At 29.4% G+C, this 115,343-nt stretch carries 86 protein-coding genes, 1 tRNA gene and 1 pseudogene (1 of these 88 running past the window's edge); 61 read left to right on the top strand and 27 right to left on the bottom strand.

Annotated elements, in window-relative coordinates; all coding sequences use genetic code 11:
* A protein-coding gene (locus DAD81_RS19230; RefSeq protein WP_111709945.1) for a SusC/RagA family TonB-linked outer membrane protein crosses the window boundary here: on the bottom strand, positions 1 to 1,363 show its beginning. 1,685 nt of this gene lie to the left of the window's left edge; the window shows 1,363 of its 3,048 coding nt (coding positions 1–1,363); the start codon lies at positions 1,361 to 1,363; its stop codon lies beyond the left edge, outside the window.
* 908 nt (positions 1,364 to 2,271) lie between these two features.
* Between DAD81_RS19230 and DAD81_RS19225 the strand changes: the two genes are divergently transcribed.
* Complete coding sequence (locus DAD81_RS19225) at positions 2,272 to 3,189, top strand: sialate O-acetylesterase (protein WP_111709944.1); 918 nt, start codon at positions 2,272 to 2,274, stop codon at positions 3,187 to 3,189.
* A gap of 475 nt (positions 3,190 to 3,664) precedes the next feature.
* Here DAD81_RS19225 and DAD81_RS21165 read toward each other — a convergent pair whose 3' ends face one another.
* From DAD81_RS21165 to DAD81_RS19215, 3 genes are all read right to left on the bottom strand, one after another.
* Complete coding sequence (locus DAD81_RS21165) at positions 3,665 to 3,790, bottom strand: hypothetical protein (RefSeq protein ID WP_262511286.1); 126 nt, start codon at positions 3,788 to 3,790, stop codon at positions 3,665 to 3,667.
* 413 nt (positions 3,791 to 4,203) lie between these two features.
* Entirely contained in the window at positions 4,204 to 4,581 is a 378-nt protein-coding gene (locus DAD81_RS19220; RefSeq protein WP_111709943.1) for a cupin domain-containing protein, read from the bottom strand.
* A gap of 25 nt (positions 4,582 to 4,606) precedes the next feature.
* Positions 4,607 to 6,874 carry an alginate lyase family protein gene (locus DAD81_RS19215; protein WP_111709942.1) on the bottom strand — a complete coding sequence of 756 codons (2,268 nt, stop codon included), beginning with the start codon at positions 6,872 to 6,874 and terminating at the stop codon, positions 4,607 to 4,609.
* 666 nt (positions 6,875 to 7,540) lie between these two features.
* Between DAD81_RS19215 and DAD81_RS19210 the strand changes: the two genes are divergently transcribed.
* From DAD81_RS19210 to DAD81_RS19180, 7 genes are all read left to right on the top strand, one after another.
* Complete coding sequence (locus DAD81_RS19210; RefSeq protein WP_111709941.1) at positions 7,541 to 8,725, top strand: serine hydrolase domain-containing protein; 1,185 nt, start codon at positions 7,541 to 7,543, stop codon at positions 8,723 to 8,725.
* Positions 8,726 to 8,822: 97 nt separating this feature from the next.
* Complete coding sequence (gene cysK, locus DAD81_RS19205; protein ID WP_111709940.1) at positions 8,823 to 9,737, top strand: cysteine synthase A; 915 nt, start codon at positions 8,823 to 8,825, stop codon at positions 9,735 to 9,737.
* Positions 9,738 to 9,948: 211 nt separating this feature from the next.
* Positions 9,949 to 11,088, top strand: coding sequence for a helix-turn-helix domain-containing protein (locus DAD81_RS19200; RefSeq protein WP_111709939.1), 1,140 nt, complete (start codon positions 9,949 to 9,951; stop codon positions 11,086 to 11,088).
* 82 nt (positions 11,089 to 11,170) lie between these two features.
* Positions 11,171 to 11,959 carry a hypothetical protein gene (locus DAD81_RS19195; RefSeq protein ID WP_111709938.1) on the top strand — a complete coding sequence of 263 codons (789 nt, stop codon included), beginning with the start codon at positions 11,171 to 11,173 and terminating at the stop codon, positions 11,957 to 11,959.
* Entirely contained in the window at positions 11,956 to 12,990 is a 1,035-nt protein-coding gene (locus DAD81_RS19190; protein ID WP_111709937.1) for a S41 family peptidase, read from the top strand. Before DAD81_RS19195 ends, DAD81_RS19190 begins: the two co-directional genes overlap by 4 nt.
* A gap of 850 nt (positions 12,991 to 13,840) precedes the next feature.
* Positions 13,841 to 15,142, top strand: a complete 1,302-nt coding sequence (locus DAD81_RS19185; protein WP_179950080.1) for a PAS domain-containing sensor histidine kinase — start codon at positions 13,841 to 13,843, stop codon at positions 15,140 to 15,142.
* A 280-nt stretch (positions 15,143 to 15,422) separates the two neighbouring features.
* A complete protein-coding gene (locus DAD81_RS19180) occupies positions 15,423 to 16,901 on the top strand; it encodes a pyridoxal phosphate-dependent decarboxylase family protein (RefSeq protein ID WP_111709935.1) in 1,479 nt (492 codons plus the stop codon).
* A 94-nt stretch (positions 16,902 to 16,995) separates the two neighbouring features.
* On the opposite strand, the gene DAD81_RS19175 is transcribed toward DAD81_RS19180, so the two are convergent.
* Genes DAD81_RS19175 through yccS form a run of 3 tightly spaced genes read right to left on the bottom strand, consistent with a single transcriptional unit; the run spans position 16,996 to position 20,173 of the window.
* Positions 16,996 to 17,700: an LrgB family protein gene (locus tag DAD81_RS19175; protein WP_111709934.1), complete on the bottom strand. Its 705-nt coding sequence runs from the start codon at positions 17,698 to 17,700 to the stop codon at positions 16,996 to 16,998.
* Positions 17,693 to 18,031, bottom strand: coding sequence for a CidA/LrgA family protein (locus DAD81_RS19170; protein WP_111709933.1), 339 nt, complete (start codon positions 18,029 to 18,031; stop codon positions 17,693 to 17,695). The genes DAD81_RS19175 and DAD81_RS19170 overlap by 8 nt, the downstream gene beginning before the upstream one ends.
* On the bottom strand, positions 18,032 to 20,173 hold the full coding sequence (yccS, locus tag DAD81_RS19165) for a YccS family putative transporter (protein ID WP_111709932.1): 2,142 nt from the start codon (positions 20,171 to 20,173) through the stop codon (positions 18,032 to 18,034). It abuts the gene before it with no gap.
* A 488-nt stretch (positions 20,174 to 20,661) separates the two neighbouring features.
* Here yccS and DAD81_RS19160 point away from each other — a divergent pair, with 488 nt between their 5' ends.
* Positions 20,662 to 21,849 (top strand): glycoside hydrolase family 88/105 protein, encoded by a 1,188-nt coding sequence (locus DAD81_RS19160; protein WP_111709931.1) that lies wholly within the window; start codon positions 20,662 to 20,664, stop codon positions 21,847 to 21,849.
* Positions 21,850 to 21,909: 60 nt separating this feature from the next.
* Entirely contained in the window at positions 21,910 to 25,092 is a 3,183-nt protein-coding gene (locus DAD81_RS19155; RefSeq protein ID WP_111709930.1) for a chondroitinase family polysaccharide lyase, read from the top strand.
* A 158-nt stretch (positions 25,093 to 25,250) separates the two neighbouring features.
* Here DAD81_RS19155 and DAD81_RS19150 read toward each other — a convergent pair whose 3' ends face one another.
* On the bottom strand, positions 25,251 to 26,996 hold the full coding sequence (locus DAD81_RS19150) for a CRTAC1 family protein (protein ID WP_111709929.1): 1,746 nt from the start codon (positions 26,994 to 26,996) through the stop codon (positions 25,251 to 25,253).
* A gap of 31 nt (positions 26,997 to 27,027) precedes the next feature.
* On the bottom strand, positions 27,028 to 29,928 hold the full coding sequence (locus DAD81_RS19145) for a tetratricopeptide repeat protein (RefSeq protein ID WP_111709928.1): 2,901 nt from the start codon (positions 29,926 to 29,928) through the stop codon (positions 27,028 to 27,030).
* 843 nt (positions 29,929 to 30,771) lie between these two features.
* Between DAD81_RS19145 and DAD81_RS19140 the strand changes: the two genes are divergently transcribed.
* Positions 30,772 to 32,934, top strand: a complete 2,163-nt coding sequence (locus DAD81_RS19140) for a prolyl oligopeptidase family serine peptidase (protein ID WP_111709927.1) — start codon at positions 30,772 to 30,774, stop codon at positions 32,932 to 32,934.
* Between the two features lie 408 nt (positions 32,935 to 33,342).
* Here the strand turns inward: DAD81_RS19140 and DAD81_RS19135 are convergent, their stop codons facing one another.
* The gene (locus DAD81_RS19135) at positions 33,343 to 34,647 is read right to left on the bottom strand and encodes a hypothetical protein (protein ID WP_111709926.1); all 1,305 of its coding nucleotides are present in this window, start codon (positions 34,645 to 34,647) and stop codon (positions 33,343 to 33,345) included.
* 502 nt (positions 34,648 to 35,149) lie between these two features.
* On the opposite strand from DAD81_RS19135, the gene DAD81_RS19130 reads away from it, so the two are divergent.
* The 23 genes from DAD81_RS19130 to DAD81_RS19020 all read left to right on the top strand — a co-directional run bounded on the left by DAD81_RS19130 (position 35,150) and on the right by DAD81_RS19020 (position 69,971).
* Entirely contained in the window at positions 35,150 to 35,743 is a 594-nt protein-coding gene (locus DAD81_RS19130) for an RNA polymerase sigma factor (RefSeq protein WP_111709925.1), read from the top strand.
* Between the two features lie 144 nt (positions 35,744 to 35,887).
* The gene (locus DAD81_RS19125; RefSeq protein WP_111709924.1) at positions 35,888 to 37,060 is read left to right on the top strand and encodes a FecR family protein; all 1,173 of its coding nucleotides are present in this window, start codon (positions 35,888 to 35,890) and stop codon (positions 37,058 to 37,060) included.
* A gap of 151 nt (positions 37,061 to 37,211) precedes the next feature.
* Positions 37,212 to 40,661 carry a SusC/RagA family TonB-linked outer membrane protein gene (locus tag DAD81_RS19120; protein WP_157961195.1) on the top strand — a complete coding sequence of 1,150 codons (3,450 nt, stop codon included), beginning with the start codon at positions 37,212 to 37,214 and terminating at the stop codon, positions 40,659 to 40,661.
* Between the two features lie 12 nt (positions 40,662 to 40,673).
* On the top strand, positions 40,674 to 42,161 hold the full coding sequence (locus DAD81_RS19115; RefSeq protein WP_111709922.1) for a RagB/SusD family nutrient uptake outer membrane protein: 1,488 nt from the start codon (positions 40,674 to 40,676) through the stop codon (positions 42,159 to 42,161).
* Between the two features lie 196 nt (positions 42,162 to 42,357).
* On the top strand, positions 42,358 to 43,029 hold the full coding sequence (locus DAD81_RS19110) for a hypothetical protein (RefSeq protein ID WP_111709921.1): 672 nt from the start codon (positions 42,358 to 42,360) through the stop codon (positions 43,027 to 43,029).
* Between the two features lie 147 nt (positions 43,030 to 43,176).
* Entirely contained in the window at positions 43,177 to 44,616 is a 1,440-nt protein-coding gene (locus tag DAD81_RS19105; protein WP_157961194.1) for a TlpA family protein disulfide reductase, read from the top strand.
* 67 nt (positions 44,617 to 44,683) lie between these two features.
* Positions 44,684 to 46,054, top strand: coding sequence for a TlpA family protein disulfide reductase (locus tag DAD81_RS19100; RefSeq protein ID WP_111709919.1), 1,371 nt, complete (start codon positions 44,684 to 44,686; stop codon positions 46,052 to 46,054).
* A gap of 11 nt (positions 46,055 to 46,065) precedes the next feature.
* Positions 46,066 to 47,442, top strand: a complete 1,377-nt coding sequence (locus DAD81_RS19095) for a TlpA family protein disulfide reductase (protein ID WP_111709918.1) — start codon at positions 46,066 to 46,068, stop codon at positions 47,440 to 47,442.
* 101 nt (positions 47,443 to 47,543) lie between these two features.
* Positions 47,544 to 48,740: a TlpA family protein disulfide reductase gene (locus tag DAD81_RS19090; RefSeq protein WP_111709917.1), complete on the top strand. Its 1,197-nt coding sequence runs from the start codon at positions 47,544 to 47,546 to the stop codon at positions 48,738 to 48,740.
* 10 nt (positions 48,741 to 48,750) lie between these two features.
* A complete protein-coding gene (locus tag DAD81_RS19085; RefSeq protein WP_111709916.1) occupies positions 48,751 to 49,947 on the top strand; it encodes a TlpA disulfide reductase family protein in 1,197 nt (398 codons plus the stop codon).
* 25 nt (positions 49,948 to 49,972) lie between these two features.
* Positions 49,973 to 51,187 carry a TlpA disulfide reductase family protein gene (locus tag DAD81_RS19080; protein ID WP_111709915.1) on the top strand — a complete coding sequence of 405 codons (1,215 nt, stop codon included), beginning with the start codon at positions 49,973 to 49,975 and terminating at the stop codon, positions 51,185 to 51,187.
* A 25-nt stretch (positions 51,188 to 51,212) separates the two neighbouring features.
* Positions 51,213 to 52,394, top strand: a complete 1,182-nt coding sequence (locus tag DAD81_RS19075; RefSeq protein WP_111709914.1) for a TlpA disulfide reductase family protein — start codon at positions 51,213 to 51,215, stop codon at positions 52,392 to 52,394.
* A 19-nt stretch (positions 52,395 to 52,413) separates the two neighbouring features.
* The gene (locus DAD81_RS19070; protein ID WP_111709913.1) at positions 52,414 to 53,610 is read left to right on the top strand and encodes a TlpA disulfide reductase family protein; all 1,197 of its coding nucleotides are present in this window, start codon (positions 52,414 to 52,416) and stop codon (positions 53,608 to 53,610) included.
* 24 nt (positions 53,611 to 53,634) lie between these two features.
* Complete coding sequence (locus DAD81_RS19065) at positions 53,635 to 54,114, top strand: protein-disulfide reductase DsbD domain-containing protein (protein WP_111709912.1); 480 nt, start codon at positions 53,635 to 53,637, stop codon at positions 54,112 to 54,114.
* A gap of 10 nt (positions 54,115 to 54,124) precedes the next feature.
* A complete protein-coding gene (locus DAD81_RS19060; RefSeq protein WP_111709911.1) occupies positions 54,125 to 55,609 on the top strand; it encodes a hypothetical protein in 1,485 nt (494 codons plus the stop codon).
* A 47-nt stretch (positions 55,610 to 55,656) separates the two neighbouring features.
* Positions 55,657 to 56,802, top strand: coding sequence for a TlpA disulfide reductase family protein (locus DAD81_RS19055; RefSeq protein ID WP_111709910.1), 1,146 nt, complete (start codon positions 55,657 to 55,659; stop codon positions 56,800 to 56,802).
* Positions 56,803 to 57,036: 234 nt separating this feature from the next.
* Positions 57,037 to 59,847, top strand: a complete 2,811-nt coding sequence (locus tag DAD81_RS19050; RefSeq protein WP_111709909.1) for a M16 family metallopeptidase — start codon at positions 57,037 to 57,039, stop codon at positions 59,845 to 59,847.
* Between the two features lie 639 nt (positions 59,848 to 60,486).
* Positions 60,487 to 62,946, top strand: coding sequence for a M1 family metallopeptidase (locus tag DAD81_RS19045; protein ID WP_245949367.1), 2,460 nt, complete (start codon positions 60,487 to 60,489; stop codon positions 62,944 to 62,946).
* Between the two features lie 438 nt (positions 62,947 to 63,384).
* Positions 63,385 to 64,476 (top strand): helix-turn-helix domain-containing protein, encoded by a 1,092-nt coding sequence (locus DAD81_RS19040; RefSeq protein WP_111709907.1) that lies wholly within the window; start codon positions 63,385 to 63,387, stop codon positions 64,474 to 64,476.
* Positions 64,477 to 64,596: 120 nt separating this feature from the next.
* The gene (locus DAD81_RS19035; protein ID WP_111709906.1) at positions 64,597 to 66,069 is read left to right on the top strand and encodes a serine hydrolase; all 1,473 of its coding nucleotides are present in this window, start codon (positions 64,597 to 64,599) and stop codon (positions 66,067 to 66,069) included.
* 3 nt (positions 66,070 to 66,072) lie between these two features.
* The gene (locus DAD81_RS19030) at positions 66,073 to 67,272 is read left to right on the top strand and encodes a linear amide C-N hydrolase (protein WP_111709905.1); all 1,200 of its coding nucleotides are present in this window, start codon (positions 66,073 to 66,075) and stop codon (positions 67,270 to 67,272) included.
* A 186-nt stretch (positions 67,273 to 67,458) separates the two neighbouring features.
* Positions 67,459 to 68,703: a serine hydrolase domain-containing protein gene (locus DAD81_RS19025; protein WP_111709904.1), complete on the top strand. Its 1,245-nt coding sequence runs from the start codon at positions 67,459 to 67,461 to the stop codon at positions 68,701 to 68,703.
* Between the two features lie 32 nt (positions 68,704 to 68,735).
* Positions 68,736 to 69,971: a S41 family peptidase gene (locus tag DAD81_RS19020; protein WP_111709903.1), complete on the top strand. Its 1,236-nt coding sequence runs from the start codon at positions 68,736 to 68,738 to the stop codon at positions 69,969 to 69,971.
* Between the two features lie 133 nt (positions 69,972 to 70,104).
* On the opposite strand, the gene DAD81_RS19015 is transcribed toward DAD81_RS19020, so the two are convergent.
* Positions 70,105 to 70,695 carry an NAD(P)H-dependent oxidoreductase gene (locus DAD81_RS19015; RefSeq protein ID WP_111709902.1) on the bottom strand — a complete coding sequence of 197 codons (591 nt, stop codon included), beginning with the start codon at positions 70,693 to 70,695 and terminating at the stop codon, positions 70,105 to 70,107.
* 93 nt (positions 70,696 to 70,788) lie between these two features.
* On the opposite strand from DAD81_RS19015, the gene DAD81_RS19010 reads away from it, so the two are divergent.
* The 5 genes from DAD81_RS19010 (at position 70,789) to DAD81_RS18985 (ending at position 76,113) form a co-directional block, all read left to right on the top strand.
* On the top strand, positions 70,789 to 71,691 hold the full coding sequence (locus tag DAD81_RS19010) for a LysR family transcriptional regulator (RefSeq protein ID WP_111709901.1): 903 nt from the start codon (positions 70,789 to 70,791) through the stop codon (positions 71,689 to 71,691).
* A gap of 411 nt (positions 71,692 to 72,102) precedes the next feature.
* Complete coding sequence (locus tag DAD81_RS19005) at positions 72,103 to 72,957, top strand: DUF1961 family protein (RefSeq protein WP_111709900.1); 855 nt, start codon at positions 72,103 to 72,105, stop codon at positions 72,955 to 72,957.
* A 202-nt stretch (positions 72,958 to 73,159) separates the two neighbouring features.
* A complete protein-coding gene (gene ribB, locus DAD81_RS19000; RefSeq protein WP_111709899.1) occupies positions 73,160 to 73,822 on the top strand; it encodes a 3,4-dihydroxy-2-butanone-4-phosphate synthase in 663 nt (220 codons plus the stop codon).
* Positions 73,823 to 74,341 (top strand): Crp/Fnr family transcriptional regulator, encoded by a 519-nt coding sequence (locus DAD81_RS18995; protein WP_111709898.1) that lies wholly within the window; start codon positions 73,823 to 73,825, stop codon positions 74,339 to 74,341.
* A gap of 689 nt (positions 74,342 to 75,030) precedes the next feature.
* Positions 75,031 to 76,113: a toxin-antitoxin system YwqK family antitoxin gene (locus DAD81_RS18985; RefSeq protein WP_111709896.1), complete on the top strand. Its 1,083-nt coding sequence runs from the start codon at positions 75,031 to 75,033 to the stop codon at positions 76,111 to 76,113.
* 49 nt (positions 76,114 to 76,162) lie between these two features.
* Here the strand turns inward: DAD81_RS18985 and DAD81_RS18980 are convergent.
* A pseudogene (locus DAD81_RS18980) lies at positions 76,163 to 77,036 on the bottom strand (IS110 family transposase).
* Positions 77,037 to 77,416: 380 nt separating this feature from the next.
* Here DAD81_RS18980 and DAD81_RS18975 point away from each other — a divergent pair.
* Together DAD81_RS18975 and DAD81_RS18970 are read left to right on the top strand one after the other, a co-directional pair.
* Positions 77,417 to 78,214: a class I SAM-dependent methyltransferase gene (locus DAD81_RS18975; RefSeq protein WP_111709895.1), complete on the top strand. Its 798-nt coding sequence runs from the start codon at positions 77,417 to 77,419 to the stop codon at positions 78,212 to 78,214.
* A gap of 168 nt (positions 78,215 to 78,382) precedes the next feature.
* On the top strand, positions 78,383 to 79,816 hold the full coding sequence (locus tag DAD81_RS18970; protein WP_111709894.1) for a glycoside hydrolase family 28 protein: 1,434 nt from the start codon (positions 78,383 to 78,385) through the stop codon (positions 79,814 to 79,816).
* Between the two features lie 361 nt (positions 79,817 to 80,177).
* Here DAD81_RS18970 and DAD81_RS20770 read toward each other — a convergent pair whose 3' ends face one another.
* The 4 genes from DAD81_RS20770 to DAD81_RS18950 all read right to left on the bottom strand — a co-directional run bounded on the left by DAD81_RS20770 (position 80,178) and on the right by DAD81_RS18950 (position 81,598).
* A complete protein-coding gene (locus DAD81_RS20770) occupies positions 80,178 to 80,375 on the bottom strand; it encodes a hypothetical protein (protein WP_157961193.1) in 198 nt (65 codons plus the stop codon).
* 282 nt (positions 80,376 to 80,657) lie between these two features.
* Positions 80,658 to 80,888, bottom strand: coding sequence for a hypothetical protein (locus DAD81_RS18960; protein ID WP_111709892.1), 231 nt, complete (start codon positions 80,886 to 80,888; stop codon positions 80,658 to 80,660).
* A gap of 99 nt (positions 80,889 to 80,987) precedes the next feature.
* Positions 80,988 to 81,263, bottom strand: a complete 276-nt coding sequence (locus DAD81_RS18955) for a hypothetical protein (protein ID WP_111709891.1) — start codon at positions 81,261 to 81,263, stop codon at positions 80,988 to 80,990.
* Positions 81,264 to 81,525: 262 nt separating this feature from the next.
* Positions 81,526 to 81,598, bottom strand: a tRNA-Met gene (locus tag DAD81_RS18950).
* 112 nt (positions 81,599 to 81,710) lie between these two features.
* Here DAD81_RS18950 and DAD81_RS18945 point away from each other — a divergent pair.
* From DAD81_RS18945 to DAD81_RS18930, 4 genes are all read left to right on the top strand, one after another.
* Positions 81,711 to 83,087 (top strand): DUF1800 domain-containing protein, encoded by a 1,377-nt coding sequence (locus DAD81_RS18945; RefSeq protein WP_111709890.1) that lies wholly within the window; start codon positions 81,711 to 81,713, stop codon positions 83,085 to 83,087.
* 10 nt (positions 83,088 to 83,097) lie between these two features.
* Positions 83,098 to 84,288 carry a DUF1501 domain-containing protein gene (locus DAD81_RS18940; protein WP_111709889.1) on the top strand — a complete coding sequence of 397 codons (1,191 nt, stop codon included), beginning with the start codon at positions 83,098 to 83,100 and terminating at the stop codon, positions 84,286 to 84,288.
* Between the two features lie 56 nt (positions 84,289 to 84,344).
* Positions 84,345 to 85,226 (top strand): GTPase Era, encoded by an 882-nt coding sequence (gene era / locus DAD81_RS18935; protein WP_111709888.1) that lies wholly within the window; start codon positions 84,345 to 84,347, stop codon positions 85,224 to 85,226.
* A gap of 120 nt (positions 85,227 to 85,346) precedes the next feature.
* Positions 85,347 to 86,864: a choice-of-anchor I family protein gene (locus DAD81_RS18930; RefSeq protein ID WP_111709887.1), complete on the top strand. Its 1,518-nt coding sequence runs from the start codon at positions 85,347 to 85,349 to the stop codon at positions 86,862 to 86,864.
* 46 nt (positions 86,865 to 86,910) lie between these two features.
* On the opposite strand, the gene DAD81_RS18925 is transcribed toward DAD81_RS18930, so the two are convergent.
* A complete protein-coding gene (locus tag DAD81_RS18925) occupies positions 86,911 to 87,420 on the bottom strand; it encodes a GTP-binding protein (protein ID WP_157961192.1) in 510 nt (169 codons plus the stop codon).
* A gap of 122 nt (positions 87,421 to 87,542) precedes the next feature.
* Between DAD81_RS18925 and der the strand changes: the two genes are divergently transcribed.
* Entirely contained in the window at positions 87,543 to 88,844 is a 1,302-nt protein-coding gene (der, locus tag DAD81_RS18920; protein WP_111709885.1) for a ribosome biogenesis GTPase Der, read from the top strand.
* Between the two features lie 184 nt (positions 88,845 to 89,028).
* Here der and DAD81_RS18915 read toward each other — a convergent pair whose 3' ends face one another.
* The 4 genes from DAD81_RS18915 to DAD81_RS18900 form a co-directional block, all read right to left on the bottom strand.
* Positions 89,029 to 89,745, bottom strand: coding sequence for a LytR/AlgR family response regulator transcription factor (locus tag DAD81_RS18915; protein WP_111709884.1), 717 nt, complete (start codon positions 89,743 to 89,745; stop codon positions 89,029 to 89,031).
* Positions 89,745 to 90,506 (bottom strand): sensor histidine kinase, encoded by a 762-nt coding sequence (locus DAD81_RS18910; protein WP_157961191.1) that lies wholly within the window; start codon positions 90,504 to 90,506, stop codon positions 89,745 to 89,747. Before DAD81_RS18910 ends, DAD81_RS18915 begins: the two co-directional genes overlap by 1 nt.
* Before the next feature lie 448 nt (positions 90,507 to 90,954).
* Positions 90,955 to 91,941 (bottom strand): Kelch repeat-containing protein, encoded by a 987-nt coding sequence (locus DAD81_RS18905; protein ID WP_111709954.1) that lies wholly within the window; start codon positions 91,939 to 91,941, stop codon positions 90,955 to 90,957.
* 10 nt (positions 91,942 to 91,951) lie between these two features.
* Positions 91,952 to 92,827: a DUF6268 family outer membrane beta-barrel protein gene (locus DAD81_RS18900; protein ID WP_111709882.1), complete on the bottom strand. Its 876-nt coding sequence runs from the start codon at positions 92,825 to 92,827 to the stop codon at positions 91,952 to 91,954.
* Between the two features lie 237 nt (positions 92,828 to 93,064).
* Between DAD81_RS18900 and DAD81_RS18895 the strand changes: the two genes are divergently transcribed.
* The 6 genes from DAD81_RS18895 to DAD81_RS18870 all read left to right on the top strand — a co-directional run bounded on the left by DAD81_RS18895 (position 93,065) and on the right by DAD81_RS18870 (position 98,833).
* Complete coding sequence (locus tag DAD81_RS18895) at positions 93,065 to 94,363, top strand: DUF4270 family protein (protein ID WP_111709881.1); 1,299 nt, start codon at positions 93,065 to 93,067, stop codon at positions 94,361 to 94,363.
* 17 nt (positions 94,364 to 94,380) lie between these two features.
* Positions 94,381 to 95,631, top strand: coding sequence for an OmpP1/FadL family transporter (locus tag DAD81_RS18890; protein ID WP_111709880.1), 1,251 nt, complete (start codon positions 94,381 to 94,383; stop codon positions 95,629 to 95,631).
* A gap of 94 nt (positions 95,632 to 95,725) precedes the next feature.
* Positions 95,726 to 97,057: a cytochrome ubiquinol oxidase subunit I gene (locus tag DAD81_RS18885; protein ID WP_111709879.1), complete on the top strand. Its 1,332-nt coding sequence runs from the start codon at positions 95,726 to 95,728 to the stop codon at positions 97,055 to 97,057.
* Positions 97,058 to 97,060: 3 nt separating this feature from the next.
* On the top strand, positions 97,061 to 98,134 hold the full coding sequence (gene cydB / locus DAD81_RS18880; protein ID WP_111709878.1) for a cytochrome d ubiquinol oxidase subunit II: 1,074 nt from the start codon (positions 97,061 to 97,063) through the stop codon (positions 98,132 to 98,134).
* 10 nt (positions 98,135 to 98,144) lie between these two features.
* Positions 98,145 to 98,453 (top strand): hypothetical protein, encoded by a 309-nt coding sequence (locus DAD81_RS18875; protein ID WP_111709877.1) that lies wholly within the window; start codon positions 98,145 to 98,147, stop codon positions 98,451 to 98,453.
* On the top strand, positions 98,450 to 98,833 hold the full coding sequence (locus DAD81_RS18870; RefSeq protein WP_111709876.1) for a NifB/NifX family molybdenum-iron cluster-binding protein: 384 nt from the start codon (positions 98,450 to 98,452) through the stop codon (positions 98,831 to 98,833). The genes DAD81_RS18875 and DAD81_RS18870 overlap by 4 nt, the downstream gene beginning before the upstream one ends.
* A 159-nt stretch (positions 98,834 to 98,992) precedes the next feature.
* Here DAD81_RS18870 and DAD81_RS18865 read toward each other — a convergent pair whose 3' ends face one another.
* The 5 genes from DAD81_RS18865 to DAD81_RS18845 all read right to left on the bottom strand — a co-directional run bounded on the left by DAD81_RS18865 (position 98,993) and on the right by DAD81_RS18845 (position 102,190).
* Positions 98,993 to 99,793 (bottom strand): TPM domain-containing protein, encoded by an 801-nt coding sequence (locus DAD81_RS18865; protein ID WP_111709875.1) that lies wholly within the window; start codon positions 99,791 to 99,793, stop codon positions 98,993 to 98,995.
* Positions 99,774 to 100,211 (bottom strand): TPM domain-containing protein, encoded by a 438-nt coding sequence (locus tag DAD81_RS18860; protein WP_111709874.1) that lies wholly within the window; start codon positions 100,209 to 100,211, stop codon positions 99,774 to 99,776. Before DAD81_RS18860 ends, DAD81_RS18865 begins: the two co-directional genes overlap by 20 nt.
* A gap of 3 nt (positions 100,212 to 100,214) precedes the next feature.
* The gene (locus DAD81_RS18855) at positions 100,215 to 100,808 is read right to left on the bottom strand and encodes a LemA family protein (RefSeq protein ID WP_111709873.1); all 594 of its coding nucleotides are present in this window, start codon (positions 100,806 to 100,808) and stop codon (positions 100,215 to 100,217) included.
* A 78-nt stretch (positions 100,809 to 100,886) separates the two neighbouring features.
* Positions 100,887 to 101,219 carry a MerR family transcriptional regulator gene (locus DAD81_RS18850; RefSeq protein WP_111709872.1) on the bottom strand — a complete coding sequence of 111 codons (333 nt, stop codon included), beginning with the start codon at positions 101,217 to 101,219 and terminating at the stop codon, positions 100,887 to 100,889.
* A complete protein-coding gene (locus DAD81_RS18845) occupies positions 101,219 to 102,190 on the bottom strand; it encodes a M23 family metallopeptidase (RefSeq protein ID WP_111709871.1) in 972 nt (323 codons plus the stop codon). The genes DAD81_RS18850 and DAD81_RS18845 overlap by 1 nt, the downstream gene beginning before the upstream one ends.
* Before the next feature lie 129 nt (positions 102,191 to 102,319).
* On the opposite strand from DAD81_RS18845, the gene alaS reads away from it, so the two are divergent.
* The 6 genes from alaS to DAD81_RS18815 all read left to right on the top strand — a co-directional run bounded on the left by alaS (position 102,320) and on the right by DAD81_RS18815 (position 111,410).
* Positions 102,320 to 104,932: an alanine--tRNA ligase gene (gene alaS, locus DAD81_RS18840; protein ID WP_111709870.1), complete on the top strand. Its 2,613-nt coding sequence runs from the start codon at positions 102,320 to 102,322 to the stop codon at positions 104,930 to 104,932.
* Positions 104,933 to 105,877, top strand: a complete 945-nt coding sequence (locus DAD81_RS18835; RefSeq protein ID WP_111709869.1) for a GSCFA domain-containing protein — start codon at positions 104,933 to 104,935, stop codon at positions 105,875 to 105,877. It abuts the gene before it with no gap.
* 77 nt (positions 105,878 to 105,954) lie between these two features.
* Complete coding sequence (locus DAD81_RS18830; RefSeq protein WP_111709868.1) at positions 105,955 to 106,497, top strand: DUF6252 family protein; 543 nt, start codon at positions 105,955 to 105,957, stop codon at positions 106,495 to 106,497.
* 272 nt (positions 106,498 to 106,769) lie between these two features.
* Positions 106,770 to 108,626 carry an outer membrane protein assembly factor BamB family protein gene (locus DAD81_RS18825; RefSeq protein WP_111709867.1) on the top strand — a complete coding sequence of 619 codons (1,857 nt, stop codon included), beginning with the start codon at positions 106,770 to 106,772 and terminating at the stop codon, positions 108,624 to 108,626.
* Between the two features lie 139 nt (positions 108,627 to 108,765).
* On the top strand, positions 108,766 to 110,712 hold the full coding sequence (locus tag DAD81_RS18820; protein ID WP_111709866.1) for a tetratricopeptide repeat-containing sensor histidine kinase: 1,947 nt from the start codon (positions 108,766 to 108,768) through the stop codon (positions 110,710 to 110,712).
* A 47-nt stretch (positions 110,713 to 110,759) separates the two neighbouring features.
* Positions 110,760 to 111,410 carry a response regulator gene (locus tag DAD81_RS18815; RefSeq protein WP_111709865.1) on the top strand — a complete coding sequence of 217 codons (651 nt, stop codon included), beginning with the start codon at positions 110,760 to 110,762 and terminating at the stop codon, positions 111,408 to 111,410.
* Positions 111,411 to 111,467: 57 nt separating this feature from the next.
* Here DAD81_RS18815 and DAD81_RS18810 read toward each other — a convergent pair whose 3' ends face one another.
* Positions 111,468 to 111,779: a rhodanese-like domain-containing protein gene (locus DAD81_RS18810; protein ID WP_111709864.1), complete on the bottom strand. Its 312-nt coding sequence runs from the start codon at positions 111,777 to 111,779 to the stop codon at positions 111,468 to 111,470.
* Positions 111,780 to 111,990: 211 nt separating this feature from the next.
* Here DAD81_RS18810 and DAD81_RS18805 point away from each other — a divergent pair, with 211 nt between their 5' ends.
* The 3 genes from DAD81_RS18805 to DAD81_RS18795 all read left to right on the top strand — a co-directional run bounded on the left by DAD81_RS18805 (position 111,991) and on the right by DAD81_RS18795 (position 115,031).
* Complete coding sequence (locus DAD81_RS18805; RefSeq protein ID WP_111709863.1) at positions 111,991 to 112,761, top strand: M48 family metalloprotease; 771 nt, start codon at positions 111,991 to 111,993, stop codon at positions 112,759 to 112,761.
* A gap of 121 nt (positions 112,762 to 112,882) precedes the next feature.
* Positions 112,883 to 114,400, top strand: a complete 1,518-nt coding sequence (gpmI, locus tag DAD81_RS18800) for a 2,3-bisphosphoglycerate-independent phosphoglycerate mutase (RefSeq protein WP_111709862.1) — start codon at positions 112,883 to 112,885, stop codon at positions 114,398 to 114,400.
* Between the two features lie 100 nt (positions 114,401 to 114,500).
* Entirely contained in the window at positions 114,501 to 115,031 is a 531-nt protein-coding gene (locus DAD81_RS18795) for a thioredoxin family protein (RefSeq protein ID WP_111709861.1), read from the top strand.
* The last annotated feature ends 312 nt before the right edge of the window (positions 115,032 to 115,343 follow it).

Genomic DNA, 115,343 nt, shown 5'->3' with positions numbered 1-115,343 from the left:
CTCTAAATGTATTTTTACTACTTAAACCAACCGTTGTTTTAAAAGTAAGACCTTCAATAATATCATAATTAGCATAAAAATTTGCTCTGAAATTTTCTATTTCTGTGTTATCATCTCTTTGTGTTGCAACCGCCCATGGGTTATCTACCGGGGCATCTAAATTACTTACAGAAAATGTTCCATCATCATCATAGATTCCCTTATCTGGTTCAAAACGCATTGCTAAAGAAACAACATCGTCTCCACCTACGGTAACTGAACCATTTGATTGTGTTGAAACTCCATCTTTTGCACTTAAACCTCCTGTTAAATTAAGTCCAATTTTTAATTTATCGGTTACTTGTGCGTCTAAATTTGATAAGAATGAAACTCTTTCATAACCAGAATTAACTAAAATACCATCTTGCTTAAAATAAGTACCTGAAGCATAGTAATTTACTTTATCAGAACCTCCTGAAAAAGAAAGTTGATTGTTTGAAGTACTTCCAGCTCTGTATATTTTATCTTGCCAGTCTGTATCATAATCTCCTTGAACATAAGGATTAGAATTGCCTTGATTACTTCTTATTTGATTTTGATAATCTGCAAAATCACTTGCATTTAATAAATCTAAACTATTTGCAGTTTTTTGAACAGCATACGTAGAATTAAATTCAACATTTAATTTACCACTCCTACCTTTTTTAGTAGTTACCAAAACAACACCATTTGACCCTCTAGAACCGTATATAGCTGTTGCAGATGCATCTTTTAATACTTGTAAAGTTTTAATATCACCTGCTTGAGGCATAGAACCTCCAACAAAACCATCTACAACAATAAGTGGATCACTACTTGCATTAATGGAAGTATTCCCTCTAATATTTATTTTGATAGGAGCTCCTGGCTCACCACCATTGTTAGATTGTACAACTACACCAGCTGCACGACCTTGAAGAGCTTGTTCTGCATTTAATACAGGAAAAGCTGTTAATTCTTCTGTTTTTAAGGAAGATACTGAGCCTGTTACGTCACTTTTTCTACGAGCACCATAACCTACAACTACAACTTCATCTAAAGCACTTGCTTCTTCAGTTAAAAGAATATTTAAAGTTTTTTGATTTGCTATTGTTGTTAGTACTGTTTTAAACCCCATAAATGAAGTAACAAGTACATCCCCTTGTTTTACATCTAAATTGAAATTTCCATCAAAATCTGTAGAAGTACCCTTAGATGTATTTTGAATAATAATGCTTACACCAGGTATTGGCATATTATCTGTAGCAGACAATACCGTTCCCTCTATTGTATAGCTTCCTTGAGCCATTAATGTAATATTGAGCATCAATATTACAATTAGAGTTAGCTTAATTTTTAAATTCATAATTTAATTTTTAATGTTAAAGTGTTAGTTTTTTTTAATACTGATATAGTATTAGTCGTATAGATTGTAAATCTTAAAGGAGTCTATCACTTAAAAAAAATTATTCTGAATACTAAAATATTTTATTTTAAAGCTTTGCAGAATTCTTGTTTTTTAAAATGAACATAGGTAAATTTCACTTCCCTCAGAAAAGAAGTAATTCACAAAAAAAAGGATAGATGCAACTATCCTTTTTTTAATTATTTTTTATGTTGTGGATGCTGTAATAATTTAAATGGTTTAACATGTTAATAATTTTTTCGTTTGGCTACCCACATTGGTTTACCAATCTGGTTTTCCAAATATATATTAAATTTTTGTTAAAAAAAAATAATACTAACTTAAACATCTAAAATAGTTAAGCCCCAATCAAATAGCTTACATAACAACCAAAATCTATCCTTTTATATAGTTAAATAAAAAAACTATGAACATCTAAAAATAAACCTTAAATCACTGCACACTAACTATTTAAAAAAAACACTCTGATAACTCATTATCATTAAATAAATAGTTATTATATTTGTTAACCAATTTGAATAAGAAATTACATTATAAGTGAAAACTGAAATTTTAATTATTTTAACAATTATAAATAATTCTCATTGCCTTTCTAAATAAGGTATATTTATTTTCCTATCCATGACTTCGATACCGAATATGCTAATTTTTCTTTTAGAGAATTTAAAGTTTTCATAAACAGTTTTGAGGAATTATAAAGTGATAGATATTGTAATCCTTAATCTAAATCAACTTTCAAATGGAAACATAACTTGTTCATATATTGCTTATCTAAATATTTTAATCAAATAAACAATTGTATTCTTTTGCTGAGATAATTGTGAGACTATACATTAATTTAAAAAAAAATGAGACAAAAACTATTCATAATATTAATTTTAAATCTTTTTTCATTCGCAGCAATCTCTCAACAAGTTGAGCAAGATACATTTAGATTATTTTTTCTTGGAGGTCAATCTAATATGGATGGATATGGTTATAATTCGGATTTACCAAAATCTTTAAAATCTGATTTTAAAAATGTATGGATTTTTCATGGTAATCCTGCCGATGATGAGGACAAAAATGGTGGACAAGGCCTTTGGGAAGCATTGAAACCTGGACATGGAAAGGGTTTTACCTCTGATGATGTACAAAACAAGCTCTCTAACCGATTTGGACCTGAGCTTTCATTTGCAATGAAAATGAAAAAATTATACCCTAATGAAAAAATTGCAATTATTAAATATTCAAAAAGTGGCTCCTCCATAGATAGTTTAGCTGCTCGTAAATATGGCTCATGGGAACCAGAATACGAAGGGCATAATGGAATTAATCAATATGACCACTTTCTAAAAACGGTATCAAACGCTTTAGAAGTAAACGACATTGATAATAATGGAAAAATAGACAAATTAATACCAAGTGGAATTTTATGGATGCAAGGAGAAAGCGATGCTCTTGATGAACACGTAGCCAGTAGGTATTACGATAATTTAAAGCGCCTTATGGATTTAATTAGAGCCGCGCTACGAGTAGATGATTTACCAATAGCTCTAGGAAAAATATCTGATTCTGGAAATAATGAAGAAGGAAAAGTATGGAAATATGGAGAATTGGTCCAACATGGACAAGAAAAATTTTCTTCAGATGATAAAAATACTTTTATAGTAAGGAGTACTAGGAATTATAAATACTCTGATAAACATCATTATGATAGTAATGGTTATATAGATTTGGGAGAAAAGTTTGCAGAAGCTATTTATCAATTAAGTAAAAATAACTAAAAACAACATGATGTTTATTATACCTAAACTGGTGTAATTAAACGAATCGTTACCTCAACAATTATTTAATCATTTTTATCTGTATTTGTAGCCTTGTGTGTTTTCAACCATTCTTGACCTTCTTTTGTTAAGAAAATATCCATCCACATATAGTTAGTTCATTTTTGTATTGTCGTCAACTTTAACCTAGTGACTAGAGTCAATTGGAATATGTAATAATGCAGATTATTTAAATTCAGTACGGCTATTACCTGCATTAGCAACTATATCATTATCGGAGAGAACTAAGAAAAGTTGGTAAAGCATAGGATGTTCATGCTCACCAACTTCGTCTAATCCTATTGTCTCAACAGTTCCAAGAGAAACTCATGGAACTGTTGAGGCTGGCAACACAGTTCTATTTGTTGTATTAGGACTTTTAGTTTTTTCAGTATAGGATTCACAATCTACAAAACGTGTAAAAAAGAGTTTGTATTTATTTTTTTCCAGGAAACCCCTTAATATCTTCAAAATCCTGTAAAGACAGTTTTTTGGTGTATTTTAGAAAATGAAGTTCTTCAGACTCGGGAACTTCAATTTGCACAAAATTAATTCCATTCATAGAAATTGCTTTAGATTTTGGACTAACAATACGCGCAATGGAATCTGTAATTAAAGTTGCCCACCCCTTTTAAAAACATAAACAATGTTACATTCTTATCAGACAAAACAATGTTCTGATTAGGTAGGTCCCTTAAATGCTATATGCTCAATTTTGGTATCTGCCATCTCATTTACCATTAATCCTTTACTAAATATTTTTTTGTTCAACGGTATATCCATTTTTAGATTCTCAACCACAATTTCTGTTGAACTTGAACATGATATTTATATAACCCCCAGGGAAAAATAAATTAAGGAGGTTTTCTTTATAAATAACTGTATTACTTTTATTATTTCCTTTTTTACATTATTTTTAAGTTAAAACATTTCTTATTCCGTAAAATCTTCACGAATTCGACTGGCATGTTTTTTTTATGATTCTTTATCTCCAAAATAAGATGGTCCATCACCCGTTAAAAAATCTTCTCTTACAGGGCTAAATGTATCAATTAGTTGTCCTTCTTCTAAACAAATTGCACTATGCAATAAATTAGGTTCAATATACACTCCATCTCCTGCTTCTACTATTTTCTTTTCTCCATTAATATCAAATTCAAATTTACCTGAAACACAATAGGTAGCTTGCGTATGAAAATGCTGATGTGGAGCACCTAATGCTCCTTTATCAAATTTCACACTAACCATCATGATTTGGTTATCGTAACCTAAGAACTTTCTTGATACTCCTCCACCAAGTTCTTCCCATTGCATTTCTTTTGTGATGATGTACTTTTCACTAAATCGTTTCATAATTTTTTAATTTGTATGTATTTAATTAATAATTTGTATAATTATAATGCCCTATCCATTGATAGGTTTTTTTATTTATTTCTAATTTGTGTTCTTTATTATTTGATGAATCATTATTTGAAAGTATCAAAATTTTTGTAGTTCCTTTTAGGTCTTCAATTGAAATAGCAATATAATTTTCATCTGAATGTATTACTTTTAAGTTGGCAATATTACTTTTAGAATTTACGGCCAATTCTGAAACAAAACTATAGCTCCCGTGTGATTCTATTACTGAAGCGAAAATTGTATTTTGTGTGTTTTTTCTTCTAACAATAAAAGTAGCATCTCTTCGTAAATTAAATTCAGGATCATTAGCTCCAATACGTGCAAAAATTAAATCGTCTTTTGCGCTTGAAACAGTTGTTAAAGTATAAAACTTATTTTTATTTAACCATGAGAATTTTACATTATCAGAATTCGATTGTCCAATTCCTTCTTCCCATAAATGCTGATATCCATTATTTTTCCCTAAAGTTTTTAATACAGAAGGTGATTCGTATTTAAAATTTGCCTGTAATACTTGTCCCATATAATAATAAGGCAAATCGTATTGGTTTTTTGCTTTAGATGTTACACTTATAATATCAACTACAAAGGGTTTTTCAAAATTTTCATCTTTTATTACTGCAAAAGTTCTTTGCATTTCTGTTCCTGGGTATGCATTCGTTTCTTTTGCGCTTGCTATTTGAATCTCCGGATTTTTAGAATCGAAAAATAATAAATCTGAATGATTTTTACTTCCAATACTATATTTACCCTCAAAATGTGAAGTTTCATTTTGAGTAATGGTGTTATGCGCAATAGTCTGTTTTGCCCAAGTTTTGTTTTCTTTTAAATAATTCCCACCACCTTTTTGTTCAATATTTACAAAACGTGCTAAACCATAATCCTGCATCACTTCATCACCATCTTCATATAACGAAAAAGACAATTTATCATAATGACCATGACTTGATCCTTGGGCAGCGTATTTAAAAACTAATTCTATATCTTCATTTCTTAAAATACCAACACCTCCCTGTTTTCCTTCTGGCCCATCAGATAAGTTAATTGATTTTTTTTCAAATGGTTTTGCTTTTCCATTCTTCACACCAAGTGCAACAGCTAAACCTGAATCATCTAACAAAACTCTATCTTGCTCTTTAGCTATTGTTAACAATCCTGGATCTTGTTCTCCAAAATAATATGAAATATCTACTGCAGTAACTAAAGCACTGTTGTAATATGACATTCCTTTTTGACCATCATTAAGTGGAAAAAAATCACCGTCAGCATCAGATAAATTCAAAAGTGCATTAATCGATTTTAATAGTACTCCTTCTTTATATTCAAAAATCTTTAATTCTGGTTTTACATTATGCAATCCTTCTGCAAAAATTAAGAAAGGATACATTGCATAACGTTGATAATAAGGCCCTTCATTATAATATCCATCGGGAGAAAAAGGTTCTTCTATATTTGCTAAAAAACCTGCTTTTCCATCTTTATTTAGAAATCCACCATCATCATCTTTAGCTTCCCTATCTAAATTCACACCTTTAATACCATATAAAGCACGATCAATTAATTCTTGATCATTCATCACCAAACCAATCATACCAACTGCAGCATTTCCCCAAGTACTATGGTTGTGAACCCTTTGATAAAATTGTGGACTATCTACCGAAATATGGTCAGCAAAAGGTTTAAATAAATTTGTTTCTAGTTTATTTCGTTCTTCTTCAGTTAAAAAATTATAAATGCAATCGTACGCCTGACTCACGTAAACCAACCAGTTAGCATCGTTTAAACATTGCCAGAATAATTTCCCTCTTGCATAAGACCTCGTTTTTGGATGCAATGGCAATGTTTTGTACATTTCCTCATATTGCATTAACATATCTTTTACATAATTGGCATACTTTTCATCATCTAAAATTTGATATAAAACACCTGCCTTTTGAAGCATTATAAAGTTCTTTTTATGACGCTCATGAGTGTAACCTCCTGAATAGTCTTTAGGAATTGGCATTTGAATACCAGACTCAATTTCCGCATCAACTTCCGCTTTTGTAACTTCTAAAGATTTATCGAATAAAGGAACAGTTCCTAATTGAGCTCTAATTTCTTTAACGCCTTGTTTAGTTAAAATTAAACTGGGATGATTACTTTCTTCTGAAGTTATATTTTCCGCAGGTTTAGAATCCGTTTGTTTACAGGAAACAAAACTTATTAAGGCTACTAATGTTATTAATTTTATTGTATTTTTCATTCTTATTTTTTAAAATAAACCAAGATATATTAGATTGCTCTTTTTCCGTTTAAATTTCACTTTCTAGTTAATTTAATGTTCTCACATTCAAACTACATTTTTTAATTTATTATAATTCTTCATAATAATTATAGAAAATTCACAACTGGTTTACCAGTTTGGTTTACCAAATATATACATATATTTTAAGTTTACAAGGGTTTCTTGTTATAATTAACATTTAACTATGCTTAATTGATATTAATCACTTCACTAGAAGTGAACTTTTAGATGAATTGTTAAAATATCATTTAAAAAAAAATTGAAATACTTAATTTAAGGTATAAATATAAAGGATATCAACAGAAAGAAATTGCAGAACACCTATGCTTATATCCAAAAACTTAAGAAAATTAAATTGGTATGCTGATGTTATTCTCTCTAAAGATATTTCCTATACATATTTTTTATTAAATAAACGCTTTTTAGTATTGCTCTTCCCTTCAACAACAATAACAATTAAAGATCTATTATTCTTTAATAACATCTCACTTTTATTTGTTAAAACTCTCTAAACTAATAACATCTTTAAAATTATATTTTTTTAAAAAATGACTTTTAACAATAATGCATTTGAATTTAAACTTTGAATTCTTAAATTAGCATCTTAACCCCTAAAAGTACCTTTTGAAAAAAAATATTAAATTTCTAGCCCTAGCTATTTTAGTTATTTCAAGTAGCTTCATTTTCATATCTAATTCAAATCCACCCCCTAAAATTGTAAAAGAAATAGACATCCCTATAAAAAAGGAACTCCCCGTTTTAGTTAAAAAAACCACTGATACAATTGTTAAAAAAGTAGTAAATAACAAGTTAGATTCACTGCTTCAAAGAATTAATAAAAGATATGATTTTAATGGATCGCTATTAGTTTCTAAAAATGGAGAAACACTATATAGCAGTCAAATTGGGCTTGCTGATTTCAAAAAAAAAGAACCTCTAAGTAAATCTTCGGTATTTCAATTAGCTTCTGTGAGCAAACAATTTACCGCAGCAGCGATTATGCTTTTATATGAACGAAACCAAATTAAGCTTACAGATTCTGTAACTAATTATTTTCCTAAATTTCCTTATGAAGGCGTTACCATTAAAAACCTACTGAATCATACCGCCGGACTGCCTAAATATTTTTGGGCTGCAGAACATTTATGGAAACAAAAAAGAGCACCTACAAATAGCGAAATGATGACTTTATTAGCATCTTCACATGTACAACGTTTCTTTAAACCTGGACGCAATTTTGACTATTCGAATACAGGTTATTTTGTATTAGCTTCTATTATTGAAAAAGTATCTGGCACTAGTTTCAGTAATTTTATAAAAGATAATATATTTGATCCCTTAAAAATGGATAACTCTTTTGTATACAGCTGTACAAAAGACAACTTTAAAACAAATCAATTAAACGGTTATAGGCTATATAGAGGATGGAGACACCTTAAAATAGGTAGCACAATAAATGACGCTATTGTTGGAGATAAAAATATTTATGCAACAAGTGAAGATTTAATAAAGTGGGTTACAGGATTAAATAGTGGTAAACTTTTAACTAAAGAATCTGTTGAAATGATGTATTCTAAAGGTGAAACCAGTTCTGGAAGAAAAATTCCTTATGGATTTGGTTTTAGAATTGATAAAGAAAACGAAAATACTATATATCACCACGGAAAATGGAATGGTTTTAGCACTAGTATTACTCAATATCAAAAGGATAAACTGGTTGTAATTGTTTTAGAACATACTAGTTATAATTCCATAACTGCTTTAAACAAAACGGTAAAAGAAATTGTAATGGATAACGTTAAATCTTAAAATCAAAAAAAATACATCTTTAAAGAAACAACAAATTAGAGATTTATTCTCCATTATATTATCATTATCTTTAAAAAACTAATTAAAAAAAGATCACATGAAAATTAATAACATACTAGAAGGTATTGGAAACACTCCAGTTGTTAAGCTCGGTAAATTATTTCCAAATGCAAACGTTTGGATGAAACTTGAAAAAGCAAACCCAGGTGGAAGCATAAAAGATAGAATTGCTTTATCCATGATTGAAGAAGCCGAAAAACAAAACCTTTTATCAAAAGATACTGAAATTATTGAACCTACTTCTGGAAATACAGGAATAGGATTGGCAATGGTAGCTGCTGTTAAAAATTACAAACTAACACTTGTAATGCCAGAATCAATGTCTGTTGAAAGAAGGGCTTTAATGGCTGCTTACGGAGCAAATTTGGTGTTAACACCTAAAGCACTTGGTCTTTCGGGAACGATTGAAAAAGCAAAAGAAATGGTTAAAAATAGTAGTAATGCGTGGATGCCTTCTCAATTTACAAACCAAGCCAACCCTGAAATTCACAGAAAAACAACTGCACTAGAAATTGCAGCAGATTTTCCTGAAGGTTTAGATTATATTATAACTGGTGTTGGAACTGGAGGCCATATTACGGGAGTTTCTGAAGTTTTAAAAAAGATATATTCTAATTTAAAAGTACTTGCCGTAGAACCTAGCGACTCTCCAATAATTTCTGGAGGTGAACCTGGACCTCACACATTACAAGGTATTGGACCTGGATTTTTCCCTGAAGTATTCAATAGAGAATCTATTGATGGAGCTGTTAAAATTACTAAAGAAGAAGCATTTACCGAAGTTCAAAATATAGCTAAGTTAGAAGGTATTTTAGTTGGTATTTCAACAGGTGCTTCATTAGCTGCTGTAAGAAAACAGTTAAATAACTTTAAAAGCAACGACACAATTTTAACTTTTAACTATGATACCGGTGAACGATACCTATCAATTGATGGTTTGCTAACTAAATAATTATTTTATTTGAAAGAGAGATTTTAATTAAGATCTCTCTTTCTATTTAAACGTTCTATTTCCTCCCTTTTAAATTAATAATACCTCATAATCTTTCAGTAAATAATAATTTTAAAAAGTGATCACTTTCATGTGGCACAATAATAAGATCTATCATTATCTATTAAATTTAAGGTAATATCCTTCAGAATTTTAAGTATATTCGTTTCTAATGAAATTAAATGTAATCGAAATTTTGGTTTTTGTTAGTTTGATTCAAGGATTCCTTTTTTCAATAGTTCTTTTAACTCAAAACTCCTTTAAAGTTAAAGCCAACAAGTATTTAGCATACAGTACTTTTTTACTATCTTACATAGGTGTAGTTGAACTTTTAGTAGCTAAAGGCTATGATAAAAAATATTATTTCATAGATTATTTTGGAGACGACATTCCGTGGCTATTAATGTTTTACATTCCAATGTTAGTTTATTTTTTAAAATCAACAAAAAATAAATATGCTAATAGTAAAAAATCACTTCTACTTACCATTCCCTTTTTTCTCTTTTGGATATTATATTTAATTATTGATTTACAACTAGATTTTGAGTTGATGAATTGGGAATTAGTGAAAAAATATTATAAACTTATATATGAAATACAATTTTATTTTGCGATACTATTTAATGTGTCATTAACCGCACTTTCTTATGTTGTTATTAAAAAAAGTAAGATAAGTTTTGATGAAAAAAAATGGCTAAAAAACATTTGGATTTTTAATGCTTCACTTCTTCTTATATGGGTAATTAATACTTTTATTCCTGATGAAATATATCCTTTTGAACACAAAGATATCACATATCCCGTTTGGCTCGGTGTTTCATTTTATGTGTATTGGCTTATCTTTAGAGGTCTTATTCAATTAAAACTCTCACAAGACAAATCAGAAATTCACAATTTATTGAAGATAAAAAAAAATGAAAAAATTGATTTAGAAAACAATAAAAATTCAACAAACATTTCTGAAACTAAGCACATACATTTTCAAAAGTTTTTAAAATTAATAAATGAGGAAAAGTTATATAGAAATCCAGAATTGAGTAGAGATATTGTTGCTAAAAAATTAAACATGAGTACAGGGTATCTTTCTCAATTAATTAGCGCTTCGGTAAATTCAAATTTTTCTTCATTAATAAATAATTATCGAATAGATGATGTAAAACAAATGTTATCAAGTACTGAATTTGATAAATATAGTATTGTTGCAATAGGTTTAGAGGCAGGCTTTAAATCTAAATCTACTTTTTATAGTGAGTTTAAAAAGAAAACTGGTTATACACCAAATCAATTTAAGTTGAAGGAAAATAAGTCCTAATTAATTCACTTATAATTATTTTGGACTCTTTTTCCTTCAAATACTATTATTATTGCTGTATTAACTAACATCTAAATACTAAATGAAGGTTTCAGCTTTAACAATACTTTCAATTTTCTTTTTAAAAATTAGCATTTTTGCTCAACAAAAAGAATCATTACCAGCAATAATAAATTATTTAGGAATTGGTATTGGATATAATTTTGATAATATTAAAGACTCCAATTTTTCTCCACTCAATCAAAAAGGAACTGCATTATATTATTCTATTTTTTATGAACAACATTCAAAAAACATACTAAAAATTAATGCTAAATATGGCGATGGAACACTTAATTCTGGACGCTTAAATAAACTTAAAACTTCCTATTACAAAGCAAATATAGGTATAGCTTACTTAAAAAATATATTTACAAAACAACAATCTACCAACTTTTATATAGGAGGTTCCTACTCAATAGACATTCTTTATATGGATTGGTATAACCAAGATGCTTTTAGTTATTTTTCAACCAATGGGTTATCTATAAGTGCGGCAATTTCAAAACAATTTACGGCAAAACAATATATAGAAAGTACAATTTCAATTCCAGTAATTCAATTTTTAAGTAGGCCTCCTTATAATGGTTTAGATGAGTATATTATTGAAAACCAAAACGAACCACTAAAAATTATTTTTAATGGTAAGTTGGCTTCATTTAAAGAATACAAATCAATAAACTGGAACATCAATTATAAACATGAAATTTCTAATCATTTTAATTTAAAAATTGATTATGATTTAAATATTAAAAGTGCAAAAAGCACACATACTTTTACAAGTTTTTCAAATAGAATTTCAACAAGTGTTTTATATAAATTTCCAATATGAAAAAACTAATCTTCTTTTTCGCACTAATTTCATTTTCAGCCTGCACCAACTTAATTATAGACGATGATGAACCGATTACCCCAATTAATAATTTTGAAATATTTTGGAACGATTTCAACCAACATTACAGTTTATTTACCATAAGAAATATAAACTGGAATAATTTATATGAAATTTACAGACCTCAAATAAATGAGACAACATCAGATGAAGAACTTTGGAATATTCTTTCAAATTTAATAGAGCAATTAGATGATAGCCATACTGTTTTATTTGACGGAAATGGGAATAATTATCATTCAGGTTATGCTTTAAACAAACAATCTACATCTGAATTTAGTAAAGAACTCTTAACTTCAAAATATTTAGATCTTGTCAACAACATCCCATCTGAAGATGGTCTTTCTTTTGGTAAAATAAAAAACAAAAATATTGGGTACATTTATTTAGGCACTATGGATGGTGAAAATCCTTCTATAATTAACTCTGTAATTAATGAACTGAAAGATTATAGCGCTATAATTTTAGATGTAAGACAAAATACTGGTGGAGATGATAAATATTCATCAAAAATTGCACAAGCCTTTTCAGACGGAAAACATTTTATATATACCGTTCAAACTAGAAACGGGATTAATCATGATGATTTTGATAACAAAAAACAATATCACACCTATCCAAATAAAGAAAATTCATATGTAAAACCTGTTATTGTTTTAACAGATAGAAAAACTATAAGTGCAGGAGAAATATTCTTATTACATATGAAATCTTTCAAACACATTGTACAAATTGGAGACACAACAGCTGGAGATTTTTCAACAGTAAGTAATATGCGATTTTTACCAAATTCTTGGCATTATAACTATTCTATTCAAAAGTTTTTATTACCTAACGGAGAAAGCTTAGATGGCATTGGTCACATTCCAGATGTTTATACAAAAAATAATAAATCTGATATTACTTCTTCAAATGATAAGGTTATTGAAAAAGCAATACAATATCTTTTTGATGAATATAAAATTGAATAAGAAACCTAGAAAAAATATACAAAAGATTGTAGCTGAAGTTAATTTAGAGTTTTCTATAAACTAAACACCAATTAAATAAACAAGCATTTAACCATTTTAAGTAATGTTTTAATTTACACTTTACATAACCTACCTATATAAATAATTTTCTTAATAGTCTTTCTTACCTAACAGAGCTGGCAAGTGCAAAATCTTTTACCTACTATTAACAGTTATCTACTTAACAAGCATAAAGTAAGTGCAAAAATTATAAATTTGATTTATTTTTTGATAATAAAAAGCTAAAAACAGTTTAGGTTTAAGAAAAATTAACAACCTTTACTTTTTTTAATGAAAAATCATAAAAAACTATTGAATCAATCAAATAATTTATTTTTTAAAAATTTACCCCTAATTAAATATTTGCATGTTCCCCATTGATATTCAAACAATTTACCTTACCTATATTATAATTAGTATTGTTAATTTAATATTAATTGGCTCTTTGTATTCTCAAATAAAAAAGAGATTTCCGGGGGCTTTCTTAATACTCATCAGCTTTTTTATAAGTACAGTAGGAATCATCTTTATATTTCTTCGTAATCATGTATCAGATTGGATTTCTATCCCTTTAGCTAATACACTAACAATCTTATCTATTGTAATTCTTATAATTGGACTTGAAAAATTTATTAATAAAAAAGGATACCAAATTCAAAACTATATTTTAATTGTTATTTTTTTTCTAGTTCATTCCTATTTTACTTTTGTAGAACCCAATTTAAATGCTAGAAACATAAATCATTCAGTGGTTTTTATTCTGCTCAGTTTTCAAGGAGCCTTTCTAATGCTAAAAAGGGCCCCAGTATCTATGCGTAAAATAACGCGGCCAGTTGGGTTTGTTTTTTGTGCAGTTTTTGTCATTCAATCTCTTCATATTATTAATATTTTACAAAATCACCAATCAGATACCGACTATTTTAAATCATCACCATCAGAATCCATATTTCTACTATCTTGGGAAACCATTTCAATACTTCTTGTTTATGCTATTTCTTTAATGTATAATAAACGTCTGATTTTTGATGTAAATGCTCAAGAGGAAAAATTTTCAAAAGCATTTCATGCGGCTCCTTTTATTGTTATATTATCCAAACTTACGAATGGAGAAATTTTTGAAGTAAATAAAAACACCCTATCAATTGCTGGTTATGAACCGAATGAATTAATGGGTATAAATGAAATAAATTTATGGAACAATAATAATCACCGTCTAAAATTTATTTCAGAATTAAAGTCAAAAAAGTCAATAAATGAAAGGGAATATATTTTCCGTAAAAAATCTGGAGAATTATTTACCGGCTTAATAACAGCTAATATTATTAATATAAATGATGAACAATGTGTTATTTCTGTTATAAATGATATTACTAATAGTAAAAAAGCAGAGTTAAAGCTTAGAGAAAGTGAAGCTACTTTAAGAGAATTAAATTCAACGAAAGACAAGTTTTTTTCCATTATTGCACACGATTTAAAAAGTCCTTTTAGTGGTATTTTAGGTTTTAGTGAAATATTAAGTCATCAAGTGAAAGAAAAAAATTATCAAGGAATTGATAAATATGCTGAAATTATTAATAGTTCTTCAAAATATGCTATGGAATTATTGTCTAATTTAATGGAATGGTCGAGATCACAAACAGGTAGAATGGAATTCAATCCAGAATACATAGATCTTGATTCAATTATTAAATCTACACTAGAATTATTAAAACCCACTTCTGAACAAAAATTAATTAGCATAGTACTAAACACTCCCATTAAAATTACCCTACATGCAGATAAAGCAATGATTGAAGCTATATTGCGAAACCTTATTTCTAATGCTATAAAATTTACTCCGCAAAAAGGAACTATAAATATTACTGCTAAAGAAAATGAAAAGGAATATTTAATCTCTGTTATAGATGGTGGTGTAGGAATAGAAAAAAGTAATCTTGAAAAATTATTTCAAATTGACAGTTCTTATTCAACTTTAGGAACAGAGAAAGAAAAAGGTACTGGTCTTGGCCTTATCCTTTGTAAAGATTTTATTGATAAACACAGAGGTAAAATTTGGGCAGAAAGTGAGCTAGGCATTGGAAGTAAATTTTATTTTTCCTTACCAAAAAAATAAAATAGTTAAAAGAAAACGATTTACTCAACAGCTTTTTAACCACTCATTATAAACACTTTGATTAATGAATCTAAAAAAAATGAAATTCCAATACTTCTTTTATACTTTATTAAAATTACCTTAAAAATTCACTCTATTAAATAAAAACTGACAAACAACTTTTCTTAATTGTCTTTCTTGCCTTGGAGATCTTGCTAGAATAAAAATCAACTTATTTCTAAAATATTTTTTGGCTATATTTACTCAAAACACAGTGAAATAATAGAGAAAAAATAATACTATGGAAAATATTAGGAGATCATCTATAGAAATGGATAAAGAAGAATTTCGTAAAATTGGATATCAATTAATTGATGATATTTCCAATTTTATTAATACAATAGATGAAAAACCAGTAACTCCAAATGAAAGCCCTAGTCAATTACAAAATATACTAGGAAACTCATCCTTACCAGAAAATGGGAAACCTGCAACCGAGTTAATTTCTAAAGCGACTGATTTATTACTTAATCATTCTTTACTTAATGGACATCCTAAGTTTTTAGGATATATTACCTCTTCTGCTGCCCCAATTGGCGCATTGGCAGATTTACTTTCGGCTTCAGTCAATCCAAATGTTGGAGCACATATTTTAAGTCCTATTGCTACAGAAATTGAAAAACAAACGGTTAAATGGTTGGCTGAATTTATAGGAGTCTCTCCAAGCTATGGAGGTATATTAGTTAGCGGTGGAAATATGGCTAATTTCACTGCATTCTTAGCTGCAAGAACGGCAAAAGCACCAAAAAGTATTAAAGAAGAAGGAATTCAAAATTCATCTAACAAATTAACTATTTATTGCTCTAAAACAACACATACCTGGATTGAAAAAGCAGTAATTTTATTTGGTTTGGGTACAAAATCTATACGTTGGATACAAACTGATGCTTCCAATAAAATGGATACTAAAGTTTTAAAAACTACAATAAAAAAAGACTTGGAGAATAATTGCACACCAATAATGGTAATTGGTACTGCTGGTGATGTAAGCACAGGAGTTGTTGATAATTTGAGTGAAATTTCAGCTATTTGTAAAAAATATGATTTATGGTTCCATATAGATGGCGCTTACGGTGTACCTGCAGCGGTTATTCCTAAATTCAACTATTTATTTGAAGGACTTAAAGAAGCCGATTCTATTGCTCTAGATCCACACAAATGGCTATATAGCCCTCTAGAAGCAGGGTGTACATTAGTGAAAAACCCGCAACATTTAATTGATACTTATAGTTCACATCCTGAATATTATAATTTTAGCAATAACGGGGACGAAATAGCTCAAAATTTTTATGAATATGGCTTTCAAAATTCGCGTGGTTTTAGAGCTTTAAAGGTTTGGTTAACATTGCAACAAGTTGGTAGAAGTGGTTATGAAAAACTAATTAGTGAAGATATTGAACTTTCAAAAATACTATTTAACCTTGCTGAAAAACATCCAGAATTAGAAGCAATTTCTCAAAATTTAAGTATTACAACTTTTAGATACAACCCATTAATTAAAACAAAAAACAGCAATTACCTTAATACATTAAATGAAAATCTATTGAATGAATTACAAACTGGCGGTGAAGTTTTTTTATCAAACGCAATTGTTAATGAGCAGTATTGTTTAAGAGCGTGTATTGTAAATTTTAGAACTTCTAAAAAAGACATTAATGAAATTATTGAAATAGTTTTAGAAAAGGGTAAGAAAGTTCATTTAAAATTATCTAAAAAATAATATTTATTGTTTAAAATATAAAACGAATGGCTAGTAAAACCTTACATATAAAGACCAACAAAGAAGCCAAAAAATTATAGAGAATAGATTTATTTTAATACAATAAAAAAATTGCTAATTGCACCACCCAAGGAGCTATTATTGCTGTTATAATTCCGTTTAAAGCCATCCCTAAACCTCCAAATGCACTATAATCTGGTCCTTTCTCACTAATACTCGCTGTACCTAAAGCATGTGCACTTGCTCCTAAACTTAAACCTACTGCTTTGGCATTTTTTACGCCAATAATTTTTAAGAATGAATGTCCAAATACAGCTCCAAAAATACCTACAACAATTACAAAAGCTACCGTTAATGATGGAACACCTCCCATTTCTTTTGAAACCTCAATAGCAATAGGTGTAGTTACAGATTTTGGTGCTAAAGAAATGATTGTTAATTTTGAAGCCCCAAATAAATATGCAAAACCAATAACAGAAACAATACCTGTTAAACTACCTAAAAACATTGCCAATAAAATTCTTTTAACATCCGATTTAATTTCTTCAATAAAATTATACAAAGCATAACCCAATGCAATTACAGATGGTGCAAGCCAAAAGCTAATAACCATAGTGTGTTTTTTATAATCATCATATGAAATATCACTAATTAATAAAAAACCAATAACTACTAAAACTGTAATTAAAATTGGATTTAATAATGGTGATTTATACTTGTTTTGAAGTTTTTTAGCCGTTATAAAAACTACTAAAGTTAAACTTACTTGAAACAGTGGTGTATTTAAAAAACTAATCATTTTTTCTTTCCATAAGTTTTCCTACAACAGTTAACACCAATAAGGCACTTATAACAATAGCTACAGAAATTGGTAACCATTCTTGTTTTAAAATTTTAAAATGACACATAATACCAACTCCAGCTGGTATAAAAAACATAGCCATATTATTTAATAAAAAATTTGCTACCAGTTTTACACGTGTCGGTTTTATTATTTTAAACTCTAATGCAAGCACAATTAAAAGCATCCCCAAAATACTACCAGGAATAGGTATTTTTGTAATATAACTAAGTAATTCTCCTGCAAACCAAAATCCTAGTATTATTGCTACTTGTTTTATTAAATTCATTTAATTATTATTTGCCGTAGGTTTAAATAGTTTTGCTTCTTCTAATATTTGTAAAGTAACTTCAGCAATATTATACAATAGTATATTATGCATCTTAGTATTTTCTTTATTGTTATTTAGCAAATGCTTCCTAATTTCTTCTAAACTATCTTCAATATTTTCTATATCTGAATTGTCTTGGGCAGTTAACCAATTACAGATTTTATCTAACACTTTTAAAATATGTTTCTCAAAAGACAACAATTGAACAGCGTCTTTATTATGAGAAATTCTATGAGCTCCTAATGCAGAAAGGTATGAAAGTAACGCATGGTTTAAATAGGTTAAAGTAAACGCCGTATTTTTTAATTGTTGCTGTTTTTTAGGATCTAATTGCATATTTTGCCAAGCCATAACTAAAGCATTATCTGCTCTATGTGCTTCTCTTCTGGCAATTCTATAAGCTAAATCATCTGTAGCTGATTGTTTATACTCATTTAATATAGCTCTAAAATAAGCCGTATTTTTATGTATTACATCTTTCAACAAAACTGGTAATTTTTTATATTGCCATTCTGGCCATAAAAAACGTACTACTAAAAATGAAATTAATGCTCCTAACAAAGTATCTATTAATCTAGGCGCCATCACATCTACACCTTTATTCGCTATAATATTAAACGCACATAACACAAAAATGGTAATAAAAACTACACCAACAGAATAACGCCGTTTCATCCATATTAAAAACAAATATGCAGAAGTAATCATTAACAATATTTGGCCATAAAACGTAAATAACCTAATAATTAAAATTCCTATAACTACTCCAGAAAAAGTACCTAATATTCTTTGAAATAAGCGTCTTCTTGTTTCACTATAACTCGGTTGCATCACAAATAAAATAGTAAGTACAATCCATTCTCCTTTAGCTATTTGAAAATATTCAGAAACCGCATAACCCACTAAAAAAGAAATGCTTAAACGCAAAGCATGTCGCATTCTGGGATGATTTATATGAAGCTGAGATTTAAATCGTTCAAAATAAGTACGGTTATCTTTTTCTAATTTAGGTAATAAATCTGATTCATAATTATAATAAATACCTTTTAATGTTTGATTAGATCTTCTTAAATTTCTAATTAATAAGTTTAAAGGATGAGCAGCTTTTAATTCATTATTTTTTAATAAATTATTAATAGTATTAACCAACCAATCTAAAGCTATTGGATGCTTATAAGGTACACCTGTTAATAAACTTTCAGCAAAACTTTGAGTAGCATGAGAAAGCTCATGCAATAATTGTCTAATCCCCCCTATTAACTCTTTACTTAATGGATTGGAACTTAGTAAATCATAACGTTCATGACTTGATGCAGCTCTTTCATGTAAACTTTGTAATACCATAAAATAATGTAAATAAGGTATTAATGGTTTTTGATCTTTAATAGATTCACTATAACTATTTAATACTTCTTTACATTTATCTAATGCTTCAACAGTTTGCACATTTAACAACGCTAATTCAGCTCTTATTTCTTTTTCTTCATTTTCATTACTTGGAAACAATTTAGATTTTTCATTAAAATATAATGAAAGAGCTGAAAAACCTCTTGCCAACTGTTCTTCTAATAAACTATAAGGTTTTATTCGTAATAGTATATATGAAAAAACTCCATAAATAAAAGCTCCCGAGGTTAACAGCACGGGTTGAATATACCAAACTGGACTTATTTGCGCTCCAATCATAGTATAAATACCAACAAGTAAAGCTCCAAAAGTCACTCCTCTAAAGCGTTCACTTATACCCCCAATTAAAATGAAAATTATTGTTGAAATTGCTAACCCAAGGGCTAAAACAACGGGATAAGGTTGTAATAATTCTACCGAAAAACTTGAAATTGCAAAACTAACCACTTTCAAAGCCATAGATTTTAAACGACCATTTGGATGATCATCCGTTTCTGAAAGCGCACCAGCAAGAGCCCCTAAACCTAAGGTTACTGCATAAAAAGGCAATCCAATACTTAACATTAAAACAACAAGAAAACCAATTACAATTGTTGCTTTAAAAGCCAACAATCTATTTGGGTTTGTCAAAAAATTATTACGAAAAGATTTATACCCGGCTATTTGTTTTAAATAGAATGAGAGTTGTTTCATTTTTAATTAAACAATTACTCCGCAAAAGTAATCAATAGCTATAGAAAAATATACATTTATACTTTATAAAATAGATAAACAGCTATAATAAGATTATTATTCTTTGGAATTAAGAATTGGAGAACAATTAAAAAAATAATAGCTAACACCGGCTCAAATTAATGTGGGCTTCTGCTCTACTTCAAAGTTTTGTGTATATTTACTAAGCCGCCAAATATTGTTGTTTTGGCTTTATAAAATCAAAAGAAACAAAACCTTACAAAAAGCTTCTGCTTAGTTCTTGACTGAAAATCTATCGATTTTCTTCCTGCTCTAATCCTAGCCAAAACCTTTGTAAAACATACCCGAAAAAACATTGTGATTAATATTAAATAAATTGTAATAATAATAAGTAAAATAGAATGTTTCTAAACCTTAAAATTATTAAATTTATCAAACCAAAAATTGCAATAACCAAACCATTAACAAACATTAGAAAAACATTTTAAATGAAAATATATAAAACAGCAATCTTTTTAATTTTTATCATTGTTTTTGGATGTAATAGTACTCCTTCCACAACTACTTCTATACCCATTAAAAAAGATATTACAGTTATAGATTATATAAATCCAATGTCGAAAAGTGGGGTTTTAGAGTTAATGAATTTAACTTCACAGTGGCAAAAGAATAACCTTCCTCATGTTATGTATATTCCTGGAGGTATTATTGAACCTCTTACAACACATAATTGGGTTAGAGCAACATATTTATCTGGTATGATGGCCTATTATGATCTTACAAAAGAAAAAGAAATTTTTAATTATGTTGATAGTTTATGTCAAAAAGTAGATTACAAATTAGGGGAACGTAAAAGACATGCTGATGAATTTGCCATTGGACGTGTTTATACGGATATTTTTCTAGTAAATAGAGACCCTAAAGTGTTAGAAGACATGTATGAAAGAGTAGATTATATTATCGACAACCCTAAACGAGGTCCTATTGTTGGATGGCAGGGAGACACAAATTGGTCATGGGCTGACGCTTTATTTATGGCGCCACCAGCTTGGTTAAAATTATATACTTGTTCAGGAAAAAGAAAATATTTAAATGAAATGGATGTTCGATTTTGGGATACCTATAACCATTTATATAGTAAAGAAGACAGTTTGTTTTTTCGTGATGAACGATTTAAATGGGACAAAAAAGGTGAAATATTAAAAACCAAAAATGGTAATAAAGTATTTTGGGGAAGAGGCAATGGTTGGGTTGTAGGAGGTTTAGTTGATATACTTACGTATACCCCTGGAGATTATCATAATCGAAAAAAGTACAAACAACTATATATGGAAATGATGGCGAAAATTGCATCTCTGCAAGGTAAAGATGGAATGTGGCGTACATCCCTGTTAGACGTTGATCAATATCCTGTAAAAGAATTTAGTGCGAGCGCCTTCTTTTGCTATGCAATGGCCTGGGGTGTAAATAACAATATGTTGGATAAAGAAATATATTTACCACATGTAGAAAAAGCTTGGAGTGGACTTGTTGAATGTATTAAAGATGATGGTAAAATTGGATTTGTACAGCGAGTTGGTTCTAAACCGTTCTCATTAAATGAAGATGATACTGTAGAATATGGTTGCGGTGCATTTTTACTTGCAGGTAAGCAAATGCATATTTTACTAGAATAAATTGGACCATAAATAAATATTGTTTCGAAAAAAATATAAATTCCACCAGATTATTTCAATATGAAAAAACCATTTTTAATCATTTGTATCCTTTTACTAAGTCTTTCCGTATTCTCTCAAAACACCTCAACCTATGAGAGTTTTGAACAAAATATCCCAGATGGATTATCTACTAGAGGAGGAACGTTAGAATTAGATACTAAAAGAATAAAAGACGGAAAATCTTCTTTAAAATGGAATTGGGTATCCAATGATACTTTAGTTTTTAAAACCTCTATAGGATATATACCTCAACTCCCAGTTAATACTTCAAGCTATAATAAAGACCAGTTAAAAAATGTGCATTCAAACACAAATTCCACCAAAATAATTCTGGAAGCACCTAAAGGTTTTTTTATGTGGATTTATAACGAAAAACCACGAAATCAAAGTCTTATTTTTCAATTTGGAAGAGGAAACAAAGTAGATTGCCATTTTGATTATAATTTAGGCTTTAAAGGATGGCGAACAGTTTATATTCATTATGATCGTGGCGATATGAAAGGTGTTCCTCATAAGGATATGGATAATTTAAAAATTGTAGCTCCAGCAATAGGCTCAGGTGCATTTTATATTGATGTTATGAATACTTCAATGCAAATGTTAGCACGTACTAAAAGTCCTAATCCTCAGTTACCCCATATTCAACCACACAATAGAAAGTCTACTCAGTATGCATCCCTAATTTATGAATTCAGCAAGTTTCAACCAAACTTTCAGTTAGAGGAACTTAGTTCTGAATTAACAAATAGTATGGATGCCATGGCTACAAAAGCCCGTGAATATATTCTACCATCCTATGAACGTCAGTTATTAAAAAACAAGTCAATTTCTGATTTAGTAAAACAATATGAGGATTATAAAATTGTAAGAGAAGGAAGTGAAATTTATGGAAAACCATTAATAAAAGGTAATTTAATAAAAGGTGATTTTGCGGATAGCGGAATGAAAATTACAACTGATATTTATAATTGGAGAGACTATGGTCAATTATTATTAAGTATTGCTAAACGGTATCAATCTATTGCAAATACAAGTGATAAAGCTACTCTTGAACAACTATTTTTGAATTTGGTAGATTATGGTATAGATCAAGGATTTGCTAATGGAGCAGGATTAGGCTGGATTCATCATTATGCCTATGTAATTCGTGAGCATGCTCCTGCTTTCTTTTTAATGCGTGATGTATTAGAACAAAATAATCGTCTAGACCCCGTTATTGATATAATGAAATGGATGTATAGCTTTAATCAGGTATACAGAGAAGATATGGCTTATATGTGTAAAGGTCGTGTAGGAAATGATGCTGATGATGCTCAGGGTTTAATTCGTCCAAGATTATTGAGCGCATTAATTATGAAAAATTCAAAAGAAAAAGTTCGTGATCTTCGTCATTATTCATCTTATTTATCTAATGTTTCAACGGCTTATGCCGGAGCTTTAGATGAAATTTTAAAAGCAGATGGTACTGTTTGTCGTCATGCTGGGCATACTTTAGGCTATGGAGGTCGAGGAGTTTACGGATTAACATCTGTGGCTTACCTTTTGGCTGACTCACCTTTTCATATGAAAGATGAATCTGTTGGTCGTATTAAAAAAGCCATCCAAACGTATTTTAACAGTGTATTTACTCCTGAGCTTAAAGGCCCAAGAGCTTTTGATAATATTCGTTTTAATCCATATACAGTACCTGAAAACTTTTATAACCTTCCTGCATTAGCAGCACTTTCTGGTAGCACATTTGATGCTGAATTGGCAGACTTATATACTAAAATTATTTCCTTAAGAAAAAAAACTATCCCAATGGACTCCTATTGGACAAGTAAATTGAATGAAGTATCTGCAAAAAGAAAAAGTTTTAAACAACCTAAATTACAAATAATGTCTTATTCTAGTCTTGGAGTAAAACGGAATGAAAATAAATGGATGACCACGGTACGTGGACACAGCAAATATGTATATCCGTTTGAAAGTTGGGGACCTAGTTATTTTGCATATTCCTTATTTATTGCTAATGGATATTTAGATGTAAGCTATTGGAATGATTTAGGAAGTACAAGTCCTAAAGAAAATACTTGGATAAACGGTTATGATTGGCATCGTTGGCCAGGAACTACAACTGTTCATTTACCATATGATAAAATGATTACAAATCCAGGTCAAATTAAAGATGAAGGTGGTGAATATTTATTCTCAGACCAACCATTTTGTGGCGGTGTTTCTTCACAAGAAGGAAACGGAGTTTTTGTATTTCCATTTAAAGGGCATGATGCTTTTAACATACAATCTTTTAGTGGTAAAAAATCTTATTTTTTCTTTAATGATTATGTTGTTTGTGTAGGTAGTAATATTAAAAGTGGATTAAATGAATATGATGTTGAAACAACCATTCTACAAAACGAAATTAAAGAGAATTCACCTTTAACACTTAGCACTGAAAGTATTTACGCATTTCCTTATGAGAATACGATAACTTCAACCAAACCTTTTTGGATGGTTGATAATAGAAATACAGGTTATTATATTCCGTCAGTTCCTAAAAATACAACACTAAATTTTCAACGCAAAGAACAAGTAAATCCCGATGCACATGGTCGTAAAGATGTGAAAGGGAAATTTACTACAGTTTGGTTTAATCATGGAAAAGCTCCGCAAGATGTTAATTACAGTTATGTAATAATGGCCAATTCAGATTCAAAAAAAATGAAAGACTTTGCTTTTGAAATGAAAAGTAAAACAAAACCTTATGAAATTATTCAACAAAATGAAAAAGCTCATATTGTAAAAGCTCCTAAATTATCAACCACGGCATATGCAATATATAACGAAAGTGTAGTACTTAAAAAAGGAATTGTAAATAAAGTAAGTCGTCCAGCTACATTTGTAGTAAAAGAGGAAGCTGAAGGAATAAAGCTGGCACTTTCAGATCCTGACTTTAATATTTATGATGGACAAGATGATCGATTACCAAATGGTTCTCGTGTAGAATTAGCCATTTATAGTCGTGAATGGTTTTACTGGCCTACGCGCTCAACTACTGTTCAAATAACACTTAAAGGTCAATGGAAAATAAAAGAGCAGCTATCCGAAATTGAAACTGTAGATAATAAAAAAGCAACAGTGGTTTCCTCTAACAAAAAAGAAACGATTATTGAATTTGAATGTAGAGATGGGTTAAGTGCTGAAGTATTATTGGTTAAATAATTCATTCTGGTTCTGTGACCTTATAGCGTCTGAGTAAAAAAACTATTTTTTATTATGATAAGAAATGGTGAAAAATCCTTTAACACCAATTAAAATCAATGTTTTTTTACTCCCTTGTTTGTTAATATACTTCTAAAAACGACAAAACATTAAAAAAATTATTCTTCAACAATAATCAATGTTTCATTTATTTCAACATTTTTATACACCTTCTCTATACCAGACCCAGCCCAAGTAACTTTAATACTATCTACTTTTTGATTTTTTCCAAGCCCTATAATAGTTTTACTAATATCCGATTGTGATAAATAAGAAGACCCCGTTCTAACCATTCTACTTTGTTTCATACCTCCGCTCCAAACTGTAATTTTAGAGCCAATAGCATTTTTATTAGGTTTTTCCCCTTGAAGCACAATTGAAATGGCATTATTTTTTGAATCAGAATCGTTTCTGAATAATTTTGGTAATTCTCCATTTTGGGTTATCAACACATCCAAATCTCCATCCATATCTATATCTGCTGTTACAACTCCCCTACCTACCAATGGCTTTTTAAAAGTTTCACCTACCTGATTACTAATATCAACAAAATTACCTCCTTCATTGTAAAATACTTGAGGAAGCTGCTCAAAGGTTATGTTTTGTTGTACTTCATTAATGTCTGGTTCAATATGACCATTTGCCGTGATTAATTCAACAAATCCATCATTATCCAAATCTGAAAAATTGACACCAAATGTTAAGTTTAATAAAGAGGCACGTGTTAATCTAGCTTCACCTGCTCTATCTCTAAACACATTTTGGCCTCCTGTTTGTGTATATAACGACAATGGTTCTTGTGAAAAATTCCCAATCGCTATTGCAAGGTTACCTTCGTTAGCCACATCAGTAATATCAACTCCCATTCCTGCACGAGCAAGTCCACTTTCATCATATCCAATTCCTGATATAACCGCTCTATTCGTAAAGCTTCCATCTCCGTTATTTATGTATAAAAAATTTGGTTGCGTATCATTTGAAACCATAATATCTGGCCATTTATCATTGTTAAAATCTGCAATAGCAACTCCTAAAGATTTCCCTTGATCGTTTAATACCCCTGCTTTTTCAGTAATATCTTCAAAATAATTACCGTTTACATTTTTATACAATCTACATGATTCACCTTTATAAATATCGGGAGTTGCGTAAGACTTAGATTTGCCATTTCTTGTTGTATAAATATCTGTTTCTGGTGTCCATTTTACATAATTATTTACAAATAAATCTAACCAACCATCACGATCCACATCTACCCAAGCAACACCTGTAGACCAAGCTGGTGTGCTTTTAGGGTTTGTGTCATTTCCGGTTACACCCATTTTTTTAGTAACATCAGAAAAAACTCCGCTACTATTTTGTAGTAATTTGTTATTTCCTACCGCTGTTATATAAATATCCATATCTCCATCGGCATCAAAATCTGCAAAAGAACACCCCATACCGTATATTGAAAAGTCTAAGCCTGCTTTTAAAGTTACATCAGTAAATGTTCCATCTTTGTTGTTTTCATATAATGCCGGTGTAGGTTTTGAACCATCTGTTTTTTGTTTAGACCAATATGAACTGTTAACTAAAAAAATATCTGGCCAACCATCGTTATTATAATCAAAAAAACCACCTCCACTTCCAATGGTTTCAGGCATCCATTTTTCACCAAAAGCTCCATTAACGTGTTTAAAATTAATCCCTGCTTTTTTAGTAATATCTGTTAGTTGTATATGATTAATTTTCTTGTTAGATCTTTCTGCTGTAAAATCATGTGCTTCTTCAGTAAATTCTAATTTCTCTTGTTGTTTTTCCTTTTCTCCACAACTAATAAATTGAACAATAATTACCAGTATTAACAGGTATTGATATTTCATATATGGGTAAATTTTAATTTGGGAAGTTAAACTAATTTAAAAACTTCAAATGATGAATTCTAATATCTTGTGCCATTATATTATCGCCTGAATTTTCCATTCTATATTTTTGAGCTGCTTCAGAAGCTGACTCGTCAATTTTATAGTAATCAAATGCGGCATTCATTGTTGCGGCATCTTTATCGTTACCAATGGCTTTATAATTTAATGATAAATGGTAATATGCCTCTCGGTCTTCTGGATCAATATCCAATACAGATTTATACATCTTTATAGACTCTTCATATTGTTGATTTAAATAATAAGTCCTCCCAAGTTGACGACGTGCAACCCGGTCATCAGGGAAATGTTTTAAAACATATTTATAAGCCGCAATAGCATCTTTATACAAACCATCTTCTTGGCGAGCTCGCGCCCATACCCAAGCAACCTGTGGGTCTCCCTTTTTTAGACTTTCACATTTTCTCAAGTATAAATAAACTTCTTCTATATTTCCCTCACTCAATGCTGTTTTAGCCAAGTTAAGTGGTCCATCTAAAAGCTCTGGCTGAAGTTTTTCAACCATTTTAAAGGCTCGAATTGCTCCCCTTGAATCCCCTTCTAACAACAATCCAATTCCATAATCATTAAAACGCATCCAATCAGATTTTGAAACGAAACTCTGTTGATTTTTCCCCTTTGAAAGATTACTCTCTTTATTTGTTACAAAAAAATCAATTTTATCAGCTGCAATTTCAGTAATTGGCAATTTCGGTATTTCTTTAAATTGCTTAAAACCTTCTGGGTTTGTATTGTATGCAAATTCTAAATATTTCTGATCAAATTTTCTAAATAACAACCGAGCTTCCATAGTTAATTTACTACCTTCAAATTTCTTTGGAATTGTAAATGAATAATGGGCAATATCTGCAGTACCCGGACCAATTACATTTGAGTAAACAGTTACATGAATATCTTGAGCATTTCGCTGATGAATTGGTTTAGAATTTTTATCAACCATAACCGACTTAAAGGTGTGGGTATTTTTATCTAAATGTCTGTTTTTATCTAAAAATCCACTAATTACTAAGGTATTTAAATTTTCGTCTTTAACTGTAAATTCCAACCATCCTTCATTAGAATCATTAGTTCCACCAGGAAAAGTATGACCAACACCTTTATTTTTAACAGCAACATCTACCGTTATCTGTTCTCCTGCCTTTAATGAAAGATTCCCTCGATTTATTGCCATAATAGGCTCAGAATTATTTACAGATTGAACGGCAAAAATATCTACCTGCAATTTATCCGCTTGTAAAAAGGATGTAATCTTATTTATAGTTGCCGTATCATTTCTAACAAATGGTAAAGCTGTGTTTGCGGCTATAAATCTATGCGATCTAACCATTCCATTTTTTGCAGCCAAATCTCCCAAACTGGCTTCTTCTCGCGGCATATGACAATCTTGACATTCTCTTTTGAATGAAGGAAGATAAAAAGTTCTGGAAGCATTTGTTGAAATTCCACTATCGTGCCAATTATCATATTCATTCTGACCTCGCAACCAACGGTAATTATTTACCGGTTCTGACAAACTCACTTTATGGCACGTTAAACAATACTCACTTTTAGAAAAAAAAGGCTGATTCATTTGTTCCATATGTACATTTGGCTTGGCTTTGATTGCTGCATCATGAAGAAAAGCACCAAGACTTCCATCTTCACTTTTGGCAAACAAATAAGGGTCTTCTTGCTCATCGGCTATATTATAATTTCCATTCCCCGTTTGATTATGAATTTTATCCATTGAATGACATGCCAAACAAGTTAAACCTGCCTGAGCTTCAGGGGTATTACGATCTATAGGTCGATCCATTTTACCAGCCAACATTAATGATGGATCGTGACATCCACTACACCATTTACTTTTAATATTCCCAATTGACTCGTTCCCTAAACTAGTATTTTCATCAATATGTTTTTTTATCCATTTATTTGGTTCATTTGCATTTTTACGCATATCCATTAAAGTGGCTTCATAAAACGGATTATTAAAAGACGCAAAACGATGAGCAGAAGCCTCCCATTGACTAACAATATCCTGATGACATCTTTTACAAGTAGCAGCTCCAATAGGCGTATTTTTCACAAACCCATATTCATCTATTTCATTTTGAATTTTCTCAGAATCACCTAATTCCCCTCTTGTAATAATACGAGACGGTAAATAATCTCCTGTTGAAGTAGTTGCCGCAGAAGGAAAAAATGGACTTTCAGGAGGAACAAAACCAATTGGAACAAAATCACTCTCTAAATAATCTTCAATAATCCTGTTTTTTGCACCAGGACCTTCGTGCATTCCTTTCTGTATTGATTTTTTAGCTTCAGGAGTTAAAATTTCATCACTATTTGTAGCCATATGCAATACAAGCATAATAACTAAAAGGCCAATAACAGAAAAGCCAAATTGCTTAAAACCTTTTGTTGAAGGCTTGTTAACTTTACTACTTAATCTATGCAAAATATACATAGTTGGCGCTAGTATAGCACAAATAACGTGCAGCCACCAAGCCCAATTATTATCTCTACTTGCTGCTGAAGTAAGTATAAACAATCCTGTTACGCCAAGTGTTAACCCAATTAACATATATGCTATTCCAGACAAACCACTTTTATGTCTATACATTTTCCATACTCTTGGCAAGTGCATAAACCCAAATACCAACATTATTACAACCAACACGATTCCCACAGCCGTATGAGAAAGAATCATAGTTTGAAATACATCTGAAATTGAAACATTACTTAATGGATAATAAGTCTGTTTTATAAAATCTGCTAAACGGATTATTAATAAATAGAAGGTATTTGAAAACATAAAGATTGACAACACAATTGCAATCCAGAGCACAATTTTAAGTTTTTTTGAAATTACCCAACGACTGCGTATCATTTGTTAATTTTTAAGTAAAAAAAGTAGTTATATAAATAATAATGGTTGTCAAATATAAATAAATGTTCAATTAAATTGCTCTAATTGAAGATTCACTTTTAGTACACCTTGCTTTTTCTTTCTCTAGCACTATAATAATTAAAAAGTATTTTAATAATAAGCGGTTATGATTTCACGCTTAAATTATTAAATCCCACTAGAAAAACGCCACAATTTTATATAAATTGCATCCATTCGTATGCCTAATTTTATAATAATTGGCATATATAGTAGAATATAAGATTTTTAGAATCCCTTATTTTAAAGTACAAAAAAGCTTCACATATTTATGAAACTTGCTTATTAGAGCTAACAGAAAATAGTCCGAACAGTTTCGTTGAAATTCTGAAGGAATTTTCATCATTAAGTTGTTTAAATTAAAGAGGCTCTAACGCCTCTAGATTAGAGGAAAACTATTTAGAATTATTTATTTAGAGCTTTTGATAGGGCTGGTAACACTGTAGATATCTTATTAACCAAAGTGAGACAAAGTATAACTGCTCAAACATTTTAATAAAAGAAGTACTTATATAATATTGTTGAGCAAGATCATCAAATGATTACATGGCGAATTATACAAGGCCTCGGTTTAAAGAATCTGAATCAGCTAATAGCTATTTCAGGAATAGAAGTGATTAGAATAATAATGAAAAACCAACTGTTGAAACCCAAAGCTTCAATCCTCTATATTATTTGTATATTAAAAAAAGAATTAATCTAAAAATTTAATTCTTATCTTTAAACGATGTGGTACAACGTAAATATCCATTCAATGCATTTTATTAACTCATAAACTTTAAAATTATGAAAAAACTATTTTATGCCTTATTAATTTTTATTCCATTTATAGTAATAGCACAAGAATCTGTAAAGCCAGAGCTATTACCACAGAAAAATGTAAGCAACACATATTTTGGAGTAACACTAAATGACCCATATCAATATCTAGAAAATTTAGATGATCCTATTGTAGTGACTTGGATGAAAGATAATGCCGATTATGCAACATCTATATTGAATAACATTTCTGGAAAGAAAGCCATTTTCAATAAAATGAAAGAACTTATTGAAAGACGTTCTGCTTCTATTTCAAATGTTAATATAACAGATGATGATTACTACTATTATTTAAAACGAGTTCCAGGAGAGGAGATTAGTAAAATGTATAGCCGAAAAGGTTATGATGGTTTGGAGACTTTATTTTTTGACCCAACTCAGTACAAAAAGAAAGACGGAAGTACCTATACTGTATCATCTATTTCTCCAAATATAAAAGGAGATAAAATTGCAGTTAGTGTTTCTGCTAATGGTTCTGAAAACCCAGAATTACTCATATTTAAAAATACAGGTGAACAATATGATGAAATTTTACAATTAGCTGAAGGGATTTCTTGGCATCAATCTGGAGACAGTTTCTTTTATATAAAACTAAATTCAGCAGATTTAAAAGATAAGAATAGACAAATTTACACATCAAATTATGTACATAACGTAGGTACTGACCAAACATCAGATGAAAAATATTTCTCCAAAAATAATTATGCTGCATTAAACATTCTGAAATCTGAGTATCCTTTTGTTTTGTATTCAAAGGAGGCAAATAAAAATATTTTGTATGCTAGCTCTGTTGATAAGAACTCTAAAATTTATATGGAAGATGAAAATGGATCTCATAATTGGAAACCGATATTAACAAGAGATGATAAGGTTACAGATATAGATTTAAATTCAACCGATATTTATTATTTAACTTATAATAATGCTCCTAATTATAAAATTGTTAAAACGTCTATTGATAGTCCTGATTTTTCAAAAGCAACAACTGTTATTGAAGAATCTAAATCTGAAAACATAACTGATTTTGCTTTAACCAAAGATGGTCTTTACTATGCAACTGTTAAAAATGGAGTTGAGGCTAAGGTATATTTTCTTGAAAATGATAAAAGCAACCCTATAGAATTGCAGTTGCCTTTTACCGCAGGAAGTGCAGATATATCGGCAAGAGGAACTGATTTTAGTGAAGTTTGGATAAATATTTCTGGATGGACATCACCAAATAAACGCTTTTTATATAGCTCAAAAACAAATTCATTTACACATAAACCTTTATCAACTCCTGTAGAATATCCAGAATTAGACAACCTTATAGCCAAGGAGGTTATGGTAGAGTCTCATGATGGTGTTATGGTCCCAGTATCTATAATTCATAATAAAGACTTAAAAATGAACGGGCAAAATCCAGCAGTTCTTTATAGTTATGGATCTTATGGTAATTCTACATCACCTTTTTTCAGTCCAATTACTTTGGCTTATACAATGTATGATGGTATTTTAGTAGTACCACATGTTAGAGGTGGAGGAGAACTTGGAGATGCTTGGCACAAAGCAGGACAAAAATTAAATAAACCAAATACTTGGAAAGATGCTATTGCTACAGCTGAATATTTAATAAAAAACAAATACTCTAATCCTAAAAAAATATCAATATTTGGAGGTAGTGCCGGTGGAATTTTAGTGGGTAGATCTATTACAGAACGTCCTGATTTGTTTGTAGCAGGAGCACCAATGGTAGGCGCCATGAATACTGTAAGAATGGAAGAAACACCTAATGGCCCTGTAAACACTCCAGAGTTTGGTACAGTTGCAGATCCAGAAGAATTTAAAGGATTATTGGCTATGGATTCTTACCATAATTTAAAACCAGGCACAGAGTATCCTGCGATGCTAATTACTGCAGGAATGAATGATCCAAGAGTAATTGCTTGGCAACCTTCTAAATTTGCTGCCAAAATGCAACATGATAATAAAGGTAATTCGCCGATATTATTTTTTACCAATTTTGAAGGAGGTCACGGAGGTCGCACAACTTTAACTCAAACACTAGATCAATTTTCAAATATTTTTTCATTTTTTTATTGGCAATCTGGACATCCTGATTTTAAACTATTAAAGAAGTTGAAAAACTAAACAACAGTTGACAACAATGGCTGAAAAATTAGTTCCTTATACAAAGTAAAGTGTTCTGTCTCATCTAAATAAAAAATCTATTTTTATAAAAGAAATGTTCAAAGACCATTGTTTCATTAAGGTAATTTTATAACATAACCAAACAGTTTAGCGAAAACTAAACTGTTTGGTTTAAAGAAATTTTCTTTTAGACTAGAACCAGTAACCTTCGGGTTATGAGCTTCCTAATCATAAAATTTTAAATCCTTTTATTAGGATCCCTCGCTATTAAATTGCAAAAACATGTTTACTTTTATGAGCAATGATTTATTCTTGAAATTAAAACAAAAAAAACCACTCTAAATACTTTATTTTCAACTCAATACAACTTAAAAATCAGTGTAAATTCACATTTCTATTTCTAATAATTTAGAAATCAAATCTTGGATTAATTACACTACTAAACATCGAGCCAAATGAATAATTTAAACCAACTGTTGTAAAGAAATTATAACCTGAATTCACTTGCTTTTGTCTTAATAATAATTCATCTAACGATAAATCTCCTCCTGCTAAATTTATTTGATTATTTGTAATTCCATAATTTCCACTTATGTTAAAAGTTAAACCACTTGCAACTCTAAAATTAGTACTTAATCTAAAATTAAAAGCATTTAATGAACTGTCATTTAAATAACTATCATATAATACAGACCCGTTAACACTACCCCATTTTTGTTGAACACTTCCACTTAATTCAGCAGATTGTTCCCCCAAAAACTCTTCACTTTTATTAAATATTGTTTTTTCATCATACTTGTATTTTACACCTCCAACCCTATATGAGATGGTTATTTGTTTTGTAGCAGACTCTTTATAATCAAAAAAACTATACTCTATAGCAGGTTTAAATTTTATATATAATTTTTGATTTGCATAGGTAGATCTCCCTCCATTCAAAAAAGCTCCAATTGACCAATGATTTGAAATACTGAAAGCATCATAAATATTAACATTTATAGTTTTATTAGTTGATGAAATTTTAAAATCCCCATAATCATAATCAGACTTTTGAGTGTTAAAATTTGTTCTAATTAAAAATTTGTTTTTATTTGTTACTCTTTTCATCGAAAAACTAGCTCCAAGATTACTATTTTCAGATGTTTCTTGTCCACTATAACCTCCGTTTAACCCAATATTAAACACCCAACTATTCCACTTATCTTTTACCTCAATTTGAGTGTCATTTTTGGGCACAGGTTTATTTATAGAATCATTTTTTTCTTCGTTAGAATTAACGATTAATGATTCATACTTATCATAATGCTTATAAAGAAAAATAGATGACCCCATACGAATATTCTGTAGCATTAAATCTCTATTTTCTGAAAAAGAATTAGTTGGCGGAGTAGAAAATGAATGCTTATTATATGCTTTTCCATAAAAATTTTTACCAAAATATTCCAATTCGTGTTCTAAACCACCACTTCCCGTATTTTGAGAACGAACCATTATATGAACATCTGCATATTTTTGATCTCTCACAAATTCAAAATATTTAGATGACTTTTGCTGAATATAATTAACATCACATAAATTACAATCTAAATACAATTTAAGTTTTGGTACAAAACGAAATGGATTTAAGTAAGTGGTTGAATCTTGTTTTTTTTCTTCTTGTGCAGTCAAATTAAAACTTATAAATAAAGCCAATAAAAACAGTAATTTTTTCATAGTTAGTTTGTTAGTTAATCTATAATGATTTGTCAATAACTATGACGCTATATTCCAATACTTCCCCTAAAATTAAATTGTTAAAAATTGGTTAAAAATATTACAAAACAACTCAACTAAAACAGTATTTTATTCAACAATAATGCTATATTGATAAATTATATTTAAGCATTATTCATTTTTAACAATAAATACTCAAAATCTTAACAATTACGACTTAAAATGGCTACAAATTTTCAGTTTTTTTATTTTTTATTAAAATTTTAAAAAAATAAAAAAAATTAACCAGCTGATTAACAACTTTTTAAAAATTACTATTTTTTATAATTTTTAGAATAACACAGCAATAATTAAACCCGTATTTAACTGATTTTAAAGTTATTAACACTACTTAAAGGTTACACAATTGATTTCAACCTTCTTTTGCAACCATCCAAGCCTCTAATATTATATAATCGTTAACAATTTTTTTTTACATTTGTTTTCTCATTAAATTAACTAAATGTCTGAAAAATCAATTCAAAATGATGACATATTATTAGAACGATTAAAATCTGGGGACAACCAAGCTCTTACAGAAATTTATAACGCTTATTGGAAATCACTTTTTTTATCATCTTATTCTTTATTAAAAAACAAGGAAACCAGTGAAGATATTATTCAAGATGTTTTCTTAGATATTTGGAAGAAAAGAGAACAGTTAAAAATAACAATTTCTTTAAAAGCTTATTTATACGCCTGCACAAGATATAAAGTTTATGATTATTTTAGAAAAAACAAAAAAGGTATAAACGTAGATTTAATTGAAAATTTAAATACACGTGCCTACCAAGCAACTCCAGCAACTAAATTAATGCATAAAGAATTGGTTGAGCATATTGAAACGGTGGTTTCTACACTTCCTAAAAAATGTAGAGAAATTTACCTTTTAAGCAGGGAAGAGCAGTTAAGTCATAAAGAAATTGCACAAAAACTTAATATTTCTACAAAAACCATTGAAAGTCATATTACAAGAGCATTGAAAACTTTAAGAACTTCTATGGGAGGTCTTATTAGTTTAGAAATGGTTATTTGGCTGCACAGCCACATAAATTAGGCTATAAATTTCTTCTTTCAACCTCAACCTATTTTCCATATTACTTAAAAATCAAAAAAATTAATTTTTTTTTAAATAAAAACTAAGGGATACTCCCTTTTAATTACACTAATACTACAAATACCTTAATTATTTTAATAAATAATGAAACAAGAAAAACTAAATAAGGAAATATTTCTAAAAATTGTGGATAATTTCCTTAATGGTAATAGTACCATTGCTGAAGAAGAAATACTCATTAATCATTATGAAAGTTTTCAGAATGATAATGAATGGGAATCAGAACTTGGTCTTGAAGAGGATGTAAAACAAAGCATTCATTCAAAAATCTTAAGTAAAATAAATAACGAATCTAAAAAAGAACCAAAAGTAATTAGTTTCAACTTTAAAAGATTCTTTAAATATGCAGCAGCGATATTAATTGTATTTTCTACTGGATATTTTTTAATAAACAACGAATTAACTGATAAAGCTCCTGTTGTTACTAAAATTAAAAACAACATTCCAATAGGAACAGACAAAGCATCACTTACTTTAGAAGATGGCTCGGTAATTTCTTTAGAAAAAGGTAAAATATATAATAAAGAAAACGCTAAAAGTAATGGAGAAAAAATTGTTTATACCTCTAAGAAAATTGCTAAACATAGACGTGTTAAAGAAAAACCAACTTATAATTATTTAACAATTCCAAGAGGTGGTGAATTTTTTGTTGAATTAGCAGATGGAACTAACGTATGGTTAAATTCAGATTCAAAAATAAAATACCCAACTAAATTTGTACGAGGTGAAACACGTACAGTTGAATTGCTTTATGGAGAAGCCTATTTTGAAGTTTCATCTAGTGATTTACATAATGGAGATAAATTTAAAGTATTAAGCCAAGAACAAGAAATTGAAGTACTTGGAACCGAATTTAATATTAAAGCTTATAAAGAAGAAGATGCTATTAAAACAACTTTAGTTGAAGGTAAAATAGCTTTAAAAGTTGATGCTGTAAATAAAGTATTATTACCCTCTCAACAATCGGTTTATAATAAAAATAGCAAAAAAGTAGATTTTAAAGAAATTGATGTGTTAAATGAAATTTCTTGGAGGTACGGAGAATTCAATTTTAACAATAAAACATTAGATGAAGTAATGACTGTTTTATCTAGATGGTACGATGTTAAAATAGATGTTCAAAATAAGGATAATCAAAAATTTAGATATATAGGAACCTTAGGTAAAAATCAAAATATAGAAATTATTCTACTTACATTAAAAAACACTAACAATTTAAAATATAAAATAACCGATGAAAAAATAATCATAAAGTAAAAAAAAGGGGATTAAAGTATATACCGGCAAGTAACAGCTTCCTCCCCCTTAAGTGAATTAACCAATTAATGTTTAACTAACACATTACAAATTTATGGAAATTAAATTTACCCATGCGTTTTTCTTAAAAAATCGCTTATTAAAAAGAATTATGAGATCCTTTATTTTCTTATTCTGTGCACTAGCGTTCGGATTTACTCCTAGTACGAGTTTGTCTCAAAATGCAAAAATTACTATTGATACAGATAAAACCATCACAGTTGATGAAGTTTTTAAACTCATTCAAGATCAGACTGACTATAAATTTATTTATAGAGAAGATTTATTTAAAAATACACCTATGGTGAATGTGCAAGAAGGCACAATTAAGACGTACAAACTTTTAGATAAAAGTCTAGCGCAGAGCGATGTACAATACAACTTTTTAGAAAACACAATAATTCTTTCTAAAAAACCTATTGTAAAAACTTTAGTAGAGGTTCAACAAATTACCATAACAGGTACAGTAAATGATGTAAATGGAGAACCAATACCAGGCGTAAATGTTTTAGTTGGCGCAAAAGGGAGTACCACGGTAAGAGGCGTTGCTACTGACATTAATGGAAAATATAGCGTTAGAGCTTCAAAAGGTAAATTTATTAGATTTTCATACGTTGGTTTTTTAACTCAAGAATTTGAAGTTACCGATAAATTGGTAATTAATGTTGTATTAACTGAAGCTTCCTCTAAACTTAATGAAGTAGTTGTTGTAGGATATGGAACTACTCAAAAGAAAGACCTTACAGGATCTGTAACTACTGTTAAAGCTTCAGAAATTGAGCAAATAAAATCACAATCTGTTGAAAGAGCTTTATACGGTAAAGTTCCTGGTGTAATGGTAACTGGTTCAGGGCAACCAGGTTCAAGTGCTTCTGTTAATATTAGAGGGCTTAGCCAAATAAATGGAGATAACCAACCATTATATGTTATTGATGGTATCCCAATGAATATTAATGCAAATAGTAGAAGCCGTGAAGGATTATTAAGTGTTGGTGGTACACAATCCAATCCTCTATTAGCTATTAACCCTGCAGATATTGAAAACTTAACCGTTTTAAAAGATGCATCTGCAGCCGCAATATATGGTTCCAGAGCCGCAAATGGTGTAATTATTGTCACCACAAAACGTGGTAAGAGAGGACAAAAGCCAAGACTGAATTTTGCCGTAAATACAACAATTCAAAATCCACAAACAAAATATGAGTTTTTAAGTACAGACGAATATAAAGATTTTTATAGTAAGCAAGCACAAATTGCCTTAGACAATAGTGGAGCGCCTGATAATCTTTTACCTATATACTTTCCAAATCAATATAATATTGTTAACGATCCAGATAATTATTTTGGAACAGCAAATACTGATTGGCAAAAAGAAGTTCAAAACGAAAATGCCATGTGGAATGACTACCGTATGAGCCTTTCAGGAGGAACAGACAATGTAAACTACTATATGTCAGGTAACGTACAAGATCAAGAATCTGTATTTATTAATGATAAGTTTAAACGTTATTCTTTTGCAGCAAACATAGATGCAACAATTACAGATAGATTAAAAGTTGGTGCATCTATTAATTATAACAATTCTATAAGTAAAACTTCAGATATTACTAGTTTTAGATATGCTGGAGCTTTTAGACCTGATGTTCCTGTTTTTGATGAAAATGGAAATTATACAGATAATGGAGATGTAGTATTTGAAGTCCCAGACATGAATCCTGTTGGACAGGATGGACGAGTTAGAAATGAACTTCAAAGAAAAAGTATTCTTACTAGTATTTATGCTGAAATTGACATTGTAAAAAACCTAAAATTTAGATCTCAATTTAGTGCAAACCAGTCTAATGATGAAGTAAATAATTACTCACCATCATTTACAATTGATGCAGCTCTTGCGGGTTTAAATGGAAATTTAATTTCTTATGGAGATCCTGCTATTGGAATTCTAAAAACCCAGCATAACAGCACTAAAAACATCATATTTACAAACACTTTAACGTATAAAAACACATTTAATGAAGTTCACAATATAAATGCTGTTGCGGGTTTATCTTGGGATAGCACGGAGAATGAGGCTGTTGGTGTTAATTTTGCAGGATTCCCAGACGACTTTGTTTTAGTAAACCCAGAATCGGCTACACATGTTTATGATGGAAGTAGTGATTTTGCTCAAAAGGCGTTAAATTCAGCTTTTGGAAGAATTAATTATAATTACGATGATAAATATTTAGTAACTGCAACTGGTCGTTTAGATAGATCCACTCAATTTGGGGAAAACAACCAAACTGGATTCTTTCCTTCTTTAGGTTTGGCTTGGAATATGCATAATGAAAATTTCCTAAAAGATAACAAAACTATTAGCTCAATGAAGTTACGTGCTACAGCTGGTAGAACTGGTAACGACAATTTACCAGCCTTCCTATTTACCCCTGTATCAGCTGTTGAAGGTGGATATGGAGCGCCTACTTTATACAATGGTCTTAACGGATTTAGATTGCAAGGAGTTTCAAATAATGGAATACGTTGGGAAGAAACAGATCAAATAGATTTAGGAATAGAATTGGGATTATTTAACAATCGTTTAAATGCAGAAATTGTTTGGTTCAATAAAAAAACATCTGATCTTATTTTATTAACACCTATTTCGGCACAAACTGGATTTGCAAATTATTATTCAAACATTGCTGATGTAACTAATAAAGGATGGGAAATATTAGTAAGTGGAGATATTTTTAGAAACGAAGACTTAACATGGAACTCTTCTTTTAATGCTTCTTTTATTACAAATAATGTAGATGCTTTAAAAGGTGGTCAATCCGACAGTTACAACAATTATGGCGTTGCTGAAGGGTATCCAATTGGAACCGTTTTCGGTAGAGATATTGCTGGAACAGCACAAACACAAGCTGAAATAGATGCTTTAAATGCAGGTGCCCCTGACGGACAATATGACACTGCATTACAAGCTCCTGGAGACTTTATTGCAAGAGATATTAATGGAGATGGTGAATATACTGATGCTGATCAAGTAAGGCTTGCAGATGGTAACCAACCTAAAGTATTTGGTGGTTGGAACAATACATTAAGTTATAAGAATTTTAACTTTAATTTTAACTTTTCTTATGTGCTAGGTTTAGATAAAATAAGAAGTCCAGATGAATTCTTATCATACTTAGATTTTAATCGTGTACCTAACTACATTCGTAGTGATGTTATGAATGCTTGGACACCTGAAAATCCAGATGCTAAGTATCCGAGAGCAGGATCACGTTTCTGGCAAAGTAGCAATTCTCGTTTTGTTTCGGATGCCTCATACTTATCTTTACGTTCTGCTTCAATAGGCTATAATATACCTTCGGAAGTATCAAAAATGCTTGGTATTAGCAACGCTAAATTTACATTCACAGGAAATAACTTGTTTATTATTCATAACTACGATGGACCAAATCCAGAATCTATTACAAGAGGTGTAAATAGTGACTCTACAGTTTCCGCTGCCTCTGATGGTGGTTGGGGATATCCAAATATCCAAAGCTTTACTTTAGGTTTAAATGTAACATTTTAAAAAAATTAAAACATGAAAAAAATTATAAAATATATAAGCATTTTGGGCGTAGTATTGGTATGTTTCACTTCGTGTGAATTGACTACCCCTATTGATGAAATTGAATTACAATACCAATTAGAAGCAGAAGCTGCCATTAGTAATGAAGGGTCAGCAGATTTAGCACTAGCTGGGGCCTACTCTAGTTTAAAAGAAGAACCAACGTTTATGTTAGGTGTACCAAGCGCGTTAAGCGGTTTAGCTGGAGTTGCCGGCGCTTATTATAAAGATGAAATTACTTCTTGGATGGCAAATGAACCCTTGAACAAGGAGGAAGCAGGTGATAACCTAACATTTTCTGGAATGGCTGGTCTTTATAGAGCAATTAATGATGCCAATTGGATTATTGAAAAAGTTGGTGAATTAAATGAAGCGAGTTTTTCAAGCCCACAACGTAAGGCTGAAATGTTAGGAGAAGCTTATGGAATTAGAGCATTATCTCATTTTTACTTATTGCGCTATTATGGTCAATGGTATGATACCTCTTCTATTTATGGTATTGCATTAAGATTAGAACCTATTAGAGATGGTAGTGCTTTACCAAGAAATACAGTGGCCGAAACGTATGCACAAATTCATAGTGATCTTGACTTTGCTATTACAAATGCTCCAGATTTAAATATGAATAGCGGTTATATAAATAAAATTGGTGCAAGAGCAATAAAAGCCAAAGCTTATTTATATGCTGGTGATTATGGAATGGCTGCTAGCACAGCAAAAGCTTTAATAGATGGGGCTGGAGGAACATATGGTTTATCTCCAACATATAATGAAATTTTTGATAATACCTCACAAGCAATATTTAATAATCCTGAAATTTTATTTGGATTAAGAGGAACATTACAAGCTCCATTACCAAATACAGTATGGGCTTTCACTTACACAATAAATGGTGCATATACTGGTAATTTATCAGCTGGATCAATGACTGTTGGCTCTCAAACTATAAATTACGATTTAGATAGAATTAATAGTACTATTGGAGGTGGTTTTTATGGCCTAACTACGCTGAAGGTTCCAAGTTTCTTCGCTGATGGTGAAGACGACTCTCTTGTATATTATGCTCGTATGGCTGAAGTTTATTTAATTTATGCTGAAGCTGAAGCTCGTAATTCTAATAGTGTTACAACCGATGCTTTAGATGCTTTAAATGCAATTAGATTAAGAGCTGGTGCAACTGATACTGGAGGAGATGGATTTGAAATTTACCCAGATTCAATAACTTTAGATCAGTTCTTAGAAGCTGTAAGAATTGAAAAAACAGTTGAATTATTAGCAGAAACAGGTGAAGAATGGTTTGATATAGTACGTTATGATTGGGTAGATGGTTTTGGAACAGGTTTTCAAGTATCTGACTATAAACCATCGGCAACAAATTCTGATAAATTCATTTTGCCATTTTCAAGACTTACTCTTGAAGCTGGTTTTAATATAGAAATTCAAAATCCTAGCTACGAATAACTTTTAAAAATATCCTATTGGATAGATTTATTCAATAGGATATTTTTTAATATAACAATTATTAAAATTATATTAACATACTGTTTACCAACTATTTAATTTAAATAATTCATTTACGTTAACATTTTATTGTATTAAAATACTATCTCAAATTAATATTGAGGTTTAATCTGTAATTCCTAAAAATCAAATAAAAATGAAACAATTTATTATACTTCTATGCTGCTCTTTAATGGTACATAGTTTACACTCACAAAATTGTAAGGTTTTAATGAAAGGTATTAATAAAACGTATACAGGAGATTGTAAAAAAGGTAAAGCTAATGGTACGGGAACAGCAAAAGGTGAAGACCTTTATATAGGTTTTTTTAAAAAAGGATATCCTGAAGGAAAAGGAATCTATACTTGGAAAAACGGTGACTCATTTGAAGGTTATTTCAAAAAAGGAAAAAAAGCTGGTCAAGGTAAAATGATTTATAAAACAGCAACACTAAAAGATAGTATTGTAACCGGTTTTTGGAAGAACGATGTTTATGCTGGAATCTATGAGAATCCATATAAAAAACTTAATAACTCTCCGAATGTAACAGGATTAAGATTCACAAAAACTGATGATAATATTAAAAGAGTGCGACTTTATGTTAGAGAGGATAATACATTAATCCGTAATCCACAAATAAATGTTGTTGCACATCATGGTTTATATCAAGAATTACGAGCTCAAAGTGATTTTGTTGAATTAACCAATGTTACTTTCCCTCTAAAATTAAGGGCAACTTACGGAAGAGAATTTATTGAAATAGAAATTTTCGAATCTGGAAATTGGGATGTTCGTGTAACTATTGAAAATATTAAAGGTTTAGAATAACAAGTATTACACTTTAAACTCTTGATTTCTCACTCTTAAAAAGTTCAACAAAATGAACTAAATATAAATTTTTTAAGAAATTTAATGGTACAACGCTTGTTTTACCAAATATCAATTAAACTAACTTAATAAAGTTATCAAATGTTAATGACCTTAAAAATAAACTTAGATAATAAATTATGGTTTAAAAAAATCTTAATTTTAGTTATAATCTTGTTTACTATTACTTCTTGTAAACAAGAACCTATTGCTAATTATGCCATTTTATCAGGTATAATTAACAATGCAGAAAACAATCAAATTCAAATTAGCTCAATGTTTACTTCAATAAGTGTAGACACTGTACCTAAATATAACAAAATATTAAAATTAGATGATACAGGTTCATTTTCTGATACCATTTATTTAAATAATGAAAAAGACTTTTTTCTTGGCCTTTACAGAAATTCAGCATTACTTCATTTAACACCAGGAGCCAACTTACAAATAATAGGAGATTTCAAAGATGCCAGCAAATTAAAATTTAGCGGAACTAATGCTAATATAAACACCTATTTTCATAAGAAATCTCAAATTCTAGATAAATTTGAAGCAAGAGGAAATGACACTTATAAAGTATATGAGAAAGAATTTATAAAGCAACAAGAAGCCAAATACAATGAATATTTAAACTTATTAAATTCAAGCTCTGGCTTATCTGATGAATTTATTAATAATGAAAAAAAGGATATAACCTATAGAAATATTCAAAGTTATATTACTTATGATTCTCGTTATAAAATGGTAATGGGCGAAGATAGTCCAAATTTAACTTCACTTATTTATAACAAAATATCAAACTTCGATTATCAAAATATTGATGAATACAAACGGTCTACACATTATGCTTTTCTTTTAAGATCTTATTATCAATATGCTTATGAAAAAACTACAGATTTTTGGGCAACCGACCCTATTGAGTTTCTTAAATTTATAACAAAAACAGTATCAAATAAAAACATTATTCAAGAACTTTTTATGTTATATGCTCCCTATGGAATAACAAAGACTAAAGAACTTGTAGCATATTATAAAATGTTTAATGAAAACGTTTCTAATAAAAGATATAGAGATGTAATTACTACACAATATAACGATTTGGTTAAGTTAATTCCAGGACAACCTTCTCCTGAATTTGTAAACTATAAAAATGCAGATGGCGGTACCAATTCACTAACCGATTTTAGAGGAAAATATGTTTATATAGATGTATGGGCAACTTGGTGTGGACCGTGTAAAGAGGAAATTCCATTTTTAAAGAAAGTTGAAGATGCCTACCATGGTAATAAAAACATTGAATTTTTAAGTATTTCTGTTGATGTTAAAAACAACTTAAAAAAGTGGCAAAACTTTGTTAAAGACAATAAACTAGGTGGTGTTCAATTAATAGCTGATAAAGATTTTAAGTCTGAATTTATTCAAAAATACCAAATACAAGGAATTCCAAAATTTATTTTGTTAGATAAGGAAGGTAACATAGTAGCTTCTGATGCGCCAAGACCTTCAGACTTTGAATTAATAACTCTATTTAACGAACTCGAAATTTAGAATCGTAAATGTTAAAATTTCAAATATTATTCTTAAAAACAACAATTACTTAATAAACTATAATTAAATGAACAAGTATATTTTCTTAGTGCTAATTTCAAGTTTTATTTTCAGTTGTAAGGAAACTCCAGCTAAAATTAATAAAACCATAGTTTTAAAAGGAACTATAGTAAACTATGACCAAGATACCTTATATATGAATAATGTTTCTTCTGAAGATATGTTATTTAAAGAAGAGATTCATAGCATTACATTAAAAGAAAAAACAAATTTCAACTATACATTTGAGTTAGAAAAACCTACTTATTTTCAAATAGGTAGAACTTTTTTATACCTATCTCCTGGCGATAGTTTAGTAGCAAATTTAGATACAAGAGATCGGTCATTTGCATCTTATAAAGGAATTGGAGAAGAAGCAAATAACTACTTAACAAATGTACCCTATCCTAAAGGTGGATCTTTTTGGGGAGACAGAGAAATTTCTTCAAAAATAAAAACTTATAAAGAGGTTCCTGAAGCATTTAAAAAATCTTTTGATAACCGAATGAATGAACTTAGCGGTTTAACCAATGTTTCCGAAGATTTTAAACAATTGGAAAAAACTAGGTCTAAATTTGATTATGTTAATTCATTAGGCAATACGTTCTATTTATACTATGGTAACGTAAGAAAGGGAGAAATTACCCAAGAAGAAATGGCTTCTAAAATGGAAGAAGCAAACAAATATCTTACCACTTTTAAAAAGCCTTTTTTAGACGATTATAATAATACAGACTACCTTCAATTAGAAGTTTTTCAAAATATATTATACCTATTAAAAGATGAAGATTTTAGAAAAAAACTTGAACTTCCAGAATTAAATACAACTTTAAAAGAGTATACAATTACTAGTGAATTATTAAATGAATTAAAATATAATGGCTATTCAAATCAATTAGCAGAAAAATTAAAAGAAGGCGCTGAAAAAGTAACAGATCCAAATTATGCTGCTGTATTGCAAGATGTTCAAAAAGCATACGAAACCATTACAAAAGGAAAACCAGCTTCAGATTTAACTTTTACAAAACTAGACGGCAGTAAAATTAATTTAAGTGACTATAAAGGTAAAGTAATTGTTTTAGATCTATGGGCAACCTGGTGTGGACCATGTATGCAAGAAAAACCTTTCTTTGAAGCTCTTGAAAAGGAATATCACGGTAATGAAAATGTGGAATTAATTTCACTTTCTATAGATACTGAAAAAGTTTGGAACAAATATTTTGAAAAAAATAAAATTGCTGGTAACCAACTACAAATAAATAGAAGTCAACTTACCAATTATAAAGTTGCTGGAATTCCTAGATTCTTCGTAATTGATAAAAACTTTAATATAGTAGATGTGTTTGCACCTCTACCCTCTTCTGGAAACCTTGAAAAATTAATTAAACAATACATATAACATATTATAAAATGAGAAAATATACCACCCTAATTTTAGCACTTATAGTGCTTTGGTCTTGTAAAAATGAAACTCCTGTAAACTATGTTTTACTTTCTGGTAACATAAGTAATACCAATGGAGGCGAGCTAACTATTAGTTCATCAAACGGTTTTTCAAAAGCCATTAACGTAACAGACACCGGTACGCTTTCAGACACTCTTTTTATTGAAGAAAACGACATTTACAACATTCGTTTTGAGCAGGTTAGATTTACATCTTATTTATCTCAAGGAGCAAATATTCAATTTGAAGTGGATGCTAAAAAACCTTCTAGCACCTTAAAACTTACAGGAGACAATGCAGATTTAAACAATTATTACGCCTATAAAATGGGTAAAGATTTTGATTTTATGATGGACCGAGAAGGAAGTTATAAAGTTGAAGAAAGCGCTTTTGAAACTAAAGTAATGGATTTTCAAAAAGACTTGGAGAGCAAATTAGAAACTGTTAAAAATATTCCTGAAGGCATTAAAGCAAAAGAACTACGTGCCATTAACTATAGCAGATTAGGTAAAAAAGGAAATTACGAAAGAATGTATGGTTATTTAACTGAAAATAAAGATTTTAAAACTTCAGATGCATTTAAAAAAGAATTAGAGGAAATCTCTTTAGATAATGGTGATGACTACTTATATTCTTCAGATTACCAACAAATGGTAAGTAGAAAAATACAGGAAAAAGCATACAGTTTTTACCAAAATGATTCATTACCTTATAAAGAAGCAAACGCAAAAGCAATTTCTGAAATTGAAAATGAAACCATAAAAAATGGTGAATTATACAAAGGCATTTCTATGATGTTACCAATGTCTTCTGATAAAGATAAAGACCTAAAAGACTTTTTAAATGCTTCTACAAATCAAAAACACATTGCTAGTGTAAAAGAAATATTTGAATCTTTAAAAGTATTAGATGCAGGTCAACCTTCCCCTAAATTTACAAACTATGAAAATTACGCTGGTGGAACAACCTCATTAGACAATTTAAAAGGTAAATACGTATATATTGATGTTTGGGCAACTTGGTGTGGACCTTGTAAATATGAAATTCCATTTTTACAAAAAATTGAAAAGCAATACCACGGTAAAAACATTCATTTTGTTAGTATTTCTACAGACAAGCAAGATGATAAAGAAAAGTGGAAACAAATGATTTCCGACAAAGAAATGGGTGGCATTCAATTAATAACAGATAATGACTTTAATACATCTTTTATAAATGATTACAAAATAATGGGAATTCCTCAATTTATTTTAATAGATCCCAACGGAAATATTGTGCAAGCAAATGCTCCAAGACCTAGTGAAGAAAAATTGATAGCATTATTTAATGAACTTGGTATATAAGTGTGAAATTAAAATGAATTCATTTTAACATTTCTTTAGCAAGGGGTACAGCCAATTACATACACTTTATTAATACAAATTAAGTCAATAAATTTAAAAAAATGAAAAAATTCTTTAGCACAATTTTATTAGCAACCTTTACAATGGTTTTTATTGCTTCTTGCAATTCTGAAAAAAAAGAAAATAAACACCCAAATCAATTTATACTAAAAGGCGAAATTAAAGGATTAACAGGCAACTTGTATTTTAGACATCCCGATAAAGAATACACACGAGAAACACCAAGTGATTCTATTGTAATTAAAGATGGAAAAATTCAATTTTCTGATACCATCTCAAAGTTAACATTAATTACAGCATATCCTTCATTTACAGGTGAGGACAACAAGCTATTTAAAATACCAAAAGGTGGACGAGGAATGTTTCCTGCAAAATGTGCTTATTTAATGTTTTATGCGTTTCCTGGAGCTGAAATTACTGTACAAGGTGAAGCTACAGATTTTATGAATGCTTACCCTAGTGGTGATGAATTTAATAATAGTTTGGCTGCTGCAAACAAATTAACTTTCCCTAACTACAACAAAATGGGAAATTTAGCTGTAAAAAATACGTATGAAACAGATTCTTTAGTTATTAAAGCAAATGATAAAAAGGCAGAAGAAGTATTTAAAAAAAATACGGATGAATTGATAGCTCATATTAAAGCAAATCCTAAATCTTTAGCAGCTGCTTGGTATTTAAACGATATGTTGTTACGTACTCAAATTGATGATTTACAAGCTGAAGAATTATTTACTAATCTTTCAAAAGATTTATCAGAATATGAAGATTATAAAAATATAGCTACTAGAATTGAAGGTATAAAAGCAACAGCAGAAGGTTCTCCTGTACCATCTATTAAAACTACAGCTACTTTAGATGGAAAAGAATTTGATATTAAATCGTTTAGAGGAAAATATATACTAATCGATTTTTGGGGTATTTGGTGCGGACCTTGTGTAGCAGAAATGCCACAAGTAAAAGAATTTCAAGAAAAACATAAAGAAAAACTGGTTGTTATTGGAATCAATTCAGGAGACACTAAAGAAAAAATTCAAAAGTTTGTTAATGAGCATGAATATACTTGGCTTCAATTAATGAGTGATAAAGCAAATACTCCCGATAATTTTGTTAACCGTTTTAATGTACAAGGGTTTCCTTCCAAATTCATAATAGATCCAAGAGGAAATATTGTAAAAAAATATTTAGGAGGAGGCGAAGAAGCTTTTGAACTTTTAGAAGAATTGTTAACCAAATAAAAAGATTATTATGAAATTTAAATCAGTATTAGTTGTATTAACTCTTTTCGCATTCTTAACATCGTGTAAAGAATCTGTAAAAGAAGAAAAAATTGATGGGTATGTTATTTCTGGAACCGTAAAAGGTATTGATAATGTTTACATAAAACTTACAAACACAGGTACTAGAGGTAGTAGTGATTTTAAAATTATTGACAGTGTTCAAATAACAAACGGAAAATTTAGTTTCAAGGGAAAAGTTGACAATGTTGATATGGTAAGTGTTAACATAGATTCTAAATATCATGGAAGGTTTATGCTAGAAAATAGCGTTATAAATATTGACATAGATGTAACCGACCTAAATGAAAGAAATTCGTATTTCACTCCAGTAGTTAAAGGTTCTAAAAGTCATGATGTTTTTGCTTCAATTGAAGAAAAATCGTCCGCAATTTTTTCCGAGGAAAAATACAAACCAATTGATGAGCTTACAACAATGTTTGCTAAAGCTAAAAAATCGAAAGATCAGCATGATATGGATATAGCATTAGCAAAGCAAAAAGAACTAATGCCTTTAATTGAAGAAAGAAGTAATGCCTATTCAAAAATTAAATTAGATTTTGCTAGAGAAAATCCAAGTTCGCCTGTAGCTGTTCAAGTTTTAGGGTATCAATATTCTGAAGGTAGAATGACTAAGGAACAATTAAAGGAATTTTATCATTTATTTAAAGGTGAAGCTGTAAAAACGGGATTCTATAAATATTATATGACCAAAGTTTACAAAGATAATTTTGAAAATTTAGGTGTTGGTAATACAGCTCCAGATTTTACTTTAACTTCTGTAAATGGTGAAAATATTACTTTATCAAAAGTTGAGGCAAAATATAAACTAGTAGACTTTTGGGCTTCTTGGTGTATTCCTTGTAGAGCTTCTTTTCCTCATTTAATAGAACTTAGAAAACAATACAAAAAAGATGGATTTGCAATAGTAGGTATAGGAACTGCTGATGAAGAAGCAAAATGGCGTAAAGCTATTGAAGAAGATAAAACACCATGGATTCATGTATTTGATACTAATGAAAATCGTTCTTATGGTCCTGTTGCAAAATTATATGGTGTACCATTTTTACCAACAACTTTTTTAATGGATAGCAACCAAAAAATTATTTTACGTAACCCAACAAAAGAAGAATTGGATGCTAAGCTTAAAGAATTATTTGGGCATTAAAAAAATAATCTAATAAAATTTTAATATGAAAACTTCCAACCTTTTTAAATTAGTAGTAATTGTACTTTTTATAGTTAGTTGTAATGAAAAACCATTAGAAGCTGGAAAATATCGTATTAATGGAACAGTAACTGGTTTGGATAATGGAGAATTATATGTCTCTAATTATCCGGATCCAGTAGATACAATTACTGTTGAAAATGGAAAATTTACAATTGAGAATATTTTAAAAGAAAATATAGGTCAAATTAGTTTAATGAAAGATGCCAATCCGCGGGGAATGGATAATAAAACTATTGGAAATTTCTTTATTGAGCCTGTTATTATGAACTTAAATTTAGATTATAATGATTTTTCAAAATCGAAACTAATAGGTTCTAAAACTCAAGATGACCAATATCGTTTGGAAGCTATTCTTACTGAAATTGCTAAAGATTATAAAAAAGAACAAGAAAATTTTGAACGTATTGCTCAAAAATATAGAGAAAGAAGCTCTGCTGGAGCAACTGCTGAAGAATTGGAAGCTATAAAATACGAAGACAACGAAGCTAGAGAAAAATTAGCTCCAATGTGGAATAAACAAAGTGAAGCCACTTTACAGTTTATTAAAAACAATCCAAAATCGTTTGTTAGTGTTCAGTCTTTAATATTTCAATTAGGAAATATAAAATATAATGAAGCAAAAACTTTGTTAGATCAATTTGACCCAGAACATCTTAAAATAGGTTTAGGACCAAGGTTAATTGAAGAAGTTGAAAACATGCAAAAAGGAGTTCCTGGTGCACTGGCAGGAAATTTTAATACCACAGATATTAATGGTAATCCATTAAAACTATCCAATTTTAAAGGAAAATACCTTTTAATAGATTTTTGGGCATCTTGGTGTGTGCCTTGCAGAAAAGGGAATCCCCATTTAATTAGTTTATTCAAAAAATACAATCCAAAAGGCTTGGAAATTTTAGGTGTTTCTGATGATGATAGTAACCCAGATAAATGGCGAAAAGCTGTAGAAAAAGATCAAATTGGTATTTGGCATCATGTATTAAGAGGTATTAAAATGAAGGACGGAAGACCCGACTTTAATGATAGATCTACCGATATTAGTGATGGGTATAACATCAGTTCTTTACCTACAAAAATATTGATTGGACCTGATGGTGTAATAATTGGCAGATATGGCGGAGGCGGCGGAACCGATGAAGATATGGATAAAGATTTACTTGAAATATTTAAAAATTAAACATATAATTAAACGTTTATTCTAAATGAAAATTCAATTTAATCTTAAATTATTACAAGCATTAAGTTTAATTGTCTTAATTATTTCAACTAGTTGTAAAGAAGACATTAAACACGATGGTTATTATATATCTGGTACTGCAAATTACCCAGACAATACACAAATAAAACTTATTGAAAATTTGCCTGGTATGTTAACTGGAAAAGTTATTGATAGCACGCTTATAACAAATAACCACTTTGAATTTAAAGGAAAAGTTGACCACGTAGATTATGTTAATATTTCGGTAGATTCAAAATATAAGGGTAGTTTTTTCCTAGAGAATAGTGAAATTAATATAGCCCTGGATAATAACTCCTTCACTCCTATTATCACTGGTTCAAAAATGATGGATACTTATAATGAAATACAAGCAAAAATTTCAGAAGTATATCAACAGAAAAAATATGATACAATAAATAAAGTTAGTGTAGAAATAGGAAAAGCTAAACAATCCGGTGATAAAAAACTTTTGGAAAAGGCACTGGCCGATTTAAATAATATCTTGCCTTTAGAAGAAGAAAGGCAAACAGAAGCCAAGAATATTAAATTTAATTTCATTAAAGCCAATCCAAATTCTCCAATTGCAATCCACGTTTTAGGATACACTTTTATTGAAGGAAATATGAGCAGAGATGAATTAAAAGAATATTACCCGCTATTTACTGGAGATGCTATTAAAACGTTTTTTTACAAAGAGCATATGACAAAAGTCTATAAAAATGCCTTTGAAAATTTACAAGTTGGTACAATTGCTCCTGATTTTACCTTACCTACAACCACAACTAACATTACCTTATCCAAAGTAAAAGCTAAATATATTTTAGTCGATTTTTGGGCGAGTTGGTGCGTACCGTGCAGGGCTTCATTTCCACATTTAAAAGAATTGCGAAAAAAATATGCAAAAAATGGAGATTTTGAAATAGTTGGAGTTGGTACAGCCGATCCTAAAGATAAATTGCTAAAAGCCATTAAAGAAGATAATACTCCTTGGATTCACGTATTCGACATTGCTGAAAATCATCAATATGGTGAAATTGCCAAAAAATATGGTGTCCCGCACCTACCAACAACATTTTTAATTGAATCAAAAACTTTAAAAATTATTCTTAGAGATCCGCGAAAAGAAGAACTAGACACTAAATTAAAAGAATTATTTGGACATTAATAATCATAAAATTAACAATATGAAAAACATTACACACACAATACTTCCACTATTAGTTTTTATAGGAATAGCATTTTCTTGTAAAGAAGAAGTTAAGGAGATAAAACAAGAAGGTTATTCAGTAACCGGAAACGTAAAAGGACTACAAGAAGCTACTATTAAATTGTATGAATATAATTTTGCAGACAGAGGCGCTGCTCCAATACTTATTGACAGTACATTAATTTCAAATGGAAAATTTGAATTTAGCGGAGTTATTGAACATCCTGACATGGTATCAGTGAGAATTGGAGATGAATTTAATAGCGACTTCTTTTTAGAAAACAGCAATATTTCTTTAGAATTTGATACTTCAAAATCCGAACATGGTCGATTAAAAGCTACAGTAAAAGGCTCTAAATTAAATGATGAGTATGAAGCTCAACAAGCTAATTTAGATAGCATTACTAATCAAGAAAAGTTTAAACCTTTAAATGAAATTAGACCAAAAATGACGGAAGCTTATGATTCTAAAGATGATGCAAAAATTAAAGCATTTCAGGAATGGAGAGCTCAGTTTAGTGATTTAGAAGATCAAAGATTAAATGAACGTGTAGATTTTATGAAACAATACGTTCTAAGTCACCCAGAATCACCAGTAGCGCCTTGGGTTTTAGGTTTTCAATTTAGTGAAGGTAGAATGTCTAAAGAGGAAATGAAAAAATTCTATCCAATTTTTAAAGGCGCTGCTAAACACACATCAATGTTTAAATATTACGAAAAAACATACGACGATATTTTTAATAGTTTAGGTGAAGGCTCAATTGCTCCCGATTTTAAATTGAATGATGTAAATGGTACTGAAGTAACCCTTTCTAAAGTAAATGCTACATACAAATTAGTCGATTTTTGGGCTAGTTGGTGTGTGCCTTGTAGAGCCTCTTTTCCACATTTAAAGGAATTGTATAAAAAATATAAAAAAGATGGTTTTGAAGTTGTAGGAATTGGAACAGCTGATGAAGAAGCAAAATGGAGACAAGCAATAGAAAAAGACCAAATTACTTGGGTGCACTTATATGATCCAAGTGAAAACCATCAATGGGGTGTTGTAGCAAGATTATACGGAGTTCCATTTTTACCAACTACATTTTTAATGGATGAAAATGAAAAAATAATTCTTAGAAATCCATCAAAAGAACAATTAGACGCTAAGTTAAAAGAAGTATTTGGCCATTAATAATGCTAATTAATATTTAATAAAATGTTTAAACACATAGTTACCATAGTAGCTTTTTTAGCTTCAATATATGTTGTTCAATCACAAGAAACAACTATTAAGCTAGATGCACCAAACCATATGAATCCGGTGAGCGTTGGAGCCACAATTATTAATGGTGAAATACCAGGAGAAAAAACGGTTTTAATTAAAACCAACATTATGGGAGGTTATCATATTTATGCTTACGTACCTAGCGGAGAAGCATATATAAACTCCGAACTTGGAATAGATGTAATTAAAGGAGTTGAATTAGTTGGTGATTGGGAAAAATCAGCTCCACAAACGTATCCGGGAAAAAACCATCTTTTAATATATAAAAATGAAAGCACTTTTAAACATAAAATAAAAGTTGGAAAAGAAGTAACAAAGGGTACAAAAATTAAATGCTGGATATACTACCAATGTTGTGATGCCAGAATTTGTTTTCCTCCAAAAAAGAAAGAAATTGAATTAACCTTATAAACCATATATAATGAAAAAAATTATTAAAAATATAGCAACTCTTTGCTTGTTGTTCATTTTTGTTACAACCAGTTATGGTCAAACAGAAAAATCGAACCTTAAAATATTATACGTTGGTAACAATCCAGATAAACCATTATCTGAAAGAGAAATATCTAGAATATCCAGCAATATGGATAGAGCTAAAGAGTTTAGAAAGACAAGAACACCTGACTTTAAACAATTCTTAAATCAATATTTCAATAAAGTAGATGTAGTTTTTAATGATGATTTTAAAGAAGAAATGTCTGCTGATTATGATGTTACTATTATTGATGCATATTTAACGCCGTATGAAGGTGGTTATGTTAAAGATTCTACAGGACAAATAACGGGTTATGAAACAAGAAGATTTTTAACCGAAAACTATCATGATGCAACTATTATGATTGGTGAACCATCTGCATTTATTGGTGAAGGTCGTGAATTAAAAATTGACCATTTATGTTTGTGTTTAGATGCGCATGCACACGGAATGAAATTAGAACACCCAATTTTTAATGAACCTTATAAAATTGATATTTCTTATGAAGATGTAAAATATACTGGAAACTATAAAGTACGTTATGGCGGTCGTAATTTAGGAGAATCGCAACCAATGTGGCGCATACAAACTGAAGGTTATAGAGAAGGAAAAGGATTCCCTGTTGGGTTAGTTTCAACCGGCTATAATTTTGATAATGGTATTGATGCTGAATGGATTTCTAGTGGAACTTGCGACAAAGGCATTGAAGCTACCGCTATTGGTAGACACGCCAATTTTTTACATTGGGGTTTTGCAGCTGCACCAAAATATTTAACCGAAAGTGCTAAGCAAGCATTTATTAATGCCATTCATTATATAGCACCTTTTAAAGGAGCCGAACAAATTACTCGTAAAATTAAAGGTGTTCAATTAAAAAAATATTTAAGAGAGCAACAATGGACCTTATCTGATGAAGGATCATCTCGTTGGTTGGCATACATTGCTGAATCTGATAAAAAATTCAATGAAGAAAAGAAAAAAATTCAAGCAAAGAAAGATGCAAGTAAAGAATTAACAAAATTTGAAGAAATGTCATTGCAAATGCCTGAAAGAAATGAAACTCGTGAATGGACAATTAGACATGAACCTCAAGAGTTAAAAGATAAGTTTGGTAAAGATTGGGAAGCTTACGAAAATTATTATAAAGAAAATATGGATTATTTCTATCCATTAAAAGAAGGCTGGTATAAATATGACGTAGATGAAGATGCTAAATCACTTGGAATTGCAAATAACGACATAAAACTACTTGAAAAAGCAGTAAAAATGTTATCAAATAAAGAGCAATCTGAAATGGCCAAACGCATACTTACACGTTATACAAATGAATCGTTTGAAACAGCCAAAGAATGGGAAAAATGGCTTAATAAAAACCATAAGAAACTGTATTTTTCAGAAGGAGATGGTTATAAATATATTGTATTGCCTTAATATTTTTTGAAAAACCCAATTTAATTCACTTTTAAAATAAGTTACAATTGAAAAAAATAAATCTAATATTAGTACTTATAACAGCTATTTTAATAAGCTGTAATACAGAAAAAACCTCGTACAAAATTAATGGTACCATTAAAGGAATTGATAAAAACACACCAATAATTTTAATGAATTTTAAACAAGATACTTTAGCAACTACAAAGTTAACAGAGGGCAAATTTTCATTTAGTGGAACTGTTAACGAACCAACAGAAGTATACGTAACCTATGGTAACCCCTACTCTTCTTTAATTTTAGAAAACGATGATTATTCAGCAGCTATTAATATTGAAGATGATAAAACTTTTCAATTTAAAGGCGGAAAATTAAACACGCTAATAAATGCATATAAAGAGTTTCCTGAATTTATAAAAAGTGATAAAGCATTAAGAGATCATGTAAAATTGTACGATCAAATTAATGAAGAAGATAAAGAAGCAATGACTTTGTTTATGAACTCATATGATGAAAAAAACAAAGTGGTTTCCGATATTAAATTAGATTATTTAAAAGGAATTGTAGAAGGAAAATATTCAGGAATAGAAAAATTTTATGGGTTAAAGAAAGCTGGACAAAACTCGGGATATTCTTATAAAAAACGTATTGAACTTACTAAAGAATTTCAGCAAGGATATGAAACTTATAAACCAATGGACAATTATATTGCATCTTTAGAAAATGCTATAAAAATTGAAACTATGAGTAAAACAGTCGCAATTGGAGCTGATTTTAAAGAAGTTATCGCCAGCACAAAAGATGGGGAAACTGTAAAATTAAGCGACGTTATAGCTAATAACGAATACACATTATTAGAAATGTGGGCTTCTTGGTGTGGACCTTGTAGAGGCGAATTCCCTAATTTAAAAAAGGCTTACTCTCATTATAAAAATAAAGGTTTTGAAATTTATGGTTTATCTATTGATGAGAAAAAAGATAAATGGTTAAAAGCCGAAGCTGAAGAAGAAATCCCTTGGATAAGTGTGGTAGATTTTACTGGTTTTAAAAGTAAGGCTATTTTAAATTATGGAGTTCGTGGCATTCCTTCAAGCTTTTTAATTTCTAAAGAAGGAAAAATTGTAGCTTCTATGAATGAAGTAAGAGGTACAAATTTAGATGACAAACTAAAAGAATTATTTTCAAAAGAATAATTAGTATTTTAAAGTATTAATTCCTTTTTAGCTATATATGAATGCATTAGCAAAACTTTAACATTTCAAATTAGGGGTCACAAAGTAAAAAACCGACCTATATAAAAACCATCTTTCATTAATTTTGTTTTTATTGAATTAATTACTATACCAAATGAAAGATTTTAATTATGGGTTGCTTTATGTGACCCTTTTTATTCTAAAAACGAAAAAAATTAAAATTAAATTTTAACTATGAGCAAAATTTTAAAATCAGTATTACTATGTTTTTTGTTTATTACAACAGTAAATTCTCAAAACATAAATTTATCTCAAGAACTTCCACAAGACCCTTTAATTAGAAAAGGAGTTTTATCAAATGGAATGACTTACTATATTCAAAGTTCAGATGTTACTAAAAATGTAGCTAGTTACTATATTATTCAAAATGTTGGTTCCATTTTAGAAAAAGACAACCAACAAGGTTTAGCTCATTTTTTAGAGCATATGGCATTTAACGGAACCAAATCATTTGAAGGTAAAGGTATTTTAAATACGTTTCAGAAACATGGATTAATTTTTGGAAAAGACATTAATGCTTATACTTCCTTTGATGAAACTGTATACAATATTAATAATGTTCCAACAACACCAGAGCTAATTGATACTGGTTTACAAGTTTTACATGATTGGTCTAATTATTTATTGTTGACAGATGAAGAAATTGATGCTGAAAGAGGTGTAATTAAAGAAGAATGGCGAACTCGACAAAATGGACAAATGCGTATTATTGAACAAAACATTGGCACAATGTTTAACCATTCTAAATATGCAAATCGCTTACCTATTGGCTTAATGGATATTGTTGATAATTTTGAATACAAAGCTTTACGCGATTTTTATCACGATTGGTACAGAACAGATTTACAAGCAATTGCAATAATTGGAGATGTTAATGTTGATGAAATTGAAGAAAAAATTAAATCTCAATTTTCTAAAATCCCAGCAATTAATAATCCAATAGAACGAATTATTGTTTCAATTCCAGATAATGCTGAAATGGATTTTAGCATAGCTATGGATAAAGAAGTAGCAACAGCTCAATTAAAGTTTAGTATTCGTAAAGATAAATCATTAAAAAATGAAACGGTAGCCGATTTAAAAGAAAGCTTATTAAACGGTATGGTATCTTCAATGTTAGGCGCTAGGTATAGAGAGGTAACTCAAAATCCTGATGCTCCTTTTTTAGGAGTACGCGCTGGCTATTCAGACCAAATGGTTAGAAAATATGGTTCTTTTGATGTAACTATTACTCCAAAACCAGAGAAACAGGCAGAAGCTTTTAAAACTGCCATGACAGAGTTAAATAGGGCTGTTAAATTTGGTTTTACACAAAGTGAAATTGACAGAACAATTAACCAATTTAGTAGTTTTTATGCAAATCAAATTAAACGTTCAAAAGATCGTTCTCATGGAGAAATTGCTAAAATATTTCAAAATAATTATCTTGAGAATGTAAGTATGACAAGCCCTGAACAGGAATTTGAGTTTGCCAAAGTTATTTTCAAAAATGTTACTTCACAAGATATTCATACTAGATTAAAAGCTCTTTACACTAAAAAAAACAGATCTTTAATAGTAACTGGAGTTGAAGGGAATGAGAATTTAACAAAAGAAAATGCACTATCAATTTTAAATGAAATTGAAATGGGTAATTCTATTGAACCTTATAAAGATGATTTTGCAGGTAAAACCTTAATGAACGGTGTAAACCTTCAAAAAGGAAGAATAGCTGCTATTGAAAAAAATGATGAAATTGGAGCAACAACTTATACATTAAGTAATGGTATAAAAGTACATTACAAGTACACTAACAAAAATGAAAATGATGTTAGCTTAAATGCTGTTAGTGATGGAGGTAAATCGCTAATTGCTGATGAAGATTTACCTTCTGCAGATTTATTAACTAACTTAATTCAAATGTCAGGAATTGGAGAATTTTCTCCTACTGAATTAAATAAAGTGATGGCTGGTAAAACCGCTAGTTCTAGTGTTAGTATTGGTAATTTAACAGAAGGAGTTTCAGGATCATCAGTAACAAAAGATGTTGAAACAATGTTACAATTAGTTCATTTACGTTTTGTAAAACCACGTTTTGATCCTCAAGCTTGGCAAGTATTACAAGGCGGAATTAAAAATTACTTAATTAGCCGTAGTCAAGATTTAAAAGAAAAAATTAAAGATAGTATCACAACTACTTTATATGGACCAAACAACCCTAAAAAAAGATTATTTAATAATGATTTTGTTGAAGATGTATCTTTTGAAAAAATGAAGCAAGTCTATAATAATAGATTTAATAATGCTGCAGATTTTGAGTTTTTTATTATTGGAGATGTAAACGAAGATGTTTTAAAACCTCTTTTAGCTAAATACATTGCAAGTATTCCAACAAATTCAATAAATGAAGAGTGGAAAGATAACACTGTGAATTGGGTTAATGATAAAATAGATAAAGATATCTACATGCCAATGGAAAACCCTAAAAGTAAAGTAGTGGTAACCATTAAAAATAGAATGGAATACAATCTGAAAAATTACTTTTTAGCCAAAACTTTAGGTGATATTTTACAACTTCGTTATAATGAAACACTACGTGAACAAGAAGGAGGAACTTATGGTGCCAGTACTTATGCCCATTTAACTAAAAAACCTTTTGGGCAAGCAATTGCACAGATTCAGTTTGATTGTAATCCAGAAAAAGTGGAACAGCTAGTTACAATTGTTCATTCTGAATTAAATAAAATTAAAGAAGGTGATATTTTACAAGAAGATTTAAATAAAACCTTAACTAATTATTTAAAAGAAAGAATAGATCTAAAAAATTACAATAGTTACCAGATGAGTTTATTAAGTAATTATTTTCTAGAAGGATATAATATGAACAAACCTGAAAATTTTGAAAATATTATAAATGGTATTAAATCTACAGATGTTCAAGAGTTTACGAAAAAACTAATGACTGGTGCTGAATCTTTTGAAATAGTATTTAAACCTAAAAAATAAGTTATTTATAAAGAATCTATTTTATATTGAGATATAATGTTTTTATACCTTTTAAATTATTCTAATATAGTTAACGAAATTTATTTGTTCGTTTAAAATTATTACCACCTCATCTTGGGGTGGTTTTTTATATAGTTTTTCTATTTTAGCTTAACCTTTAAATTACGATTCTACAGAATTAACCTTTGGCTTATTTAAGGGTATCCTAAAACAAGGAAGTTGAATATCGTCACTCTAAAAAATAAAAAATAACATAAATACATCTATAATTATGTAGCATATAATTAAAAAACTAAAATTATATTTTTACCTTAAAAAAATTATTTTAAAAGTGTTTGTTTCCCTTCAGTAATTATATTACAAGTGCTTTATTTTAAATTAAGATTTAGTATTTATTATAAAAAAATAGAAGAAATCCTATATATTAACAGAGTTAAAGTGGGTCATGTTACTATTCAGCATAGGATTTTCAAATTCACAACCTAGTTAACATGTCTTGAAAAAAAAACTTCACATTATTAACCAATAATCATGAAAAAACATATAATCTATATATTCGTCTTTATTCTTAGTTGTATATCCTGTTCAGATATATCAAAGAAACCTTTATCTCTTAATGATACGGGTGTCCCTTTAGTCATGGCAGATTATCGAAAAACACAAGTACAAGATGTAGTATATCACCTTTCATTTAATATTCCAGAAGAAAAAGGAATTCATATAACATCTACCCTAGTTTTGGAAGCTACTTTAAATGATTTATCCCATCCACTGTATCTGGATTTTAAAGAAAACTCATCGGCTTTAAAAAAACTAATCGTTAATGAAAAGTTAACTACTATAATTCATGATAAAGAACATATTATTATCCCTACGGAATCATTACAATTAGGGCCAAACACTATAAAAATCGAATTTATAGCAGGTGAATTGTCCTTAAATAGAAACACCAATTATCTTTATACATTATTAGTTCCTGAACGCGCTAGAACATTATTCCCTTGTTTTGACCAACCAAATATAAAAGCAAATTATGTACTTAGTATTACAACTCCTAAAAATTGGAAAGTACTATGTGGTGCTCTTATAGACACAAAAGAAGTTCATGGGAAAACAACGACCTATCAATTTAGTAAATCCGATAAAATGAGTACATATCTATTCTCTTTTGTCGCAGGAGAGTTTTCATCTGTTTCATCACAAAAAACAAGCCGTCCTATGAATATGCTCTATAGAGAAACCAATGAAGAGAAAATCGATGCCAGTACAGAAGCTATTTTCGACATACATCAATCTTCATTAGATTTTTTAGAAGAATATACGCAATATGATTTCCCATATCAAAAGTTTGATTTCGTAACAATTCCAGGATTTCAATATGGAGGAATGGAACATACGGGTGCAATACAATATAGAGAGACTAGCTTATTTTTAGATAATAGTGCTACTCGTTCTCAAGAAGTATCCAGAGCAAAACTTATAGCTCATGAAACATCCCATATGTGGTTTGGGAATCTAGTTACCATGAATTGGTTTAATGATGTATGGATGAAAGAAGTGTTTGCTAATTTCATAGCAGATAAAATAGTAAACCCAATTTTTACTGATATCAATCATGATTTGCAATTCTTAACTTCACATTATCCAAGTTCATATGGAGTAGACCGCACAAGAGGAGCCAATCCCATTCGTCAAGATTTAGATAACTTAAATAATGCTGGGTCTCTTTATGGTAGTATCATATACAATAAAGCACCTATTATGATGCGTCAGTTAGAATTATTATTGGGCGAAGAAAGATTTAAAGAAGGTATTAGAGATTATATCTCCACCTTTGCAAATAATAATGCTGATTGGAATGATCTTGTAAACATTCTTGATAAAAAAACAGATCTTAATTTAAAAACTTGGAGTAATGTATGGGTTAATTCTGCAGGAAGACCCATATTTTCTGAAGATATTAAATATGACGATACGCACAAAATTAAACAATTCACACTCACTCAAAAAGCTGAAGATGGTTCATTAAAATACTGGCCTCAATCTTTTGATATTACTCTCGTATATGCAAATAGTTCTACCACTATCCCTGTATTAAGTAATGCAAAAAGTATCGAAATAACCAAAGCTATAGGATATTCAAAACCTTTATATATTATATATAACAGTAATGGCTACGGTTACGGATTATTCCCTATAAACGAGACACTTAAATCAAAAACCTCCTTAATAAAAGAAGATATACCTCGAGCACAATCCTATTTAAACATTTATGAAAACATGCTTAATGGAACTATTGATAATACAATAGTCTTTGAAAATCTTAAAAAAGGTATAGAGGAAGAATCAAATGAATTAATATTAAGAATGATTACGGGGCAAATATCTTATTTATATTGGAACTCATTTACAAAGGAACAACGAGGCATTTATCAATCTGATTTAGAAAATAAAATATACACTAGACTGCAACAAACGGAATCAAAAAACATCAAAAAAAACCTCTTTAACACTTATAAATCTATTGTAAATTCTAAGGTTGGAATTACAAATCTTTATAAAATTTGGAACAAAGAAAAAACTATAGAAAATCTTATCTTTAACAAAGATGATTACACCAAATTGGCACAGCAATTAGCATTATTTGGTCATCCTAAAGCAAAAGAAATTTTAGCTATATCCAAATCAGAGCTTACCAATCCTGATAAAATTAAACGTTTTGAATTTTTAGTTCCTGCCTTAGATTCTGACCCAACAATAAGAACCAATTATTTTAAGTCATTTAAAGACCTTCAGAACAGAGAAAAAGAAAGTTGGGTACAAATTGCTTGCTCGTTTATTCATCATCCGTTACACCAAAACGAAGGAATTAAAACTGTAGGAATGAGTCTAGAACTTCTTGAAGAAATCCAGGAAACCGGAGATATTTTTTTCCCAATAGGATGGTTAAGTAGTACAATAGGTAGATATACTTCAAAAGATGCCTATATAATCGTTGAAAACTACATTACCTCACATCCGGATATTGACAAAAATCTTATGAGGAAATTATTACAGGTTACGGATCAATTATATAGAAGGCATGGAAAACAACAATAAAACAGTAGCAAATACATTGTGCCTTCATAAAATTAAATATGTTTACTAATAATTAAACAGTTTATTATAAATAAAGATGAAAGAACAAATCTTTATACAATTAATACAAGATTATTGTAAACTGATTAAATATGTTGTTACAGAACCTAACCGAAAATTTCTGAATTGTTTATTTTCAGAAGTTATTTCTCATTAAATTGAAGCAACTACCCTAACAGTAAATAAAATAATTTGGTACGTCTCAACAAACTCCCTAACCAATAAAGTGACTCATGTATCAATTTTTTCTAAAAAAATTAGAATTTCGAGACAGATAATGGCCATTAAGCTCACATTCAACTTAACGCTTCATTATCATCCACTTTTTGTATCTTCGTTTTCAAAGACGAACTAAGTTTAGCAGATTGTTGGCAGCAATTAAATAATACCCCAAAATTATTGGAAATAAAAATAGAAATTATTGAAACTATTGGAAAGATTGTTGTTTTTATAATGACGCTTTTTTCTGTTTTTCTTTTTACTGTTACAACAAAAAACAAACTATCAAATAAACTGTTTGGTATTTACCTATTGGTTATCGCATTTGACTTAATCGGCTTGTTTACAAACAAGACTTTAGAATATCCCAATATTCAAAATTTAAAAATGGCTTCTAGCCTATTACAAATGCCTTTGTTTTATCTTTATGTATTAGCTGCTTGTTATAATAATTTTAAAATTAGAAAAAAGCACATTATTCATGGGCTATTATTTATAATATTTCTTTTCATTTTCAAAATAACGAGTTTCTCTGACCAAAGCTTATTGTTTTATGAAATAATAGGAGAATTACAATTTATCGCTTACACAGTTGTAATATTTATAATTTTAAAAAAATACAAAACAGTATATCTAGAAAATTATTCAAATGCCAATTACGCTATTTACAAATGGTTATTTCAGATAACGATATTCTCTTGCATAGCACATTCATTTGTACTGATAAGATGGTATCTATCAAATTCAATATTTCAAGAATATGTTCTAAATATTAATATAATAATAAGTCTATCTGTTTTATCAATAACTATATTTTTCGTTCTCAAGGCATTATATCAACCAGAGTTATTTACTGGTATTAATATGCACTTAAAGCCTGTAAAATTCATTCTTGAAAATAACACTACTAAGATTATTCAAAAAGGGAATTCTGAAAATCAACATCTAAAAAAGCTCACTTCCCTTATGAAAAAGGAAAAGCCTTATTTGGATTTTGAATTAACATTACAAAAACTGGCCATTCAAACTGATATTCCAGAAAGGGAATTGTCCATATTAATTAATCATCATTTAAATAAACATTTCTTTGATTTCATAAATGAATACCGAATAAATGATGCAAAAACACTTTTAAAAGCCCCAACTAAAAAAGAGTTAACTGTATTAGAAATCTTATATGAGGTCGGCTTTAGTTCTAAATCTTCATTTTATACTGCTTTTAAGAAGGCAACAAACCAAACACCATCAGCGTACCGAAAATCAATTAGTTAGTCGTAGTCCGACTTTTATTTGAACGCATTATTTAGCCAAAAATCAGTCCGACTTTATGTACTCGGACTTTTACATCATTTAAATAATTCAAATTTGTATCAAATTAAAATTTATACAAAAATGAAATTTACTTACACACTCGTATTTTCTTTTTTAATACAATGCTGCTTTAGTCAAGAAACACCAAAAGAATTAATAGACTTAGACAAAAAAATAGAATCTTTAATCAAAGAACACCATGCCGTTGGTTTAGCTGTAGCTATTGTCAAGGACGATAAGGTTATTTATTCTAAAGGCTTTGGCTATAGAAATTTGGATAAAAAATTACCTGTAAATGAAAATACTATTTTTCATATTGCCTCAATGACAAAAGCCTTTACCGGTTCTTTATTAGGAATTTTAGAAGGCGAGAACAAGCTCACTTTAAAAGATAGACCAGCAGAGCATGTTCCAAATTTTGAGTTTTACAATGACAAAATGAATAACCTAATTACCATAGAAGACCTATTAAGTCATAGAAGTGGTATAGGTGGTCACGGAAGTTCTATTACTATGTTTCCTGAAAAAGACAAACTAAAAACAGTACAACGTCTCAAATATTTAAAACCTCAAGCAGAAATAAAAAATAGTTGGGTATATAGTAATATAGGATATACTCTTGCAGGTACTATTGTAGAGCAAGTAACAGGTAATAGTTGGGAGTATAATGTTAAAGAAAAAATATTTACACTATTGGATATGAATGCTTCTGTCACCTCTATTGAAGCAATGAAAAAGACTAATAATTTTTCATTAGGTTATGCAAGGTATAAAGGCAACACTGAGCAAACTACTTTTGAAAATTATTATTCAATTTCACCGGCAGGAGCCATTAAGAGTTCTGTTAATGATTTATCAAATTGGATGCGTGTATGGCTAAACAAAGGGGTTTATAAAGGAAAGCAGATTATTCCTCTAAACTACATTAGGGCAGCGTCTAGACTTCAGAATATAAAGCATGAAGAGAAATATGCAGAAGGTTCATTTTTATGGGGAGAAGGTTTTGGATGTCGTTTGCGTGCTTGGGAAGGTCACTACAGAATGAGGCATGGAGGTAATACAAACGGCTTTTCAACAGCCATGGATTTATTCCCTATAGAAAATATTGGAATTGTTGTAGTTACAAATCAGAAGAACTCTCTTTTGCCATATGCTTTATCCGATTATATTTCAAGAAAATTAATTGGATTATCTGAATTTGAATTTCCAGTTATTGTGAATGACAAATATAAACCGATCCTAAAAGACAAGCCTTTAAACAAGAAAAAACCACCAACACACGCTCTTCAAGTTTTTACTGGAAAATATCATGCAAATGGTTATGGTAAAGTTGAAGTAGTTTTAGAGAAAGGAAAATTATATGCCTTACTACCAACCTTTAAATTTAAATTGGAACATTTAAATTATAATACGTTTTACTTTAAACCATTAAAAGAGTTTGAAGAAGATTTCAACCCAGGATATCCAGTGAAATTTGTAGATGACACCTATGGAGAAATAACAAAATTTGAATTTCACGCTTTAAAAGAACCAATTGAATTTTACAAGAAATAAAAAATGAAAAATATATTAATAATAGTATTTGCAATAATTTATTCACTAAACCCAATGATAGGTAATGCTTGTAGTATGTATAAGATTACTAAAAATGGAAAAACTATTGTGGGCAATAATGAAGATTGGCTAAGTCCAAATCATCAATTTTGGTTTGAAAGTGGCAGTAAAAATAAATTTGGAGTAATGTATATGGGGCAACTAAACAACTTTGCTCAAGGCGCTATTAATGAAAAAGGATTACTTTTTGACGGTTTCTTTGAACCTAATTATTTACCTGTAAATAATACCGCAGGAAAAGTAAAAATTCCAATTGCAGATGCGCTTAGGAAATTAATGCAGACAATGACCCATGTTGAAGAGGTTAAGGCTTATATAGAAACGATAAATTTAGCAACTCTAACCAAAAGCATGCTTGTTTTTGTAGATAAGTCAGGAACTTATTTAATTATAGAAGGAGATGAAATTTTCATAGGAGATGAGGCAGAAAAAACCTTTTCAAACTTCTATTACTCACAAATTGAATCAGTAGACAATGTAAATCTTGATTATTATCAAAATGGACGAAAATTTATTAATTCCTCAAATGGGCAAGCAACTCTTGACTATTGCGGGGAAGCAATGAGTAAGTTCGCTCAAGCCAAAACCAAGTTGGCAGCTACGCAATACTCTACTATTTATGATTTAGAGAAATTAATAGTAAGAGTATATCTTTTTAATGATCATTCGAAATTTATAGAAATTGATTTAAAAAAAGATTTAAAAAAAGGCAATCATAAGACCATGATTCCTGATTTGTTCCCAAAAGAGTCCTTAGGGTACAAACACTATCTGAAGTATAATAATGAAAATCATCCAACTTTATTTATTGAAGAACTAATAGGAAATGAAAAGATATCTGAAGAAGAATTTAATGCTATGGGATTTGGAAGTATTATAAACCCTATTGGATATGAATGGCTATTAGATAAAAAAAATCCAAAAGCTGCTATTAAAATTTTTGAATATGGAATAACCTTAATGCCTAACAACTCAAATTTGTATGATAGTTTAGGGGAATCATATTTTGCCAATAATGATTGGAGTAATGCAATAAAAAGCTATGCAAAATCTTTGTACTTAAATTCTGAAAATGAAAATGCTATAAAAATGATCTTAAAGAGTAAGGAGAAAAGAACTGAATTTAAAGTTAATAAGTCTTAAAATACACACTGCAGAGAATAAAAATTTATAAACATAGTGTGAGATATTGTAATGACACGAAATATAGTTAATAACCTAATTATTTTTGTTAATTCCGTATAAAATCTTGTTATCTATCTTTTAACATTTTTATAAAAACTAAACAGTGTTACATTTGAAAACATCCAATTAATAAACATAAACAAAATGAGAACCTTTAAATACATCACTCTAATAATTCTTACGATTTTAATATGGACTGCTTTTATTGGCTACGGAACTATGAATGGGTTTATATTAAAACCCATTACTTCGCAAAAAACATCGGAGGCTTTTATTGAGGCAACAAAAGAAAAAATAGACAACGAATTTGTTGGGAATTTTGCAATGACACTAATTGAAAATGGGAAAATATCTAGTAATTTCTTCTATTCTGTAGACAAGCCCGTAAATGAAAATACTGTTTTCCCAGTTGCATCAATTAGCAAATGGATTACCTCTTTTGGTGTTTTAAAACTGGTAGAGCAAGGCAAATTAGATTTAGATAAACCAGTTGACGATTATCTTACGAGATGGCATTTGCCAGAAAGTGAATTTGACAACAAAAAAGTGACTGTTAGAAAATTACTCTCACATTCCTCTGGTTTAATTGACGGCCTTGGCTATGGTGGTTTTTCACCTAATGAAACTGTCCAAACCATTGAAGAATCATTAACAAAAGCTTCAGATACAGATTATTCTGACGGTATTGCAATAGTTGGTTATGAACCTGGTAGTAAGTATATGTATTCGGGAGCAGGATATACAATATTGCAATTATTAATTGAAGAAATTAGCGGTAAATCATTTCAAGAATATATAACGCAAACGGTTTTAGAGCCATTGAAAATGGAAAACTCGACATTTGTACTAGCAGAAAAACCAAATATTCAGTTAGCACAAATTTATAAAAATGACGGAAGCATAAGGAAAATGAACAAATTTACCGCACTTGCAGCAGCCTCATTATTTACTACTACCGCAGATTTATCAAAGTTTTTAAAAGCAAATATTTCAAGCAACCCAGTTCTTTCCTCGGAAACAATTGCAAAAATGAGTATCCCCGAAACGTTTATAAATAAAATTGGTGTTTATGGATTAGGTCCGAATCTTTATAGTCAAAATGATCCAAATTCTAATATAATTGGACACGACGGAAGGGGAAATAACGCAATTAATACAGCAGCCAGAATTGACCTTAAATCAAAAAATGGAATTATTATTTTAGAAACGGGAAGTTACAATATTGCTTCCGCGATATCAGATGAATGGCTTTTTTGGAAAGCAGGAATTGCAGACTATGTTGTAATACATCGTAATAAATCGTATTTATTAACTTTATTGATAATTGGTTATGTAATAATTATTCTTTCATCAATATTCATAATCCGAAAAAAGAATAAACAACTATAGGCAATAACAATTTAAAACAAACATAGTAACTTATGAAAAAATTGACATTCGTTTTATTTGTCCTTTTTAATTTTTCTTGTGTTGAATCTCAGAATAAAGAAATTGACCAAAAGAAAATTAAAGAAGATTTGAATGAAATATTAACTGACATATCTCAAAATTACATCTATTTAAAAGACAAAAAAATTGATTTAGATTGCATTCGAGAATATTACGAAAAGCAAATTTCAAATATTAAAACAGAAGAACATACAATCCTCTTTTTCGAGTATTTACTTGATGAATTCTATGACAGTCATATAACTTTAAACACTAACAGAAATTCGTCTTTTCGTCTATTTTCACCAATATATACAATTTTAGAAAATGGAAAGTTTTTAGTTTCAAATGTTTGGCAAACCCAAATAGAAAAACTGAATCAAAATATAGTTGGAACTGAAATTATAAAATTTAATGGAATTAATTTTGAACAAGTCATAAAGGAGTTCCCAACACATTGTAATAATAAAAACTCCTTAAAGGTTAAAGAATGGATTGCAAACAAGATTTTGTCTGGTCGCTATAATCAACCCAGAATTTTAACCTTAAAATTCAAAAATGGAGAAACATTTAAATTTAATTTAGACAACGTCAAATTTAGAAATAATAATAGTCTTTTAACTTCAAAAATAATTAACGAAATTGGAATAATCAGAATAAATAACTCACTAGGCAACAACCTTTTAATAAGTGAATTTGACAAAACTCTTGATAGTGTAATGAATACCAAAGGATTGATAATTGATTTAAGAAATACTGTTGGAGGAGGCAATTCATATGTTGCAAAAGGTATTATGAGTAGATTTATTAATAGTGAGCTTCCTTATCAAAAGCACGTGGTTTTTGATGAGAGTTGGGATAATCAACCAAAGATTGGAAGAAGTTGGGTAGAATATGTTAGTCCCAGAAACAAACAATATAAAAACCCAGTTGTTATTTTAGTAGGCAGATGGACAGGAAGTATGGGAGAAGGATTAGCTATTGGTTTTGAAGGAATGGAAAGAGCACAAATTGTTGGTTCTGAAATGCAACAATTAGCAGGGGCTATTTTTAATTTTGGTTTAAATAATCAAAAATTCGGATATCAATTATCAATGGAAAAACTATTTCACATTAATGGTACTGCAAGAGAAAAGTATGTACCAACAAATTATATAAAACAGACAACAACAGTAAAAGACGAAACTTTAGAAAAAGGAATTGAATTGATTCGCAAAATGACTAAATAAAAACTTTATATAACGCGATATATAAAACATACCTAGTAAGTACTATAATAGAAAACATTCCATCTTTCAGTCGTACAAATCATATAAAATCTCGTTGTCTGCATTATTTTTAATGAATCTAAAAAACCACTAATTATTTCATTAAATCATTTAGTAAAGAGCTGTAATTCTTCAATTCTAATGGAACATCTGCATTTTTCTCCATATCGTGAAAATGATGAGTTGCCAATAACTCCATTCCTGTAAAAGCATTCATCTTGTGAAATCCAAACATTACACCTTCATCAACATTTTTTTGTTCAAAAAATTCATTTTCTAAAGTAAATGCTGTTTTAGGCGCATTCCAACTTGTGGTAAGTATATATTTTTTTCCGTGCATTAACCCTCCTGTTCCATAGTTAATATCTGGATTTTTTCTACTTCTTCCATCACTTTTGTAAATTCCGTTTTGATGACCTTCTGTAAATACTTCATCTATGTATTTTTTAAAACCAAATGGAATTTGAAACCACCAAATTGGTGTGTGATAAATCACTAAATCTGCCCATTTAAATTTTTCAACCTCTTTCTTTGTATTATAATTGTCACCTACTTGAGTAGATTTAACTTCAAATCCTTCTGAAGACTCAAAATATGAAATCGTACTATTAAAAAGTGTTTCATTAAATCTACCACCAGAATGTGCAAATGGATGACTCCCGTTTATTATAAAAATATTTTTCATTTGTCTGTATTTAATTATCCGGCAAAACTAGGCTGCTTATTTCTATTATAAAAATAATATAAATCATACCTTTGTATTATTATTTTTATAGTTATGGTGAATTTAGAATGGTATAGAACATTTAAAGAAATATATGAGAATGGTACATTAACAAAAGCATCTATTGCTTTATATGCTTCACAACCAGGTGTAAGTGTGCACTTGAACGCTTTGGAAGCCTATGTTGGTAAAAAATTATTTGAACGAACTTCAAGAAAAATGATCCCAACAGAAGATGGGAAATTTTTATATGAATATATTATTGAATCATTAAACAAACTTGAAATAGCAGAACAGCATTTTAAAAAAACAACGCAAGAAAAAAAACCATGTCTAAATATTGGAATGTGTTCTGAAATGTTTCAATTCATTATTGAGCCTGAAATTCCAAAATTAGACTTTGACTTAGTGGCGCGATTTGGAGCACATACTGATTTAATAAAAGACCTTAACAATGGTATTTTAGATTTAGTGATAACACCAAAAAAACAGAATGAAAAAAAATCATTGGTTGAATATGTTCCGTTTTCAAAAGAAAGAATCATTTTAATAGCTGGAAATAAAACAGACACTACTCAAATACAAAAACACATTAAATCTAATAATTTAAATGAGTTAGAAGATGAACTACTTCAAAATATTTGGTATAGCTCATCCAATGAGATGGAACATTTTAGACGTTTTTGGTTCGAAAATTTTAATAAGAAACCTGCTTTCAAACCGAATTATATTTTACCTAATATCACTTCAATTATTAGATGTTTGTCAAATGAAAATGGACTTGCATTAGTACCTGATTTCCTATGCCAAAATGAAATTTTAAAAAATGAAATAATTTTAGTTTGGGAAGGAAAAATAAAGACGGAAAACACTTTATATTTTGCTTCAAGAACAGATTTGAAATACAAAAAAGAATTAGATATACTTCAAAATATATTTATATCAAAAATGAAATAAACGCAGTTCAAAACTATAAACAAAAATGGTTGGGTTTCATTTAAAAGTGTAAATTTCTGAAATAGGTTAACTAAAAATTAAACCAATAATTATAGTCACTTTTGAAAACACAAAATGAACACTGGCGAAAAAAAACTATCAAAAAGTAACTCTAGAACCACAATTTTTAGTCATTTTCCAAATTATTAAAGGACAAATATTGCTTCTGAGAAATATAAATCGTATCGAAAAAATAAAGTAAATTTACTCAAACTTAAAATTTAAGAACAGACCTAAGTTCAAGTAGTTTTTTACCTTCTAAATAGCTATAAAATAAGTTGAACGATTTAAGTTTAACAAAAAACGGTTAACCTATTTCTATATAATGCACTTGAATTAAATGATAAAGTAGAATGAAAAATAGTGAAAAAAATGATAAGTATTAAAATTAATCCACTAAAACAATATCAATATTTTAAAAACTATAAATATGCTAACAAAATTTATTTTTTGTTATTCATCGTTTTTGTCTCCTTTAGTTTTTCCAGTTGTTCTAATAAGGAAAAACCAAAGGTTAAATGGTTAAAAAAGGAGCTGTTATTTAAAGACAAAGGTACAAGTAATTGGAAACAAAAATGGATGCTTGACGGGGAAAAATCTAAAGTTAAAAATTCAGATGAAGGAATGGAGTTAATTGCTGGAGCAGAGCATGGCAATGACACATGTCACATGGTGCTATGGACTAAAAAAAGCTTCAAAGGAAACATAGCTATAGAATATGATTATACTCGAACTGATACTACTTCACGTTGTGTTAATATTCTTTACTTTCTTGCTACAGGAAAAGGCGATTCATCATTTCCAACGGATATATCACTTTGGAATAATAAAAGAAAAGTACCACATATGAGTACATATATTAAGAATATGAACACATATCACATAAGCTATGCGGCTTTTGATGCAAACAAATATTCAAAAGGGAATGATTATATTCGTTTACGTAGGTATAACCCAAGTCTTAAAGGGTTTGAAGGAACCTTTGTTCCGGGAGATCATTTAAAAACAGGCCTTTTTAAAACAAATGTGACATATCATGTTGAAGTCCTCAAATTTAACAATACAATTGAAATGCACATTCAAAATAAAATGAATACTGATGAGAAATTAGTTTGTAAATGGAATGTTTCAAAATTCCCTCCATGCAAATCTGGAAGAATCGGTTTAAGACATATGTACACCAGAAGTGCAAGGTATAAGAACTTTAAAATTTGGAGTTTGGAATAAATATTTAATACTTTCCTCCTATACTCTCACACCAGTTTCTTATCCAACTCTGTACTTTCCTGAAATAGATTAACTAAAAATAAGACAACTTAAACCAAAGAATAAAGATGTATGGGGTTTTAAAAAAAATAAATTTATTGACCTACATCAAATAATCTGACTTGAGACAACATTAGTTTTGCACTTCAAATAATAATTTAAAATGGAACTTACAGAATTAGATACATTAAAAATGTTTGGTAATGACAGTCAAGAACGGTTAGAAAAAGCATTAGAACACCTTCAAAATGGAAATGGAATTATTCTAACAGATGATAAAGACAGAGAAAATGAAGGTGATTTAATATTCTCTGCTCATAATATAACGATTAATAATATGGCACTTATGATTCGAAAATGTAGTGGTATTGTTTGTCTTTGTTTAACAAATGAAAAAGCTGACTTTCTTAAATTACCCTATATGGTAAAAGAAAACACAAGTAGTTTCCAAACACCTTTTACGATTTCTATAGAGGCAAAAAAAGGAGTGACAACAGGGGTTTCTGCTAAAGACAGATTGAAAACTATCCAAGTTGCGTGTAGTGATAACGCCACAAGCTATGATTTAGCAAAACCTGGTCATATCTTTCCTTTAAGAGCAAATAATAATGGTGTTCTAGAAAGAAAAGGCCACACTGAAGGTAGCATAGATTTAATGAAATTAGCTGGCTTAAAACCCGAAGCAGTATTGTGTGAATTAATGAATGATGACGGTACAATGGCAAAAACTGACACTATTACGCAATTTGCAAATGAGCATAATTTGATCGTTCTTTCAATACAGGATATTATTCATTATCGTAAATTTGTAAGAGACTATAAATAAATGTTAAATTATATTGAACTTACTAATTTCATTAAAAAGAATATTAATATTGAAGATGACGATTTAAAAATCGTGTTATCTTATTTTAAAACAATAAAAAAAAGTAAAAATGAAATTTTACTTTCAAATGGAAAAAATAGTCAGGTTAGTTATTTTGTAAAAAAAGGTTGTTTAAGACTGTTCTATATAGATGAGGAAGGGAAAGACGTTACACGTTATATTGCATTTGAAAATCAATTTGCCACCGAGCTTGTTAGTTTTATAACAAATCAACCTGCCCAAGAAGCTATTCAAGTCATTGAAAATAGTGAATTATTATACATTACTCACGAAGACTTTAGACATCTTATGAAAATTATTCCCAAATGGAAAGATTTTTATAGTCTCTATTTAGAAAAGGCATATGTAAATAATTCTAAAAGATTAATTTCATTCACCACTCTAGATGCATCAGAACGGTATAAACAATTATTTAAAATTTCTGAATATTTAAACGCTAAAAAACTGGAAATCGAATGAAATTATTAACTACTTTTTTATATTTTACTCCTTTAATAATAGTACCTTTTTTACTTCTATTTATTATTTCGATTTCAATAATTTTTTACAGAACAAATGAACCTGAACATAATTTACCCATTTGGGCTAAAATATTTTTAATTATTCCATCCTTATCTTGGTTTGGAACAGGAATAGGTTTATACATTCTTTTAAGAAAGAAAAAATTCAAAAATATTAAAAGATATAAATTCAACGAATCTACTCGTAATTATTCTATTTTTTTGATAATTATTAGTGCTCTTATTAATTTAATACTCAAACTCTGAATTTTTGAGAAAAGGAAATTATAAACTAGAAAAAATAACAAAGTGAAAAGTACGGAATTGAGCAATGTTTTGAAGAATCGGAATTAGCTTGTTTCTGGATAAAATCCGAATTATAAATGAAAGTCCGAATCCAAAAAACATCCAACCGAATTTTAGCAAGTTTGCGCAATCGGAATTTTTAAGTGTGATAAATATTATCGCAAAAATTAAGTCAACTAATGCTAACAGGTTGTATAATTAATTGCTTGGGTTTGTGTGTACTCGGAAAATCCGGCAGATTTCTCTAACGTTCGGTTTATTCTTATTAGATTAGTTGCTTAAACCATGCAACGAACCATACAACAAACGTTTTGTGTAATTTAACCAAACCAATCTACTAAATTGAAAATAAAATATTTACTACTACTATTTGTAATCTTTAGTTCTTGTAAAGATAATGTTTCTGACGAAAAATATAGGAATGAAAACTATGTGTTCTACCAAGAAGATGGGCAAGCTGTAAAATGGCAAAAAATAAATCCTGAATTAGAAATAAAGCTTCCTAAATCTCATTCGACTTATTTTTTTCCTAATGGAAAAAGATACGCTGAATTAAAAGTTATTGATAGTTTTCCTAACAGAATTCTAAAATTCTTTAATAAAGAAGGCAAACTAATCAGAACTATCAAATTCAAATCTGATTCAATAGTTAGTAAAGTCTTTGAAAATGGAAATTATAAAGGCTATCATTCAAATCTTGGATTATTACAATCGGAAGGTTTGTTTGAAAATAATATGTATCAAGGTAAATGGGAGTTCTACTACGAAGATGGAGAAACAATTAAACAAATCGTAGAATATGTAAATGACACTTTACACGGAATTAGAGAAGATTATTGGGGAAATGGAAAGCTAAAAAGTAAAACTACTAATATAAGTGGCAAACAAAATGGAAAAACCATTCATTACCATAAAAATGGAGAAATAGAAGAAACTAATTTTTTAAAGAATGGAGAAGTACACGGAATATCAACTCGCTACTACGCAAATGGGAAATTAGAATCTAAATGCGATTACTGGAATGGAATAAGACGAGACACTTGTAAGTTCTATTATAAAAATGGTAATTTAGAAAAGCTAGAAATAATAAAATTAGACACTACTTCTTCCAAGTCTTCAGGAATAGTATATCGTTATTATGAAAGTGGAGAAATTGAAAAAATATTAAAATCCGAAAACAATCAAGTGAATGGAAAATCTCAACTTTATTATAAAAACGGAAATCTAGCACAAGAATTTGATGTAAAAAACAATATCAAAAATGGAACAGTAAAAGTATATTATGAAACTGGAGAACTTAAATACTCTGGTTTTGCAAAAAATAACGTGTTAGACGGAAAAATAAAGTATTATGACAAAAAAGGAAAACTTATTAAAACTCTAATTGGAGAAAAAGGAATCGCAATTGATTCTATAATGCGTTAAAAAAAATACACACAACAATGTACTGTGGTAAAAAACAAGTAAAAATTGATTAATTTTTCACTAAAGTACTTCTATAGGTGTCATCGTATATTAATCCTGATTTAGCGATTGCAAAAGCTTGTTTTAACAACTTATTACAAACTGCACATAAATAATAAACTTCGAAGCTTTTGATTTCCTATTTTGCTAATCCTACTGCGTCCATTTACACTGCTTCCACTTTCCTTAATCACAGGAGTTAAACCTACATAACTGCACAATTCACTTCCGCTTGTGAAACGCTCAAATCCATCTGTTAAAACCACTAACATTAAGGATGTTTTCGCTCCAATGCCTGGAATACTTTTTAAGCGAGTTAATACATCTCTATGTACTTCTTTAACTAATATCATTAGTTTATCCTCCAAGGTTGTTCATTTCTTTTTGAACCTGCTTTAAACTGCGGTTCAAAGAACTCACAACCGCCTTACTTGGGTTTCCTAAAACAGCTTCGCCATGTAATTTGTTTTTCAACATGGTGCTTTTTTTGTATATACAGCAAGGAGTCTGGTCATTTGCAAACATTCTGTTTGATGTTTAGAATTCCCTTTCCAAAGCTTTAATTCTACTTGCTTTGCATATTCACAGATAAGTTTAGAATCACTTTTATCTGTCTTGATCTTTGACAATTTAATCTGTATAAAGCGTTTAACAGCTAATGGATTTTCTACTGAAACTTTAATCCCTGACTCTAATAAATAATAGGCCAATTAATAATGATAATAGCCTGTTGCTTCCATAACATAATGACTATTAATTTTCAGGAGTTTTACAAACTTTTTAAAACCAGAAACCGTGTTTTTAAATTGGTAGTAATTTACTTCCGAATCTGTAAAATCTAAGTGATTAATGTTTATTCCAAAATATTTTATATCTTTAGTCATAAGTAAATATTTTTTAAAAGGACAATCTACGTGAGTTTCAAGGATTTAAAATCGAGGTCTTAAAGCCTCATAGAACAGTATTAAATCTATGTAGAATAGAGAGGGGATTTTCAATATTGACGAGATCTATAGTCTCTGCGTATATAATAACCTTATTCCTCTCTTTTGTGCTTTCTTATTTATATGTCTTAATTTAGTGTTTTTATTAAAATGCTAACTTAAGCCGTATAAACTTTATTGCTGGTTTTAGCTCACTTGGGAAATGCCTTCGGAATTTCGCCGTTCGTGTTTTATTTACTAAATTACTTGCTTAAAACACGCAGCTAATCATACACAACAACGTTACCAAAAATTTAAAACTAACCAATAAAATTAATATTATGGAACAATCAAATCACAAAGTTATTCGCGAATATGAATTAGATACTTGGACGCGGTGCTCACCAAGTTATAATGAAACTTGGGCTACATTAACAAATGAAACACTTCCATTATTAATAAGCAAAACAAATATTGATTCAAATCTTTCTGTATTAGATATTGGTTGTGGTGCTGGAAATTCAACAAAGAAAATTAGTGATACAGGAGCGAATGTAATAGGAATTGATTTCTCTCAAAAAATGATAGACCAAGCCAATTCAGTCTATAAAGACATTACATTTAAACAATCCGATGCTGAAAATATTCCACTAGAAGATAACTCAATGGATGTTGTAATTGCAAATTTCGTAGTTCATCATTTTGCGGAACCTAATAAGGTTTTTAAGGAAATAAACAGAATTTTAAAACCAAATGGAAAATTTGCTTTTGCAGTTTGGGGAGTGAATGAAGAACAAAGTTCATTAGGTTCGTTTTTTCAAGCCTTTGCAAACCATCACGAATTATCTGAACTACCTCACGGACCACTATTTGGAGTTACAGATTTTGACACCTATAATGGACTCATAACAAATGCCAGTTTAAAAAAATTCAATTTAGAAAAACTGAATACAAATTGGAATATGGATTCACTAGCCCCATTAATTAATGGATGTTGGGATTGGGGTAATTTACACTTATTTCCTGAAGATAAGCAAAAGAATATTAAAACTGATTTTATCAAAAATTGTGAAGCCTTTAAAAAAGGAAAAAGTTATTCATTTCCGCATTCTGCTATGATTGGATATGCTGAAAAATAAAAAACTTTTGGTAATACCGGTAATCGTTACACAAGGCACTGAAAAATAAAAATTACAACTCAAAAACTCCTTTAAAAAGGAGTTTTGTTTTTTTAAAACATACTAAGTTTTAAAAATTGAAGATTGCAAAAGGTCTGTAAATTACTTATTATTCATAAAATTCAAAACATGAAAAAACTACTTACAATTATATTCTTAAGTTTAACAACTTCAGTTTTTGCTCAAAATATAATAATCACTGAATTCGGAGCTAAAAATGATAGCCAACCAGACACGGAAGCTATTCAAAAGGCTATTGATGCTTGTTCCAAAAATGGGGGAGGAACAGTTGTTTTTCCAGCTGGTACATGGATTTCAGGTACTATTTATTTAAAAGACAATATCTCCATTTATTTGTCTATGGGTGCAACATGGCAGGGAGAAAACAATAATGATGCTTATCCTTTTATAGCCCCTGTTGTTAATTCAAGAGAAGACAAAGCGCCACGACGCACAATGATTTATGCTTACCAAAAAAAGAATATTAAAATATTTGGAGAAGGAACTATCTACCCTGGTGGCGATTATGATATTTTTCATGTCACTAAAGAAAATGATAAAGAAATGTACTACTCGCGTCCATTTGGTCTTTTAATGATAGAATGCCAAGACATTAATATTGAAGGCATTAAATTAACTAACTCAGCCTTTTGGATGCAACGGTATTTTCATTGCGACAATCTAAAATTCAATAATTTTACTGTTTTTAACCATAGTAATCTAAATAACGATGGTATTGATATAGACGGATGTAAAGATGTAATTATTAGTAATTGTGTAATTGATTCTAGCGATGATGCTATAGTCTTGAAATCTGAAGGTGAACGGAAATGTGAAAACGTAACAATTACTAATTGTATATTAAGTTCACATGCCACACCTCTTAAATGTGGAACCAGCTCTGTTGGAGGTTACAAAAACATTACTATGAATAATATAGTTATAAAACCATCTAAATCATTGGAAATGCATCACTTGTTGGAGGTTTGGGGTGGATTATCAGGCATTGATTTACTTTGTGTTGATGGCGGAAGTATGGAAAATATAGCTATTGATAATATCACGATGGATGGTGTTGAAACGCCATTGTTTATTAAACTTGGAAACCGTAACTCTGCATGGAAAGGAAAAACAAAGTTCGATATAGGAACTATAAAAAACATTAGAATAAACAATGTTACTGCCATTAACTCTGGTAAAATAACGTCTTCAATTACAGGTTATAAAGGTCATTATGTTGAGAATGTGACATTGTCCAATATAAGGTTTGAATCCTTAGCTTATAAAGGCAAAACCGAGGTAAAACTCCAAATTAATGAGCGTTCTGGTGATTATCCATACAACCATATGTTCGGTTTAGATTATCCAGTATATGGTTTCTATGTAAACTATGGTAAAAATATCACTCTAAACAATGTTGAGTTTGTTAAACACAAAAGCGACTCTCGCCCTGGATTACAATTTGAAAACACTAAAAACAGCAGATTATTAAACGTTCGCACAAGTGAAAAAGAATACGTAAAGCAGGATATTGAAACTGATAGCATCTTAATTCTAAATTAATAAGGATAGTAGTTTCAATGACAAATATGTTTTTAGGTAAGGCTACAAAGGCTAGTACCATAGATGAACTTAGCCATACTATAACTAGTTACATATTAAACAAAAAAAATATTAATAACTCTAGATTGTAGCAGAGCTACTAAATATGGAGAATACATAAAACTAATAGATAATTTAAAATTGATTTTTTCAAAAGTAAAAAACAAAATATTTATTGAATATTATGATAAGCCTTTTGAAATTTTATCGAAAATTGAAAAAGAAAAGATTTAAATAGTATCTATGATTTTTAAAGGTATAGATGGTGTGAATATGAGTTATACGATAACGAAATTTGATCACAATCAAGAACTACCAGAATCTACATTTGTATTTGATAGGTCCAAACATCAAAATGTGGAGGACTGTTTAGAAACGAATCAGGATTGATGTTATGAACTAAAAAATAACGGATGTTTATCAAATTTTTAAATTCCTGAATGTCTCCTTTATTTGCTGGTTTATTTTCTTCAGGAGTAAACATTTTCTTAAGTACTGCAAGTGAAGCATCGGAGACCATGTTTCCTAAATATAAATTAGTAACTCCGGCTGCTCTAACTTTGTCAATTTGGTTTTTTCCTTTTTTCTTTAATTTAGAAGTTTTTTTGATTTTTATTGAGTAACAGAATTCCTTTTTTTATTCTTGTGATGGTGATTCTTGCTACTACAAGTTGTTGAACAAAATTTTTGAGCTTTGCGTCTTGTTGGTTCGAATTTTTTCTGACAAAATTCGCAAGTTTATAATTGTTTTTCCATTAAATTACGCGTCAAACAAACGTATGTTTGACGCATAATATTAGTTTTAAATAGTTTTAACATTGAAAATAACTTCCAAAATCATTTTTTCTAATTTAGTATTATCTACTATTGGGCGTTGTTTTTTCTTTTTAGGCTTAGGTACTTTCGATAGTTGATTGAACGCTTCCTTCGAGTTCTCTATTTGCTCATTTTCTTCGTTTATTTCTATTGCATCTTCTTCTTGAGCATCTTCAATTTTAGCATACCTTGATAAAATATCTGGAAGGTATTGCAATACAAACTCACCTACCGTAAAATTAAAATCCTTTTCTAAATCTAAATACCTTCCGAAGTAATTACAGATATCTTTTAAATGTGTTACATAAAATTGACATTACACATGAAATGCTCCTATAATACTAATGTGAACATCTTCACCATTGTACTTCTTTACATTTTGACTTAACCATTGCGTTAAATCTATAAACAACATTAAATATTCGTAATACTTTTCTATTATTACTAAGAACTCAAACTCTGTCAATTCTTTTAATTTCTCAACTATTTTGAAGGTATTCTGTTCTAAAAATGTTCTTTTTCCAATTAAATAAGAATTTACTTCTAATGCATTTTCATTAGTAAATATTCCACTGCCCAACTTATTATCCATGAAATAAAATTCATCATAGAAGGGAGTAACTCTTTTTAACTTCCCTGTTAAAGGATTTCAGTAAGAAAAATACACATACCAACGTTTAGATAAATCACCATTGGCATCATAAATTTTGGGGTTCGAATATTTTTTTTTCATGGACAAATCGTATGCAAAAACGTATGCATTTTGATTATCAAAGATAAGACTTTTGTTAAAATTAGACATAAAAAAACAGTTTAGAAAGCTAAACTGTTGTTTTACATTATCTTAAAAATAGTAGCGGGGACTGGACTCGAACCAGCGACCTTCGGGTTATGAGCCCGACGAGCTACCTACTGCTCTACCCCGCGATTTGGATTGCAAATATACAACTAAATAGCAATAAAACAATACATTTTAAATTTATAATTAAACTTTTGTATCTTTTCATAGTCTAAAAAGCATAACCATCCAACTAATACTATGAACAGCAAACATATACAGCATTTATATTGGCGCGCCGGATTTGGATTATCTCCAGAAAAATTATCTAAATTCCAAAAAAAGTCTAAAAAAGCATTGGTTAAAAGCCTATTTGAGCAATCTAAAACAAGCACTTCTATTAATTTAGTTAGTATTGATGACGTTAAAAGTTATAAAAATTTCAAAAAACTTAATTTAGAACAAAGAAGACAACTTCAAAAAGATAATAGAAATAAAATTATTGAATTAAATGTAGCTTGGATAGATAGTATTTTTAATTCTAAAGAATTACTTAGAGAACGAATGACCTTATTTTGGGCAAATCATTTTGTTTGCAAAGCCCAATCTAGTTATCATATTCAAATATTCAATAATATTTTAAGAGAGAATGCTTTGGGAAATTTTGGTGATTTTGTAAAAGCAGTTTCTAAATCTGCCTCCATGTTAAAGTATTTAAATGCTAAACAGAATAAAAAACAAAGTCCTAATGAGAATTTTGCACGTGAATTAATGGAGCTTTTTACTTTAGGTGTTGGTAACTATACAGAAAAAGACATTAAAGAGTCCGCAAAAGCTTTTACCGGATGGAATCATAAATTAAATGGTGATTTCATTTTAAAAGATAAACAACATGATTTTAGTGAAAAAGAATTTTTTGGTAAAACAGGAAAGTTCTCTGGGGAGGAAATTATTGATATAATTTTAGAGCAAAAACAGTGTGCTAAATTTATATGTGAAAAAATCTATGGTTACTTTGTAAATACCAATATAAATCCAAAACATATAAATGAGCTTGTTGATGTTTTTTATCCTAATTATGATATTGCCAAACTAATGCAGCATATTTTTATGTCTAAATGGTTTTATAACGAAGAAAACGTGGGAACCAAAATAAAATCACCCATAGAATTATTAGCTGGTATAAACAATACGGTACCTCTAAAATTTAAACTTAACAAGCAGCTATTATACCTTCAAAAAAAATTAGGCCAACAATTATTAAACCCAATAAATGTTGCTGGATGGGAAGGGGGACAAGCTTGGATTGATACTAATACTTTAATGCTTCGTTTAAAATTACCTTCAATATTATTGAACAATGCTGTTATTTCTTTAACAGGAATTTCCGAATTTGAAGACACATATGAGCAATATACAAAAAAAAGAAAATCACAAAAAAGAGCTTTAAGAATAAACCAAGACTGGGAAATGTTTAATAAAACCTACGGAAATTTAAGCGCTAATGATTTACAGAATATACTATTACCTAGTAAATTAAGTAATGAAGCTAAAGTTCTTTTAAGTGAAATTTTGTTTGATAACCCAAAAGATTACACTATCCAATTAATGTCATTGCCTGAATATCAACTTTGTTAAAACTAACATTATGAAAAGAAGAGATTTTATAAAAAATAGCGCCCTTGCAAGTAGTTTATTTTATGTACCAAGTTTTGTAAACGCGTTTAATAAATTAGATTTAAGTTTAGCTGGTTATAAACGCTTAGTAATTGTTCAGCTTTCAGGAGGAAATGATGGTTTAAACACAGTAATACCTTACAATAATGACATTTATTTTAAAAACCGACCAACAATTGGCCAGAAAACTTCTAGTATTTTAAAAATAAATGATGAATTAGGTTTTCATAAAAACTTAGCGCCACTTAAAAGGTTATTCGATAAAGGCTATGTTTCAGTTATAAATAATGTTGGGTATCCAAATCCTAATCGTTCACATTTTAGATCTACCGATATTTGGCAGACCGCCAGTAATTCTAACCAATATTTAAACTCTGGTTGGCTTGGTAGATATTTAGATTCTTATGGAAAATCCCCTCACAATGCCATTCAAGTAGATGATAGTCTTTCCTTGGTTATGAAGGGTAATAAGTTAAACGGAATGGCGGTGCAAGACGCAAAACAACTCTATTATAATGCGCAAGACCCGTATTTTAAAAAAGTTTTAGAACACCATAGCGATCAACATTTAAGTGAGCATAATTTAGGGTATTTGTACAAAACAATGATTGCTGCTGAAAATTCAGCTCAATACATTTATAATAAATCAAAAACTTACAATTCAACCCAAGAATACCCAAATAACCCTCTTGGAAATCAACTTAAAACGGCTGCTGAATTTATAAATTCGGGTGTAGATTGTAAAATCTTATACACATCTTTGGGAGGTTTTGATACACATTTTAATCAAACATCTCGCCAAGAAAAATTATTAAGTGTTTATAGCGAATCTATTGATGCATTTGTAAAAGACTTAGAAAAAAACGACACCTTTAAAGATACTTTAATTTTAACTTTTTCTGAATTTGGAAGAAGAGTAAAACAAAACGCTGCCAATGGAACAGACCACGGTACTGCAAATAATGTTTTTATAATTGGAAAGAACCTTAAAAAGAATGGTATTTATAATGAAATGCCAAATTTATCAGATTTAGATAGCAATGGTGACTTAAAATATTCTGTTGATTTTAGACAAATTTACGCTACAATTCTTAAAAATTGGATGGAAGTTGACGACAAAGTCATTTTAAATAAATCGTTTAAACCATTAACTTTTTTATAATTTATAAGAACTAAGCGTACATTTAAACTAACTTTGCTGTTTTATATATTAAGTTTATGGCACATAAAGCAGGTTTTGTAAATATTATCGGAAATCCTAATGTAGGTAAATCTACATTAATGAATGCATTGGTTGGTGAGCGTTTATCAATTATTACATCTAAAGCGCAAACAACGCGTCATAGGATTTTAGGAATTGTAAATGGTGAAGATTTTCAAATTTTATTTTCAGATACTCCTGGTATTATTAAACCAGCTTATGAATTGCAAGCATCAATGATGGATTTTGTAAAATCTGCCTTTGAAGATGCTGATGTGCTTATTTATATGGTTGAAATTGGCGAAAAAGAATTAAAAGATGAAAAGTTTTTTAATAAAATTCAAAATTCAAAAATTCCTGTTTTATTATTAATAAATAAAATTGATACTTCATCACAAGAACAGGTTGAAGAAAAATTATTGTATTGGAAAGAAAAAGTTCCAAATGCTGAAGTTACCTTAGTTTCAGCTCTTGAAGGTTTTAATGTGCAAGGTGTTTTTGATAGAATTATTGAATTGCTTCCTGTATCACCCGCATTTTACCCTAAAGATCAATTAACAGATAAACCTGAACGTTTTTTTGTAAACGAAGCTATTCGTGAAAAAATATTATTACACTACAAAAAAGAAATTCCATATGCTGTTGAAGTTGATACTGAAGAGTTTTTTGAAAGCGACAAAATAATTAAAATTCGTTCTGTAATTATGGTTGAACGTGAAACTCAAAAAGGAATTATTATTGGCCATAAAGGCGCTTCTTTAAAACGTGTAGGAACTGAAGCACGTAAAGATTTGGAAAAATTCTTCGGTAAAAAAATTCATTTAGAATTGTATGTAAAAGTTAACAAAAATTGGAGAAGCGATAAACGTCAGCTAAAACGATTTGGTTATAACGAATAAAATATAGCTTTTAGAAACATTAAATTTACATGTTTTTTAAATACTAATAGATAGTTTTAGATTAGTTAACATTTACTTAAAAACACTATTTCATATTTGCAGCTAACAAATAAATGAAATATGAAATTTTTAAGTAAACTAATCTTAGCTTCAATTATAACAATGTCAATAAGCTGTGAAAGTGATGACAATGATCCTATTATTGAACCTACAAATACAAATGTAAATTTTCAACATAAAACTACCATAAATATAGGTGGAGAAGGCGCTTCAGAAATTACAGCTTTTGATCCAATATCTAAAAATTTATTTACCGTAAATGTAGAATCTGAACAGATAGCTGTTTATAACATCTCTAACTTAGATGTACCTCAACAACAAAATGCTATTGAATTAAGTGCTTATGGCTCTCCTAATAGTGTAGCCGTTAATAATGGAAAATTAGCTATTGCAGTTGAATCTCACATTAAACAAAATTTAGGGAAAATTTTACTTTTCAACACCAGTGACTCTTCTTTAATAAATGAATTTACGGTGGGCTCATTACCTGATATGGTAACTTTTTCAAAAGATGGAAAATTAATAATCTCAGCAAATGAAGGAGAACCAAATAACGATTACTCTGTTGATCCAGAAGGAACTATAAGTATTATTGACATTGAAAAAGGGATTACAACTACCTTAAATTTTTCAAATTTTAACGCTGATGAAGCGGCCCTAAAAAATAAAGGATTTAGAGTTTTTGGACCTAATGCTACTTTAGCAAAAGATGTAGAACCTGAATACATTACCGTTTCTGAAGACTCAAAAATTGCCTGGGTTTCTCTTCAAGAAAATAATGGAATTGCTAAAATTAATTTAGAAAGTAAATCTATTATAGATATTTACCCTTTAGGTTTTAAAGACTATAACCTTAACGGCAATGAAATAGACGCAAGTGATAAAGATGGTTCAAAAGAAATAAAAAAATGGCCTATAAAAAGTATGTATCAACCAGATGCAATTACTTCTGTAAATATAAATGGAGTTGAATATATAATTTCTGCAAATGAAGGAGATTCTAGAGATTATGATGGCTTTAGCGAAGAAGAAAGAGTTAGTAAACTAATCTTAGATGAAACTGCTTTTCCTGCTTCTGAAGATTTTCAAAATGAAATTAACTTAGGAAGATTAAAAATTACAACTACACTTGGAGACACCGATAATGATGGTGATTACGATGAATTGTACTCCTACGGTGCCAGATCATTTTCAATTTGGTCTGAAAATATAGATCTAATTTATGATAGCGGTAACAATATTGCCTCTGAAACTCTTTCTTTAAGTCCTGATAGATTTAATGATAACGATAAAAGAAGTGATGACAAAGGAGCAGAGCCAGAAAGTGTAGAGATTTTAAATATTGGTAATGAACGTTATATTTTATTTGTTGGGTTAGAAAGAAATGATCAAGTTCTTATATATGACATTACAAACCCAAATGCTCCACAATTTTTAAATATCTTATCTCATCCAGGAGATGAAGCTCCTGAAGGTTTATTGGTTATACCTGCAACAGACAGCCCTAACGGAAAAGATTTACTAGTTGTTTCAAATGAAGACAGTGGTACTGTTAGTATTTATGAAAATAAGCAGTAAGTAATTAATCAATTATAGGCTGTCTATTTTTGGCAGCCTATTTATATTATCTCTTTTTGTTAAGCGTTTTCATTAAAAAATTGTTAAGCTCATCCATTTGTTTATGGCTTGTACGCTTCCCAATTCTGCCTAAAAAATACATAACAATCCATATTATAGGTAAACTAATTACTATACTTAAAGCAAAAGAATTATCCGTTTTTAAACTCCATTGAACATAAGCCATTACAGCAAACCCAATAAAAGCAACGGCTACTGCAAAATGAAAAAACATAAACAAAGTCCAAACTGTAGGTTTTGGTCCAAACAACCCTTTTACAATTGTTTTGTTTTCAGTAACCTTTTCAATTTCAATATTTAATTGCGGAGACCAAAAATGATTTTCTGCTTTAGGAACATCTATAACAATATGACCGTCAACAATTTTACTGCAATATTTACAATCTCCATCCTTTAAATTATCTTCAAATTTTGAGATTAAACACTGCTGGCTTTCATTGAAATCCATTTTAAATCTAGGCCTTAAATGAATGTCGCTATTCTTTTTAGATTCCATAAAGTTGATTTTTTTAGAATTGAAATATAGTAATTTTATTCAAATAGCTAATTTCTAATAGTTAATACCTTAATTTACAAAATTAAATTGCTTAGTTTTGCAAAAAATTTCAATACTAATTTATGAGTAATATTGTAGCCATAGTAGGAAGGCCTAATGTTGGAAAATCAACACTGTTTAATCGTTTAGTTCAACGACGTGATGCTATTGTTGATTCTGTGAGTGGAGTTACACGTGATAGACATTACGGTAAAAGTGATTGGAATGGAAAAGAGTTTTCTCTTATTGATACTGGTGGATATGCCGTTGGTTCTGATGATGTTTTTGAAGAAGAAATAAGAAAACAAGTTTCTCTAGCCATTGAAGAAGCTGATTTTATTATTTTTGTAGTTGATGTTGAAGAGGGGATTACGCCAATGGATGAAGAAGTTGCAAACCTTTTAAGAAAGGTTAAAAAACCTATTTTTATGGCCGTTAATAAGGTTGACAACTCTATGCGTGAAACTGACGCTGTAGAATTTTACAACCTAGGTTTGGGAGATTATTTTACAATTTCCTCAATTAATGGTAGTGGAACTGGTGAATTATTAGATGCACTTGCTGAAAAATTAGATGAAAATATAGAAGAAATTTCAGAATTACCACGTTTTGCCGTTGTTGGTCGTCCTAATGCAGGAAAATCATCTTTTATTAACGCTCTTATTGGTGAAGAACGTAATATTGTTACAGATATAGCAGGAACAACTCGTGACACTATTGATACAAAATACAATCGTTTTGGTTTTGATTTTAATTTAGTAGATACTGCTGGAATTAGAAAAAAATCTAAAGTAAAAGAAGATTTAGAGTTCTACTCTGTAATGCGAGCTGTTAGAACTATTGAATCATGTGACGTTGCCATTGTGGTAATTGACGCGACTAGAGGGTTTGAAGGTCAAGATGAAAATATTTTCTGGTTAGCTGAAAAAAATAAAAAAGGAGTTGTTATTTTAATAAACAAGTGGGATTTGGTAGAAAAAGAAACCAATACTATGCGTGACTTTGAAGCAAACGTTAGACAAGAAATTGCACCTTTTACAGATGTACCAATTATATTCATAAGCGCACTTACAAAACAACGTCTTTTTAAAGCTATTGAAACTGCCGTTGAAGTTTTTGAAAATAGAAAAAAACGTATTGCCACAAGTAAGTTAAATGAAACAATGTTAGAGATTGTAAAACAACATTCTCCACCTGCTTATAAAGGTAAATTTGTAAAAATAAAATATTGTATGCAATTACCAACACCAACTCCTCAGTTTGTGTTCTTCTGTAATTTACCTCAATATATTAGAGAACCATATAAGCGTTTTGTTGAAAACAAACTACGTGAATTATACGATTTTAGTGGAGTACCTATTGTAATTTATTTCAGAAAGAAATAACCATTTTTTTGGTATATAAAGAGTTTTGAAGAGCATTTTAATTAACTTGGTTCAACATTTCATAATTCTATAATTTACAACTAAAGAAACCCGTATTTCAATTTCGCTCACTAACCTATTGCTGAGCGAAATTGAAGCATAGGTTAATAAATATTTCACTTTTTAAAATTATTCTTAATTAAAACTATCCTCCTATTTTTCTAATAAAATCATCTTTGTAATTATTACCAATTGGAATTCTAATTGTATCAATTAAAATTCTATTTCGCTGCACAGAATGTATGTACTTTAAAGAAACGATATAAGATCTATGCACTCTTACAAATAATTTTGCCGGTAATTTTTCTTCAATTTTTTTGAAACTACTTAAAGTTAAAATTGGTTTATGTGAATTTGAATATATTTTAATATAATCCTTTAATCCTTCAATATATTTTATATCATCCAAGTTTAATTTAATATTTTCATAATCAGCTTTCACAAAAATAAAATCACAATCTTCTTTTAAAGTTGTAGGTTGCTTTTCTTTATTTCCATCTTCTTTTTTCAATAAATAAACTTCTTGAGCTCTATTTACTGCTGTTAAAAATCTATGAAACGGAATTGGCTTTATTAAATAATCTACCGCATTTAAATTAAACCCTTCAATTGCATAATGAGAATATGCTGTTGTAAAAATAAATAATGGCTTATCATCTAAAGATTTTATAAACTCAATTCCAGAAAAATCTGGCATTTCAATATCAGTAAAAATTAAATCTATTGGATTATTTTTTATAATTGAAATAGCATCAATCCCATTTGAACAAGTTGCAGCCAAGTTTAAAAAAGGAACTTTAGAAACAAAATCTTCTAATAATTCAACGGCTAAAGGCTCATCATCAATAATTAAACAATTCATTATTTTTTTAAATTTAGCACTAATTCAATACTATATAGTTTCTCTGACTCTTCAATTTTTAAAGAATGTGTTTCGGGGTATAACAAATTCAACCTACTTTTAATATTTTGTAAACCAATACCAGAACTCGCTTTATTTTTCTCATTTATAGAAATGAAATTATTACTCTTTAAGGTTAATTGCTGACCTTCAATACAAATTTCAATATTAATACTTGTTTTACCGGTATAATCAGTTCCATATTTAAAAGCATTTTCAATAAACGATATTAACAGTAATGGCTCTATAAAATGCTCTAAATTTCCACGAACATTAAAACGAACACCACTACAATCTTTTAATCGAAGTTTTTGAAGTGAAATATAATTTTTTATATAATCAATTTCTTTTGTTAAAGGCACATAATCTTTATCTGTTTCGTACAACATATATCGCATTAGTTCAGATAAAGTAATTATTGCATCTGTTGTATAATCTGACTTTTTATTGGCTAATGAATATATACTATTTAACGAATTAAATAAAAAATGAGGGTTTAACTGAGTCTTTAAAAATGATAATTCTGTATTTATTTTTTGGGTTTCAATTAAACCTTTTAGTTTTTCATTTTTATACCATTCTGAAACTAATTTAATACTTGCGCCAACAGCAAATAATAGTACTCCAAATAAAATTTGAACCCCCATAAAAATATTTTTATTAGGTCTTAAATTTGGGTCTCTATGAAAAGGTCTATCAATTTTACCTTTATGAATCATCATTTCATGATTCAAATTTTCAGGTCTGGGAAATTGATCATTTAAAAAACTTAAAAGAAAAATAAATACTATTGATACCACTACATACAACAATATTTTTTTATTTAAAAGTAATCTGGGCACCAACAAACTAAAATTTAAATAAAACACAAAAATGTTTAAAAACGTTCTTACATAAAATTGATATTCTTGTGGAAAAACCTGGAACCTATTATAAAAAGCCAATAAACTTATTAAAACAATAAGCATCCAACATAAAATGTGGATGATAATTGGGTTTATATTTTTAAAATATGTTTTCAATTGAATTTTGTAAGATGCGAATTTAGTTTTAAATAGTAGTATTAGCCGTTTTTAAAATTGTAATATCATGTTAATCTTTAAAACTGTTTTTACAAAAAAAGAACGGGTTATACCTTTTTAATTGTATAACCCGCATCATAATTATCTTTTAATCATCTTCATCAGTTTCTTCTAAAGGTCTGTATTCCCAATTATCATCAAAATAATAACTTCCGCTTCTACCCATTAACACAAATGCTTTATCTGTAAAACTGAATGAAACAGCATCTTGTCTTGCAGACCCTTCAAAATATGCTTGTTCATCCCATAAATCCGTAGAAGGATCATATACCCATACATTTTGTGAAATTCCTGAAGACTCCCCTGTAGCAATATATCCTAAACCATTTAAGGTAAAAGCTGTTCCGCTTGCAAGCAACACACTATAATCTGAATCATCATCATCTAAATCTGTTAATCTAGTCCAAGTTTGAGATTCACCTTCAAAAACATAAAAATCGTTTTGATAAGCTCCATTTCTTAGTCCTGTTCCCAAATATGCTTTATTACCTAAAACAAAAACTAAAGCATCTTTTCTTTTATCGCCACCAAAACCAACGGACTGTGACCAAGAGTCTGAGACATCATCATACATATAAAAATCTTTCAACTCGCTTCCGTCGTAACCTGTGCCAATATATCCTTTATTACTAACTGAAAAACCAACAGCGCCATATCTAGCCGTACCAATAAAATCTGCCTTTTGTTCCCAAGTATTTGTTGCCGGGTTATAGCACCAAAAATCATTTAACTTATCACTTCCATCATAACCAGTTCCAATATATCCTTTTCCATTTAGTTCAAAACCAACAGCTCCACTTCTTGCCACACCAGGAAAATCGGCTAATTTCACCCAATAATCTCCATTTTTATTATATTCCCAAAGGTCATTTAAATAGTCATCTCCATCATAACCTGTTACTACATATCCTTTATCTCCAATTACAAATGAAACAGAATTACCTCTAGCATCGCCATCAAATGATGAACTTTCTACCCAGTTACCGTATTCTGTTTCATCATCAGATGAACAAGAAATGCTTATTAAAGCAATTAAAATGGTTAAGTATTTGAAATACATTTTTTTTGAACTCATAATCTTATTTTTAACTTTTATCATTTAACAAATTGAATTTTAAACTAACACCTACACTAATATTATTTTTAGTTTTAAATTCATACACACTATTTAAATTTTCATCTAATAATTCATAATCAGATTTTAATTGATATCCCGCATCAACTTCAATTTTCCAATTATTATCTATACAATGGCTAAACTTTAATCCCGAAATAAAGGATTGAAATTTTGCCTTTTTAACTTCACCATCCACATTAACATATGCTTCATTTCCAATATTTGCATAAAACCCTTTAGGCTTTACATACATACTAAACATATTTGTATTGTTTACTTTATAGGAAAATTCTGTAATTGGAAAACCAACACTATATTTTAAATTTTCATTTATTTCTCCTTCAAAAGTTATTAAAGGAATTGGGGTAATAAATCCAAAAGATGAATTGCGAATCACACCCAAATTAAGCTTACTTTTAGTATACTTTTTAGAGAAAACTGCTTCTCCATTTATAATGAAATCATCTAATGAAATTGATGACTCTAAATTTGATGTTATTGTTGGTGAAACACCTATTGAATAACTCCAACCATTTAAAATTTCTTTATTGAATTTTAAAGAATACCCAATAGAGTTAAAACACTCAATCCCTAATAAATCACTATTTAATTTTTCGTTAGAATTGTAATCAACTTTATAATTTGAATATTCTAAACTATTTATTAAAGTTCCTTTTTTAACTTTAACGGCATAATTAAAAGTTACATTAGAGTTTTTAAACCCTACAGAATTAGAGTTGCTGGGAACATAATTAAATTCAGTAGCAAACAAGTTATCTTGTTGACCATAAATTACATTAGAACCAATACATAATACCAGTATAAACAAAACTCTAAAAGCCATTCTATTTTTTAAAAATTCTGCTCAAAAGTATTTAGTTATTATAAAATTAAACCCTAAAATATACCAAATAGCCTTTTTTACCTACTGAAACAGGTTTCCTATCTACAAACCTAAAAACATACTGATTACTAGTCGTTTAACATTTTCTTAACGCTTTCATCTATACAATTAGTGGATTCATCTATTTTACAATGTTAGAATTGTTCTGTTAAAATACCTTTACCCAAAATTATAATAATGAAGAACTATATTGCGCTGTTTTTTTTAGGGCTTACTTTTCTAATTTCCTGCAGCGAAGAAACCTCAACGTATACCGTTGGAGACGATTTTTTAGATATTGACACGAATGTAATTATAACCGATACTATTTCCATTTTAACATCAACCATTCAAATAGATTCAATAGCAACAACTAATGCTACTAGGCTATTAATTGGAGCATTACAAGATGAAGATTTTGGAAATTTAGAAAGTCAAACCTTCTTCAACTTATTAACATCCAGTTTTTATATTAGCGATTATGCAACTTTTGATTCTATTGGAGCAATTTTATATTACGATAGCTATTATTATGGTGACACCACTAAAATACAAACCTTTAAAGTTCATGAAATAATTGAAAATTTTGAACCCCATAACGATGATGACGATAATTTTTACAACACTTCAACCTTAGAATATAGCAATTCCGTTTTAGGCGAATTATCCTTTACTCCATATCCAAACAAAAAAGATTCAATATACATCCCAATAAATGAAAATTTTGGAAGTGATTTGTTTGATAAACTTCAATCAAATACTATTAATAATTATGATGATTTATATCAAGATTTTAAAGGTTTAACAATTGCTCCAGATAAAAATAGCAAAGCTGTAATTGGCTTTAATACAGGCTCTATAGTTATGAGAATGTACTATACAATTAAAAGTGAAAATGCTGAAAACAATAATTACTATACAGATTTTAGCATACAAAATTATAACCAAAACTTTAATCGCATAACTAGTAACAAATCAAACACGCTTTTAGACCCTTTATCTTCTACAGATATTTTATATACCGAAAACACAAACAACCTCGCATATATTCAATCGGGCACATCAATTAATATGCGTGTAGAGTTTCCATCCTTAAAAAATATAAATAAGATAGAACAAAATGGCACTGCGATTAATGCTTCTCTTAAGTTTTATCCTACAATTGAAAGTTATCAATCTAACAGTAATGGCGTAGATTCTCTTGCCGTATATGTAATTGACAAAAAAAATAGAATTGTTGACCAATTAATTGGGACTGACGGAAGTTACGTATACGCCAAGCTAAATTCTCAAAATGATGAGTTTAACTCAAAATATTATTACTTAGCCGATTTAACTTACTATGTAGAGCAAATGTTAACCAGTAGTTATAATTTGGATTATGCTCTATTATTCCAATTTCCGAACAATACTAATAGGGTGAATAAAATAAATATTTACGATGCTGTTAATTCTGAAAACAGAATGAAACTCTCACTTACTTATTTACTTTATTAATTTTAAAATTTGAATACATGAAAAAAATACAATTTTCATTACTAATAGCCACCTTCTCAATTATTTTTGTAACGCAAGCACAAAGTGATTTTAGTTCGCCCTACTCTCTATTTGGCTTAGGAGAAGAAAACGTCAACTATTTTGGAGGTTATTCAGCTTTGGGAAATACTGGGATTGCTAGTAAAAATCTGTTTTCAATTAACAAAGCTAACCCAGCATCAATAGCTTCAATAGCCTCCAATACTTTTTTATATGAATTGGGATTAAATGGAACATATTCTGATAAAAAAACTTTAAACTCATCTCAAAATAACCTCGATTTTAACATTTCTCATTTAGCAATGGCTTTTCAAGTAAAAAACTATTGGAAAGTAAACTTCGGTTTGGTCCCCTACTCTAAAGTAAGTTATGAAATTAATTTAAAAACGCCCGTTGAAGGCTCTGTTGAATATTTAAACTCAACAGTTACAGGTTCAGGAGGAATAAATGAAGTGTTCTTTGGAAATGGATTTAACCTTAGTAAAAACTTATCCGTTGGAGTTGAATTATCTGCTTTATTTGGTAATATAAGTGAAGAACAATTATTAAATATAGGAACCTATTCAGCAACAATAACAGATTCTAAAAACTATTTTGGCTTAGGGTTAACCGCCGGATTACAATATTCAATTAACAATATAATAGGGAAAGAAACAACTTTTGGAGCTACACTTAATTTACCAACCTCATTAAATGGAACCGAGGATGAAACTGGAACAAAATCTTTTACAGGATCTGATGTAATTTCTATTTTAGATGAAACAGATATTGATATTAATGATTTTGAATTACCTCTAAAAGTTGGTTTTGGTATTTCTTCAATTATAAACAAAAGCTTAACTGTAAATGTAGATTACAAAAAAAATTATTGGTCTAATACTAATAACTCTAATAACATTTATAAAAATCAAGAAATATATGGTGTTGGTTTTGAATATAAACCTTCAAAATCTATCGCAACAGTTTGGAACAAATTAAAATATAGAGTTGGAGCAAATTATAATTCGGGAAATTTAATTTTATCAAAACAAAAAATTGATAATTATGCGTTTTCATTAGGTGTTGGAATTCCACTTTCAAAAAGTATTTACTCATCAATGATTAATATTAATTACTCCTACGGAAAAGAAGGAACATTAAACAACCAACTAATTCAAGATAATTACCACAAAATATCAATAAATTTAAGTTTATTAGGAAATTGGTTTAAAAAAGCAACAATTTTTTAAATAACATAATTGTGTAGTATAACTTACAAAGAGTCTTCTTTTAATTTGTAATTTTGCGGCTAAATTTACCTATCTATTACAAATACATTACAATATGGAAGATATGATTTTCTACGATAGATTGCAATTTGCATTTACTATCACATTTCACTATATATTTCCGCAATTAACAATGGGATTATCTTTAATCATTGTTTTTTTTAAATGGAAATTTTTAAGAACGAAAATTCAAAAATACAATGATGCCGCAATATTTTTTATGAAAATATTTGCAATTAACTTCACAATGGGTGTTGTTACAGGAATTCCAATGGAGTTTCAATTTGGTACAAATTGGGCTAAATTTTCGGAATTAACAGGTGGAATAATTGGTCAAACTTTAGCTATGGAAGGAATGTTTTCCTTCTTTTTAGAATCTTCATTCTTAGCGCTGTTTATTTTTGGTGAAAAATTAATGGGGCAAAAACTTCATTTCTTAACAGGTTTTTTAGTCTTCTTAGGTTCTTGGGCAAGCGGCTGGTTTATATTAGCCACAAACGCTTGGATGCAACATCCAGTTGGATTTGAAATTTTAGATAATGGTAAATTTGTACTTAAAAACTTCTCAGAACTTTTTAGCAATCCTTGGTTAATACCTGCTTTTTTACACAATCAATTTGCTTCTGTAGTTACTTCTGCTTTTGTTGTTGCAAGTATTGGAGCCTTTTATATTTTAAGAAATAAAAATTTAGAACACGGTAAATTATTTTTAAAAACAGGAGTTATTTTCGGTTTAATTTCAAGTTTACTAGTTGCTTTCCCTACAGGAGATTGGAATGCGAAAAATGTAGCTAAATATCAACCTGCCAGTTTTGCTGCAATGGAAGGTATTTTTGAAACTGAAAATGCTGGGGCTGAAATTGTGCTTATTGGACAACCAAATATGGTTGAAAAAAAATTAGACAACAAAATTGCTGTTCCAAATATTTTAAGTTTCTTAACCTATCAGGATTGGAACAAACAAATTGCAGGAATGGATCAATTTAAAAAAGAAGAATTACCAGATAATATTCCTGCCTTATATTATTCTTACCACATTATGGTTGGTTTAGGAACTATATTTATTGGAATTATGTTATTAGCAATCTTCTTCTTATGGAGAAAAAAATTATATACAATTAAACCCTTACTTTGGGCAATAATGTTTCTAGTACCGTTTCCTTATATAGCAAATCTTACCGGTTGGTATGTTGCAGAATTAGGCAGACAACCTTACCTAGTTTATGGATTATTAAAAACAAGTGAAGGAGTTTCACCTACGGTTTCTTCAGGAAACACATTATTCACGCTTTTAGGCTTTGTAGCTTTATATATGCTACTTGGTTTGTTATTTTTATTATTGGTAGGCAAAACTATTCATCAAGGTCCTAAACCTATAAAACATTAAATTATGGAACTATTTTGGTATATTATTATTGCACTTGTTTTAGCCATTTTCTTTGTTTTGGATGGTTATGATTTTGGCACAGGTATTATTCATTTATTTTACGCAAAAGAAGAAAAAGACAAACGAGTAATTGCAAAAGCCGCTGGGCTATTTTGGGATTCTAATGAAGTTTGGCTAGTAGCCGCTGGAGGGATGCTTTTTATGGCATTCCCAACATTTTACGCCTCAGTTTTTAGTGGTTTTTACCTTCCGCTAATTATTGTATTATGGTTAATTGTTTTTAGAGCTATTGGTTTAGAATTTAGAAGTCAATTTAACTATACAATGTGGACATCTATTTGGGATAAATCCTTTGGAGTTTCAAGTTTACTTTTAGCATTATTTTTTGGAATTGCCTTAGGAAATATTGTTAGAGGTGTAAATTTAGGCAGGGTTGAAGAGGGAAAATCTCTTTATGAAGCGCATTACTTTTTTCTACCATTATGGGATAGCAGCTTTAGTCCATTAAGCGAACACCCAGGCGTTATAGATTGGTTTACGCTTATTATAGGCGTTATAGCTGTGGTAACTTTAGCCATTCATGGAGCAACTTGGATTCGTCTCAAAACAGCATCGTCTATTAACGAAAAACTTAAAAAAGTAATTTTTAACTTAACTATTGTATTACTAGTATTAACTGTATTTTCAATTGTTGTTTGGCAAATAGTAAATCCTAATTCACTTAATAATTTTCTAGAAAAACCATATTTAATAATCTTCCCTATTATTTACCTTATAGGTTTGTTTGGGTTATTATTTATTAAAAAAATTAAAAAAGACAGTCACAGTTTTATACTTTCAACCTTACTAATAATTGGTGGTATTACATCTTCTTTAGCTTCGCTATTTCCTGTAATATTACCCTCTACTAATGCTACAAACAAATCGTTAACAATTTATAATACGGCAGCTGAAAGCTACGGATTATCTGTTGCTTTTAACTGGGGAATTATTGGTATTGTTTTACTTTTAATCTATTTCATTGTTCAAAAAAGACTTATGAAAGGAAAAATTGACAAGATGGATTATGGACATTAATTAAGTAATTATGACCGCAACTTTAATTTCATTAATAAGTATTTTAACAGGAATAATTGGAGCAAACATTACAGCCGTTGCTTTTAAAAAATATTCTTTTGGCATTGTAGGAAATACAATTGCTGGTGTTTTTGGAAGCATCTTTTTTATTAAATCTTTTGGCAGATTGGGTTTTGACCCTTTTAAAATAGTACAAACAGGAAACATTAATTTTAGATTATTTAGTTTAAACTTAATTGTATCCTTTTTTGGTGGTGTAATTGCTTTAATTTTAATAAAGCAATTAAAGATAATACTGAATAAAAATTCAAAATTATGAATATAGCAATACCAACAAACGATAGAAAATCTATTGCGAAACGAACAGGAAGAGCATCTGAATTTGCTTTTTACACAATTGATAATGGTGTAATTAAATCTGTAACTTACAAGAAAAATACGCATAGTCACGATGACCATGACAGAAACGAAGGGCATCATGGTGAAAATGAAAATCACAATCACGAAGGTCATAATCATGAACACCATGAACATGAAGAACACAACCACGATGAACTTTTAGATATTTTAACGGATATTGATCTTTTACTTGTAAGAGCCGTTGGAAAATATATGAGGAAAACTTTACAAAAAGGAAACTTTAAATATCAATTAGTTAAAATTGATGATATTTCTAAAATCCTGGAAGACTATCTATAACACAACTTGTTCTTAATAGATTTTTTTAACAACCTTAAGATGTTAAGGTTTAAATGAATACCAAGAGAAGAACTTTATTACTATTAAATTATAAAAAAAGCGTGATCGTATTTAAAATACAATCACGCTTTTATTTATATTATTATTTCAGAAAAAACTTTACCAGCCTCCGCTAGCTCCACCTCCACCAAAGCCACCTCCACCTCCGAAACCGCCAAAACCGCCTCCTGATGATGATGAACCACTTCCAAAACCTCCACTTCCGCCAAAGCCTCCACGCCCCATACTACCTAAAATAATAGCATCTAAGATAGAATCTGTTGCGTTTCTTCGCCCTCCATTTGACCCTCCTCCTTTATTTTTCTTAGAGAATACAATAATTAAGATAAATACAATTAAAATTATTTTAAACAGTGGAAAAGAACTTCCATTACTAGCTCCACTTTTTGAATTGCCTTTATACTCTCCTTTTAAAACATCAATAATTACATCGGTTCCTTTATTCAAACCCGCATAATAATCTCCCTTTTTAAATTCAGGAATTATAATATTTTCAATAATTCTTCTAGACAGAGCATCGGTTAACAAATGTTCAACTCCATAACCTGTTTGTATGGATATTTTTCTATCGTCTTTTGCCAACAAAATTACAATCCCATTGTCTTTTCCTTTTTGACCAATTTCCCATTTATGAGCTAATTGCGTTGTATAAAAATTAATTTCCTCGCCTTTTGTTGAAGGTAAAATCATCAAAAACATTTCTGTTGAAGTTGAATCACTATAGCGTATTAATTTATTTTCTAATGCAGCTTTTTGACTATTACTTAATGTATTTGTACTATCTATTAAAGCAGGAATAAAACTTGGTTTTTTGGGGATATTATTTTGTGCAAAAACACTCCCAACTACTAAAAATAAAAGTAAAAAAATATATTTGTATCTATCCTTTAGAAATTTCATCTGATAATTCATTAATATCATTAGATTGATGTGGGAAAAAAGCAACTAATTTATTACCAACTTCATCAATTGCTTTTACAAGTCCTTTTGTGAATTCACGCTTCTTAAAATGAGACAAGACTAATTCAATTTCTGAATTCCAAAAATTTTCAGGAACTAAATCATTTATACCCTTATCTCCAATTATCGCAAACTTTTTACTTTCAACTGCTATATAAAATAGGACTCCATTTCTTTGAGCCGTTCGATCCATTTTTAAAAAATAAAATACCTCCAACGCTCTTTCCATTGAGGGTATTTTTGTTTGTTTTTCAATATGTACTCGAATCTCTCCAGAAGTATTCTTTTCAGCTATTTTTATAGCGTCAATAATTGCCTGCTCTTCTTTGGCTGTTAAAAATTCTTCAACTTTAGACATATTCTAAAATTCTACTTTTGGAGCAACATCACTACCTGCAGCAGCTTCAAATCGAGACATTTCTTTAAAGTTTCCAATAAAATTATTTAATATATTATTTGGAAACTTTTTAATATGTTTTGAAAATAAACTAACCGTTTCATTAAATCTATTTCTTTCTACATTAATACGATTTTCAGTTCCTTCTAATTGACTTTGTAATTCTAAAAAGTTTTGATTTGCTTTTAAATCTGGATATTTTTCAACAGTAACTAAAAGTCTAGACAGCGCACCACTTAAACCTTCTTGCGCTTTTTGGAATGCCGCCATTTTTTCTGGTGTAATATTGGTCGGATCAATTGTTGTTTGAGTTGCAGCTGCACGTGCTTTAATTACTCCTTCTAAAGTTTCCTTTTCATGTGCTGCGTATCCTTTTACAGTTGACACTAAATTTGGAATTAAATCTGCCCGTCTTTGGTATGCACTTTCTACATTAGACCAAGAAGTTTTTGCGTTTTGTTCAAGATCTACTCCTGTATTATAAAAACCAACAGCTGTATTATATATTAAGAATCCAATTACAACTACAATAATTAAAGGTATTAATAACTTTTTCATTTTTTTTCTTTTTAAATTTATTATTCTATTTGATTAGTTGCTCTAAAAGTAATATTGTTACTAAATTAAAGATTTTTTTTAAGAAATCTGGTTTTTAATCTTAATCAATTCAGCTTTAATTGTTTCTAATTTCATTATAAGCTCGTGATTATCTTTCACCATTTTAGGCTGCTCTTTCATTTTACTTTTAGCACCTTCTAAGGTAAAACCTTTCTCTTTAACTAAATAATAAATTAATTTTAAGTTTTTAAGATCTTCTTGTGTAAATAGCCTATTTCCTTTATTATTTTTTTTTGGTTTCAGAATATCAAATTCTTTTTCCCAAAAACGTATATGTGATGTATTTAGGCCAAAAGCTTTAGCAACTTCGCCTATTTTATAATATCTTTTTTCTGGTAGATCAATATGCATTAGTCTAGAGATTGTCCTTCAATTTGAGCTGCTTTTTGCATTGCTTCAAATTCTTTTGGAGATAAATCTCCATAATAGAAATTAATAGGATTTATTTTGGTTCCGTTTTTATGAATTTCATAATGTAAATGCGGCGCTTGAGAACGCCCTGTGCTCCCTACAAAACCAATTAAATCACCTCTTTTTACTTTATGTCCTTTTTTCACATTGTACTTACTCATATGGGCATATAAAGAAATATATCCAAATCCGTGGTCTATTCTAATGTGCTTTCCATAACCTGATGAAGCTTGGTCTGCTCTAATTATTACACCATCACCTGAAGCGTAAATTGGCGTACCTCTTGGAGCGGTAAAATCCATACCCCAATGTTTTTTTCTTGCTTTTGTAAACGGATCTGTTCTCCATCCATAACCAGAAGCCATACGTGTTAAATCTTCTTTCTTTACAGGTTGAATTGCAGGAATAGCAGCCAATAATTTTTCTTTATTCTCCGCTAGTTTTACAATCTCATCCAAAGATTTTGATTGTACATATAATTGTTTTGATAAAATATCCATGTTTTTTGTAACATCTGTAATCATTTCAGAATTATCAAACCCTTCCAATGCTTTGTAACGATTAACACCACCAAAACCAGCCTTACGCTGTTCTTCTGGAATTGGATTTACTTCAAAATATAATCTATAAATATTATTATCTCTATCTTGTATATCCTTTAATATCTTATCTAATTGAGTTATTTTTTTACTATGAAGTTGCTCATTAAGCTTTACAAACTCAAGTTCTCGTTTTAACTCCTTCTCTTTTGGCGATTCAAAAATTGGTGTAAACACTACAAAACCTAATATCATAAATATAAAACCCGCTACAAGGGTTAACAGAAATCCCTTTAATTTCCGCCCCTTTTTAGGTTTAATTTTTTGATAAGACAACGTGTCTGAATCGTAATAGTATTTTACTTTCGCCATTATTATAAATTATCTTATTTTTGCAAAATAAACGCCTTTTAATTAAGTAATATTGTGGCGCATAATTAACAAAATTACGAAATGTTTTACAAAGCGGGTAAAACACATAATTTTTAGCATATAATTAACATGAAATCACAGCAAATAAGAAAGCAATTTCTAGACTTTTTTGAATCAAAAAACCACGTTATTGTGCCTTCTTTTCCAATGGTATTAAAAAACGACCCAACTTTAATGTTTACAAATGCGGGAATGGTGCCTTTTAAGGAGTATTTTTTAGGTCAAAAAAATGCAACTGACAAACGTGTGGCTGATACACAAAAATGTTTAAGAGTTTCTGGAAAACATAATGATTTAGAAGAGGTTGGTAAAGATACTTATCACCACACTATGTTTGAAATGCTCGGAAACTGGAGTTTTGGCGATTATTTTAAACAAGATGCAATTGCTTGGGCTTGGGAATTTTTAGTAGATGTTTTAAAAATTGACAAAGACTGTTTATATGTAACTGTTTTTGAAGGAGCAGAAGAAGATAAATTAGGTTTTGACCAAGAAGCTTTTGACTTTTGGAAAGCGCTAATTAGTGAAGACCGGATTATAAACGGAAATAAAAAAGATAACTTTTGGGAAATGGGTGCTCAAGGACCTTGTGGACCTTGTTCTGAAATTCATGTAGATATTCGTTCTGCGGAAGAAAAAGCTAAAGTTCCTGGTAAAAGTTTAATAAATAAGGACCACCCACAAGTTGTGGAAATTTGGAATTTAGTATTTATGGAATTTAACCGTAAAGCTGATGGTTCATTAGAAAAATTACCATTTCAACACGTAGATACTGGTATGGGATTTGAACGTTTATGTATGGTTATGCAAAACGTACAATCTAATTATGATACAGATTGTTTTACACCACTTATTAGAGAAGTTGAAGCGATTACAGAAAATGAATATGGTAAAAATGAAGAAATTGACATTGCCATTCGTGTAATATCTGATCACGTTCGTGCTGTTGCTTTTGCAATTGCCGATGGTCAGTTACCTTCAAATACTGGTGCTGGTTATGTTATTCGTAGAATCTTAAGAAGAGCTATTCGTTATGGATTCACCTTCTTAGATAAAAAAGAACCATTTATTTATAAGTTAGTTACTACACTAAGTAAACAAATGGGTGAATATTTCCCAGAATTAAAAGCTCAAAAAAACCTTATAACAAATGTAATTAAAGAAGAAGAAAACTCTTTTTTAAGAACTTTAGAACAAGGGTTAATTTTACTAGATGGTATTATTAAAAATACTCAAGGAACAGAAGTTTCAGGTAAAAAAGCATTTGAATTATTTGATACTTACGGGTTTCCTATTGATTTAACGGCGCTAATTCTTTCTGAAAAAAATATGACCTTAAATGAGTCTGATTTTAACATTGAATTAGAAAAACAAAAAAATAGATCTAGAGCTGCTGCAGTTGTTGAAACCGATGATTGGGTAGTTTTAATTGATGATGCTGAAGAAGAATTTATTGGTTATGATAATTTAGAAACTAAGGTTAAGATTACTCGTTACCGAAAAGTGTCTTCAAAAAAAGATGGAGAATTATATCAGTTAGTTTTTAATATGACCCCATTTTATCCAGAAGGTGGTGGACAATCTGGCGATAAAGGATATATTGAAGTAGACAATGGAAATGTAATTTATATCTTAAACACAAAAAAAGAGAACAACTTAATAATTCATTTCGCAAAACATTTACCAAAAAACATAACACATGTTTTTAAAGCTGTTGTTGATGAAAAACAACGTTTTAGAACCAATTGTAATCATACAGCTACCCATTTATTACACCAAGCCCTAAGAGAAATTTTAGGAACTCATGTAGAACAAAAAGGATCTGCAGTTCATTCTAAAAATTTACGTTTTGACTTTTCACACTTTTCAAAATTAACTGTTGATGAATTGCGTGAAGTTGAAGATTATGTAAACTCTAGAGTTGAAAGTAAAATACCTTTAGAAGAATTTAGAAATATTCCAATGCAAACAGCTTTAGACAAAGGTGCTATGGCTTTATTTGGCGAAAAATATGGTGATACCGTAAGAGCCATACAATTTGGAAATTCAATTGAATTATGTGGAGGTACTCACGTTGAAAACACTGGTGATATTTGGCATTTTAAAATTGTAAGTGAAAGTGCAATCGCTTCAGGAATAAGACGTATTGAAGCTATTACCGGAGATGCAACCAAAGATTACTATTTTGAAAACAATAGAGTATTCTTTGAAATAAAAGATATTCTTAAAAACTCTAAAAATCCACAAAAGGCTATTTTAGATTTACAAGAAGAAAACACATCTTTAAAAAAACAAATTGAAGTTTTATTAAAAGATAAAGCTAAAAATTTAAAAGGTGATTTAATTACTGAAGTTGAAACTATAAACGGAGTTAATTTCTTAGCTAAAAAACTAGATTTAGATGCTGGAGGATTAAAAGATTTAGCTTTTGAAATTGGAAATCAAGTTGATAATTTATTTTTTATTGCTGGAACCGAAAACAATGGTAAAGCAGGTTTAACTTGTTATATATCTAAAAGTTTAGTTGAAGAAAAAAATCTAAACGCCGGGCAAGTGGTTAGAGAACTTGGTAAACTAATTCAAGGTGGTGGTGGTGGCCAGCCTTTCTTTGCTACTGCCGGTGGTAAAAAACCTGAAGGTATTGCAGAAGCATTAGAAAAAGCAAAAGAATATATTAAATAATTGAATTTTAGAACTAACATACAACTACAAAAAGAACATAATCAAATTGATTATTGCTCAAAGTTGTTCTTAATTGGTTCTTGTTTTTCTGAACATATATATAATAAATTGGATTACTATAAGTTTAAGGCTTTTAGTAATCCTTTTGGCATATTATTCAATCCTATTGCAATTGAAAATCTTATTACAAAAGCAATAAATAAAGAAGAATTTAACCAAAACAACACATTTAAACTTAATGAACGCTGGCATTGTTTTGAAGCGCACTCAGATTTAAGTAATCCATCAGAAGATGAACTTATAAAAAATTTGAATACTACTATTAAAACAACTCATATTCAAATTAAAAAAACATCACATTTAATTATTACTTTAGGAACTGCAAGAGTTTACAGACATCTTAAAAGTGATAAAATAGTTGCTAATTGCCACAAAGTACCTCAAAAACAGTTTTCACAAGAGTTACTTTCTATTAAAGAAATTACAGATTCTTTAAAAAATATAATTGAATTGGTAAAAGCAGTAAATCCTTCAATAAATATAATTTTTACTGTTAGCCCTGTACGCCATTTAAAGGATGGCTTTGTTGAAAATATGGAAAGTAAAGCTCATTTAATTTCAGCTATTCAACAACTAACAAACAAACAAAAGAAACTTTATTATTTCCCTTCTTTTGAAATAATGATGGATGATTTACGTGATTATCGCTTTTATAATAATGATATGGTACACCCAAATGAAACTGCTATAAATTATATTTGGGAACAATTTCAACAAGTTTGGGTAAATGAAAAATCAACTTCATTAATGAAAGAAGTTGATACAATTCAAAGAGGTTTAGCACATAAACCTTTCAACCCCAATTCTATAGAGCATCAACTTTTTTTAAAAAAACTTCAACAAAAAATTTCTCAAATTAGAGAGAAAAGCAACATTTCATTTTAAATATACGTCATTTACCGTATTGATTTCGGTTTTTATAATTATGACTTTTGAAGTATTAACTTTAAAATCAAACTAATATGAAAACATTTAAAAAATTTATGGTATTAACTATGACATTGTCATTAGTTTTATTTTCATCGTGTTCAAAAAGTGATGATGAAGGAGGAAGTGGAAGTGCTGCTTCTGGAACTTTAACTGCAAAAGTTGATGGTAAATCATATAAATCTATGAAAATTTCATCGTCAGCAACAGTTGCAAATGCTGGACCAGGAGATAATTTAATTATTATCGCCTCAAATAGTGATGGAAACGCTTTTGCAATTACCATATTTGGATATACAGGAACAGGAACTTATGACATTACGGGAGCAAACATTGGTGTAACAAATGTCGCGTCTTATTCTGAAACAAACGTTAACTTAAGTAACCCAACAGCTTCAACAACTGAGATTTGGCAAGCTCCTTATGAAGCAACAAAGATTGGATCTTTTTCGGTATCAGAAGAAACCGACTCTAATATAAAAGGCACATTTAACTTTAAATGCAAGAATGTTTTAGGCGACAATTCAATTAAAAACATTACAGAAGGTTCATTTAATTTAACTAAAAAAACTTCCTAAAATTGTAAATTAATAATCTATCCATTTAATATACCTCATCAAGGTTACGCTCTAAATGTGTAACCTTTTTTATAAATAAAAACTATAGATGATATTTATAGTTTAACCCTATTCTTAAGTGAAACTAAAGCCACTTAATCTAAAATCCTCTCTTTTAGTTAAAAATATACGGCATTTGTCGTATTGATTTCTGAGGCATTTTATTGGATTTTTGAATTAAGCATTCCAAAAACTCAATAAAACTAACACAAACTAAGATAAATACTCTAATTATGAAAACTAAAAAATTCAAATTGCAAAAATTATTAATAGTTATATTTATAACTATTGCAACAACAATTACCGCGCAGAAAGCAGAGAACTCAGATTACACGTATAACGTTGGAGGAAAAATAGAAAAAATGACTGTTACAGATTCTGGGGTACTTTTAATTACACATAGTAAAGGTTTAGCTGGAGTTAAACCCGGACAAAATGACTTAGCTTTTAATTTTGATGACTATGGAAAAGTAAAAGAGGAAGAAATAAATATAATTCCTAACACTCCATATGTAATGGTTGGACAAGCTGGTTTTGGAGGCATTTCGGCGAAACAAAGTGTTATTGATATGGTTTCTGGTAAACGAATTTTTGACACAAAAGCAAATGGTTGGAAAGCTGCGCAACAACCTACTTTAATATTACCTGAAAATAAATTGATTGTATCAGGTCAACGTACTAGTAAAGAAAAATTTGCACAAGCTATTGGTATTTACAATATGGAAACTGGGGCAGAAGAAAAATTGTTAACACTTAAAGGTAGTGAAGCAATGACAGGAACACCAAAAATTATAAATGGAGGCTTAATTGTTTCAACCTACAAAAGGTTATATAGAATTGATATTGAAACTGGAAACGAAACTTGGACTCTAGATTTAAAAAATGTGTCATTCGTGGAGCCTGCAAAAGATAATTCTTTATACGCTTTTATTAATAAAGGTAAAAACCATGAAGTTCATAAAGTCAGCGCTTCTGGCAAAGAAATGTGGTCTGATGGTAAAAAACTAAAAGGACTTGTTACTAACTTTGAAATTACACCAAAAGGACTTGCAATTGTAAGTGATGTTGCCTCTTCTGGAAAAAAGGGTATCGCCAAATTAGCCGCTGCAAAAGCCCAAAGTAATATTTCTTTTTTGTCGGCGTCTAATGGCGAAGATTTATGGGAAAAAGCTCCTAAAACAAAAGGTTATGTGCAACATTTTTATATTATGGATGATGGTATTCTGTTTGGTTTACAAGAAGGAGGTATTAATAAAATTTCATTTGAAGGAAATGCATTATTTAAAAAACCACTAAAAACAGGAGAAAACATTCATACTATGGCTTTAACCAATAAAGGAATGATTTACATTACTGATGAAGATGCAAATATTATTAATTTAGAAACTGGTGAATCTATTTGGAATAAACCAATAAAGTACAAAAGAGCAAAAGCTGTAACAAATTCGTACGATCAAGCGCATAAAAGGTATTTAATAAGTACTGGTGAGGAAATGATTGCTATAAATGAAGATTCTGGAGACATAAGTAACTTGGCCTCCTATAATTTTGAAGAAAAAGAAGACCCTAACAATTTAGAAATTAGAGATGGAGGTCTATTATTAACATCAGACCAAAATATTATGATGTTAAATTTTGATGGAAGCGAAAAATTTCATCAATATTACAAATCTCCAAGTAAAAGTACTTTTGCAAAAATTGCATTAGCCACTTTAGCCGTAGCCTCAACAGCCGTAGCAATGGATGCTGCAGGAAGAGCTGGCGCAAACAAAAACTATATGGGACAGTATAATAGTTATGGTGCTCAAATGAAACGTACTTCAGATGCTTTTGCTGCAATTGGTTCAGCCTCTTTTAATGAAATGTCTAGAAGATTTAAAGCTACAGCCGCTACTGAAAATGCACAATTTATACTCTCTAAATTAGACAATGGAGTTGGACTTGTAAAAATAAGTAAAGACACCGGTAAACCTGTTAAAGAAATTATTCTAAATGACAAAAAACCAGAATATGAAGTTGATGAGTGGGGTGGTTTTTTATATTATATGGCTAGTAGCAATACTATTAACGCATACGATTTAAAAAAATAAGACTCAATTTCTTTTTCCAAGGCTGTTTCAATTTCTACAAGTTGAAGCAGTCTTTTTTCTATTAATAAATATTTTTATTAATAAAATTAGAATAAATCTCTTATTTCTTTTTTTGTATTTTAGTTAAAACTAACTATTTATGAAACTAAAACTAACCATCTTATTTTCAGTTTTTTTTGTTTCAATAGCTTGCGCACAAAGCAAAATTATTGACAGTTTAAAAATACTGATAAAAACTGAAAAATCCGATTCCTTAAAAATTAAAGCTTACGGTGATTTGTGTTGGTACTACAGTGGTATTTCAACAGATTCGGCATTTTATTTTGGTAATATTGCGTTGGATTTATCTAAAAAAACCAACAACCTAAATGGAGAAGCACAGGCTTATAATGATTTTGGTATAATTCATTATAAACTATCAAATTTTGATACGGCTAATTCATTTTATAAAAAAGCTTTAGCTCTTAGAATAAAAAATAATGACACTTTAGGTATTGGTAGTCTTTACAATAAAATGGGAATTTCATATCAGAGAATTTTTAAAATGGACTCGGCCATATTTTACAATACGAAAGCTCTAGAGATTTATGAGAACATAAATCACACACGTTATATAGCGCTTATTAAAAATAATATTGCCAACATTTATTTTAATTTAAAACAATATGATAAAGCCCTAAAAGAGCATTTAGAAGTTGCAAAAATTAGAGAGGAAATAAATGATGAATTTGGGTTACTTCAATCCTATACTAATATTGGAAACTCCTATCTGTTTTTAAAAGATACAACAGAAAGTATCATTAATTATAAAAAAGGGATTGAAATTGCTAAAAAAAACAATAATGAACAAGAACTCTCTGCTCTTTATAATAATTACGGTGCAATTTTAAAAGATCAAAATCAAAATGATGCAGCAATTAATTATTTCAACAAATCTTTACAGTTAAGAGAAAAGCTAAATGATAATTACGGTATTGCCAGTGTAAGACAAAACATTGGCGATTTGTACTTATCCACAGGTAATTTAACAAAAGCAGAAAAAAATCTGAAAAAAGGGTTACAATTAGCTAAAAAAACAAATGCAAAAGAATTAGAAATGAAAGGCTATAAGGCGTTACTTTCGTTTTTTGCATTCAGAAAAAATACAGATAGTATTATTCATTATCAAAAATTATATTCCATTTCCCAGGATAGTATATTTAACTCTAGAATTACTAAAGAAATAGCCGATATTCAAGAAAAATACAATACCGCAAAACGAGAAAAAGAAATTTCACAACAAAAAGAACAACTTTTAAAAAATGAATTAGAAATTAAAAATAAAAACTTTTATACTGTCTTACTTGGTTCAGGGTTTTTAATTTTCAGTATTGTTTCTTTTAGTTTATTTAAACGGCAACAACACAAAAGAAGAGAATATAAAAATAAATTAAAACTTAAAGAAGCTCAAACTTATAACAAACTTCAAGATCAACGATTACGAATTTCGCGAGATTTACACGATAATATTGGCTCGCAACTAACATTTATAATATCATCTATCGATAATTTAAAGTTTTTAACAGATTCAACTAATGAAAAACTAAAAAATAAACTCTCTGAAATTAATCAATTTGCTAATGGTACCATTGCACAATTAAGAGATACAATTTGGGCATTAAATAAAAACGAAATAGCTTTTGAAGATTTTCAAACTCGAATTTTATCATTTATTGAAAAAGCTAAAACTGCCACAACTAATATTAAGTTTAGCTTTAGTACTTCAATTTCTGAAGAATATACATTTACATCAATTAAAGGAATTAATGTTTTTCGAATTATTCAAGAAGCGATAAATAATTCTATAAAATATTCTAGCGCAACTGAAATAGCAGTTAACATTTCTGAAAATAAAAAAATTATTGAAATTTCCATAACCGATAATGGTATTGGGTTTGATTTAAACAAAATAAAACTAGGTAATGGACTAGAAAATATGCAAAAAAGAATTGAAGAAATTGGAGGAACAATACATATAAAATCAAAAGTAAATGAAGGAACTACAATTACCATTAATTGTTTAAAAAATAAGACAAATGCCTTATAGTTTTACTTAACCATAAAAACTACTTTTATAAAGTTAAAACTTATTTTATGAAATTAAGAATAGTCATTGCCGAAGATAATAGTTTTTTAGCTAAATCAGTTATTGAAAAGCTATCCTTTTTCTCAAATTTAGACTACAAATTTAAAGGGAAAAATGGAGCAGAATTGATTGGAAAATTAGAAGAAAACCACAATATTGATGTTGTTTTAATGGATATTCAAATGCCAGAAATGAATGGAATTAAGGCAACAGAGATTATAAAAAACAAATATCCACAAATAAAAATAATCATGCTCACTGTTTTCGATGACGATGAAAATATATTTAATGCCATTAAGGCTGGAGCAAATGGTTATTTATTAAAAGAAATTGATGCCGAAAATTTAAATAAAAGCATTTTAGAAGTTGTTTCTGGTGGAGCACCAATGACTCCAAGTATAGCACTTAAAACACTAAAACTATTACGCAATCCGCTTTCAATTACAAATTCAAAAGAATTAGAAGAAATAAAACTCACCAACCGTGAAACTGATATTTTAGAACAATTAAGCAAGGGACTAAACTATAATGCAATTGCCGAAAACTTGTTTATTTCGCCCTCAACTGTTAGAAAACACATTGAGAATACTTATAAAAAGTTACAAGTACACAATAAAATTGAAGCTATTTCAAAAGCTAGAAAACACAATTTAATTTAATAAAAAAAGAGAAGCAATTGCTTCTCTTTTTTTATTAAATTAAATATGTTGTAAAACTTATTCAACAAACTTAGCTACATTTTGCCAAGGCCCACCATTTATAACATCAACACCCTGTTGCTTTAAAAAATCTGCAGCTTGTCCGCTACGTGCACCACTTCTACAAACAGCAATAACTTTTTTATTTAATGCTTTAATCTCAGCAACTTTACCTGGAACAACATTTAAAACTATATTTTTTGAACCAGAAACATGACCGCTGTTATATTCCTCTACAGATCTAACATCAATTACAACTGCACCATCTTTTAAATATTCTTCTATTAAAGCAGCATCCTTATCTCCACCAAATAAACCAAAAAAACTCATTCTTATATATTTTAAATTTTGCGCAAATATAAGCGATAAAATATGATAAACAGTAACACTAGTTACTAAATTATTTTAAAAAAAACACATAACACATTGAAATTAAGCCTTATAACTATAATAGTCAATTAAAAAAAGTAACTTTTAACAAAATACTGTGTCATAAATTAAATAAATAACTTTTGTATATTTAACAAAATAAAAATTAAAAATGAGAAGAGGGAATTTTAAGGTCAAATTAATTATTGGAATAGGAATAGTATTGTTTTCATTATTTAAATATTATTCAAATAGTGATGTAAATGAATTTACTGGAAAAAAGCAACACATTTCTATGACTACCGATGAAGAAGTTGCAATAGGACTGCAAAGTGCACCTCAAATGGCTCAGCAACATGGAGGTTTATATCCCGATCAAAAATACCAAAAACTGGTAGATCAAGTTGGCCATAAATTAGTAGATAACAGCGTTGCTAAGCAAACAAATTATAACTATGATTTTCATTTGCTAAGAGACCCTGAAACAATAAATGCCTTTGCATTACCTGGTGGTCAAATATTTATAACCTATGCCCTATTTTCAAAATTAGAAAATGAAGATCAATTAGCAGGAGTTCTGGGACATGAAGTTGGTCATGTAGTTGGAAGGCATTCTGCCGAACGAATGGCAAAGCAAGGATTAACACAAGGTATACTAAGTGGCGTATCAGTTGGTTTTGATCCTAGTACTGCGCAAGGTGCCGCTGCTATTGCAAATGTTATAAATATGAGTTATGGAAGAGATGATGAATTAGAAAGTGATGATTTAGGTGTTAAATTTATGATTGATGCAGGATACAATCCTTCTGAATTAATTGGTGTAATGGAAATTTTAAAGGCTGCTGCAGGCCCAAATAGAACTCCAGAAAGAATGAGCACCCACCCCGATCCAGAAAATAGAATTGAAAAAATTAAAGAAGCTATTGAAAAATATAAGAAATAGTATTTTTAAATTACATACCGCAATCGTTTTAGTAATTTTAAATTCAATTTAACATCTAATAATAAGGCTCTTAAGGGGATATCTTTGTATATTTGTTCTTTAAATTTAAATAGATTTTAAAATGAATAAAAAAGTTATTTTAATGATTTTAGATGGTTGGGGAATTACTCAAGACCCAAAAGTATCAGCCATTTTTAATGCAAAAACTTCATACATAGATAGTTTATACAATATTTACCCTAATGCTAGTTTACGTACCGATGGTGAACATGTTGGTTTACCTGTAGGTCAAATGGGAAATAGTGAAGTTGGTCATATGAACTTAGGTGCTGGTAGAATTGTATACCAAAACTTAGTAAGAATTAATATGGCGGTTGAAGAAAAAACTTTAGGTAAAGAAAAAGTTTTATTAGATGCCTTAGCTTATGCAAAAGAAAATAATAAAAATATTCATTTATTAGGTTTAGTTTCTAATGGTGGTATTCACTCTCATATAAATCACTTAAAAGGAATATTAGACGTTGCTGCAGAAAACAATGCTGAAAACGTTTATTTACATGCCTTTTCTGACGGTAGAGATTGTGATCCTAAATCTGGAACTCACTTTATTAATGAAGTTCAAGAATATATGGCTGAAACTACTGGTGAAATAGCTTCAATTACTGGTCGTTATTTTGCAATGGATAGAGATAAACGTTGGGAAAGAGTTAAAACTTCTTACGATGCTATGGTAAATGCTGTTGGTGAAAAATCTACCGATGCAATTGCAAGTATGAACGCTAGTTATGCAAATGGTGTTACTGATGAATTCATTAAGCCAATTATAATGACTGATGAAAATGGAACTCCAAAAGCAAAAATAAACGAAGATGACGTTGTTATTTTCTTTAATTATAGAACAGATAGAGGTAGAGAATTAACTGAAGTTTTAACACAAAAAGACTACCCAGAATTTGGCATGAAAACAGTGCCTCTTCACTATGTTACTATTACAAATTACGATGAAACTTATAAAGGAATTAACGTAATATACAATACAGCTAATTTAGAAAATACACTTGGTGAAGTTTTAGAAACTGCCAATAAAAATCAAATTAGAATTGCTGAAACTGAAAAATACCCTCACGTAACATTTTTCTTCTCTGGAGGTAGAGAACAAGAATTTAAAGGAGAAAAACGATTATTATGCCCTTCTCCTAAAGTTGCAACATATGATTTACAACCAGAAATGAGTGCATTTGAAATACGTGATGCAATTATTCCTGAATTAAAAGAAGGTGATGTAGATTTTGTTTGTTTAAACTTCGCTAACGGAGATATGGTTGGTCATACTGGTGTTATGGAAGCTGCAATTAAAGCTTGTGAAGCTGTTGATGAATGTGTAAAAGATGTTATTACAACTGCTACTGAAAACAATTATACAACTATTGTAATTGCGGATCACGGTAACTGTGAAACTATGATGAATCCTGATGGATCTCCAAATACTGCTCACACAACAAACCCAGTTCCTTTTATTGTTGTAGATAAAGATATTAAAGAAGTAAAAGATGGTGTTTTAGGTGATATTGCACCAACCATTTTAAAATTAATGGGAATTGAACAACCAAAAGAAATGACTCGTCATTCTTTGATATAATTCTATATTAATAAAACTAAATTTAAAAAAGAGAACATGTATTTTTACATTGTTCTCTTTTTTTATATAATTTTTAAGATTAAAGTAAATTTATAAAAAAATGAAAAAAATATTCTTACTTATTTGCATTTCTCTATTAAATCTAGGGTGTAATACTTCAAAAAACATCACCACAACTACAAAAAACAATTCTGAAGATTTAATGGGCGTAGTTACTAAAGATAATTTTTTAGCTGAACCTTATAATGAATGGTTTTCATATAATTATAACGATTATAAATTAAACAATGATGTTATTCTAAAATTGAATCCTCTTTTAAAAGGAATTACAATTAAATCATTTATGGGTACATGGTGTGGCGATAGCCAAGAACAAGTTCCTATTTTTTATAAAATTTTAGATAAAGCTAATTTTAATTATAATAACTTAGAATTAATTGCATTGAACAGGGCTAGAAAAACTATAAATAATTTACAAGAAGGATTTAATATAATTAGAGTTCCAACTTTTATTTTCTATAAGAATAAAAAAGAAATTGGAAGAATTGTTGAATATCCAAGAGAGAACATAGAGAAAGATATCTTAACAATTATAAGTGGCAAACCCTACAAACACTCCTATCAGGATTAAGAGGTTTTTAAAACTGTAAAAAGTGGTCATCTAAAGAGTTTAGTTTTAGTTGACCATTTTTTTATGCATTAAACCTGTAATTAACCTACATAACTTTTCAACAAAAACGGCATTAAATCTTATTAACCGAAAGATACAATCCATTCATCGACAGTTAAAACGTTATCAACTAAAAACTCAATAAAAACCTTTAATCTGAACGTACATTTGTACCAGAAACAAACACAAAAATTAAAAACATTAAATTATAAATTCCCCACTTATGAAAATTCAAAAATTATTATTCGCCGCTTTTATCTTATTCGCTTCTTC

The sequence above is a fragment of the Lutibacter citreus genome, assembly GCF_003260195.1.
GTDB lineage: Bacteria > Bacteroidota > Bacteroidia > Flavobacteriales > Flavobacteriaceae > Lutibacter > Lutibacter citreus.
This window is presented reverse-complemented; position numbering and strand designations above follow the sequence as displayed.

Bases quoted from the DNA above. Each gene is read 5' to 3' on its own strand.
- DAD81_RS19120 (WP_157961195.1), top strand. From the start codon at position 37,212: ATGAGATCCTTTATTTTCTTATTCTGTGCACTAGCGTTCGGATTTACT.
- DAD81_RS19220 (WP_111709943.1), bottom strand. From the start codon at position 4,581: ATGAAACGATTTAGTGAAAAGTACATCATCACAAAAGAAATGCAATGG.
- DAD81_RS18850 (WP_111709872.1), bottom strand. From the start codon at position 101,219: ATGCATATTGATCTACCAGAAAAAAGATATTATAAAATAGGCGAAGTT.
- yccS (WP_111709932.1), bottom strand. From the start codon at position 20,173: ATGAAACAACTCTCATTCTATTTAAAACAAATAGCCGGGTATAAATCT.
- DAD81_RS18865 (WP_111709875.1), bottom strand. From the start codon at position 99,793: ATGAAATTTCTAAAGGATAGATACAAATATATTTTTTTACTTTTATTT.
- DAD81_RS18815 (WP_111709865.1), top strand. From the start codon at position 110,760: ATGAAATTAAGAATAGTCATTGCCGAAGATAATAGTTTTTTAGCTAAA.
- DAD81_RS19065 (WP_111709912.1), top strand. From the start codon at position 53,635: ATGTTTAAACACATAGTTACCATAGTAGCTTTTTTAGCTTCAATATAT.
- DAD81_RS19175 (WP_111709934.1), bottom strand. From the start codon at position 17,700: ATGATTAGTTTTTTAAATACACCACTGTTTCAAGTAAGTTTAACTTTA.
- DAD81_RS19075 (WP_111709914.1), top strand. From the start codon at position 51,213: ATGAAAATTCAATTTAATCTTAAATTATTACAAGCATTAAGTTTAATT.
- DAD81_RS18940 (WP_111709889.1), top strand. From the start codon at position 83,098: ATGAAAAGAAGAGATTTTATAAAAAATAGCGCCCTTGCAAGTAGTTTA.
- DAD81_RS19150 (WP_111709929.1), bottom strand. From the start codon at position 26,996: ATGAAATATCAATACCTGTTAATACTGGTAATTATTGTTCAATTTATT.
- DAD81_RS19090 (WP_111709917.1), top strand. From the start codon at position 47,544: ATGAAAAAATTCTTTAGCACAATTTTATTAGCAACCTTTACAATGGTT.
- DAD81_RS18995 (WP_111709898.1), top strand. From the start codon at position 73,823: ATGTTAAATTATATTGAACTTACTAATTTCATTAAAAAGAATATTAAT.
- DAD81_RS18860 (WP_111709874.1), bottom strand. From the start codon at position 100,211: ATGTCTAAAGTTGAAGAATTTTTAACAGCCAAAGAAGAGCAGGCAATT.
- DAD81_RS21165 (WP_262511286.1), bottom strand. From the start codon at position 3,790: ATGAATGGAATTAATTTTGTGCAAATTGAAGTTCCCGAGTCTGAAGAA.
- DAD81_RS18805 (WP_111709863.1), top strand. From the start codon at position 111,991: ATGAGAAGAGGGAATTTTAAGGTCAAATTAATTATTGGAATAGGAATA.
- ribB (WP_111709899.1), top strand. From the start codon at position 73,160: ATGGAACTTACAGAATTAGATACATTAAAAATGTTTGGTAATGACAGT.
- DAD81_RS19195 (WP_111709938.1), top strand. From the start codon at position 11,171: ATGAAGGTTTCAGCTTTAACAATACTTTCAATTTTCTTTTTAAAAATT.
- DAD81_RS19085 (WP_111709916.1), top strand. From the start codon at position 48,751: ATGAAATTTAAATCAGTATTAGTTGTATTAACTCTTTTCGCATTCTTA.
- DAD81_RS19050 (WP_111709909.1), top strand. From the start codon at position 57,037: ATGAGCAAAATTTTAAAATCAGTATTACTATGTTTTTTGTTTATTACA.
- DAD81_RS19080 (WP_111709915.1), top strand. From the start codon at position 49,973: ATGAAAACTTCCAACCTTTTTAAATTAGTAGTAATTGTACTTTTTATA.
- DAD81_RS18905 (WP_111709954.1), bottom strand. From the start codon at position 91,941: ATGAGTTCAAAAAAAATGTATTTCAAATACTTAACCATTTTAATTGCT.
- era (WP_111709888.1), top strand. From the start codon at position 84,345: ATGGCACATAAAGCAGGTTTTGTAAATATTATCGGAAATCCTAATGTA.
- DAD81_RS18930 (WP_111709887.1), top strand. From the start codon at position 85,347: ATGAAATTTTTAAGTAAACTAATCTTAGCTTCAATTATAACAATGTCA.
- DAD81_RS19105 (WP_157961194.1), top strand. From the start codon at position 43,177: ATGACCTTAAAAATAAACTTAGATAATAAATTATGGTTTAAAAAAATC.
- DAD81_RS19140 (WP_111709927.1), top strand. From the start codon at position 30,772: ATGAAAAAACTATTTTATGCCTTATTAATTTTTATTCCATTTATAGTA.
- DAD81_RS19020 (WP_111709903.1), top strand. From the start codon at position 68,736: ATGAAAAAATTGACATTCGTTTTATTTGTCCTTTTTAATTTTTCTTGT.
- DAD81_RS19005 (WP_111709900.1), top strand. From the start codon at position 72,103: ATGATAAGTATTAAAATTAATCCACTAAAACAATATCAATATTTTAAA.
- DAD81_RS18885 (WP_111709879.1), top strand. From the start codon at position 95,726: ATGGAAGATATGATTTTCTACGATAGATTGCAATTTGCATTTACTATC.
- DAD81_RS18820 (WP_111709866.1), top strand. From the start codon at position 108,766: ATGAAACTAAAACTAACCATCTTATTTTCAGTTTTTTTTGTTTCAATA.
- DAD81_RS19010 (WP_111709901.1), top strand. From the start codon at position 70,789: ATGGTGAATTTAGAATGGTATAGAACATTTAAAGAAATATATGAGAAT.
- cydB (WP_111709878.1), top strand. From the start codon at position 97,061: ATGGAACTATTTTGGTATATTATTATTGCACTTGTTTTAGCCATTTTC.
- DAD81_RS18830 (WP_111709868.1), top strand. From the start codon at position 105,955: ATGAAAACATTTAAAAAATTTATGGTATTAACTATGACATTGTCATTA.
- DAD81_RS18900 (WP_111709882.1), bottom strand. From the start codon at position 92,827: ATGGCTTTTAGAGTTTTGTTTATACTGGTATTATGTATTGGTTCTAAT.
- DAD81_RS18970 (WP_111709894.1), top strand. From the start codon at position 78,383: ATGAAAAAACTACTTACAATTATATTCTTAAGTTTAACAACTTCAGTT.
- DAD81_RS19155 (WP_111709930.1), top strand. From the start codon at position 21,910: ATGAAAAAACCATTTTTAATCATTTGTATCCTTTTACTAAGTCTTTCC.
- DAD81_RS19070 (WP_111709913.1), top strand. From the start codon at position 52,414: ATGAAAAACATTACACACACAATACTTCCACTATTAGTTTTTATAGGA.
- gpmI (WP_111709862.1), top strand. From the start codon at position 112,883: ATGAATAAAAAAGTTATTTTAATGATTTTAGATGGTTGGGGAATTACT.
- DAD81_RS18795 (WP_111709861.1), top strand. From the start codon at position 114,501: ATGAAAAAAATATTCTTACTTATTTGCATTTCTCTATTAAATCTAGGG.
- DAD81_RS18975 (WP_111709895.1), top strand. From the start codon at position 77,417: ATGGAACAATCAAATCACAAAGTTATTCGCGAATATGAATTAGATACT.
- DAD81_RS18945 (WP_111709890.1), top strand. From the start codon at position 81,711: ATGAACAGCAAACATATACAGCATTTATATTGGCGCGCCGGATTTGGA.
- DAD81_RS18845 (WP_111709871.1), bottom strand. From the start codon at position 102,190: ATGGCGAAAGTAAAATACTATTACGATTCAGACACGTTGTCTTATCAA.
- DAD81_RS19060 (WP_111709911.1), top strand. From the start codon at position 54,125: ATGAAAAAAATTATTAAAAATATAGCAACTCTTTGCTTGTTGTTCATT.
- DAD81_RS19160 (WP_111709931.1), top strand. From the start codon at position 20,662: ATGAAAATATATAAAACAGCAATCTTTTTAATTTTTATCATTGTTTTT.
- DAD81_RS19200 (WP_111709939.1), top strand. From the start codon at position 9,949: ATGAAATTAAATGTAATCGAAATTTTGGTTTTTGTTAGTTTGATTCAA.
- DAD81_RS18895 (WP_111709881.1), top strand. From the start codon at position 93,065: ATGAAGAACTATATTGCGCTGTTTTTTTTAGGGCTTACTTTTCTAATT.
- DAD81_RS18875 (WP_111709877.1), top strand. From the start codon at position 98,145: ATGACCGCAACTTTAATTTCATTAATAAGTATTTTAACAGGAATAATT.
- DAD81_RS19190 (WP_111709937.1), top strand. From the start codon at position 11,956: ATGAAAAAACTAATCTTCTTTTTCGCACTAATTTCATTTTCAGCCTGC.
- DAD81_RS18915 (WP_111709884.1), bottom strand. From the start codon at position 89,745: ATGAATTGTTTAATTATTGATGATGAGCCTTTAGCCGTTGAATTATTA.
- DAD81_RS20770 (WP_157961193.1), bottom strand. From the start codon at position 80,375: ATGGTCTCCGATGCTTCACTTGCAGTACTTAAGAAAATGTTTACTCCT.
- DAD81_RS18890 (WP_111709880.1), top strand. From the start codon at position 94,381: ATGAAAAAAATACAATTTTCATTACTAATAGCCACCTTCTCAATTATT.
- DAD81_RS19030 (WP_111709905.1), top strand. From the start codon at position 66,073: ATGAAAAATATATTAATAATAGTATTTGCAATAATTTATTCACTAAAC.
- alaS (WP_111709870.1), top strand. From the start codon at position 102,320: ATGAAATCACAGCAAATAAGAAAGCAATTTCTAGACTTTTTTGAATCA.
- DAD81_RS18855 (WP_111709873.1), bottom strand. From the start codon at position 100,808: ATGAAAAAGTTATTAATACCTTTAATTATTGTAGTTGTAATTGGATTC.
- DAD81_RS19170 (WP_111709933.1), bottom strand. From the start codon at position 18,031: ATGAATTTAATAAAACAAGTAGCAATAATACTAGGATTTTGGTTTGCA.
- DAD81_RS19130 (WP_111709925.1), top strand. From the start codon at position 35,150: ATGTCTGAAAAATCAATTCAAAATGATGACATATTATTAGAACGATTA.
- DAD81_RS18810 (WP_111709864.1), bottom strand. From the start codon at position 111,779: ATGAGTTTTTTTGGTTTATTTGGTGGAGATAAGGATGCTGCTTTAATA.
- DAD81_RS19035 (WP_111709906.1), top strand. From the start codon at position 64,597: ATGAAATTTACTTACACACTCGTATTTTCTTTTTTAATACAATGCTGC.
- DAD81_RS19100 (WP_111709919.1), top strand. From the start codon at position 44,684: ATGAACAAGTATATTTTCTTAGTGCTAATTTCAAGTTTTATTTTCAGT.
- DAD81_RS19180 (WP_111709935.1), top strand. From the start codon at position 15,423: ATGGAAAATATTAGGAGATCATCTATAGAAATGGATAAAGAAGAATTT.
- DAD81_RS19110 (WP_111709921.1), top strand. From the start codon at position 42,358: ATGAAACAATTTATTATACTTCTATGCTGCTCTTTAATGGTACATAGT.
- DAD81_RS19145 (WP_111709928.1), bottom strand. From the start codon at position 29,928: ATGATACGCAGTCGTTGGGTAATTTCAAAAAAACTTAAAATTGTGCTC.
- DAD81_RS19215 (WP_111709942.1), bottom strand. From the start codon at position 6,874: ATGAAAAATACAATAAAATTAATAACATTAGTAGCCTTAATAAGTTTT.
- DAD81_RS18825 (WP_111709867.1), top strand. From the start codon at position 106,770: ATGAAAACTAAAAAATTCAAATTGCAAAAATTATTAATAGTTATATTT.
- DAD81_RS19115 (WP_111709922.1), top strand. From the start codon at position 40,674: ATGAAAAAAATTATAAAATATATAAGCATTTTGGGCGTAGTATTGGTA.
- DAD81_RS19135 (WP_111709926.1), bottom strand. From the start codon at position 34,647: ATGAAAAAATTACTGTTTTTATTGGCTTTATTTATAAGTTTTAATTTG.
- DAD81_RS19125 (WP_111709924.1), top strand. From the start codon at position 35,888: ATGAAACAAGAAAAACTAAATAAGGAAATATTTCTAAAAATTGTGGAT.
- DAD81_RS19045 (WP_245949367.1), top strand. From the start codon at position 60,487: ATGGCAGATTATCGAAAAACACAAGTACAAGATGTAGTATATCACCTT.
- DAD81_RS19015 (WP_111709902.1), bottom strand. From the start codon at position 70,695: ATGAAAAATATTTTTATAATAAACGGGAGTCATCCATTTGCACATTCT.
- DAD81_RS19095 (WP_111709918.1), top strand. From the start codon at position 46,066: ATGAGAAAATATACCACCCTAATTTTAGCACTTATAGTGCTTTGGTCT.
- der (WP_111709885.1), top strand. From the start codon at position 87,543: ATGAGTAATATTGTAGCCATAGTAGGAAGGCCTAATGTTGGAAAATCA.
- cysK (WP_111709940.1), top strand. From the start codon at position 8,823: ATGAAAATTAATAACATACTAGAAGGTATTGGAAACACTCCAGTTGTT.
- DAD81_RS19225 (WP_111709944.1), top strand. From the start codon at position 2,272: ATGAGACAAAAACTATTCATAATATTAATTTTAAATCTTTTTTCATTC.
- DAD81_RS18870 (WP_111709876.1), top strand. From the start codon at position 98,450: ATGAATATAGCAATACCAACAAACGATAGAAAATCTATTGCGAAACGA.
- DAD81_RS18925 (WP_157961192.1), bottom strand. From the start codon at position 87,420: ATGGAATCTAAAAAGAATAGCGACATTCATTTAAGGCCTAGATTTAAA.
- DAD81_RS18910 (WP_157961191.1), bottom strand. From the start codon at position 90,506: ATGATGATTCATAAAGGTAAAATTGATAGACCTTTTCATAGAGACCCA.
- DAD81_RS18955 (WP_111709891.1), bottom strand. From the start codon at position 81,263: ATGGATAATAAGTTGGGCAGTGGAATATTTACTAATGAAAATGCATTA.
- DAD81_RS19185 (WP_179950080.1), top strand. From the start codon at position 13,841: ATGCGTAAAATAACGCGGCCAGTTGGGTTTGTTTTTTGTGCAGTTTTT.
- DAD81_RS19025 (WP_111709904.1), top strand. From the start codon at position 67,459: ATGAGAACCTTTAAATACATCACTCTAATAATTCTTACGATTTTAATA.